The sequence below is a fragment of the Klebsiella sp. HMSC09D12 genome (assembly GCF_001808475.1).
Lineage (GTDB): Bacteria > Pseudomonadota > Gammaproteobacteria > Enterobacterales > Enterobacteriaceae > Klebsiella > Klebsiella oxytoca.
Map to the genome: position 1 here is coordinate 41,320 of NZ_KV793490.1, position 86,853 is coordinate 128,172.

81 protein-coding genes are annotated in these 86,853 nt (G+C 55.1%); 39 read left to right on the top strand and 42 right to left on the bottom strand.

Annotated elements, in window-relative coordinates; genetic code table 11:
* Nucleotides 1-78: 78 nt before the first annotated feature.
* Nucleotides 79-1,623 carry a maltose ABC transporter permease MalF gene (gene malF / locus HMPREF3178_RS17875; RefSeq protein WP_004109570.1) on the bottom strand — a complete coding sequence of 515 codons (1,545 nt, stop codon included), beginning with the start codon at nt 1,621-1,623 and terminating at the stop codon, nt 79-81.
* A 186-nt stretch (nt 1,624-1,809) separates the two neighbouring features.
* Nucleotides 1,810-3,000: a maltose/maltodextrin ABC transporter substrate-binding protein MalE gene (gene malE, locus HMPREF3178_RS17880; protein WP_004109568.1), complete on the bottom strand. Its 1,191-nt coding sequence runs from the start codon at nt 2,998-3,000 to the stop codon at nt 1,810-1,812.
* 370 nt (nt 3,001-3,370) lie between these two features.
* Here malE and malK point away from each other — a divergent pair, with 370 nt between their 5' ends.
* From malK to ubiA, 5 genes are all read left to right on the top strand, one after another.
* On the top strand, nt 3,371-4,480 hold the full coding sequence (malK, locus tag HMPREF3178_RS17885; protein ID WP_004097762.1) for a maltose/maltodextrin ABC transporter ATP-binding protein MalK: 1,110 nt from the start codon (nt 3,371-3,373) through the stop codon (nt 4,478-4,480).
* A gap of 98 nt (nt 4,481-4,578) precedes the next feature.
* Nucleotides 4,579-5,865, top strand: a complete 1,287-nt coding sequence (locus tag HMPREF3178_RS17890) for a maltoporin (protein WP_004109566.1) — start codon at nt 4,579-4,581, stop codon at nt 5,863-5,865.
* Nucleotides 5,866-5,972: 107 nt separating this feature from the next.
* Nucleotides 5,973-6,905, top strand: coding sequence for a maltose operon protein MalM (gene malM, locus HMPREF3178_RS17895; protein WP_017145129.1), 933 nt, complete (start codon nt 5,973-5,975; stop codon nt 6,903-6,905).
* A gap of 188 nt (nt 6,906-7,093) precedes the next feature.
* Nucleotides 7,094-7,591, top strand: coding sequence for a chorismate lyase (gene ubiC, locus HMPREF3178_RS17900; RefSeq protein WP_004117223.1), 498 nt, complete (start codon nt 7,094-7,096; stop codon nt 7,589-7,591).
* Between the two features lie 12 nt (nt 7,592-7,603).
* Nucleotides 7,604-8,473, top strand: a complete 870-nt coding sequence (ubiA, locus tag HMPREF3178_RS17905) for a 4-hydroxybenzoate octaprenyltransferase (protein WP_004109559.1) — start codon at nt 7,604-7,606, stop codon at nt 8,471-8,473.
* Between the two features lie 100 nt (nt 8,474-8,573).
* On the opposite strand, the gene plsB is transcribed toward ubiA, so the two are convergent.
* Nucleotides 8,574-10,997, bottom strand: coding sequence for a glycerol-3-phosphate 1-O-acyltransferase PlsB (plsB, locus tag HMPREF3178_RS17910; protein WP_004109557.1), 2,424 nt, complete (start codon nt 10,995-10,997; stop codon nt 8,574-8,576).
* Nucleotides 10,998-11,126: 129 nt separating this feature from the next.
* Between plsB and HMPREF3178_RS17915 the strand changes: the two genes are divergently transcribed.
* From HMPREF3178_RS17915 to HMPREF3178_RS17930, 4 genes are all read left to right on the top strand, one after another.
* Nucleotides 11,127-11,495 carry a diacylglycerol kinase gene (locus HMPREF3178_RS17915; protein WP_004109553.1) on the top strand — a complete coding sequence of 123 codons (369 nt, stop codon included), beginning with the start codon at nt 11,127-11,129 and terminating at the stop codon, nt 11,493-11,495.
* 122 nt (nt 11,496-11,617) lie between these two features.
* Entirely contained in the window at nt 11,618-12,226 is a 609-nt protein-coding gene (lexA, locus tag HMPREF3178_RS17920; protein WP_004109543.1) for a transcriptional repressor LexA, read from the top strand.
* A 69-nt stretch (nt 12,227-12,295) separates the two neighbouring features.
* Nucleotides 12,296-13,612, top strand: a complete 1,317-nt coding sequence (gene dinF, locus HMPREF3178_RS17925; RefSeq protein ID WP_004117228.1) for an MATE family efflux transporter DinF — start codon at nt 12,296-12,298, stop codon at nt 13,610-13,612.
* A gap of 136 nt (nt 13,613-13,748) precedes the next feature.
* Complete coding sequence (locus tag HMPREF3178_RS17930) at nt 13,749-13,958, top strand: CsbD family protein (protein ID WP_016808435.1); 210 nt, start codon at nt 13,749-13,751, stop codon at nt 13,956-13,958.
* Nucleotides 13,959-14,048: 90 nt separating this feature from the next.
* Here the strand turns inward: HMPREF3178_RS17930 and zur are convergent, their stop codons facing one another.
* Entirely contained in the window at nt 14,049-14,564 is a 516-nt protein-coding gene (gene zur / locus HMPREF3178_RS17935) for a zinc uptake transcriptional repressor Zur (RefSeq protein ID WP_004109534.1), read from the bottom strand.
* 204 nt (nt 14,565-14,768) lie between these two features.
* Between zur and HMPREF3178_RS17940 the strand changes: the two genes are divergently transcribed.
* From HMPREF3178_RS17940 to pspG, 3 genes are all read left to right on the top strand, one after another.
* Complete coding sequence (locus tag HMPREF3178_RS17940; protein WP_004109530.1) at nt 14,769-15,257, top strand: cupin domain-containing protein; 489 nt, start codon at nt 14,769-14,771, stop codon at nt 15,255-15,257.
* 105 nt (nt 15,258-15,362) lie between these two features.
* Nucleotides 15,363-16,361, top strand: a complete 999-nt coding sequence (gene dusA, locus HMPREF3178_RS17945; RefSeq protein ID WP_016808434.1) for a tRNA dihydrouridine(20/20a) synthase DusA — start codon at nt 15,363-15,365, stop codon at nt 16,359-16,361.
* A gap of 139 nt (nt 16,362-16,500) precedes the next feature.
* Nucleotides 16,501-16,743 carry an envelope stress response protein PspG gene (pspG, locus tag HMPREF3178_RS17950; RefSeq protein WP_004109526.1) on the top strand — a complete coding sequence of 81 codons (243 nt, stop codon included), beginning with the start codon at nt 16,501-16,503 and terminating at the stop codon, nt 16,741-16,743.
* Nucleotides 16,744-17,124: 381 nt separating this feature from the next.
* Here the strand turns inward: pspG and HMPREF3178_RS17955 are convergent, their stop codons facing one another.
* Nucleotides 17,125-18,108: a quinone oxidoreductase gene (locus HMPREF3178_RS17955; RefSeq protein ID WP_017145127.1), complete on the bottom strand. Its 984-nt coding sequence runs from the start codon at nt 18,106-18,108 to the stop codon at nt 17,125-17,127.
* 61 nt (nt 18,109-18,169) lie between these two features.
* Here HMPREF3178_RS17955 and dnaB point away from each other — a divergent pair, with 61 nt between their 5' ends.
* Together dnaB and alr are read left to right on the top strand one after the other, a co-directional pair.
* The gene (gene dnaB, locus HMPREF3178_RS17960; RefSeq protein ID WP_004097788.1) at nt 18,170-19,585 is read left to right on the top strand and encodes a replicative DNA helicase; all 1,416 of its coding nucleotides are present in this window, start codon (nt 18,170-18,172) and stop codon (nt 19,583-19,585) included.
* 145 nt (nt 19,586-19,730) lie between these two features.
* On the top strand, nt 19,731-20,810 hold the full coding sequence (gene alr, locus HMPREF3178_RS17965) for an alanine racemase (protein WP_004109522.1): 1,080 nt from the start codon (nt 19,731-19,733) through the stop codon (nt 20,808-20,810).
* Nucleotides 20,811-20,898: 88 nt separating this feature from the next.
* On the opposite strand, the gene HMPREF3178_RS17970 is transcribed toward alr, so the two are convergent.
* A complete protein-coding gene (locus HMPREF3178_RS17970) occupies nt 20,899-21,630 on the bottom strand; it encodes a hypothetical protein (RefSeq protein WP_224258352.1) in 732 nt (243 codons plus the stop codon).
* Between the two features lie 71 nt (nt 21,631-21,701).
* Between HMPREF3178_RS17970 and tyrB the strand changes: the two genes are divergently transcribed.
* The 4 genes from tyrB (at nt 21,702) to HMPREF3178_RS17990 (ending at nt 24,720) form a co-directional block, all read left to right on the top strand.
* Nucleotides 21,702-22,895 carry an aromatic amino acid transaminase gene (gene tyrB / locus HMPREF3178_RS17975; protein WP_017145125.1) on the top strand — a complete coding sequence of 398 codons (1,194 nt, stop codon included), beginning with the start codon at nt 21,702-21,704 and terminating at the stop codon, nt 22,893-22,895.
* 196 nt (nt 22,896-23,091) lie between these two features.
* Entirely contained in the window at nt 23,092-23,805 is a 714-nt protein-coding gene (gene aphA, locus HMPREF3178_RS17980) for an acid phosphatase AphA (protein WP_004109510.1), read from the top strand.
* A 142-nt stretch (nt 23,806-23,947) separates the two neighbouring features.
* The gene (locus tag HMPREF3178_RS17985) at nt 23,948-24,364 is read left to right on the top strand and encodes a secondary thiamine-phosphate synthase enzyme YjbQ (protein WP_004109507.1); all 417 of its coding nucleotides are present in this window, start codon (nt 23,948-23,950) and stop codon (nt 24,362-24,364) included.
* A gap of 2 nt (nt 24,365-24,366) precedes the next feature.
* A complete protein-coding gene (locus HMPREF3178_RS17990; protein ID WP_017145124.1) occupies nt 24,367-24,720 on the top strand; it encodes an MmcQ/YjbR family DNA-binding protein in 354 nt (117 codons plus the stop codon).
* Between the two features lie 2 nt (nt 24,721-24,722).
* On the opposite strand, the gene HMPREF3178_RS17995 is transcribed toward HMPREF3178_RS17990, so the two are convergent.
* The 3 genes from HMPREF3178_RS17995 to uvrA all read right to left on the bottom strand — a co-directional run bounded on the left by HMPREF3178_RS17995 (nt 24,723) and on the right by uvrA (nt 28,412).
* Nucleotides 24,723-25,040, bottom strand: a complete 318-nt coding sequence (locus tag HMPREF3178_RS17995; protein WP_004109504.1) for a hypothetical protein — start codon at nt 25,038-25,040, stop codon at nt 24,723-24,725.
* A 2-nt stretch (nt 25,041-25,042) separates the two neighbouring features.
* Nucleotides 25,043-25,453 (bottom strand): hypothetical protein, encoded by a 411-nt coding sequence (locus HMPREF3178_RS18000; RefSeq protein WP_017145123.1) that lies wholly within the window; start codon nt 25,451-25,453, stop codon nt 25,043-25,045.
* Nucleotides 25,454-25,586: 133 nt separating this feature from the next.
* Nucleotides 25,587-28,412: an excinuclease ABC subunit UvrA gene (gene uvrA, locus HMPREF3178_RS18005; protein ID WP_004109498.1), complete on the bottom strand. Its 2,826-nt coding sequence runs from the start codon at nt 28,410-28,412 to the stop codon at nt 25,587-25,589.
* Between the two features lie 246 nt (nt 28,413-28,658).
* On the opposite strand from uvrA, the gene ssb1 reads away from it, so the two are divergent.
* Complete coding sequence (gene ssb1 / locus HMPREF3178_RS18010) at nt 28,659-29,186, top strand: single-stranded DNA-binding protein SSB1 (protein WP_004097799.1); 528 nt, start codon at nt 28,659-28,661, stop codon at nt 29,184-29,186.
* An 86-nt stretch (nt 29,187-29,272) separates the two neighbouring features.
* Here ssb1 and HMPREF3178_RS18015 read toward each other — a convergent pair whose 3' ends face one another.
* Nucleotides 29,273-30,850 carry an MltF family protein gene (locus HMPREF3178_RS18015; RefSeq protein WP_070585345.1) on the bottom strand — a complete coding sequence of 526 codons (1,578 nt, stop codon included), beginning with the start codon at nt 30,848-30,850 and terminating at the stop codon, nt 29,273-29,275.
* 603 nt (nt 30,851-31,453) lie between these two features.
* Here HMPREF3178_RS18015 and HMPREF3178_RS18020 point away from each other — a divergent pair.
* Nucleotides 31,454-33,715: a TonB-dependent siderophore receptor gene (locus tag HMPREF3178_RS18020; RefSeq protein WP_017145121.1), complete on the top strand. Its 2,262-nt coding sequence runs from the start codon at nt 31,454-31,456 to the stop codon at nt 33,713-33,715.
* A 267-nt stretch (nt 33,716-33,982) separates the two neighbouring features.
* Here HMPREF3178_RS18020 and HMPREF3178_RS18025 read toward each other — a convergent pair whose 3' ends face one another.
* Entirely contained in the window at nt 33,983-34,330 is a 348-nt protein-coding gene (locus tag HMPREF3178_RS18025) for a helix-turn-helix domain-containing protein (RefSeq protein ID WP_016808427.1), read from the bottom strand.
* Between the two features lie 445 nt (nt 34,331-34,775).
* Here HMPREF3178_RS18025 and bamA point away from each other — a divergent pair, with 445 nt between their 5' ends.
* Together bamA and iraM are read left to right on the top strand one after the other, a co-directional pair.
* Complete coding sequence (gene bamA / locus HMPREF3178_RS18030; RefSeq protein WP_017145120.1) at nt 34,776-37,199, top strand: outer membrane protein assembly factor BamA; 2,424 nt, start codon at nt 34,776-34,778, stop codon at nt 37,197-37,199.
* A 320-nt stretch (nt 37,200-37,519) separates the two neighbouring features.
* On the top strand, nt 37,520-37,909 hold the full coding sequence (gene iraM, locus HMPREF3178_RS18035) for an anti-adapter protein IraM (RefSeq protein WP_004109486.1): 390 nt from the start codon (nt 37,520-37,522) through the stop codon (nt 37,907-37,909).
* 290 nt (nt 37,910-38,199) lie between these two features.
* On the opposite strand, the gene HMPREF3178_RS18040 is transcribed toward iraM, so the two are convergent.
* On the bottom strand, nt 38,200-38,481 hold the full coding sequence (locus HMPREF3178_RS18040; RefSeq protein ID WP_004109483.1) for a YjcB family protein: 282 nt from the start codon (nt 38,479-38,481) through the stop codon (nt 38,200-38,202).
* A 541-nt stretch (nt 38,482-39,022) separates the two neighbouring features.
* On the opposite strand from HMPREF3178_RS18040, the gene HMPREF3178_RS18045 reads away from it, so the two are divergent.
* Nucleotides 39,023-40,627, top strand: a complete 1,605-nt coding sequence (locus HMPREF3178_RS18045; protein WP_004109480.1) for an EAL domain-containing protein — start codon at nt 39,023-39,025, stop codon at nt 40,625-40,627.
* On the opposite strand, the gene soxS is transcribed toward HMPREF3178_RS18045, so the two are convergent.
* Entirely contained in the window at nt 40,612-40,941 is a 330-nt protein-coding gene (gene soxS / locus HMPREF3178_RS18050; protein WP_004109478.1) for a superoxide response transcriptional regulator SoxS, read from the bottom strand. The genes HMPREF3178_RS18045 and soxS overlap by 16 nt on opposite strands.
* 84 nt (nt 40,942-41,025) lie before the next feature.
* Between soxS and soxR the strand changes: the two genes are divergently transcribed.
* The 4 genes from soxR to HMPREF3178_RS18070 all read left to right on the top strand — a co-directional run bounded on the left by soxR (nt 41,026) and on the right by HMPREF3178_RS18070 (nt 45,943).
* Nucleotides 41,026-41,484 carry a redox-sensitive transcriptional activator SoxR gene (gene soxR / locus HMPREF3178_RS18055; RefSeq protein WP_004109476.1) on the top strand — a complete coding sequence of 153 codons (459 nt, stop codon included), beginning with the start codon at nt 41,026-41,028 and terminating at the stop codon, nt 41,482-41,484.
* A 259-nt stretch (nt 41,485-41,743) separates the two neighbouring features.
* Nucleotides 41,744-42,412: a glutathione S-transferase family protein gene (locus HMPREF3178_RS18060; protein ID WP_004109473.1), complete on the top strand. Its 669-nt coding sequence runs from the start codon at nt 41,744-41,746 to the stop codon at nt 42,410-42,412.
* A gap of 388 nt (nt 42,413-42,800) precedes the next feature.
* The gene (locus HMPREF3178_RS18065; protein WP_070585347.1) at nt 42,801-44,150 is read left to right on the top strand and encodes an NCS2 family permease; all 1,350 of its coding nucleotides are present in this window, start codon (nt 42,801-42,803) and stop codon (nt 44,148-44,150) included.
* Between the two features lie 146 nt (nt 44,151-44,296).
* Entirely contained in the window at nt 44,297-45,943 is a 1,647-nt protein-coding gene (locus HMPREF3178_RS18070; RefSeq protein ID WP_004109468.1) for a Na+/H+ antiporter, read from the top strand.
* Between the two features lie 123 nt (nt 45,944-46,066).
* Here the strand turns inward: HMPREF3178_RS18070 and HMPREF3178_RS18075 are convergent, their stop codons facing one another.
* On the bottom strand, nt 46,067-46,948 hold the full coding sequence (locus HMPREF3178_RS18075; protein WP_016808426.1) for a LysR family transcriptional regulator: 882 nt from the start codon (nt 46,946-46,948) through the stop codon (nt 46,067-46,069).
* Between the two features lie 103 nt (nt 46,949-47,051).
* Here HMPREF3178_RS18075 and HMPREF3178_RS18080 point away from each other — a divergent pair, with 103 nt between their 5' ends.
* From HMPREF3178_RS18080 to HMPREF3178_RS18110, 7 genes are all read left to right on the top strand, one after another.
* Nucleotides 47,052-47,462: a CidA/LrgA family protein gene (locus HMPREF3178_RS18080; RefSeq protein WP_004109448.1), complete on the top strand. Its 411-nt coding sequence runs from the start codon at nt 47,052-47,054 to the stop codon at nt 47,460-47,462.
* On the top strand, nt 47,455-48,144 hold the full coding sequence (locus tag HMPREF3178_RS18085) for an LrgB family protein (RefSeq protein ID WP_017145119.1): 690 nt from the start codon (nt 47,455-47,457) through the stop codon (nt 48,142-48,144). The genes HMPREF3178_RS18080 and HMPREF3178_RS18085 overlap by 8 nt, the downstream gene beginning before the upstream one ends.
* Before the next feature lie 622 nt (nt 48,145-48,766).
* Nucleotides 48,767-49,306, top strand: coding sequence for a fimbrial protein (locus HMPREF3178_RS18090; protein ID WP_004117262.1), 540 nt, complete (start codon nt 48,767-48,769; stop codon nt 49,304-49,306).
* A 58-nt stretch (nt 49,307-49,364) separates the two neighbouring features.
* On the top strand, nt 49,365-50,051 hold the full coding sequence (locus HMPREF3178_RS18095) for a fimbrial assembly chaperone (protein WP_004109441.1): 687 nt from the start codon (nt 49,365-49,367) through the stop codon (nt 50,049-50,051).
* Nucleotides 50,005-52,596 carry a fimbria/pilus outer membrane usher protein gene (locus HMPREF3178_RS18100; RefSeq protein ID WP_017145118.1) on the top strand — a complete coding sequence of 864 codons (2,592 nt, stop codon included), beginning with the start codon at nt 50,005-50,007 and terminating at the stop codon, nt 52,594-52,596. Before HMPREF3178_RS18095 ends, HMPREF3178_RS18100 begins: the two co-directional genes overlap by 47 nt.
* Nucleotides 52,593-53,201 carry a fimbrial protein gene (locus tag HMPREF3178_RS18105; RefSeq protein ID WP_004109438.1) on the top strand — a complete coding sequence of 203 codons (609 nt, stop codon included), beginning with the start codon at nt 52,593-52,595 and terminating at the stop codon, nt 53,199-53,201. The genes HMPREF3178_RS18100 and HMPREF3178_RS18105 overlap by 4 nt, the downstream gene beginning before the upstream one ends.
* A 22-nt stretch (nt 53,202-53,223) precedes the next feature.
* Nucleotides 53,224-54,321, top strand: a complete 1,098-nt coding sequence (locus tag HMPREF3178_RS18110) for a type 1 fimbrial protein (protein WP_023320183.1) — start codon at nt 53,224-53,226, stop codon at nt 54,319-54,321.
* A gap of 43 nt (nt 54,322-54,364) precedes the next feature.
* On the opposite strand, the gene actP is transcribed toward HMPREF3178_RS18110, so the two are convergent.
* The 3 genes from actP to acs all read right to left on the bottom strand — a co-directional run bounded on the left by actP (nt 54,365) and on the right by acs (nt 58,466).
* Entirely contained in the window at nt 54,365-56,014 is a 1,650-nt protein-coding gene (gene actP, locus HMPREF3178_RS18115) for a cation/acetate symporter ActP (RefSeq protein ID WP_004109434.1), read from the bottom strand.
* Nucleotides 56,011-56,325 carry a DUF485 domain-containing protein gene (locus tag HMPREF3178_RS18120; RefSeq protein ID WP_004127871.1) on the bottom strand — a complete coding sequence of 105 codons (315 nt, stop codon included), beginning with the start codon at nt 56,323-56,325 and terminating at the stop codon, nt 56,011-56,013. The genes actP and HMPREF3178_RS18120 overlap by 4 nt, the downstream gene beginning before the upstream one ends.
* A 182-nt stretch (nt 56,326-56,507) precedes the next feature.
* Nucleotides 56,508-58,466, bottom strand: a complete 1,959-nt coding sequence (gene acs, locus HMPREF3178_RS18125) for an acetate--CoA ligase (protein ID WP_004109430.1) — start codon at nt 58,464-58,466, stop codon at nt 56,508-56,510.
* A gap of 411 nt (nt 58,467-58,877) precedes the next feature.
* On the opposite strand from acs, the gene gltP reads away from it, so the two are divergent.
* Entirely contained in the window at nt 58,878-60,191 is a 1,314-nt protein-coding gene (gene gltP / locus HMPREF3178_RS18130) for a glutamate/aspartate:proton symporter GltP (RefSeq protein WP_004109428.1), read from the top strand.
* A 152-nt stretch (nt 60,192-60,343) separates the two neighbouring features.
* Here the strand turns inward: gltP and HMPREF3178_RS18135 are convergent, their stop codons facing one another.
* The 8 genes from HMPREF3178_RS18135 to HMPREF3178_RS18175 all read right to left on the bottom strand — a co-directional run bounded on the left by HMPREF3178_RS18135 (nt 60,344) and on the right by HMPREF3178_RS18175 (nt 69,790).
* Nucleotides 60,344-61,027, bottom strand: a complete 684-nt coding sequence (locus HMPREF3178_RS18135; RefSeq protein ID WP_004109426.1) for a tetratricopeptide repeat protein — start codon at nt 61,025-61,027, stop codon at nt 60,344-60,346.
* Nucleotides 61,028-61,312: 285 nt separating this feature from the next.
* Nucleotides 61,313-63,460 carry a formate dehydrogenase subunit alpha gene (fdhF, locus tag HMPREF3178_RS18140; RefSeq protein WP_077598860.1) on the bottom strand — a complete coding sequence of 716 codons (2,148 nt, stop codon included), beginning with the start codon at nt 63,458-63,460 and terminating at the stop codon, nt 61,313-61,315.
* A gap of 274 nt (nt 63,461-63,734) precedes the next feature.
* The gene (alsK, locus tag HMPREF3178_RS18150) at nt 63,735-64,646 is read right to left on the bottom strand and encodes an allose kinase (protein WP_004109417.1); all 912 of its coding nucleotides are present in this window, start codon (nt 64,644-64,646) and stop codon (nt 63,735-63,737) included.
* Nucleotides 64,630-65,325, bottom strand: coding sequence for a D-allulose 6-phosphate 3-epimerase (gene alsE / locus HMPREF3178_RS18155; RefSeq protein ID WP_004109415.1), 696 nt, complete (start codon nt 65,323-65,325; stop codon nt 64,630-64,632). The genes alsK and alsE overlap by 17 nt, the downstream gene beginning before the upstream one ends.
* 10 nt (nt 65,326-65,335) lie before the next feature.
* The gene (alsC, locus tag HMPREF3178_RS18160; protein ID WP_004109413.1) at nt 65,336-66,316 is read right to left on the bottom strand and encodes a D-allose ABC transporter permease; all 981 of its coding nucleotides are present in this window, start codon (nt 66,314-66,316) and stop codon (nt 65,336-65,338) included.
* A complete protein-coding gene (gene alsA, locus HMPREF3178_RS18165; protein WP_004109412.1) occupies nt 66,295-67,827 on the bottom strand; it encodes a D-allose ABC transporter ATP-binding protein AlsA in 1,533 nt (510 codons plus the stop codon). Before alsA ends, alsC begins: the two co-directional genes overlap by 22 nt.
* 76 nt (nt 67,828-67,903) lie before the next feature.
* On the bottom strand, nt 67,904-68,839 hold the full coding sequence (gene alsB / locus HMPREF3178_RS18170) for a D-allose transporter substrate-binding protein (RefSeq protein WP_004109411.1): 936 nt from the start codon (nt 68,837-68,839) through the stop codon (nt 67,904-67,906).
* Nucleotides 68,840-68,902: 63 nt separating this feature from the next.
* Nucleotides 68,903-69,790 carry a MurR/RpiR family transcriptional regulator gene (locus HMPREF3178_RS18175; RefSeq protein WP_004137474.1) on the bottom strand — a complete coding sequence of 296 codons (888 nt, stop codon included), beginning with the start codon at nt 69,788-69,790 and terminating at the stop codon, nt 68,903-68,905.
* Nucleotides 69,791-70,155: 365 nt separating this feature from the next.
* Here HMPREF3178_RS18175 and rpiB point away from each other — a divergent pair, with 365 nt between their 5' ends.
* Together rpiB and yjdP are read left to right on the top strand one after the other, a co-directional pair.
* The gene (gene rpiB, locus HMPREF3178_RS18180) at nt 70,156-70,605 is read left to right on the top strand and encodes a bifunctional allose-6-phosphate isomerase/ribose-5-phosphate isomerase RpiB (protein ID WP_004117284.1); all 450 of its coding nucleotides are present in this window, start codon (nt 70,156-70,158) and stop codon (nt 70,603-70,605) included.
* A gap of 69 nt (nt 70,606-70,674) precedes the next feature.
* Nucleotides 70,675-70,986: a DDRRRQL repeat protein YjdP gene (gene yjdP, locus HMPREF3178_RS18185; protein ID WP_017145115.1), complete on the top strand. Its 312-nt coding sequence runs from the start codon at nt 70,675-70,677 to the stop codon at nt 70,984-70,986.
* Here the strand turns inward: yjdP and HMPREF3178_RS18190 are convergent.
* The 16 genes from HMPREF3178_RS18190 to HMPREF3178_RS18265 all read right to left on the bottom strand — a co-directional run bounded on the left by HMPREF3178_RS18190 (nt 70,980) and on the right by HMPREF3178_RS18265 (nt 81,837).
* On the bottom strand, nt 70,980-71,387 hold the full coding sequence (locus HMPREF3178_RS18190) for a hypothetical protein (RefSeq protein ID WP_004109407.1): 408 nt from the start codon (nt 71,385-71,387) through the stop codon (nt 70,980-70,982). The genes yjdP and HMPREF3178_RS18190 overlap by 7 nt on opposite strands.
* Before the next feature lie 92 nt (nt 71,388-71,479).
* Nucleotides 71,480-71,806: a low molecular weight protein tyrosine phosphatase family protein gene (locus HMPREF3178_RS18195; protein ID WP_026055915.1), complete on the bottom strand. Its 327-nt coding sequence runs from the start codon at nt 71,804-71,806 to the stop codon at nt 71,480-71,482.
* A complete protein-coding gene (locus tag HMPREF3178_RS18200) occupies nt 71,806-72,030 on the bottom strand; it encodes a hypothetical protein (RefSeq protein ID WP_004117295.1) in 225 nt (74 codons plus the stop codon). Before HMPREF3178_RS18200 ends, HMPREF3178_RS18195 begins: the two co-directional genes overlap by 1 nt.
* Before the next feature lie 256 nt (nt 72,031-72,286).
* Nucleotides 72,287-72,643: a hypothetical protein gene (locus HMPREF3178_RS18205; protein WP_017145114.1), complete on the bottom strand. Its 357-nt coding sequence runs from the start codon at nt 72,641-72,643 to the stop codon at nt 72,287-72,289.
* 181 nt (nt 72,644-72,824) lie between these two features.
* A complete protein-coding gene (gene phnP, locus HMPREF3178_RS18210) occupies nt 72,825-73,583 on the bottom strand; it encodes a phosphonate metabolism protein PhnP (RefSeq protein WP_016808417.1) in 759 nt (252 codons plus the stop codon).
* 16 nt (nt 73,584-73,599) lie between these two features.
* Complete coding sequence (gene phnN / locus HMPREF3178_RS18215) at nt 73,600-74,163, bottom strand: ribose 1,5-bisphosphokinase (protein WP_004117297.1); 564 nt, start codon at nt 74,161-74,163, stop codon at nt 73,600-73,602.
* Complete coding sequence (gene phnM / locus HMPREF3178_RS18220) at nt 74,163-75,299, bottom strand: alpha-D-ribose 1-methylphosphonate 5-triphosphate diphosphatase (protein ID WP_016808416.1); 1,137 nt, start codon at nt 75,297-75,299, stop codon at nt 74,163-74,165. The genes phnN and phnM overlap by 1 nt, the downstream gene beginning before the upstream one ends.
* Nucleotides 75,296-75,982: a phosphonate C-P lyase system protein PhnL gene (gene phnL / locus HMPREF3178_RS18225; RefSeq protein ID WP_017145113.1), complete on the bottom strand. Its 687-nt coding sequence runs from the start codon at nt 75,980-75,982 to the stop codon at nt 75,296-75,298. The genes phnM and phnL overlap by 4 nt, the downstream gene beginning before the upstream one ends.
* Before the next feature lie 195 nt (nt 75,983-76,177).
* Nucleotides 76,178-76,936: a phosphonate C-P lyase system protein PhnK gene (gene phnK / locus HMPREF3178_RS18230; protein ID WP_017145112.1), complete on the bottom strand. Its 759-nt coding sequence runs from the start codon at nt 76,934-76,936 to the stop codon at nt 76,178-76,180.
* Entirely contained in the window at nt 76,933-77,781 is an 849-nt protein-coding gene (locus tag HMPREF3178_RS18235; protein ID WP_004109398.1) for an alpha-D-ribose 1-methylphosphonate 5-phosphate C-P-lyase PhnJ, read from the bottom strand. The genes phnK and HMPREF3178_RS18235 overlap by 4 nt, the downstream gene beginning before the upstream one ends.
* Nucleotides 77,774-78,838: a carbon-phosphorus lyase complex subunit gene (locus HMPREF3178_RS18240; RefSeq protein ID WP_016808413.1), complete on the bottom strand. Its 1,065-nt coding sequence runs from the start codon at nt 78,836-78,838 to the stop codon at nt 77,774-77,776. Before HMPREF3178_RS18240 ends, HMPREF3178_RS18235 begins: the two co-directional genes overlap by 8 nt.
* Complete coding sequence (gene phnH / locus HMPREF3178_RS18245) at nt 78,838-79,422, bottom strand: phosphonate C-P lyase system protein PhnH (RefSeq protein WP_004109396.1); 585 nt, start codon at nt 79,420-79,422, stop codon at nt 78,838-78,840. The genes HMPREF3178_RS18240 and phnH overlap by 1 nt, the downstream gene beginning before the upstream one ends.
* Nucleotides 79,419-79,871, bottom strand: a complete 453-nt coding sequence (gene phnG, locus HMPREF3178_RS18250; RefSeq protein WP_004109395.1) for a phosphonate C-P lyase system protein PhnG — start codon at nt 79,869-79,871, stop codon at nt 79,419-79,421. Before phnG ends, phnH begins: the two co-directional genes overlap by 4 nt.
* Complete coding sequence (gene phnF, locus HMPREF3178_RS18255; RefSeq protein ID WP_017145111.1) at nt 79,872-80,597, bottom strand: phosphonate metabolism transcriptional regulator PhnF; 726 nt, start codon at nt 80,595-80,597, stop codon at nt 79,872-79,874.
* A gap of 299 nt (nt 80,598-80,896) precedes the next feature.
* Complete coding sequence (gene yjdN / locus HMPREF3178_RS18260) at nt 80,897-81,331, bottom strand: VOC family metalloprotein YjdN (RefSeq protein ID WP_016808411.1); 435 nt, start codon at nt 81,329-81,331, stop codon at nt 80,897-80,899.
* A 170-nt stretch (nt 81,332-81,501) separates the two neighbouring features.
* Nucleotides 81,502-81,837: a zinc ribbon domain-containing protein YjdM gene (locus tag HMPREF3178_RS18265; protein WP_004109392.1), complete on the bottom strand. Its 336-nt coding sequence runs from the start codon at nt 81,835-81,837 to the stop codon at nt 81,502-81,504.
* Between the two features lie 539 nt (nt 81,838-82,376).
* Here HMPREF3178_RS18265 and proP point away from each other — a divergent pair.
* On the top strand, nt 82,377-83,879 hold the full coding sequence (gene proP / locus HMPREF3178_RS18270; RefSeq protein ID WP_004109391.1) for a glycine betaine/L-proline transporter ProP: 1,503 nt from the start codon (nt 82,377-82,379) through the stop codon (nt 83,877-83,879).
* A gap of 51 nt (nt 83,880-83,930) precedes the next feature.
* On the opposite strand, the gene melR is transcribed toward proP, so the two are convergent.
* Nucleotides 83,931-84,872 carry a transcriptional regulator MelR gene (gene melR / locus HMPREF3178_RS18275; protein ID WP_004109390.1) on the bottom strand — a complete coding sequence of 314 codons (942 nt, stop codon included), beginning with the start codon at nt 84,870-84,872 and terminating at the stop codon, nt 83,931-83,933.
* A gap of 238 nt (nt 84,873-85,110) precedes the next feature.
* On the opposite strand from melR, the gene HMPREF3178_RS18280 reads away from it, so the two are divergent.
* Complete coding sequence (locus HMPREF3178_RS18280) at nt 85,111-86,457, top strand: alpha-glucosidase/alpha-galactosidase (protein ID WP_004109389.1); 1,347 nt, start codon at nt 85,111-85,113, stop codon at nt 86,455-86,457.
* Nucleotides 86,458-86,853: the final 396 nt, after the last annotated feature.

Sequence of the window (86,853 nt, forward strand, 5' to 3'; positions counted from 1 at the left end):
CGTACTACGTGTACGCTCCGGTTCTTGCGCGCTGGCCGAGCTCAAACTGCCCGCGCCAATGACGCCTGGTTATTCCAATTAATCGAACTTCATACGTGTGGCTTTCAGGTTAACAATCGCCAGGGCGCCTACCAGCAGGAAGATCAGCGTGGCGATAGCCGCCGCGAGGCCGAAGTCCTGCCCGCCGCCGCCTTCAAAGGCGATGCGATAGGTATAGCTCACCAAAAGGTCGGTGTAGCCCGCCGGCGTGGTGGTGCCGAGCCGGTCCGGCCCGCCGTTGGTCAACAGCTGAATCAGCACGAAGTTGTTAAAGTTAAAGGCGAAGCTGGCGATCATCAGCGGCGTCAGCGGCTTGATCAGCAGCGGCAGCGTAATTTTGAAGAAGTTCTGGAACGGCGTGGCGCCATCCATTGCCGAGGCTTCATATAAATCGTCAGGAATCGCTTTCAGCAGGCCCATGCACAGGATCATCATGTACGGATAGCCCAGCCAGGTGTTGACGATGATAATCATGGTGCGCGCGGTAGTCGGGTCGCTAAACCAGGCCGGCTTGATGCCGAACAGCGCGCTGAGCATCATGTTGATCTCACCAAAGCTCTGGTTGAACAGCCCTTTGAAGATCAGAATTGAGATAAACGACGGTACGGCATAAGGCAGAATCAGCAGTACGCGATAAATCGCTTTGCCTTTCAGGGCTTCCCACTGGACGAGACAGGCGAGCACCATGCCGACCGCAACGGTGAGAATCACGGTCAGAACAGAGAAGACCACCGTCCAGACGAAAATCGCGAAGAACGGTTTCTGGATACCTTCATCCTGGAACACGCGGGTGAAGTTATCCCAGCCGATGGTCACGGTGTAGCCCGGGCTGAGCTTTTCGCTGCCCCAGCTGCCGTCGGCGTTAATCGCCTGATAGAAACCGACCTCGGCGTTCGGCCGATATTTCACGCCGCTCTGGTTGTTGGTCAGCGTACCGTCATTGGCCAGCGCGTACAGCGGCTGGGTGCCGGAGAACTGACGCAGGGAGCTCATAATGACTTTGCTCTCATCCGGCAGGACGGCGGTCAGCTGGTTCAGGGCGGTGCGGTTTTGCGTAATCACGCGCAGGGTGGCGCGTTCGCCTTCCGGCAGGGCATCAGCCTCTTTTAACGCCAGCTTCTGTTCGCCGCCGAATTTAAAAGCGTCGGAAAGATAGTTTTTGCCGCTCTCGCCATCGGTCAGCGCCAGCTTCCACTCATCTCCCGCCGGATAAAGCGCGAAGTTGTAGGATTTACCCGCCTGGAAGGAACGGTCCATCAGCACCTGTTGGGCGCGTTCAAAGGTAAGCTGGTTAGTACTGCTGTAGTTGGTGAAAGCGATAGCGATAGTGCAGATCAGCGGGAACAGGACGAACAGCCCCATCCCGGCGAGACCCGGGTAAACATAGCGCCAGGCATAGGCCTTGCGATTGGAAAAAATATACAGGCCAACCGAGCTTAAAATCAGCGTCATGATGGCAAACAGGTACTCCCCCTGGGCGTACATCAAAACAACAAGGTAACCCACCAGCAGGCACAGCAAGCCGATCACAGACCATGTGAGCTGCGGACTTTGCCACCAGTGTTTCTTTTTCACGACATCCATGGGGATCATCCTCTTTACACTTTATCCTTCGCGCTACCTCTTTGTTGGCTGCGGATACGCATCCCAGTCACTTACGGATGTAAGCGCCTGGGGATTTGCATCCTTGCCGCCTCGATGTAGCGCGAAAGATTTCGTGTAACAACGTATTCAACAAACCTTACTCCCTAAGGAATAAGGGAAACCGTATTACTTGGTGATACGAGCCTGCGCGTCTTTCAGGGCGGCATCGACGGTCTGGCGACCGCTAGCGGCGTTGATAACTGCGGTACGAACGGCATACCAGAAGGCGGACATCTGCGGGATGTTCGGCATGATTTCACCTTTCTGGGCGTTAGCCATGGTGGCGGCGATACGCGGATCTTTTTCCAGTTTTTCCTGGAAGGATTTCAGCGCAACCGCGCCCAGCGGTTTGTCCTTGTTAACTTCATCCAGACCCTGGTCGGTCATCAGATAGTTTTCGAGGAACTCTTTCGCCAGTTCTTTGTTCGGGCTGGCGGCGTTAATACCGGCGCTGAGTACGCCAACGAACGGCTTGGACGCATTACCTTTAAAGGTTGGCAGCAGGGTAACGCCGTAGTTAACCTTGCTCTTATCGATGTTAGACCACGCCCACGGACCGTTGATGGTCATCGCAGTTTCGCCTTTGTTGAAGGCCGCTTCCGCGATGGAGTAGTCGGTGTCGGCGTTCATATGTTTGTTCTTGATCAGGTCGACCAGGAAGGTCAGGCCCGCTTTCGCGCCAGCGCTATCTACGCCCACGTCTTTCACGTCGTACTTACCGTTTTCAAACTTGAACGCGTAACCGCCGTCGGCAGCAATCAGCGGCCAGGTGAAGTACGGTTCTTGCAGGTTGAACATCAGCGCGCTCTTACCTTTCGCTTTCAGTTCTTTATCCAGCGCCGGGATCTCTTCCCAGGTTTTCGGCGGGTTCGCTACCAGGTCTTTGTTATAGATCAGCGACAGCGCTTCAACGGCAACCGGGTAGGCAATCAGCTTGCCGTTGTAGCGAACCGCATCCCAGGTGAACGGATAGAGTTTGTCCTGGAAAGCTTTATCCGGGGTGATTTCCGCCAGCAGACCGGACTGTGCGTAGCCGCCGAAGCGGTCGTGAGCCCAGAAAATGATGTCGGGGCCGTCGCCGGTCGCGGCAACCTGCGGGAACTTCTCTTCCAGCTTGTCCGGATGTTCTACGGAGACTTTGATGCCGGTGTCTTTCTCAAACTTTTTACCCACTTCAGCGAGGCCGTTGTAGCCTTTGTCGCCGTTAATCCAGATAACCAGCTTACCTTCTTCAATTTTTGCGAGGGCAGAGGCGGAAAACATCATCGTGGTCAATGCAGACAGCGCGAGGATGCGAGCGCCAGTTTTGATTTTCATATACCCGTCCTATTTGGTGATGTGCTCGTGGATACACTTGAGTGGCTTAACGATGATGAGTTTCCTTTTTTAACAACCTCTTTCCATCCTCCCCATGTCTACGCCCCATCCTCCGTTTGTGTGATCTCCATTGCAGAAATGCCGGTTATGAGTCCTGGCGCACATAAAAAGGCGGCTAATTTTGCAGGCGACATCACGAAATCGGCATCCGCCCGTCCCCCCCGGCGGCGAGACGTCATCTCTCATCCTCCCGCCTCCTCCCCCATAAAAAAGCCGGGGGGTGGAGGATTTACCCCACTTATGAATGCCGCATAGTCAGCCCATCTTGAATGTGTCGTTAAGTGACAGGTTGTAACGAAGGGAGAAGGGCATGGCGAGCGTACAGCTGCGAAATGTAACGAAAGCCTGGGGTGACGTGGTGGTATCGAAAGATATTAATCTCGAAATCCAGGATGGGGAGTTCGTCGTGTTTGTTGGGCCATCAGGCTGCGGCAAATCCACCCTGCTACGTATGATTGCCGGGCTGGAAACGGTGACCAGCGGCGATCTGCTGATTGGCGATACCCGAATGAATGATGTTCCGCCCGCCGAGCGCGGTATCGGGATGGTGTTTCAATCTTATGCGCTTTACCCCCACCTTTCCGTCGCGGAAAACATGTCTTTCGGCCTTAAGCTGGCCGGCGCCAAAAAAGAACTGATCAACCAGCGCGTGACCCAGGTGGCGGAAGTTCTGCAGCTTGCCCATCTGCTGGAACGTAAACCGAAAGCGCTTTCTGGCGGCCAGCGCCAGCGCGTGGCGATTGGCCGTACCCTGGTGGCTGAACCGCGCGTTTTCCTGCTGGATGAACCGCTCTCAAACCTTGACGCCGCGCTGCGCGTACAGATGCGTATTGAAATATCCCGTCTGCATAAACGCCTTGGCCGCACGATGATTTACGTGACCCACGACCAGGTCGAAGCGATGACGCTGGCCGACAAGATTGTGGTGCTGGATGCCGGTCGCGTCGCGCAGGTCGGGAAGCCTCTCGAACTCTATCACTACCCGGCGGACCGTTTCGTCGCGGGCTTTATTGGCTCGCCGAAGATGAATTTCCTGCCGGTCAAAGTCACCGCTACCGCCATTGAGCAGGTGCAGGTGGAGCTGCCGAACCGCCAGCAGGTCTGGCTGCCGGTGGACAGCGCCCGCGTTCAGGTTGGCGCCAACATGTCTTTAGGTATCCGTCCGGAGCATCTGCTGCCCAGCGATATTGCCGACGTCACCCTCGAAGGTGAAGTCCAGGTGGTCGAACAGCTCGGCCACGAAACGCAAATTCATATTCAGATCCCATCCATCCGTCAGAACCTGGTTTACCGCCAGAACGACGTGGTGCTGGTAGAAGAGGGAGCCACATTCGCCATCGGTTTGCCGCCGGAGCGTTGCCATTTATTCCGTGAGGATGGCACCGCTTGTCGTCGGCTGCATAAAGAGCCGGGCGTGTAAGGCTTCCCATTAAAAAAAACGTGCACCCTGCAGCGTCGATAAACAGGCGCAACAACAGGCGAAGCGTTCAAAGAAAAGCAATGATCTCAGGAGATAGAATGATGATTACTCTGCGCAAACTTCCACTGGCGGTCGCCGTTGCGGCAGGCGTTATGTCTGCTCAGGCGCTGGCCGTTGATTTCCACGGCTATGCTCGTTCTGGTATCGGCTGGACCGGCAGCGGCGGTGAGCAACAGTGCTTCCAGGCAACCGGTGCTCAAAGCAAATACCGTCTTGGTAACGAATGTGAAACCTATGCGGAACTGAAACTGGGCCAGGAAGTCTGGAAAGAAGGTGATAAGAGCTTCTACTTCGATACTAACGTCGCCTACTCTGTGTCGCAGCAGAACGACTGGGAATCCACCAGTCCGGCATTCCGTGAAGCTAACGTGCAGGGTAAAAACCTGATCGAATGGTTGCCAGGTTCCACCATCTGGGCCGGTAAGCGCTTCTACCAGCGTCATGACGTTCATATGATCGACTTCTACTACTGGGATATTTCTGGTCCTGGTGCGGGTATTGAAAACATCGATCTGGGCTTCGGTAAACTCTCTCTGGCAGCAACGCGTTCTTCTGAATCAGGCGGCTCCGGTACCTTCGCCGATCGCGACCAGTTCGGTAATCGCGTTTACGACAATATCGTGCCGAACGATGTATTCGACGTGCGTTTAGCCGGTCTGGAAACTAACCCAGGCGGCACGCTGGAGCTGGGCGTTGACTACGGCCACACTAACATCCCTGATGATTATTCTCTGCAGCCGGGCGCTTCCAAAGACGGCTGGATGCTTACCGCTGAGCATACTCAGAGCATGCTGAAAGGCTTTAACAAATTTGTTCTGCAGTATGCAACTGACTCTATGACCTCCAGCGGTAAAGGTGTTCCGCAGGGTGGCAGCATTAATAACGATGGATCTATGTGGCGCGTGCTGGACCACGGTGCGATCTCTCTCGGCGATAGCTGGGATCTGATGTACGTCGGTATGTACCAGGATATCGACCGCGACAACAACAATGGTACTCAATGGTGGACCGTCGGCGTTCGTCCAATGTACAAGTGGACGCCTATCATGAGCACCCTGATGGAAATCGGCTACGACAACGTCAAATCTCAACGCACCAGCGATCGTAACAGCCAGTATAAAGTGACCCTGGCCCAGCAGTGGCAGGCTGGTGACAGCATCTGGTCCCGTCCGGCAATCCGCGTATTCGCAACGTACGCCAAATGGGATGAGAAATGGGGCTATAACGATAGCGGCGTAGCGTATAACGACACCAGTGCTAAAACCTTTAGCCGTGGCGATAGCGACGAGTGGACCTTCGGTGCCCAGATGGAAATCTGGTGGTAATCGAGCCTGACCGTTCGTAACTAAAAGAGGGGCGTAAGCCCCTCTATCTTAGGCCCAGCGCGCTATTGCCTGGCTACCGCTCGGCCATCGGAATTGAGGTGATAACAATGAAAATGAAGAAAAGTCTCGTTGCCCTCTGCCTGTCCGTCGGCCTGATGGCCTGCGTACCCGCAGTCAGTTTTGCTGATGTTAATTTCGTGCCGCAGAACACCTCTGCCGCGCCGTCGATTCCGGCCTCCGCGTTGCAGCAGCTCACCTGGACTCCAGTCGACCAATCCAAAACGCAAACCACAAAGCTCGCCGTGGCCGGGCAGACGCTCAATGTCCCCGGAATCAGTGGTCCGGTCGCCGCATACAGCGTTCCGGCGAATATTGGCGAGCTCAATATTACGTTAACCAGCGAAGTGGAAAAACAAGCTGCGGTATATGCACCGAACGTGCTGATTCTTGATCAGAATATGACGCCATCTGCATTCTTCCCCAGCAGCTACTTTACTTATCTTGAACCGGGCGTGATGAGCTCAGATCGTCTGGAGGGCGTAATGCGCCTGACTCCGGCGCTGGGACAGCAGAAAATTTATGTGCTGGTCTTTACCACGCCGCAGGATTTACAGCAGACCACTAAATTAATCGATCCGGCGAAGGCATACGCCAAAGGCACCGGCAATGCGGTGCCGGATATTCCGGATCCCATCGCGAAACACGTCACCGACGGTACCATCAGCCTGAAGGTAAAAACCTCTACCGGCTCCAGTGTGCTGGTTGGCCCGCTGTTCGGTTCGTCTGGTCCGGGGCCTGTTACCGTCGGTAATACCGCTGCTCCTGCCTATAGCGCGCCGGTCGCCGCCCCGGCCCCGGCTCCAGCGGTGAAAACCGAACCGATGCTTGATGATACCGAAACTTACTTCAATAACGGCATTAAGCAGGCGGTTGCGAAAGGCGATATCGACAAGGCTCTGAAATTGATGAACGAAGCTGAACGTCTTGGCTCGAAATCTGCTCGTTCCACCTTTATCAGCAGTGTAAAAGGCAAGGGGTGACCGTCTCCCCACAATGCTGATGTTTAGGCACAGCCTTTAGGTGCGTCCGTCAGGGCGCACTTTTTTTTATCGCGCGGCAGCTTCTGTTGCAGGGCTGTTGCGCGGATGATCGTATATTGACGTTTGCCCGCCCCCGATGCCCCATTCTGCGATACAATACCTTTACGTTTTGTACCGGAGATTCAGGCATGCCACATCCTGCGCTTACGCAACTGCGTGCGCTGCGTTATTTTGCCGCAATGCCCCCGCTGCACGCGCATCTGCGCGACTGGCTATTGCTGGAAGACTCAATGACCAAACGCTTTGAGCAACAGGGGAAGCGAGTTAGCGTCATCATGGTTAACGAAGGTTTTGTTGGACGCGAAGCGCTGGCAGATGAAGCGCCTCTGTTACCCGTCGAATCCCGCTACTGGCTGCGGGAAATTATCCTTTGCGCTAATGGCGAACCCTGGCTTGCTGGCCGAACTATCGTGCCGGAGTCGACGCTGAGCGGCCCCGAACTGGCGCTGCAACAGCTGGGACAAACGCCGCTGGGCCGCTATCTCTTCACGTCATCGACGCTAACCCGCGATTTTATTGAAATTGGTCGTAATGCAGAGCTTTGGGGGCGTCGTTCCCGCCTCCGGTTGAGCGGCAAACCGCTGCTGCTGACGGAGCTGTTTTTGCCTGCATCGCCGTTGTATTGAGAGGAAAATGAAATGGAGTGGAGTCTGACGCAGAACAAGCTGTTGGCGTTTCACCGCCTGATGCGTACTGACAAACCGATCGGCGCGCTGCTGCTGCTGTGGCCGACGCTGTGGGCGCTGTGGGTGGCCACGCCGGGGATACCGCCGCTGTGGATCCTCGCCGTGTTTGTTGCCGGCGTCTGGTTAATGCGCGCCGCAGGCTGCGTGGTCAATGATTATGCCGATCGTAAATTTGACGGCCACGTTAAACGGACGGCCCGCCGTCCGCTGCCGAGCGGCGACGTCAGCGAAAAGGAGGCGCGAACGCTGTTTGTCGTGCTGGTGCTGCTTTCTTTCCTGCTGGTGCTGACCCTGAACACCATGACCATTCTGCTGTCGATAGCGGCGCTGGCGCTGGCATGGGTCTATCCATTTATGAAACGCTACACCCACTTGCCGCAGGTGGTGCTGGGCGCGGCATTTGGCTGGTCGATCCCGATGGCCTTTTCGGCGGTAAGCGAATCGCTGCCGCTCAGCTGCTGGCTGATGTTCCTCGCCAACATCCTGTGGGCGGTGGCCTACGATACCCAGTATGCGATGGTCGATCGTGATGATGACGTCAAAATCGGTATCAAATCGACGGCGATTCTGTTTGGCGACAACGATCGCTTAATCATCGGTATTTTACAGGTGGCGGTACTGGGTCTGATGGCGGCAGTAGGCTGGCTGAGCGGGCTGGGCTGGGAATATTACTGGTCGTTGTTTATCGCCGCGGCGCTGTTTGTCTGGCAGCAAAAGCTGATATTTAAACGCGAACGCGATAGCTGCTTTAAGGCATTTATGAATAATAACTACGTGGGGCTGGTACTGTTTCTCGGCCTGGCGATGGGGTATATGCAGTAAATGTGGCGGGGTTCCCCGGCTGGCGCCGTAAAAGCTTTAGCCGGGCTACTAAACCGCAGGGTCTGGTAGCCCGGCGCAAGCCGGGATATCGCTTTAAACGTTACGCTTCATCCTGGGTAACGCTTTCAATCGTCAAACGCACATCAGAAGTAATCAGATCCGCCAGCATACGGTAGATCTTCAACGTCTCTTCCGGCTCGGCATCTCCGGTATCGCTGATATAGCCTTCGTCGCGCAGGGTCAGCACCAGCGTGCTGAATACCGCCTTATCGAAGAACTCCGGCGCATTGATACCGTGCAGAACGGACAGGCGCTGCGCCACGGTGCGGCTCTCTTTCTCCAGCGAACTGCGGTTGATTGACGGGTTAGCGCTCAGCAGCCAGAAGGTGATGGCGTAGCGCTGCAGCGTTTCGCGCGCGCCTGCGGCCAGCAGCTGCAGGGAACGGGCATGAGACGGATTGACGCTCACCTCATCGTCATTCACGGCGATAAGCCCCTGACGCTGCATCTCGGCAATCAGCGCATCGACGACGCCCGCCAGCTCCGCTTTTTCCCAGCGCAGGAACAACTCGGCCTTGAGGAACGGATAGAACATCTCGACGTGACGCAATATTTCGCTGCGGGTAATACGACGATGCTGAGTGACGATGGCGGCTAACAGCGACGGCATCACCAGCATATGGGCGATGTTGTTGCGGTAATAGGTCATCAGGACGGCCTGCTCGCGCGGCAGAATGATGATATCGCCGATCGTGTCTTTCTCGACTTCGAACTTGTTCATCTGCAGCGCGTGGTCGATAAGCTCGCTGGCAGACGCCGTAGGCGTGGTCGCGTCCGCAGAGTACGGCACGTTGCGCAGCAGGGCGAGGTAGCACTCCAGCTGTTCGGTAAGCTGCTCGCGGGTCAGGGAACGCTGACGCGATGCCAGCAGCGCCGTACAGCACAGGTTCATGGCGTTGGCCGCACCGGCATTGTTAATGCGTACCATCAGGTCTGAGGCGATGTTATTTACCGTCGGCGTCAGCCAGGAGGGGCGAACGGCTTCGATAGGATCGATCGACTCGCGCCAGTCCGGCACATGTTGATTCAGGTAGGCCATCAGCGGCAGCGGTTCGCCGAAGTTAACGTAGCCCTGGCCGAGATTACGCAGCTTGCTTAAGCCGCGCAGCATCTGCGGCAGGTTCTCTTTCTCTTTTGTCGCTCCGCGCAGCTCTTTAGCGTAGGTACCAACCTCCATCACGTGCTCGTAGCCGATGTAGATTGGCACCAGGGTGATGGGACGATTACCGCCGCGCAGCATCGCCTGAATGGTCATCGACAGGGTACCGGTTTTCGGATCCAGCAGGCGTCCGGTACGAGAGCGGCCGCCCTCAACGAAGTATTCGACGGAGTAGCCGCGGCTGAACAGCTCGCCGAGGTATTCGCGGAATACCGTCGAATAGAGCTTATTGCCTTTGAACGTACGGCGAATGAAGAAAGCGCCGCCGCGACGGAAAATCGGCCCGGCAGGCCAGAAATTCAGGTTGATACCGGCAGCGATATGCGGCGGAACCAGGCCCTGATGATAAATCACGTACGAGAGCAGCAGATAATCCATATGGCTGCGGTGGCACGGGACATAAACGATCTCGTGGCCTTCGTGCGCCAGCTGGCGCACGCGCTCGGCGTTATGCACGTTAATGCCCTGATACAGACGGTTCCAGGTAAAGCCCAGCACGCGGTCTGTCAGGCGAATCATCTCGTAGGAGAAGTTCGCGGCGATCTCTTCCATCAGGGCGATAGCGTTTTGCTGCGCCTTTTCATGAGAAATTTTCTTGCTGCGCGCTTCGTCTTCTACCGCACGGGCAATGGCTTTCGACGCCAGCAGTTTATTGAACAGATCCTGGCGCGCAGGCAGGCGCGGACCGACCGCCGCCAGACGCTGACGGGCGAAGTGCATACGCGCCACGCGGGCCAGCTTCTGAGCGATAGTTTTATCGGTGCCGTGTTCGTCCGCCATTTTACGCAGCGAGACCGAAGGCGAGAAACGCACAAAGCTGTCGCGGCCCAGCCACAGAACGGCGAAGAATTTCTGAATGCCGTTGAGCATGCGCAGTGGCGGGTTAACCTCGCCTTTTTCACGCCCCGGCGCGCGACCGAACATCACCGAGACTGGCACCATTTGCACATCAAGATCGGGATGATTACGGTGCAAATCCAGATAGTCGTGAAAGAGCTTGATAGACTCTTCTTTCGGCGTGTAATAGGTGAATACGCGCGGTCCGCCGTGGATAAATACGTAGCGCGGAAGCAGGGCGCCGTCGATCTCCAGCGGCTCCAGCGGGTCCGGTAACTCATGCTCCAGACATTGCGCGCGCAGCGTCAGCAGGTCCGCCTTCGAATTGTAGGGCAGGACGTACATAATGGGCCGCGAGGTATCCAGGCCTAACTCCTGAGCAGGTTGTGCCGGAATCGACTTGCTTTTTACCAGCGCCCTTAATGGTAAATTCAGTAATTTATAGTAAATTCGTTGCCAGCCAGACATAGACGATGTGAAGCCTCTGGTTAATCATGCAAATGCGCCGCAAGAATAACAGAAAGTGCGCAAAATTTCCGTTGTAACGCGGCAAACGCGTACACTCATTGACGTCATTTACATAAAAAGGTTTGTTTGATGGCCAATAATACCACTGGGTTAACCCGAATTATTAAAGCGGCAGGGTATTCCTGGAAAGGATTCCGGGCGGCATGGGTCAACGAGGCCGCATTTCGTCAGGAAGGCATCGCGGCCATCATTGCCGTGGTGATTGCCTGCTGGTTAGACGTCGATGCCATTACCCGGGTGCTGTTAATTGGCTCGGTCCTGATAGTGATGATAGTTGAAATTATCAACAGCGCGATTGAAGCGGTCGTGGACCGTATCGGCCCTGAGCATCATGAGCTTTCCGGGCGCGCGAAAGACATGGGCTCTGCGGCGGTTTTGCTGGCGATTGTCATCGCGCTGATCACCTGGGGAACCCTTTTATGGGCAAATTACCGCTAACTCCTGTCGTAGCGGCTCGCAAAACGAAAAGAAACTCCTGATTTTTGTGTGAAATGTGGTTCCAAAATCACCGTTAGCTGTATATACTCACAGCATAACTGTATATACACCCAGGGGGCGGAATGAAAGCGTTAACGACCAGGCAGCAAGAGGTGTTTGATCTCATTCGGGATCATATCAGCCAGACGGGCATGCCGCCGACGCGTGCGGAGATTGCTCAGCGCTTGGGGTTCCGTTCCCCAAACGCGGCGGAAGAGCACCTGAAAGCGCTGGCGCGTAAAGGCGCAATCGAAATCGTTTCCGGCGCCTCCCGCGGTATTCGTCTGCTGACGGAAGAAGAAACGGGCCTGCCGCTTATTGGCCGCGTAGCAGCAGGGGAACCGCTGCTGGCCCAGCAGCATATTGAAGGCCACTATCAGGTCGATCCGGCCATGTTTAAACCGAATGCCGATTTTCTGCTGCGCGTCAGCGGTATGTCGATGAAAGACATCGGCATTCTTGATGGCGACCTGCTGGCAGTCCATAAAACTCAGGATGTGCGTAACGGCCAGGTAGTTGTGGCGCGTATTGACGAAGAAGTGACCGTAAAGCGCCTGAAAAAGCAGGGTAACGTCGTCGAACTGCTGCCGGAAAACAGCGAATTTTCGCCAATCGTGGTGGATCTTCGTCAACAAAGTTTCACCATTGAAGGCCTGGCCGTCGGCGTTATTCGCAACGGCAACTGGCAGTAAACTCTTCCTCTCGCGGCATCATCTGATGCATGATGCTGCGTCGTTTTTCCTCTTTTTGGCACTCTCTCCATGTTTTTTAACGCCGCCGACAAAGCCCTGTGGCGCTTAGCGCTGCCCATGATCTTCTCCAATATCACCGTTCCGCTGCTCGGACTGGTGGACACCGCCGTTATTGGTCATCTCGATAGCCCGGTTTATCTGGGGGGCGTGGCGGTTGGCGCAACGGCAACCAGCTTCCTCTTTATGCTGCTGTTGTTCCTGCGAATGAGTACCACTGGGCTGACGGCCCAGGCGTACGGCGCTAAAGATCCGCAGCGTCTGGCGCGTGCGCTGGTGCAGCCGCTGTGCCTGGCGCTGGCCGCCGGGGCGGCCATTGTGCTCTTGCGGATGCCGTTGATCGACCTGGCGCTGCACATCGTCGGCGGCAGCGAAGCCGTGCTCGAACAGGCCAGACGCTTCCTTGAGATCCGCTGGCTAAGCGCGCCGGCATCGCTGGCGAACCTGGTCCTGCTGGGCTGGCTGCTGGGCGTGCAGTACGCCAGAGCGCCGGTGATCCTGCTGGTGGTCGGCAATGTTCTTAACATTGTGCTCGATGTATGGCTGGTGATGGGTCTGCATATGAACGTGCAGGGGGCGGCGCTGGCAACGGTCACGGCAGAATACGCCACTTTCTTTATCGGCCTGCTGATGGCAAGGCGCGTGCTGGCGCTGCGCGGCGTTTCCCTGTTAATGCTAAAAAACGCCTGGCGCGGCGATATACGTCGCCTGCTGGCGCTGAATCGCGACATCATGCTGCGTTCGCTGCTGCTACAGCTTTGCTTCGGTGCGGTAACGGTATTTGGCGCTCGCCTCGGCGCCGATGTCGTCGCGGTCAATGCGGTTCTCATGACGATGCTGACCTTTACCGCCTACGCGTTGGACGGTTTTGCCTACGCCGTTGAGGCGCACTCCGGGCAGGCCTACGGCGCGCGTGACGATAGACGGCTGCTGGCTGTCTGGCATGCGGCTTGCCGCCAGTCAGGGATAGTGGCGCTGGCGTTTGCGCTGATTTACGGACTTGCCGGCGAACAGATTATTGCGTTGCTGACCTCGCTGCCTTCCCTGCAGCAGCTGGCCGACCGCTATCTGGTCTGGCAGATGATTCTGCCGGTCATTGGCGTCTGGTGCTACCTGCTGGACGGCATGTTTATCGGTGCGACGCGCGGTGCGGAGATGCGTAACAGCATGGCGGTGGCGGCGGCGGGGTTTGCCCTGACGCTATTGACGGTACCCACGCTCGGTAACCATGGACTGTGGCTGGCGCTGACGGTCTTTCTCGCTCTGCGCGGCGTTTCCCTGGCAGCGATCTGGCGGCGGCACTGGCGGCGCGGAACCTGGTTTTCGTAATGCATTTAGTACATCTGATGGTTAAAGATTCCGAATAATAAATCTTACTCAGAATACTCATCTATAGTTAAGTCATGTCCGAAACACAGCGGGCTGTTCATTCACCGAACGATAACCGAACGATGAGGAATGCATGATGAATAAAGACGAAATCGGCGGTAACTGGAAACAGTTCAAAGGTAAAGCGAAAGAGAAATGGGGCAAGCTGACTGATGATGACATGACCGTCATTGAGGGTAAGCGTGACCAGCTGGTCGGTAAAATCCAGGAACGTTATGGATATGAAAAAGACCAGGCAGACAAAGAAGTGACCGATTGGGAAACCAAAAACGACTACCGCTGGTAGCGAAAACGTCGTGTTTTAACCCACTGTTATTGCCTGCACGATCGGTACATGGAGGTACTGCTACCCTTGATTCCCGCTGCGGCTAACGCCTCAGCGGGCTTTCTTTTTAATCTGGATGGTATGGTCGTGATGGCAGTGGCCCGGCGTACTGCAGGATTCGACCTCGACGCAGGCAGCGCAGAGGCCGTGAGCTTCAATCACGTTGTGGCGCAGCGCGAATCCCATTCTTGCCGCCAGCGTATGCATTATATCTTCGACGCCTTCCGCGCACTCTTCTTTCACGCCGCCGCAGCGGTCGCAAATAAACATCGCTGAACTGTGGGTTGGCTGATCGAAAAGGTGGCACAGCACGTAGCTATTGGTCGATTCCACCTTATGCGCGAACCCCTGCTCCAGTAAAAACTCCAGCGCCCGATAGACGGTCGGCGGTTTAGCCTGGGGCTCTTTTTCACGAAGGAGATCGAGCAGGTCGTAGGCGCTGATTGCCCCTTGCTGCAGGCTCATCAAACGCAATACTTCGAGGCGCTGCGGGGTCAGGCGCACGCCACGCTGCGCGCAGAGCTTTTCAGCATGCGCTAACATTTGTTGCGAAGTGGTCTTATCCATGAGCGTCCTCTGGTTGCGTGAATCTCAAACTGTTACTTTATCACGATACCGATGAAACGCCGAGACCCGGGGGACTATACCCGTCACACTTCGCGTCACATACGCTTTGGCAGCGTCAATTCGTCCCAGCCGTCACGCTCCTGGGGTCGCTCTGGCTTGCCCCCTTATGCTATACCTGATGCATCTCATTTTCGGGAGAAAACGATGAAACGACCTGATTGCATTCGACACTGGCGTGAACTGGAAGGGGCGGATGATTCCACCTACCCTGACAGTACCGAGCTTTTCTCCATCGGTGCGCCGCTGGCGCGCGGTCTGCGGCTCAATCGCCTGGGGATCCACCATGAGCGTCTGCCGCCCGGGCGCCGCACTTCTTATCCACATGCGGAAAGCGACGAAGAAGAGTTTATCTACGTGCTGGAAGGCTATCCGGAAGTGTGGATTAACGGCTACCTGTGGAAGCTGGAGCCGGGGGATAGCGTCGGTTTTCCTGCCGGAACCGGTATTTGCCACACGTTCCTCAATAACACCGAACAGGAGGTCCGCCTGTTAGTCGTGGGTGAGGCAAACAAGAAATTTAATCGTATCTACTATCCGCTTAACCCCGGCTATGCCGCTACGCGTCAGGATCGCTGGGTTGACCATCCGCCGCAGTTTTTCGGCCCTCACGACGGCAAGCCGCGGAAAAAATAGCGTTTATTGCGGGATGGAAAGGGGGGGGCGCCGACGCTATGCGCCAGTGGTTTATCTTTGTGCTATAGTAGCGCCCCTTTTTACCCGGATGCTTATTTATTCGCCATGATGTCAGAATCAACGCCTACTGCTTTTGCTGCCCACCGTTTTTCCATCGCGCCCATGCTCGACTGGACCGACAGACACTGCCGTTATTTTCTGCGTCAGCTGTCGCGCCACACGCTGCTGTATACCGAAATGGTGACCACTGGTGCGATTATTCACGGTAAGGGCGACTATCTGGCCTACAGCGAGGAAGAGCATCCGGTCGCCCTGCAGCTCGGCGGCAGCGATCCGGCTGCGCTGGCGCACTGCGCAAAGCTGGCGCAGGCGCGCGGCTATGATGAAATTAACCTCAACGTCGGCTGCCCGTCCGATCGCGTACAGAACGGTATGTTTGGCGCCTGCCTGATGGGGAACGCGCAGCTGGTGGCTGACTGTATTAAAGCGATGCGCGACGTCGTGTCGATCCCGGTTACGGTAAAAACCCGTATCGGCATTGACGACCAGGACAGCTATGAGTTTCTGTGCGATTTTATCGAAACGGTATCCGGGAAAGGCGAATGCGAGATGTTCATCATCCACGCGCGTAAAGCCTGGCTTTCAGGCCTGAGCCCCAAAGAGAACCGCGAGATCCCGCCGCTGGACTATCCACGCGTTTACCAGCTTAAGCGCGATTTCCCGCATCTGACCATGGCGATCAACGGCGGTATTAAGTCGCTGGAAGAGGCAAAGGAGCATCTTGAGCATATGGACGGCGTGATGGTAGGCCGTGAGGCCTATCAGAATCCGGGTATTCTGGCCTCGGTGGATCGGGAGATTTTCGGCGTGGAAGGCGTCGATGCTGACCCGGTTTCCGTGGTCCGGGCGATGTATCCCTATATCGAACGCGAACTGAGTAACGGAACCTACCTGGGGCACGTAACGCGTCATATGCTGGGGCTCTTCCAGGGCATTCCCGGCGCGCGCCAGTGGCGTCGCTATCTGAGCGAAAATGCGCATAAAGCCGGGGCGGACATCAACGTACTGGAACAGGCGCTGAAACTGGTTGCCGACAAGCGTTAGTTTTTCGCTAAAATCTGGTCAAATTCACCACGCCTGGCACCTGACATGTCGGGCGTTTTTGTTTTTATTCAATAACTTATATTTGGCATGATTTTTGTAATATCCAGCAAGGTAGATTACATTTCTTTAGGGGAAGACGATGCTGGAACTCTTATTTGTTATTGGCTTTTTTGTCATGCTGTTGGTCACCGGCGTTTCACTGCTGGGAATTATTGCCGCGATTGTGGTCGCGACCGCGCTGATGTTTGTCGGTGGTTTGTTTGCGTTAATGATTAAGCTGCTGCCCTGGCTGCTGCTGGCCGTAGTCGTGGTGTGGGTGATTCGGGCGATAAAATCGCCAACCGGGAACCGTTATCGCGGTAATAACCGCTGGCGTTACTAAGGTATTGAGCGGTATGTCACAACCTGAAGATTTTTGCATAAAACAGCGTAGGCTTTGCTTATTAAATCTGTCACTATTAGCGCGTTAACGAATTCATCGAGCTGTACCCTACATACAGCCGAACAAAAAAAGTAAGGGCTTCCCAGGGGGAAGCCCTAAACTTTTCTTCTTCTCCCGTCATACTTCAGGCTGCAGGGGCGTTGGTTGCTGAGTGACTCGTCTCATCCATGAGACTCGCCCTTACGGACCGTCGCTTTGCGGCGTTCAAATCTGTTTCTGACAGATTTGTCATTCACCCCAGTCACTTACTGTTGTCAGCTCCTGGGGATTCATTCACTTACCCTCTTCCTGTCGCCCGGCTCATTTAGGGAAAAGCCATAACTATGGCAACAGCAAACTCGAGCCCTGCGTCGCCCGGCTTTCCAGCACCTCATGCGCGCGGCGGGCATCGCTCAATGCATATTTCTGACTCTCCGCAACATCCACTTTTATCACCCCGCTGGCGATCAGCGAGAACAGCTCGTTGCTGGCCTCCGTCAGCTCTTCGCGCGTAGTGATATAGCCCTGCAGCGACGGGCGGGTAACGTACAGCGAACCTTTCTGGTTGAGAATGCCGAGATTCACGCCGGTCACCGGGCCCGAAGAGTTGCCGAAGCTCACCATCAGCCCCCGGCGCTGCAGGCAATCAAGAGACGCTTCCCAGGTATCTTTACCGACGGAATCATAAACCACCTGAACTTTCTTACCGTCGGTGATCTCTTTCAGGCGTTCGACGATATTCTCTTCGCGATAGTTAATGATCTGCCAGGCGCCGGCCTGTTTAGCGCGTTCGGCTTTTTGCGCGCTGCCGACGGTACCGATCAGCTTAGCGCCCAGCGCTTTGGCCCACTGACAGGCGATGAGCCCGACGCCGCCGGCCGCCGCGTGGAACAGGAACGGCTCGCCTGCTTTGATCTCATAGGTTTTACGCAGCAGGTAATAAACAGTGAGCCCTTTCAGGAACGACGCTGCCGCCTGCTCGAAAGAGATGGCGTCCGGTAAAATAGCGGCCTTATCGGCAGGTACGTTATGCACGGAGCTATAGGCCCCCAGCGCCGATTGCGCGTAGACCACCCGGTCGCCGGCTTTAATATGCTTTACGCCGTTACCGACTTTGCTCACGACGCCAGCGGCTTCGGTGCCGAGGCTGCTCGGCAATGACGGCGGTGGATAGAGGCCGCTGCGGATATAGGTATCAATGTAGTTGATGCCGATGGCCTTGTTCTCTACCTGAATTTCGTGCTCTGCGGGATCTTTCGGCGTGAACTCCACCGCTTGCAGAACATCAGGCCCTCCGTGCTGGTGAAATTCAATTCGTGTTGCCATGCTTCCTCCAGAAATGTGGTAATCTTTCGACCCATTCACTATCTCGGTAACTCCATTCACTATGGCAGGAAATAAACCCTTCAACAAACCACAGACTGAACCCCGCGAGCGAGATTATCAGCTCGATGGGTTAAAGGTCCCGCCGCACTCGATTGAAGCGGAACAGTCGGTGTTGGGCGGTTTAATGCTGGATAACGAACGCTGGGACGACGTTGCCGAGCGCGTTGTTTCGGAAGATTTCTATACTCGCCCGCATCGCCATATTTTCACCGAAATGGCGCGCCTGCAGGAGTCGGGCAGCCCGATCGACCTGATTACGCTCGCCGAATCGCTGGAGCGTCAGGGGCAGCTGGACAGCGTCGGCGGATTCGCCTACCTGGCGGAATTATCGAAAAATACGCCAAGCGCGGCGAACATCAGCGCTTATGCCGATATCGTTCGCGAACGCGCGGTGGTACGCGAAATGATCTCGGTGGCGAATGAAATCGCCGAAGCCGGTTTCGATCCCCAGGGCCGCACCAGCGAAGATCTGCTCGACCTTGCCGAATCCCGGGTCTTTAAAATCGCCGAAAGCCGCGCGAATAAAGATGAAGGGCCGAAGAATATCGCCGACGTGCTCGACGCCACCGTGGCGCGAATTGAGCAGCTCTTCCAGCAGCCGCATGACGGCGTCACCGGGGTCAATACCGGCTATGACGATCTCAATAAAAAGACCGCCGGTCTTCAGCCGTCGGACCTGATTATTGTCGCCGCGCGTCCATCGATGGGTAAAACGACGTTTGCGATGAACCTCGTGGAAAACGCGGCGATGTTGCAGGATAAACCGGTGCTTATCTTCAGTCTGGAGATGCCCTCGGAGCAGATTATGATGCGTTCTCTGGCCTCGCTGTCGCGAGTTGACCAGACCCGTATTCGAACCGGTCAGCTGGATGATGAAGACTGGGCGCGCATTTCCGGCACCATGGGGATTCTGCTGGAAAAACGCAACATCTATATTGATGACTCCTCCGGCCTGACGCCGACGGAAGTGCGTTCACGCGCGCGGCGTATCGCCCGCGAGCACGGCGGCATCGGCCTGATTATGATCGACTACCTGCAGCTGATGCGCGTGCCGTCGCTCTCCGATAACCGTACGCTGGAAATCGCCGAAATTTCCCGCTCGCTCAAGGCGCTGGCGAAGGAGCTGCAGGTGCCGGTGGTGGCGCTGTCGCAGCTTAACCGCTCCCTGGAACAGCGTGCGGATAAGCGCCCGGTGAACTCCGACCTGCGTGAATCTGGCTCCATTGAGCAGGATGCCGACTTAATCATGTTTATCTACCGTGATGAGGTTTACCACGAAAACAGTGACTTAAAAGGCATCGCCGAAATTATTATTGGTAAACAGCGTAACGGTCCTATCGGGACGGTGCGCCTGACGTTTAACGGTCAGTGGTCGCGTTTTGATAATTATGCTGGGCCACAATACGACGACGAATAAATCTCCGTCATCCTTCATGCCGCAGATGCGTTGACTACGCCTGTTCACCCCGGTCACTTAGTTTACTAAGCTCCCGGGGATTCTCAGGCTTGTCGCCTTCCTGCAACACGAAGGATTTAGGAGATGCTTTTATTAAGGAATTCAAATGCAAGCGGCAACTGTAGTCATTAACCGCCGCGCTCTGCGACACAACCTGCAACGATTACGTGAACTGGCGCCTGCCAGCAAACTGGTTGCGGTGGTGAAAGCGAACGCCTACGGACATGGTCTTCTTGAGACCGCGCGAACGCTCCCGGACGCCGATGCTTTTGGCGTTGCCCGTCTTGAAGAAGCCCTGCGCCTGCGCGCGGGCGGTATCGCCCAGCCGATTCTGCTGCTGGAGGGGTTCTTTGAAGCCGCTGACCTGGCGATTATTTCCGCCCAGCGTCTGCATACTGCGGTACACAGCCCGGAACAGCTGGCGGCGCTGGAAGATGCCGACTTACCCGAACCGATCACCGTATGGATGAAGCTGGATACCGGAATGCACCGACTAGGCGTTCTGCCCGAACAGGCCGAAGCCTTCTATCAGCGCCTGAGCCAGTGTAAAAACGTCCGTCAGCCGGTAAATATCGTCAGCCATTTTGCCCGTGCGGATGAGCCAGAGTGCGGCGCGACCGAACGTCAGCTGGATATCTTTACCACCTTCGCGGAAGGGAAACCGGGGCTGCGTTCTATCGCCGCATCCGGCGGTATATTGCTGTGGCCGCAGTCGCACTTCGACTGGGCGCGTCCGGGGATCATTCTCTACGGCGTGTCGCCGCTCGACGGTGGATCCACCGGCGCGGATTTTGGCTGCCAGCCGGTGATGTCCCTGACCTCCAGCCTGATTGCGGTCCGCGAGCATAAAGCCGGCGAGCCGGTGGGCTACGGCGGAACCTGGATCAGCGAGCGCGATACGCGTTTAGGCGTTGTGGCGATGGGCTATGGCGATGGCTATCCGCGCGCCGCGCCGTCCGGAACGCCGGTGCTGGTTAACGGGCGTGAGGTGCCGATTGTCGGACGCGTGGCGATGGATATGATTTGCGTCGATCTTGGGCCTGAAGCGCAGGATAAGGCTGGCGATGCGGTCGTGCTGTGGGGCGAAGGTTTACCCGTCGAACGTATTGCCGAAATCACAAAAGTAAGTGCTTACGAACTTATTACGCGCCTGACTTCACGGGTGTCGATGAAGTACGTGGATTAACGTTCTTTCTCGTTTGCCCTGGCAGCGTTGCCGGGGCATGGTCCACCAGCCCATTCTGACTTATTCCGTAGAATTGCTGGCTGCCACTTCATTCTACTGGGTCTTCTCCGCGTAGGATTCGTGCGTCGTTATAAAGCTGGTTGCGATAATCATTAGGTTGAACAATTGAGTCATCAATGCGTTGCCAAATCTCATCGATAGAATTCGCCACGCTAAACCCGGCGGTTGTGAGTAACTGGCGGATATGTGGGAATTCGTCTTCGTCACAACTGATTGCCAGATAGTTTGCGATGGTGTCTGCTACCAGTTCATATTGCCCTTCTGAATCCAGACGTACCACCTGTGCCTGCTCCAGAGGAATATTATCCGGACCACGCCATAGTCCCACGTACCCCTCATTATCCTCACCAAACCAACTGATAAGTTTATTGGTGGCCTGCATCGCCCTGACGTTGTCAACAATATCGGGATCAGCCCAATCTTTTTCATTTAAATAGCTGGTATCAGACGGCGCTTCCCATTGAGGGTTATCTGTGAGTTCTAACTCAATATATTCAGTAATTTCAGAAAGTTGATTGATTTTCCCACGCAATAGTAATATCTCGGGAGTCATGGCGTTTGTCCTTGTCTGCGGCGTTATAAATCGATTATCAGAGGCGGGTTTAACGTAATTTTTTATCGTATAACCGCTTTCCTTCCAGAGCATTGTAAAATCAACGTCCGCAATCGGGGGGCTATCCATAAATTCCTTATCCTTTTTTACGTCGTGCTGCTCCAGTTTATGAGGCTTTATGCTATAGGGAATAAAGAAGGTCAACATCCCCTCGATCTTCTTTCGCATCCAGTTTATTGTGTTATGACTTGCCTCATGTAAACCTGGAGAAACATCACGTGTTTCAGAAAGTTGACGCCTACGCTGGCGATCCCATTCTCTCCCTGATGGAGCGTTTTAAAGACGATCCACGTAGTGACAAAGTAAACCTCAGCATCGGTCTTTATTACAACGAAGACGGCATTATTCCGCAGCTGCAGGCGGTTGCCGAAGCGGAGGCGCGCCTTAATGCTCAGCCGCACGGCGCCTCAATCTATTTACCTATGGAAGGACTGAACGCCTACCGTCACGCTATCGCGCCGCCGTTGTTCGGTGCCGATCATCCGGTACTGGCGCAACATCGCGTGGCCTCCATTCAGACGTTGGGCGGCTCCGGCGCCCTGAAAGTCGGCGCTGATTTCCTGAAACGCTACTTCTCGGGCTCGCAGGTGTGGGTTAGCGATCCGACGTGGGAAAACCATATCGCGATATTCGAAGGGGCTGGATTCGAAGTAAGTACTTACCCATGGTTTGATGATAAAACCAATGGCGTGCGTTTTGAGGCGTTCCTGGAAAAACTCAAATCGCTACCGGAGCGCGATATCGTGCTACTGCATCCGTGCTGCCATAACCCAACGGGAGCCGATCTCAGCAATGCGCAGTGGGACGACGTCGTTGAGGTGCTGAAAGCGCGTCATTTAATTCCTTTCCTCGATATTGCCTATCAGGGCTTTGGCGCCGGCATGGAAGAGGATGCCTACGCTATCCGCGCCATTGCGCGCGCCGGGATCCCGCTGCTGGTGAGCAACTCCTTCTCGAAAATCTTCTCCCTGTATGGTGAACGCGTGGGCGGACTGTCGATCGTCTGTGAAGATGCAGAAACCGCGGGTCGTGTACTGGGGCAATTGAAAGCGACCGTACGGCGCAACTACTCCAGCCCGCCGAACTTTGGCGCGCAGGTCGTGGCGGCGGTACTGGGCGACAGCGAGCTGAAAGCCTCATGGCTGGCGGAAGTGGAAGAGATGCGTACCCGTATTCTGGCCATGCGTCACGAGCTGGTGAATGTGCTGAAAGAGACGGTGCCGGGCGGTGATTTTGACTACCTGCTTAAGCAGCGCGGCATGTTTAGCTATACCGGTTTCAGCCCAGCCCAGGTTGACCGCCTGCGCGATGAGTTCGGTGTCTACCTGATCGCCAGCGGCCGTATGTGCGTAGCCGGGCTGAATTCAGGCAACGTGCGGCGCGTCGCGCAGGCATTTGCTGCTGTAATATAAGTTTTTCCTGACCTTTTTTGCCCGCGTCAAATCATGACGCGGGTAATTCCCTACCTGAAGTGTGATCATTCTCTTTTTATATGACATCAGAGCAGAAAAATCTTCCTATCCGCGCCAGCGGGGGGTAAGGTCTTGATGCATTAATAAGCGTACACATTATTGAAAATTATAACGATTCGATTATTTAGGGAAAAATATGCGCAAGATCACCCTGGCCTTTGGGGCCGTCTGCTTACTGTTCACGCTAAATAGCTCCGTCGTTGCTCGCGCTTCCACACCGCAGCCGCTGTGGACGGGCACCAATATGGCGAAACTCGCCGAACAGGCGCCGATCCATTGGGTTTCCGTGGCCCAGATTGAAAATAGCCTGTTGGGGCGCCAGCCGATGGCCGTCGGGTTTGATATTGATGATACCGTCCTGTTTTCCAGCCCGGGCTTCTGGCGCGGGCAGAAAACCTATTCCCCCGGCAGCGATGATTACCTGAAAAATCCGGAGTTCTGGGAAAAAATGAACAACGGCTGGGATGAATTCAGCATGCCGAAAGAGGTGGCGCGCCAGCTGATTGCGATGCACGTGAAGCGCGGCGATAGCATCTATTTTGTGACCGGACGTAGCCAGACCAAAACCGAAACGGTAACGAAAACCCTACAGGATGATTTTCTCATCCCGGCAGCGAATATGAACCCGGTTATTTTTGCTGGCGATAAGCCCGGTCAGAACACCAAAACGCAGTGGCTGCAGGAGAAAGGGATCAAAGTCTTCTACGGCGATTCGGATAACGATATCTCCGCCGCCCGAGAGGTAGGCGCGCGTGGGATCCGTATATTGCGAGCCTCGAATTCCTCCTATAAGCCGCTGCCGATGGCGGGCGCTCAGGGCGAAGAGGTCATTGTGAATTCAGAATATTAAGCCATCCATCGGCGTAAACATCATTAGCTCAAACGGCAGCCGACGCGCTGCCGTTTTTTTGTGCAAAATAGCGCGTCGGAGGTTTTACCTTTTCGCTTATTGCTGCACACTTAGGAAGGTTGATCGGTAAAAGGAGCGGTTTATGTGGCATCAGCAAACTCTGACCTTAGGCCCGAAATCACGGGGCTTTCATCTGGTCACTGATGAGGTTTTAAGCCAGATTCCCCAGCTTTCGGGAGTTAAAACTGGCCTGCTGCATTTGCTGCTCCAGCATACATCTGCTTCCCTGACGCTAAATGAAAACTGCGATCCGACCGTCCGCTACGATATGGAACAACATTTTCTGCATGCCGTACCGGATAATGCGCCGTATGAACACGATTATGAAGGTCCTGATGATATGCCCTCGCACATTAAATCTTCGATGCTGGGCGTATCGCTGATGCTGCCCGTTCAGGACGGACGCGTCAGGCTGGGGACCTGGCAGGGTATCTGGCTAGGGGAGCATCGTATTCACGGCGGATCGCGCCATATCATCGCGACGCTAATGGGGGAATAAAAATGACAATTTCGGATTTATTGCAGTACTGCATGGCAAAGCCGGGCGCTGAACAAAGCGTACATAGCGACTGGAAAGCGACGCAGATCAAAGCGGCGGACGTCCTGTTTGCGATGGTAAAAGAGGTGGAGGACAATCGGCCTGCGGTATCGTTAAAAACCAGCCCCGAGCTTGCGGAACTGCTAAGGCAGCAGCATCGCGATGTTCGTCCCAGCAAACACCTTAATAAAGCCCACTGGAGTATGGTGTTTCTGGATGGCTCCCTGCCTGATTCGCAAATTTACTACCTGGTGGATGCTTCATACCAGCAGGCGCTTGATTCTCTTTCCGAGGCTAAGCGTAAACTATTGCCATAGCGTTAAATCCTCCCCAGCAGCGCCAGCAGGGTCACATCAAACAGGCGAAGCAGCGTGGAGTGCAGGTGCGTCTGCATGGCGATCTGTTCATTGCTGGCGCGAATGCTGGCAATATCGCGCTGCCCTTCGAGGAGCAGAATGAGGTCGTCCTGACTTAACCAGCCGCGCGCTTTCTCCTGTAATGCCTGAAGCGTGAGCATTCCGGCGTCGCGAATGCCGCTGTCTTCATCATTTACTATCGCCTCCATAAGCTGTAGCCATTCTGCCGTATTCACGCCTGCGCCGGTCACCTGGGCGCTGACTTCTTTAATGATGGACATGGTTATCTCCCTGAACGCAGCTGTTCGCCGCTGATGGCCTGCTGATAAAGATATTCCGTTTGTTGCGCCAGAGCTCCGGCCGCGAAGGGCGTCAGCGCTGCATCCTGGCGGGAAACATGCGTGTAAAGCCGCTGATAATTCTTCTCCAGCACGCGCAGATTATTCTGCCGCAGCGCATCACCGTCGCTTAATGCCAGGCTAAATAGCTGACGAATCTGGCGATCCTCTTGTCTTAATAAGCGTTGGTCGACCGGCGCTGTCGCCGCATCGCTGATGAACTGCAGATGACGCTGTTCCAGCATCAATAGCTGCTGATGGGCCGTATTGCTGTAGCCGTCTACCCAGCTGCAGGCGGTCGTCACCAATAGCGCCGCGATAAGAGTGAATTGATAAAATCCGTGTTTGAAAGACATGATGCATCCTGCAATTTATGGCCGTGACGCTATCTGATGACAGATGTCGTGCGGCCGCAAATCACAAAATATCAGCGGGAGAAAAATGAGAGGAAATGATGCCTCTTCCCGGGACGAGAAGAGGCAGGTGAGGTTACTTCAGCATGGGCTTGAGGAAGCGAGCGGTATATGAAGCCTCGCATTCGGCGACCGTTTCCGGGGTTCCGGAAACGAGGATCTCTCCGCCGCCGCTTCCGCCTTCCGGCCCAAGGTCAACGATCCAGTCAGCCGTTTTGATGACATCCAGGTTATGCTCAATCACCACGATGGTATTACCCTGATCGCGCAGCTGATGCAGTACTTCCAGCAGCTGCTGAATATCGGCAAAGTGCAGACCGGTGGTCGGTTCATCAAGGATATACAGCGTCTGCCCGGTACCGCGTTTGGACAGCTCGCGCGCCAGCTTGACGCGCTGGGCCTCGCCGCCGGAGAGCGTAGTCGCCGACTGGCCAAGGCGAATATAGGTCAGCCCGACGTCCATCAGCGTTTGCAGCTTACGCGCCAGCGCCGGAACCGCATCGAAGAACTCACGGGCTTCTTCAATGGTCATATCCAGCACTTCATGAATCGTTTTGCCTTTGTACTTAATCTCCAGCGTTTCGCGGTTATAGCGTTTGCCTTTGCACTGGTCGCACGGTACGTAGATATCCGGCAGGAAGTGCATCTCGACTTTGATTACGCCGTCGCCCTGGCAGGCTTCACAGCGGCCGCCGCGCACGTTAAAGCTGAAGCGGCCCGGCGTGTAGCCACGCGAACGTGATTCAGGTACGCCGGCAAACAGTTCACGGACCGGAGTAAAGACGCCGGTATAGGTGGCCGGGTTGGAGCGCGGCGTACGACCGATTGGGCTCTGGTCGATGTCGATCACTTTATCGAAATGTTCCAGACCCTGTACATCGCGGTACGGCGCCGGTTCCGCAATGGTGGCACCGTTGAGCTGGCGCTGGGCAATCGGGAACAGCGTGTCATTGATCAGCGTGGATTTACCCGACCCTGAAACGCCGGTAATACAGGTGAAGAGCCCCACCGGCAGCGTCAGCGTTACGTCTTTCAGGTTGTTACCGCGCGCGCCGGACAGCTTCAGCACTTTCTCTGGATTCGCGGGTACGCGCTGTTTCGGCACCTCAATTTTACGCTTGCCGCTCATGAACTGGCCGGTCAGTGATTCCGGCACCGCCATGATATCTTCCAGCTTACCCTCGGCAACGACCTGACCGCCGTGCACGCCGGCGCCAGGGCCGATATCGATAACATGGTCAGCGGCGCGAATAGCGTCTTCATCGTGCTCAACGACAATCACTGTGTTGCCGAGATTACGCAGGTGGATAAGGGTTCCCAGCAGGCGTTCGTTATCGCGCTGGTGCAGACCGATAGAGGGCTCATCCAATACGTACATCACGCCGACCAGGCCTGCGCCGATCTGGCTGGCGAGGCGGATACGCTGCGCTTCGCCGCCGGAGAGGGTCTCCGCCGAACGGGAGAGCGTCAGGTAGTTCAGGCCGACATTGACGAGGAATTTCAGACGATCGCCAATCTCTTTCAGTACTTTTTCGGCAATTTGCGCGCGCTGGCCGGAGAGCTTCAGGTTGTTGAAGAAGTCCATCGCGTGGCCGATGCTCATGTCTGAGATGGTCGGCAGCGGCGTATTTTCCACAAACACGTGTCGCGCTTCGCGCTTAAGGCGCGTCCCTTCACAGCTGGCGCAGGGACGATTGCTAATGAATTTAGCTAACTCTTCGCGTACTGCGCTGGATTCCGTCTCTTTATAACGGCGCTCCATATTATGCAGCACGCCTTCAAACGGATGGCGGCGTACGGAGGTATCGCCGCGATCGTTCATATATTTGAATTCAATATTCTCTTTGCCTGAACCGTACAGCACGACCTTTTGTACGCTGGTATTGAGCGTGCCCCAGGGCGCTTCAACGTCGAATTCATAATGTTCCGCCAGCGACTTCAGCATCTGGAAGTAGTAAAAATTGCGCCGATCCCAGCCGCGAATCGCTCCGCCCGCCAGCGACAGCTCAGGGTTCTGAATCACGCGCTCCGGATCGAAATACTGCTGGACGCCGAGGCCGTCGCAGGTCGGGCAAGCGCCTGCCGGGTTGTTGAAGGAGAACAGGCGCGGTTCCAGTTCGCGCATGCTGTAGCCGCAAATCGGGCAGGCGAAGTTGGCGGAAAACAGCAGCTCTTCGGCTTTCGGATCGTCCATATTGGCGACGATGGCGGTGCCGCCCGACAGCTCCAGCGCGGTCTCAAAGGACTCGGCCAGACGCGTGCTGAGATCGTCGCGGACCTTAAAGCGGTCGATCACGACTTCGATGGTATGTTTCTTTTGCAGCTCCAGCTTCGGCGGATCGGAGAGATCGCAGACTTCGCCGTCGATCCTCGCGCGGATATAGCCCTGCCCGGCGAGGTTTTCCAGCGTTTTGTTATGTTCGCCTTTGCGCTCTTTAATGATCGGCGCCAGCAGCATCAGGCGCTGACCTTCAGGCTGGGAGAGAACATTATCCACCATCTGGCTCACGGTTTGCGCCGCCAGCGGCACATCGTGATCCGGGCAGCGGGGCTCGCCGACGCGCGCGTACAGCAGGCGCAGATAGTCGTGAATTTCGGTAATGGTGCCTACCGTAGAGCGGGGGTTGTGGGACGTTGATTTCTGTTCAATGGAAATCGCCGGCGACAGCCCTTCAATATGGTCGACGTCGGGCTTCTCCATCAGCGACAGGAACTGCCGCGCGTAGGCGGAGAGCGATTCAACGTAGCGACGCTGCCCTTCGGCATACAACGTGTCGAAAGCCAGTGAGGATTTGCCTGAACCCGAAAGCCCGGTGACGACAATGAGTTTGTCGCGCGGGATGACGAGGTTGATATTTTTGAGATTATGGGTGCGGGCGCCCCGAACTTCGATCTTATCCATTCACCTTTCCCGGTAGATACGCGGATTGCCTGGTTTGTTAGAAGGACAAACGGCAGAAACGGCTAATTATGACACAATTTAACCTGTTTGAATATACAGTATTGGAATGCATTTTCCGGCGAGGTATGCAAAAATGTCGTACCGCGAGAGTTCTCTGGAACATACTTCCCAGCTATCAACATAGCACCTGGAAATGGTACACTCGCGCGTTTACACTATTAAGAAACGCATTCAGGAGACACAAACATGGCCAGCAGAGGCGTAAACAAGGTGATTCTCGTCGGTAATCTGGGCCAGGACCCGGAAGTACGCTACATGCCGAGTGGTGGCGCAGTTGCCAACATTACGCTGGCTACTTCCGAATCCTGGCGTGATAAAGCGACCGGTGAGATGAAAGAGCAGACTGAATGGCACCGCGTTGTGCTGTTCGGCAAACTGGCGGAAGTGGCCGGCGAATATCTGCGCAAAGGTTCTCAGGTCTATATTGAAGGCCAGCTGCGCACCCGTAAATGGACTGACCAATCCGGTCAGGAAAAATACACCACCGAGGTTGTAGTCAACGTTGGCGGCACGATGCAAATGCTCGGCGGTCGTCAGCAGGGCGCGGGCGCCCCGGCAGGCGGTGGTCAGCAGCAGGGCGGTTGGGGACAGCCTCAGCAGCCGCAGGGCGGAAACCAGTTCAGCGGCGGCGCGCAGTCGCGTCCGCAGCAGCAGGCTCCGGCAGCGCCTTCCAATGAGCCGCCGATGGACTTTGACGACGATATTCCGTTCTAACGAAGCGTTAGCGTCGTAAAGCCCTCTCTTAAAAAGCCCCTGTTTGGGGCTTTTTCTATTTTCTGACACAGCTTATCTGCATTAATTCACTGTGTGGCAGGTGTGGCAGGTGTGGCAGGTGTGGCAGGTGTGGCTGTCGGATTTACTGCCGACGCGACCTGATTTTTAGAAGCCGCCGTCGCCTGCTGCTTACGCGCCATTTCATCCACGATCAGCCGATAAGCAATGTAGTACTTATAGATATTGCTGACATAGCTTACGGTCTCGGAGCCGATTTTCTCGGCGGCCAGATACTCAACGTTGCCAAACCACACGTTCGGGTCAAAACCGCGCCTTTTAGTATCCGCCCGTAGCCGGGCAATGCGCCCGGGGCCCGCGTTATAAGAGGCGAACGAGAACAGCGCCTTATCAAGCTGGGTCATTGGTTCTTCGCCATAGTAGCGATCTATCATCCAGCGCATGTATTTCACCCCCGCATGAATATTGGGGTCGAGCTGCTTAATATCGCCGACGTTGAGCTCCTTACCGGTGCTCGGCATGACCTGCATAACGCCAATGGCGCCGACGTGGCTACGCACCGACTGATTAAGCCGCGATTCCTGATACCCCTGAGCGGCCATCAGCAGCCAGTCAACATCGTAGCGATCGCCATATTTGCGAAAGATCTCCACCATGGCCAGAAATTTACGCCGTTCTTTTTGCCCCGCCGCGTTTTTAACGTAGCTGGCATCCTTCAGGTAGCGCAGCAGTATCGTATTACCCAGCCTGCTGCCCTGGCGATTCTTATTGATGAACGCATTAAGCAGGGCCAGCAGCTGCGGGCTATTGTTACGTACCGCCCAACCGATATTACCTTCGTCGCGCAGAACAATGTTCTGATGAACCTGAATCCTGGGGAAGACCTGTTTCCAGAACAGGGCCTTGTGGCGGTCGACCACGATCAATGGGATCAGGCCCGCGCTGAGCATCTCTATCAGATCCTCATCTTCCAGCGCTTCGGGCGCCGGTTCGATGGTGATGGGGGGCAGCGATTGCTGCGCAAAGCGTGCGTTGAGCGCGACCAGGCTCGCGTAATAGCTGGATGAGGTGCGGACGAAGACCGTTTTACCGGAAAGCTGCTGTAGATTGTCCACTTTGGGAGAGCCGGGACCAGAAAGAAGCAGCTCCTGAACGTGAGAATAGAGCGGTGCAGTAAAGGTCATCTCCTGCTGACGCTCAGGCGTGATCGTCAGGTTGGCGGCAATAATATCCCCTTTTCCTGCGTTAAGCGCGCTGATGAGCTGGTCACGGGCCACCGGAACAAAGATGATCCGCACTTTAAGGTGACGATGCTTGAGCTTTTTCTCTTTCGCCAGGCTTTGATTGAGACTGCGTTCAAACTCCATAAATATATCGTGAGTCGCGCCGCGCTGGGTGCCTTTATTGATAAAGAAAAAAGTTTTGCTGAAGGGGGTTAATACGCGAATGGTTCGCCGGTCGAGCATACCCGGTAAATCTCCCCTCCATGGCTGTAGCATATCGTCAACGTTGACTTCCAGGGCGTCGCGTTCCGCTGGTTCTGATCGTTTGTTCTCTGTAGCCGCGTAACCGGATGTGAGGCACAGTAGCGCGGCAAAGCATGCCAGCCAGCCGACAAGGTATCGATAGAACGACGAAGTGTTCATGGCGCGGTGCTCCGCAGGGAGATGGTCTTATTTTAGTCAATTTCTGGCCGTTAGCATGTCCGCGAACAAGTTTGAGAGTCGGTTAGCCGGTTATTTTAATTATTTTATTAATTAGCATGCTCGGTATTTTGGGCGAGATTATAAAACTATAAATCTCTAATTAATTGTGGAGGCAATATGATTGAATTATGTTTTTTTAATGTGGATATTATTCATTTTTTTAATTTCGCTTTCCTCTAAATGCACTTTTACCATTTCTATCTTTTTGTTTTTATTGCATTAACAAAAAACATTCATACGATAAATAATTATCGACTTGATAATAAATCTCATTTCTAATAACGTTGAGTGGCACAATAATCCTATTACTGCTGTTCGGCAAAGGCTATCAAAGAATAGCGTGGCGCGTTTATTTCTTCGTTTTTGCCAGAGTAATAAATCTATTTTGGCCACCCATTATGATTGCTATCTCGCTATTTAAGCGGGAGGGCCTCACTACGCCAAAAAGAGATGTTGCTCTATGCAGGGAAGTCATTGCCGTTGTTTATCTGACGGAAGAAGAAGGCGTGCCCCGACAGCAAAAAAGAAAACAGGGCATATTCCATGAAACACAGTTCACACTACTCGCTGGCCGCGCTGATCCCGATGGCCATCTGGGGAGGGATGCTGCCAGCGCAGGCCGCTGATGGCACGACTCCAGACGATACGAAGAAATCTGAAACGACTGCGGTAAATAACGATGAAACCATGGTGGTCACCGCGGCGGCGCAAACGCTGCAAGCCCCCGGAGTATCCACCATCACCGCCGAAGAAATCCGTAAACATCCGCCCGCGCGCGATGTCTCCGAGCTGATTCGTACCCAGCCCGGCGTCAACCTCACCGGTAACTCTACCAGCGGGCAGCGCGGCAATAACCGCCAGGTCGATATCCGCGGCATGGGGCCGGAGAACACCCTGATTCTGGTGGATGGTAAACCGGTGACCAGCCGTAATTCCGTGCGCTATGGCTGGCGCGGCGACCGCGATACCCGCGGTGATACCAGCTGGGTGCCGGCGGAAATGATCGACCATATCGACGTCATTCGCGGCCCTGCTGCGGCCCGCTACGGTAACGGCGCGATGGGCGGAGTGGTCAATATCGTCACTAAACCGGCCACCAGCGAGTGGCATGGTTCATGGAATACCTATATGAACGCGCCTCAGCACCGTAAAGAGGGCGCGACGAAACGGACAAACTTTAGCCTCAACGGCCCGCTATCGGATGAGGTCAGCTTTAATTTATGGGGAAATCTGAGCAAAACGCAGGCCGATGCCCAGGATATTAATTCCGGTCATGAAGCAGCGAGAACCGGTAGCTATGCGGGATCGTATCCTGCAGGACGCGAAGGGGTAGTGAATAAAGATATTCACGGCAAGCTGCGCTGGGAGTTTGCGCCAATGCAGGCGCTGGAGTTTGAAACCGGCTACAGCCGCCAGGGCAACCTGTATGCAGGGGATACCCAGAATACTAACACCAGCACGTTGGTGAAAAGTATGTACGGTAAAGAGACTAACCGTCTCTATCGTCAGACTTACGGCGTGACGTGGACCGGCGGCTGGGATAACGGCGTGACCAGCAATACCTGGGCGCAGTATGAGCACACCCGTAACTCGCGCATGAACGAGGGGCTGGCGGGCGGAACGGAAGGGATCTTCTCCAGCAGCGAATTCTCCGATATCGACCTGTCGGATGTGCTGCTGCACAGCGAGGTCAATATTCCGTTTACCCTGGGATTTGAGCAGAATCTGACGCTGGGTACCGAGTGGAACCAGCAGCGGATGAAGGATGGCGTGTCGACTACCCAGTCACTCTCTTATGGCTCCATTGACGGCGTTTCGGCAACCGGTCGTAGTCCTTATTCCAGCGCCGAGATCTTCTCGCTGTTTACCGAAGACAATATCGCGCTGACCGATAGCACCATGCTGACGCCCGCTCTGCGCTTCGATCATCACAGCATCGTCGGCAATAACTGGAGCCCATCGCTGAATCTCTCGCAGGGGCTGGCGGATGACTGGACGCTGAAGCTGGGGATCGCCCGTGCCTATAAAGCGCCGAACCTTTATCAGCTTAACCCGAACTATATCCTCTACAGCAACGGCCAGGGCTGCTATGCCAGCAGCTCAGCCTGTTATCTGATGGGGAATAGCGATCTGAAGGCGGAAACCAGCGTCAATAAAGAGATTGGCCTTGAGTATAAGCACAATGGCTATCAGGCCGGGCTGACTTACTTCCGTAACGATTACCATAACAAGATTGAATCGGGCTACTCGGCGGTGGGGACGGCCAGCAACGGCACCACCAATATTTACCAATGGGAAAACGTACCGAAGGCGCTGGTTGAAGGGCTGGAGGGCTCGCTGAATCTTCCGGTAAGCGAAACGGTCAACTGGAGCAACAACCTGACGTGGATGCTGCAGAGTAAGAATAAGACCACCGGCGATCGCCTGTCGGTGATCCCGCAGTTTACGCTGAACTCTACCCTGAGCTGGCAGGCACGCGACGATCTTTCGCTGCAGAGCACGTTCACCTGGTATGGCCGCCAGAAACCTAAACGCTTCAATTATAAAGGCGAGGCGGTGTCCGGCAGCGAGCTGAACGAAGTGAGCCCGTACAGCATTGTCGGTCTTAGCGCGACCTGGGATGTGAATAAAAACCTGAGCCTGACCAGCGGAGTGGACAACCTGTTCGATATTCGCCACTACCGTGCCGGTAACGCGCAGACGACGGGAAATTCGACGACCGGCGCTTATCTGTATGGTGCAGGCGCGGAAACTTATAATGAATCGGGGCGGACGTTTTATGTCAGCGTGAATACGCATTTCTGATTAACGATTCAAACACCCGCCGGAATAATGAACTATTCCGGCTTGTTATTTTTTATGCCGGGAAAAACCAGTGATATAAATTATGACAAAATCTCCACGGCCTCTACACAATTAATTCAACTTAGCAGCCTACAATGAATCCTGTTAATCGGATCTGCTTGATCCCGGAAACGGTTAACAGTGGCATCCTGCCATTTCCATTCTAAAGTAGTTCCTCTTCCCCCTTCCATTCCCAACCGCAGCAATGCGGAGGAGGGGGAGCCTCTATCAGGTCAGGTTCAGGCTTCTGCGAAACTGCGTTGGTGTCATCGTATAATACCTTTTAAAGGTTCGGTTAAAGGCGCTGATATCTTCATAACCAGCCATCAGACAAATATCAACGATGCGGAAAGGCGGGTTAATCTGCAATAAATTAAGGGATAATTGCATTCGCTGCTGGCGGATATACGCCATCGGCGACATGTTAAAATAGTGGCGAAACAGACGAAAGAGATGCCATTCGGAGTAGCCGGAAAAGCGGCTTAGCGCCTGCATCGTGAGCTTCTTTGCAAGATTGTTTTTTATCCATTGCACCAGTTCGTTAAGCACTGAACGCTGAATTTCATTTCGCGGCATAATGTCCACCCATTTCATTACTATAGAAATCTGGCTGCATAATTTATTCAATATCTCTTCATTTTATCTACGGGATTATGCGTTAATTTCTCCCTGTTCCTGGTTTATCCCAGAGAGCATCATTCCTAACAAGATCTTTTCCCCCTTTCAACCAATGAGAAAGGGGGCTTTTTGTTTTTTTAGTTAAAAAAACAAAAACTATAGAGTTTCGATGTTATGAGGAAATGCTTATCTGACCAGGCGCAAGAGGGAAGGTTCCGTAGAAAAATATTTTTTTCAATATTCTCTCGTATCCATATTTTCTCCATTTTCTCGTCATAATTGCGTGCAATTCTGCGCCTCGTTCAGGTTATTTAAGATTGCGTCAGCAACTGTCTGGTGCAATGAACAGCATTATTCCCGGCAGGTATCTGCTATTGCTAAATATCTTCTAGACGACACCTTCATGCTAAAAAAAACGAGTATTATAGCCGGTCTATTGATTTCCCCTTTAACGCTCTATGCATCAACTTCATATACGGTTGATGACATTCGTTTCGAGGGGCTACAGCGCGTTACCGTCGGCGCCGCGCTACTGAGCATGCCTGTTCATACAGGAGAAGAGGTTTCTAATGAGGATATCAGCGACTCGGTCCGCGCCCTGTATGCCAGCGGCAATTTTGACAACGTACAGATCCTGCGCGATGGCAGCACGCTGGTAGTACAGGTAAAAGAGCGGCCTACCATCGCTAAAATCAGTTTTTCCGGCAATAAATCTGTTAAGGACGATGCTCTGAAAGAGAACCTGGCCGCCAGCGGCATTGAAGAAGGCAGCGCGCTGGATCGCAATACCCTTACGGAAACAGAAAAAGGATTACAGGATTTCTATTACAGTACAGGAAAATACAGCGCTCAGGTTCATGCCGTCGTCACCCCGCTGCCGCGTAACCGCGTTGATTTAAAGTTTGTCTTTCAGGAGGGGGTCTCGGCGAAAATTGCGCAAATAAATATTATTGGCAACCAGGCTTTTAGTGAAGAAACATTATTGGATCAGCTGCAGCTACGTGACAGCGTTCCGTGGTGGAACGTGATTGGCGATAAGAAATATCAAAAGCAAAAGATGGCGGCGGATCTTGAAACCCTTCGTAGCTATTATCTCGATCGCGGCTATGCGCGTTTTAGCATAAATTCAAGCCAGGTGAGTATTACGCCGGATAAAAAATCGCTATATATCACCATTAATATTGCCGAAGGTGCTCGTTATAAAGTCGCCAGTACGATGGTGACCGGCGATATGGCGCAGCATAATCAGGAAATTGAGGCGCTGGTGAAGCCTTTAGCGGGGAAATGGTATAGCGGTGCGGAAATCACGGCAGTCGAGAACAGTATTAAGACGCTGCTGGGAAAATACGGCTATGCCTGGCCGCAGGTGAACACCCTATCGGATATTAATGATGCGGAAAAAAGCGTCATTTTGCATATCAGCGTCGATGCCGGACGCCGTTATTCGGTACGTCAGATTCGCTTTCAGGGTAACGATACTTCCCGTGATGCGGTGCTGCGTCGCGAAATGCGCCAGATGGAAGGTGCGTGGCTGAATGATGAGAAGGTCGAGCAGGGAAAAACGCGGCTGGATCGTACAGGATTTTTCGAAACTGTCGACAAGCAGATTGTTCCGGTAAGCGGTAGCCAGGATCAGGTGGACGTGGTCTATAAGGTGAAGGAGCGCAACACCGGCTCCTTTAACGTGGGTCTGGGCTTCGGCACCGATAGCGGCGTGAGCTACCAGCTCGGCGTCACCCAGGATAACTGGCTGGGAACCGGTAATAGCGTCAGCTTCAACGGCACGCGCAACAGTTACCAGTCCTATCTTGAGCTGGGAGCGACAAACCCTTACTTCACCGTGGATGGCGTTAGCCTCGGCGGTAAAATCTTCTACAACAGCTACGACGCCTCGGATGCCGATTCCGGGAGTTACAACCAGCAAAGCTACGGCGTCGGCAGTACGCTGGGATTCCCGATTAGCGAGAATAACGCTCTTAACCTGGGCCTGGACTATGTCCATAACCGCCTGACCAATATGGACCCGGAGCTCACCACCTGGAGCTATCTTAACTCGCGGGGCATCTATCCTGACGTTGTCACCAAAGATGGCGATAGCGGTGCGACCTATAGCGCCAATGACTATTTTGCCAGCGTTGGCTGGAGCTATAACAACCTGGATCGCGGTTTCTTCCCCCGGGCGGGGAATAAAAGCAGCCTGACCGCCAAGGTTACCGTACCCGGTTCGGATAACAGCTATTACAAAGTGACTTTCGATACCACCCAGTATATGCCGCTGACCGAGAACAAAAGCTGGGTGTGGATGGAGCACCTGCGTGCGGGCTATGCCGATGGGCTGAACGGCAAATCGGTGCCGTTTTACGATAACTTTTATGCCGGTGGATCGTCGTCGGTTCGCGGATTTTCGTCCAATACGATTGGCCCAAAAGCAGCGTATTATCGATGTAATGGTTCTGAAAGCAGCTACAGCACCTGTCCGCTGGATTCTTCATCCGATGCGGTTGGCGGTAACGCGATGGCGGTCCTGAACAGCGAATTTATTGTGCCGACGCCGTTTGTGAATGACAAATATGCCGACAGCCTGCGAACGTCGCTATTTCTCGATGCCGGTACGGTATGGAGTACCACCTGGCAAAATACCGGTCAGACGCTGGCGGCAGGGATCCCGGACTATGGCGACCCTTCGCATATCCGTATGTCTGCCGGGATTGCGGTGCAGTGGATGTCGCCGTTAGGCCCGCTGGTGTTTTCCTGGGCTGAGCCATTTAAAAAATACGATGGAGATAAAGCTGAGCAGTTCCAGTTTAATATTGGTAAAACCTGGTGATGCCCGCGTTTAATATGCGCACAATCGCTTAGATATTTTTGACTCACTCCCGGTGTAATATTACAGGCTACCGCTTTTGGTAGCCTGTAATTTATTGTCAATATATACTTATTTATGTATGTTCATTGCTGGCGCTATCGTTGATTATTATGGCTAACCATTCATTGTTATAATGCAATATTCACGCTACATCTTAGTGAGTATAAAGCGCTTTGAGTATTGTCTGATATCACATTATTAATCGATCGCCTTGCGGTTATCTATGATGAATGCTATCAATATATAGAGTCATTAATCAGCAATGCACGCAAGGATAGAAAATGAAATGGACTATTCATAATACTCTTGTCTGCCCGCATTCCGGGGTAGCTTTTTCCTCAATTTCCAGCCTGCGGTTTTTAAAGTTTATTCTGTGGTATGAGGCCGACATTTTATTACTGCCGGGAGAGTCGATAAAACTCTACTCATCGAGCGTGTTAATCAACGAGCAATATCATGCGGTAAAAGTTTATAACATCACGCGATACGATGAAGCGCAGTGGGAGAAGCTGCGGGAGCGGCCTTCCTGTCCTTATCATTCTACCGCCACGACGGCAGACTCCTGCCGTTACCAGGCGCTCTGCGCCATAAAACGCTGCCCAAACGACTTTCCACGTGCAGTACCGGGGCTGCCGTCGGGGCAGCACGATCTGGGCCAGCAGATACGGTAAAACCTGACCCGTATCTGGCCATTGTTGTTGTTCATGCAGGTGATGTATTGTCACAAAGGGGGGAGAGTGCAGCAGGTTCCCGGTGATTAAGGTCTTACTCTTCTCTGGTGGCCAGAAGAGACGCATCATCCCGGAGGCGGCACGTAGTCCCTGTCCTCCGGGCTACCCTTTTGTTGGCCCTGTCGCCCGGCTATGCACAGTGCGGACCGGGGATTTTCGCTAACGGCGCTTCGCCAGTGCGGGCATTCACGATGGTGTGGGCGTGGCCGCCCGGATAAGGCGGCCCGAAATCAGGTCATCATCATCGGCCATTCAGGCGGAGTCTGGCTCATGACTTCAATCATCACGTCCTTGATATTGCCCCAGATTTTCGCCACGTCCAGCAGCGTAATGCCCAACAGACCGGTGGCAAACCAGCAGGCTGCGGCCAGGCCAATACAGCTACAGATTACCGCTAAACCGGCATAATCACTTTTACGCAGCTGAATGTTCAACGAGCTGGCCAGAAACATCAGCACTGCGCTCACGAGCGGCCAGCGCAAAAGTACGACACTGGTAGTAATGGAAGCCATCAACCTATCCTCAACGAAATTTGGAAGCCTTTGACAACCTGGCGAGACTGACGGTGATGCGATGCTCTGGCTATCTTCAGGCAAACAAGAACGTAATGAAACAACGTTTTTGTTTCATCAGTTAATGTGAACTATATCACATTTGTTCTTTTATTCACCAGTCCAAAATGGGAGTTTTCTTGCGCTCATTGACCCTGCAAAGTTCGTGGTTAATAAGGGGGGAGGGAGAGCTTTCATTGCGAAGGTCGATTATAAGCGATAGTCGAGCGCATTTCTTTTTTAATAAGGTTTAGGTTCTGCGGATTTTATTACATATTCCGGCGAATTATACGGATAAACCGAATTAGATAGTGGGGCTAATCTCATTATGTTGAGAATGTTTCTCACGTCTTGCATTAGCAAGTATTATTCATCATTCATAGTCATGAGGTTTTTACGTCAAAGCGTGGGTTGCTGAGATACCCTGATTCATATCACAGTAAGAGGAATCATCGGGGCCTTTCACCTTGATTAAGGCGTATCGCATGGATAAAAAGCGTAAATGAGTCGTAGCGCGCCACACAAGGCGTTGAGAATTGTTGGCATCGTGCTGGTCATTCTGCTACCGGTGGTGCTGGCATTGTGGTTTGCGCAAATCCGCGCCAAAGCGGAAACCGCCGATCAGCTGCGGCTGTTTTCTCGGCTGGCGCTACAAAAAACGGAGTTGGTTATTCGAGAAGCTGACGAAGCGCGCGATAAGGCCCGTTTGTATCAGGGAGAAGTGTGTTCGCCGTATCATCAGCAATATCTGCTCGGCATTGTACGCGGTCTGCTCTATATCGACGACTTAATCTACGCCAACGGCAGCCATTTTTTCTGCTCCACTGCGGTACGCCGCGAGATGGGGTGGCAAATTCCGGCCGCAACCTATACCAAAAAGCCGGATATCGCGATTTACTACTACCGCGAAACGCCTTTCTACCCTGGCTATGCGATGAACTATCTGCAGCGCGGCCACTATGTGGTGGTGATTAATCCGCTCTCGTTCAGCGCGCTGATATCCAGTGACAGCAATCTCGCCTGGGGCGTGTTTGATACCAAAACGAACCATTTTTTTTCCGTCAGCAAGAACGCCGACCCTGAGGAATTACGTCATCTGATTCGCGCTGAAGAGGCGCTCTTTCAGCAGGATGGCCGCGTTTATGCCATCGCCCATTCCACCGTTCGCCCGATTGCCGTCATCATGTCCACCTCGCGCGTCAGCTATTACCAGAATTTTTATAATCAGGTGACGCTGACTCTGCCGCTGGGGCTGATTTGCAGCGTGTTGCTGTTACTGGTGTGGTCGCGCACGCGGCAGCAGTACCACTCTCCGCGTAATATGCTGCAGCGCGCGTTAAGCCGTCGCCAGCTGTGCCTGCACTATCAACCGATTATCGATATTAAAAATCACCGCTGCGTTGGTACCGAAGCGTTATTGCGCTGGCCGGGGTTTGATGGCCCGGTGATGAGTCCGGCGGAGTTTATTCCGCTGGCGGAAAACGAAGGGATGATCGCCCAGGTTACCGACTATGTCATCGATGAGGTATTTTCCGATCTCGGCGAATTTCTGGCGCGGCATCCGCACCTGTACGTAGCGATTAATCTCTCGGCTGCTGATTTTCAATCCGCGCGCTTGATTGAGCATATCAATGAGAAGGTCCGGCGCTACGCCATCAAGGCGGAACAAATAAAAATCGAAGTGACCGAACGCGGGTTTATTGACGTCCCGAAAACGACGCCGGTGATTCAGGCTTTTCGCGACGCGGGATATGAAATCGCTATCGATGACTTCGGCACCGGCTACTCCAATCTGAACAATCTCCATGCGCTCAACGTCGATATCCTCAAGATTGATAAATCTTTTGTCGATACGCTGTCAAACAACACCACCAGCCACCTGATTGCCGAACATATCATCCAGATGGCGAACAGCCTGCATTTAAAGATCGTCGCTGAAGGCGTGGAAACGGCAGAGCAGGTCGCCTGGCTACAAAAGCGGGGCGTGCAATATTGCCAGGGCTGGCTTTTTGCGAAAGCGATGCCGCCGCAGGAGTATATGCAGTGGCTGGCTAACGACCGCACCAGCCTCTGCCCCTGGCAACAACGTTATCAGGCGGAAATCTGATGGCGATAGTCGGTAGGCGTACGGTCGAATTCGCGGCGGAACACCCGTGAGAAAGTCTGCTGCGATACGTAGCCGAGATCCATCGCGATATCAAAAATAGGGCGCTGGGTGGTTCTTAGCGCTTCCGCAGCGAGCAGCAGACGGCGCTGGCGAATGTAATCACCTAGCGTTTGATGCATCACGGAGCGGAACATCCGCTGGAGATACCATTTTGAGTATCCCGATTTTCTGGCGACTACATCAATGTTAAGTGGTTGATCGATATGTTCATCAATCCATTCAATAAGCGTTTGGATAATATCCTGATGGGACATAAAGCGGCCTCTCTCAATTCTCGATTCGTCGTTTTGTCTGCGGGCGAGTATAATTCCTCAAGTTAACTTGAGGTAAAGCGCTTTATGGAAAAGAAATCTCCCCGCATCAAAATGCTGCTGACTCCCGGCGAAGTGGCAAAACGAACCGGCGTGGCCGTCTCCGCGCTGCACTTTTATGAAAGCAAAGGGCTGATCCACAGTCAGCGCAACGCGGGCAATCAGCGGCGCTACCGGCGCGACGTCCTGCGTGCGGTGGCGATCATTAAGATTGCGCAACGCATTGGTATTCCGCTGGCCACTATCGGTGATGCATTTGGCGTACTGCCGGAAGGGCATAACCTCAGCGCCAAAGAGTGGAAGATGCTGTCGTCCCAGTGGCGGGAGGAGCTGGACCGACGGATTCACACCCTGACCGCGCTGCGCGATCAGCTTGATGGCTGCATCGGCTGCGGCTGCCTGTCGCGCCGCGACTGTCCGTTACGCAACCCGGGCGATAAGCTGGGAGAAGAGGGGACCGGCGCACGGCTGCTGGAAGAGGATTAAAAAAACTAAAGCGCCACAACAGGGCGCTTTAGTTGTTTTCCGGTCTTGGTCTTTCGCACTATCCCGCTGGTATGCAGGAGGGTTTCCCCCGACGTCGGCTCACCTCAGTATTGCGCAATATGTTGATGGAGGTTCCGGTTTGCGCCGACAACTTAAGTGTGGCTCTTTTCTCTGATTTTGCCGCCTCAGGTTGCCGAAAAATTCCCGTCATTCGCTGCCTGTTCCTATAGTTAATTTGAACAAACAGCGGGAGAGGCCCATGTTAACGGTACATCATCTCAATCAGTCACGATCGCAGCGCGTATTATGGGCGCTGGAAGAGTTGCAGCTGCCTTATCAGGTTGTCTCTTATCAGCGGGGAAAGGATATGCTCGCGCCAGCGGAGTTAAAAAGCGTTCATCCATTGGGCAAATCGCCGGTCGTAGAAGATAACGGCCATATTCTGGCGGAGTCCGGCGCCATTCTGGAGTATTTACAGGAAACCTATGATAGCGCCAGGCGCTTAAAGCCTGAGTCGGTGGAAGATAAACTGCAATACCGCTTTTGGCTGCACTATGCCGAGGGTTCGCTGATGCCCCTGCTGCTGATGAAGCTGGTGTTTTCCAGCCTGGGCAAGCCCCCGGTGCCGTTTGGCATACGCACGCTGGGCAATGCATTAGGCAAAGGGGTACAAAAGGCCTGGCTTAACCGACAGGTTGAGACCCATGCCCGCTTTATTGAATCGCACCTTTCTCGCCAGCGCTGGTTTGCCGGCGCTGAGCTGAGTATGGCTGATATTCAGATGAGCTTTCCGGCAATGGCGTTGCTGGCGCGCGGCGGGGTGGGGGATTTACCGCATCTGACGCAGTGGGTTCAGCGGGTAGAGCAGCGTCCGGCCTGGCAGAAGGCGATTGAGCGTGGGGGCCCATTTACCTTACCCGGCGAATGAACCATTACTAAAGCCGATGACAGGGGAAAATTGCTATCAGCGCAATACAAAAATGTTACCGGATTGCGCATGGACGATAACGTTTGCGCATCGGCTGGTTATTTCATGAACGTCATAAGCGAAATTTAGCTAAATCCGACAAACTTCTGTTGAAAAGGCCCGTCTAAAGGCTGGATAATCGTTTGCCTTTTTATTTTGCTCATCATTTCCTCTGCTGACAGGGGGGAGCAAAGTCATTCTTCACACCGTATTGTATGCGCGGAGTTAAACGTTTGCTTTTCACAGCCCCTGGCGCTGCGATGTAGCACAAGGAGATCGCGTTTAACTGGCAGTGGATGGTCCACCTCGCATCCAGACGAACGATAAAAATTCTCAGGGGAAGTTTTCTATGTCTACGCCTTCAGCGCGTACCGGCGGTTCATTGGACGCCTGGTTTAAAATTTCTGCTCGCGGCAGTACCGTGCGTCAGGAAATCGTTGCCGGTCTTACCACCTTCCTGGCGATGGTCTACTCCGTCATCGTGGTGCCGGGGATGCTCGGCAAAGCGGGTTTTCCGCCAGCTGCGGTATTTGTTTCCACCTGTCTGGTTGCCGGCGTCGGCTCGCTGGTGATGGGGCTGTGGGCGAACCTGCCGCTGGCGATTGGCTGCGCCATCTCGCTGACCGCTTTTACCGCTTTTAGCCTGGTGCTGGGCCAACAGATCAGCATTCCGGTCGCGCTGGGCGCGGTCTTCCTGATGGGCGTACTGTTTACCGTCATCTCCGCAACCGGCATTCGTAGCTGGATCCTGCGTAACTTGCCGCAGGGCGTTGCGCACGGCACGGGGATTGGTATCGGTCTGTTCCTGCTGCTGATTGCCGCCAACGGCGTTGGTCTGGTGATCAAAAACCCGCTGGACGGTCTGCCGGTGGCGCTGGGTAATTTTGACAGTTTCCCGGTGATTATGTCGCTGGTCGGGCTGGCGGTGATTATCGGCCTCGAAAAACTGAAAGTGCCGGGCGGTATCCTGCTGACGATTATCGGCGTTTCGATTATCGGCCTGATCTTCGATCCTAACGTTCACTTCTCCGGCATCTTCGCCATGCCGTCGCTGAGCGACGATAAAGGCAACTCGCTGATCGGCAGCCTGGATATCGTGGGCGCGCTCAACCCGGTCGTGCTGCCAAGCGTGCTTGCGCTGGTGATGGCCGCGGTGTTTGACGCCACCGGCACCATCCGCGCGGTGGCCGGTCAGGCGAACCTGCTGGATAAAGACGGGCAGATTATCAACGGCGGCAAAGCGCTGACCACCGACTCCCTGAGCAGCGTCTTCTCCGGCCTGGTCGGGGCGGCGCCGGCGGCAGTGTATATCGAGTCTGCTGCCGGTACGGCGGCGGGCGGTAAAACCGGCCTGACCGCAGTGACCGTCGGCGTGCTGTTCCTGCTGATCCTGTTCCTCTCTCCGCTCTCCTATCTGGTTCCGGCTTATGCTACCGCGCCGGCGCTGATGTACGTCGGCCTGCTGATGCTGAGCAACGTGGCGAAAATCGATTTCAACGACTTTGTTGATGCGATGGCGGGGCTCATCACCGCGGTCTTTATCGTGCTGACCTGTAACATCGTTACCGGCATCATGATTGGTTTTGCGGCGCTGGTGATTGGCCGTCTGGTATCCGGCGAATGGCGTAAGCTGAACCTGGGGACGGTGATTATCGCCGCGGCGCTGGTCATCTTCTATGCTGGCGGTTGGGCGATTTAACTTTTCCTGCTAACGGCGGGCGGCTTTGGCCGCCCGTTTAATTTTTAAGCCACATCCTGTTTCCTTTTGCGTTAATCTGAGTAGCGTATTATGCCGAGACATGACGCCTCAGATGTAAAAAAGAAAACGCAGCAAACAGGGAACACATGGAAATATTCTTTACCATACTCATCATGACCCTCGTGGTCTCTCTCTCCGGGGTGGTTACACGCGTACTGCCCTTTCAGGTTCCACTACCTTTAATCCAAATCGCCATCGGCGCGCTGTTGGCCTGGCCTACCTTCGGATTGCATGTTGAATTCGATCCTGAACTCTTTCTGGTTCTGTTCATCCCGCCGCTGCTATTTGCCGATGGCTGGAAGACGCCGACCCGCGAGTTTATTGAGCATGGGCGAGAAATCTTCGGTCTGGCGCTGGCGTTAGTGGTGGTGACGGTGGTCGGTATTGGCTATCTCATCTACTGGATCGTTCCCGGTATCCCGCTGATTCCGGCTTTTGCCCTCGCGGCCGTCCTGTCGCCAACGGATGCCGTCGCGCTGTCCGGCATCGTCGGCGAAGGGCGTATTCCGAAAAAAATTATGGGAATTTTGCAGGGCGAAGCGCTGATGAACGATGCGTCTGGCCTGGTCTCCCTGAAGTTTGCCGTTGCGGTGGCGATGGGCACGATGGTCTTTACCGTCGGCGGCGCGACGGTGGAGTTCTTCAAGGTGGCGGTCGGCGGTATTCTCGCGGGCTTCGTGGTCAGCTGGCTGTACGGGCGCTCAATGCGCTTCCTTAGCCGCTGGGGCGGCGATGAACCGGCAACGCAAATTGTGCTGCTGTTCCTGCTGCCGTTCGCCTCTTACTTGATCGCTGAACATATCGGCTTTTCCGGCATCCTGGCGGCAGTCGCGGCGGGGATGACCATCACCCGTTCCGGCGTGATGCGCAGCGCGCCGCTGGCGATGCGCCTGCGCGCCAACAGCACCTGGGCGATGCTGGAGTTCGTGTTTAACGGCATGGTGTTCCTGCTGTTGGGCCTGCAGCTGCCGGATATTCTCTCCAGCTCGCTGGTGGCCGCAGAGGCGGATCCCAACGTCGAAACCTGGATGTTGTTTACCGATATCATCCTGATTTATGCCGCCCTGATGCTGGTGCGTTTTGGCTGGCTGTGGACGATGCGCAAGCTGAGCCAGCGTTTCCTGAAAAAGAAACCGATGGAGTTCGGCTCCTGGACCACGCGCGAGCTGCTGATCTCCTCCGTCGCCGGCGTTCGCGGGGCCATTACCCTTGCTGGTGTGCTGTCGATTCCTCTGCTGCTGCCGGACGGCAACGTCTTCCCGGCGCGCTATGAGCTGGTATTTCTTGCCGCCGGGGTGATTCTGTTCTCTCTGTTCGTCGGCGTGATTGTGCTGCCGATTCTGCTGCGCCATATTGAGTCGACCGACCATGTACAGCAGCGCAAAGAGGAGCGCCTGGCGCGGGCGGCAACGGCGGATGTGGCGATTGTCGCGATTCAGAAAATGGAAGAGCGTCTGGCGGCGGATACCAAAGAAAACATCGATAATCAGCTGCTGACTGAGGTCAGCTCGCGGGTGATTGGTAACCTGCGCCGTCGCGTTGATGGGCGTAACGATGTGGAAACCTCGATGCTGGAAGAGAGCCTCGAGCGCCGGTTCCGTCTGGCGGCGCTGCGTTCTGAACGCGGGGAGCTGTACCACCTGCGCGCCACCCGGCAGATCAGTAACGAGACGCTGCAGAAGCTGCTGCACGATCTCGACCTGCTGGAAGCGCTGCTTATCGAGGATCAGTAACACCGTACTCGTCCGCGACGGCGCCTGAGGCGCCTTGTCCGGGCTACCGCCCCTCAGACGATGGGGAATCTGTAGCCCGGGTAAGGCGTTGACGCCGCGGTTAAGCGTGCCGCTTTCGGCATCTTACTTCAGCCAGAACGCCTTACTGCACTCCAGCCACGCCCGTGCGCTGTGCGACATGTACACGCCTTCCCGCCAAATCATTCCCAGTTCCCAGCGTAGATCGCTTTGTAACAGTATCCAGCAAAAGCTCTGCGGGTCGAGGCGCTGGCAAATCGGCTCCGGTAAAATCGCGACGCCAATTCCGGCCTGTACCATCGCGGCCAGAAAATCCCACTGTCCGCTGCGCACGGCGATACGCGGCTTAACTTCATGCTGAGTAAATAGCCGCATCAGCTGCTGGCTGAGGGCGAAATCCTCGTTGTAGATCACCAGCGGATGTGCGGCGAGCGCTTCCGGCGACAACGAACTGATGCCTTCCCACTGCGCCGTTCTCGGCGTCAGCACGCAGAGCGGATGGCTGAACAGCGAGAGCGTGGTTAAGCCGCTGGCCTCATCAACGGGAAGCGCGGTCATGGCTAAATCCAGTTCACCGTTGCTTACCGCCTGCTGCACGGTCAGCCCGCCGAATTCGGAGATTTTCAATTCCACACCCGCATAGCGCTGGCGAAAGCGGCTAATCGGTTCGGCCATCAACATCCCGACCATCGGCGGAATGCCGAGACGCAGTACGCCCTTATGCAGATGATTAATATCGCTTAGCTCCGACTCCAGCTGATGAAATTCACCAAGGATGGCCTGTCCGCGCTCGAAAACTACCCGACCGGTATCGGTCAGCAGCAGCCGACGACCGTCGCGGATCAGCAGCGTGCAGTTCAGCTCATCTTCCAGATTCTTGAGCATCTTACTGATGGTCGGCTGCGTGACGAACAACTTCTCCGCTGCGCGGGTAAAGCTTTGCTGGCGCACCACTTCGACAAAATAGCGCAGCGTTCGGATATCCATAATTATTCCCTGAGACTATACCTGTGATGATTTTAATTCATTTCTGCCGGGCCCGGCGGCTCTCTATACTGCTCGCCTGTCTTCTTTTTCAGGAATACCGCTCATGGCCTTTGCGCCAGCTCGCGTGACGCCCTTCGTTATGCAACGTCTTCAGGTACCTGTTCAGGTACTGATCTACGCCGGACTGTTCGTCTGCGCTGACTATTTTGTTAACTGGCTGCACCTGCCGCTTCCGGCGAACCTTGTCGGCATGCTGATGATGTTGACGCTGATAGTCTGCCGGGTGATCCCTTTAAACTGGGTACGCGCCGGCGCCCGCTGGCTGCTGGCCGAGATGCTGCTGTTCTTCGTGCCGGCGGTAGTGGCGGTCGTCAACTACGCGCAACTGCTGATGGTGGAGGGCTGGCGCATCTTTCTGGTGATTGGCTTAAGTACCATGATGGTGCTGGGCGCGACGGCATGGGTGGTTGATAAAGTGTATCGCTATGAAGTCAGCAGGATGAAACATGAGTGATTTCCAGCTGAGCGTCCTGTGTCTTCTTGTCACGCTGGGGCTCTATTTTGCCAATAAACGGCTTTATCGCCGCTTCCATAAACTGCCCCTGATGCCGCTGGTTTTCACCCCGATCCTGCTGGTGATGATGCTGGTATTCGGCCATATCTCTTATCAAAGCTATATGGGGGAGGCCCACTGGCTGCTATGGCTGCTGGGCCCGGCGACTATCGCTTTCGCCGTGCCGGTGTATGACAATCTGGCGATTATTAAACGCCACTGGATGTCGCTGACGGCCGGAGTAACGACCGCGTCGGTTGTTGCGGTGACCAGTTCGGTGTGGCTGGCGCGGCTGTTTACCTTGCCCGATGAGATCCAGCGTAGCCTGGCGGTACGTTCGGTGACCACGCCCTTTGCGCTGGCGGCAGCTAAACCGCTGGGCGGTCAGCCTGATTTAGTCGCCCTGTTTGTCGTGGTCACCGGGGTATTCGGCATGGCGGTGGGTGATGTGCTGTTTCTGCGTCTTTCTATTCGCGAAGGGATGGCTAAAGGAGCGGGTTTCGGCGCGGCATCCCACGGCGCCGGTACCGCGCGATCTTATGAACTGGGGCCGCAGGAGGGCGTGGTCGCCAGCCTGGTGATGATGCTTTCCGGCGTTGTGATGGTATTGACCGCGCCGCTGGTGCGCTGGGCAATGTTCTGACTATTATTTTCTGTGGTTTATCCTCCGCAAGGAAATAGACCACAGAAAAAATATATATCATCAATATTTATTTCAGTTGTCATTTCATATTTGATATACCTCAACCAATATATTCAGCACTTGAATCGTTGAAAACATGAAGTCATGTAAAAGTAGATGAAGTTTATCCACCGATGTTAATCTCACTTATTTTACGTTTAAGTGTAACTAAATGTTTCAAAGTAGCCTCATTTTAACTTGATTCACAAATATAAATCACTATATTTATTTGCGGTATGAATTAGTGGTTTTTGCAATCTGTTGTTTTTATTTGTTTATTTTTAAATCATGTCTTTATCTTATAGGTTAATCTCATTTATGATTTTAGGATTATTCTTCATTAGTTATTGAGGGTAATCTTGTTTTTGGATATCTTATTGAGGTGAGCTTTTATTATTGAATGGATTCATGTGGAGCTTGAGCTTTTGCTTCAATATTTAAAATAATATTGTAAGCAGGCAGTTTATTTCCCTAAGCGCTGATATAACTTATAGATTGAGTTGATGCCTGTTTCCCTTCTCTAATAGAGTGCCATAAACAATTGATGGACTGATTGTTAATCTTAATAAACAGGAGAATACCAATGAAAATGAATGCAATAACTCTGGCTAAAATAGTCGCCTTCTCTGCGGGCTGCTCACTGGTGACAATGGCGCAGGCGGATAACACCATTACTTTTACCGGCACGGTCTCTGATACTACCTGTACAGCCACTATCGATAACGGCGTCTCATCTATTGAGATGGGGACCTCCTCCGTCGCGGATCTGAAGGCGAATACCTATGGCGCGGCCAAGAATTTTTCTTTCACCCTGACCGGTTGCCCGAAAGTGGCTGATGGCGGTAACGCTAAGGCCAGAGTCACCTTTGGCGGTGAAGCCGATGAAACTAACAGCGATTACTTTAAGAACCAGGCTTCCGCATCGCCTGCGACGGGCGTTGCCGTGGCTATTTTTGATAACCAGGGTGCGCTGCTTAAAAATAATACTGAAGGCGCCGATGTGGATATTTCCTCCGGCGCTGCGACCATTCCTTTCACTGTAAAAATGGCGAAAGCAGGCAGTGCTGAACCGACTAAAGGCGCCGTTCAGACAACGGTAACCTACAACGTTACGTACTATTAATTCAGACGCTAATAAATACCAAGGGAAAGGGTAACTCTTTCCCTTACTGGACTCCATTATGAACAGATTATTCTACTTTATTTGTTTTTATTTGTGTGCGTTTGCGGCGCAGGCAAGCGTAGTCGTGGGCGGCACGCGGGTGATATTCGATGGCACACAAAAGTCGACGACGGTATCTGTTCAAAATAAGGATAATGTGACCAATATCGTTCAGTCCTGGATCTCCGTTGTCGATGCGGCCTCGCCAGCGAAAGATTCATTCATCACAACGCCTCCGCTATTTCGCCTGAAGTCCGGAGAGCAAGGATTTGTACGCATTCTACGTTCGGGTAAACCTTTGGCGGAGGATCGGGAATCCATGTTCTGGTTGAATATTAAGGGGATTCCCGCCATGGAGAACGCGCCGGACAAAAATATGGTTCAGTTTGCGATTAATTCCAGGATAAAGCTTATTTTTCGACCCGCCGCATTGAAAAGCGCCATACCAGAAAATTTTGCCGAAAAGCTGCAGTGGTCTGCTGAAGGGCGAGATATAAAAGTGAAAAATGTTTCTCCTCTATATATGAATTTCTCTGAAGTTTTGGTGAACGGCAAAGCAGTACCTGAAGCGTGGTTTGTTGCCCCCTTTTCAACAATAAAAATACCGGTAGCAAATGCCTCTTCTGCGGGCAAAAAGAAAATCACATGGAGCGTGATCAATGATTATGGAATGCCTGGACCGAAATATACCGCCATCATTCAATAACGTTGGAAAGCGTTATACCTTTTTATTGACCAGCGGCTATGCCGCCTTCATTTTCAGCTTTGCCACAATACCTCTCCCGGCGATGGCAGGTGAGTACTTCAATCCCCACCTGCTGGAGGTAAACGAAACCGGTACCTCCGCCGTTGACTTAACCTATATTTCTGAAGAGACGATTCCGCCAGGTGACTACAACCTGGATGTCTATATTAACCATACGTTTGTGGCTTCTGAGTCCGTCATTTTTACGCGACAGGATCAATATAACGCCGCTTCATCCCGGCCATGTCTTTCCGTCGCGCGCCTGAAAGAGTGGTCGATTAAAACCGAAGATTATCCTGAGCTTACCGTGGCGGGTTCGGAGTGCGCAAAACTGTCTGCGATCCCCGGATGGGAGACGGCGGTACAGCTCTCGCAACAACGAATCGACTTTACCTTACCCCAGGTGGCTTTAGTGCATCGTCCGCGGGGGTATGTCCCGGAAAGCCGATGGCAGCAGGGCATTACCGCCGGGCTATTGAATTACAACATTTCCGGGCAAAAAACCGATCCGCGAGATGGAGGCGTTTCCACCTCCAGCCAGTTTGTCAGCCTGCAGCCGGGGTTGAACGTTGGGCCGTGGCGTTTACGTAATTACAGCACCCTCAATCATAATGACGATGGCAGTCAGTGGGACTCCGTCTATAGCTATATTTCACGCGATATCCACGCCCTGAAAGGTCAGCTGATAGTGGGGCAAACCTATACTTCTTCGGCGGTGTTTGACAGCATCAGCTTCACCGGCCTGCAGCTGAACTCTGATAAAGAGATGCTCCCGGACAGCCTGAACGGCTTCGCACCGGTCATAAAAGGCATCGCGCGCTCGACCGCAGACGTGACGGTTTATCAAAACGGATACAGCATTTATAAAACAACGGTCTCTCCCGGCGCCTTTGAGATAAACGATCTTTATCCCACGGGAAGCGCGGGCGATCTCTACGTGACGGTGAAAGAATCAGACGGTAGTGAGCAGAGCTTTGTGGTGCCGTTTGCTTCACTGGCAATATTACAACGTGAAGGGCAGGTTGATTACGCTTTCAGCGGCGGCAAGACGCGCTCGGGAAGCGCGGGCGGAAAGGAGTATCAGTTTCTGCAATCCAACGTTGCCTGGGGAGCGTTGAGCAACGTCACGCTGTACGGCGGCTTTCAGCAATTAGAGGATAAATACAGTAATCTCCTGCTGGGGGCCGGGTTTAATTTGGGTTCAGTCGGGGCGCTCTCTTTTGATGCTTCTCAGTCCTGGGCTGACATAAAAGAAAATTCCTCATCGGATAACGCCTCATCCAGCGAAGGGCAGTCATACCGCGTGCGCTTTAGTAAAGATTTTCCACAGACGGGGACAAACTTTTCCGTTGCCGGGTACCGTTACTCAACGCATGGTTATTATTCTCTGCAGAACTTTATCGATCGGGCGGACTCTCATCGCGCCTGCTGTTCGTCATCCGGTCGGACTAAAGACCGCTTTGACGCTTCAGCGTCGCAGATTTTCTCCGGATTCGGTTCACTCTCCCTTTCGCTGGTCAGTGAGTCTTACTGGGATAACTCGCGGATGGAGTCGCTGGGCGTGAGTTATAGCAATACGTTTAGCCGGATGTCCTACTTCATTAACTACGCCTATAACCGCAATGTGCAGAGCAGCGGCCAGAATGAAAATAGCTCGCCTTCCAGCGACAGCATTATTTCGCTAACCGTGAGTATTCCTTTCGGCGCCGATATATCAGCCAGCTACAATATGAACAGCAGCCGGGTGGGAGACACCACTCACAGTCTTGGTTTAAATGGCTCCGCTTTCGCCGATCGTTCTCTGAACTGGAACGTGCAGGAGGGATATAACGCCAGCGATAAAAGCACCTCAGGGAACATCAACCTCAACTACCAGGGCTCAAAAGGTGAAGTCACCGCCGGATACGGTTATGACAGCAACAGCGCCCACTATAATTATTCGCTACGCGGTGGGATGCTCGCCCATTCCGGCGGGATAACGCTGTCACGCTATCTGGGCGAGAGCGTTGCGCTGATTGAAGCGCCTGGCGTCAGGGATATCGCGGTACGCGGGCAGACTAACGTCATGACCGATTCTGCCGGGTATGCCGTAGTGCCTTTCGTTCGCCCTTATCATGAAAACAATCTCTCCCTTGATGAACAGCAGGTCTCGGGAGCGGAAATAGATAATATCGTCAGAACGGTGGTCCCGACGCGCAATGCGATCGTAAAAGTTAAATATGATACCTGGATTGGCTATAAGGCCATGATGACCTTGCAATTTCATCATAAAGATGTGCCGTTTGGCGCGGTGATTACGCTAGAGGATGAAAGTCAGGAGTATAAACAAAAACGCAGCGCTATTGTCGGTGATTCCGGGCAGGCCTATTTGACCGGGCTGCCAGAAAAAGGCCGCTTATTTGTGAAGTGGGGCGATGCTTTAACTAGCCAGTGTTATGTCAATTATGATTTATCATCTAACAAATCAATTGACGATATTGTTTTTTATACGGCGGATTGCCGATGAACAATCTCAATATATTGTGTTTTGAGCACACCACTAAAATGATAGCGATGCGGATACGCCATGCTCAATCGCCATTGCGGCTAGCGATAGCTGCAATAGTAGGGCTACTGGCCAGTGCTTCATCTGCCTGGGCCTATGACGCTACGAGTACCGTCAATTTTAATGTCACCGGCAATATTGAAGAGCCTGTCTGTGAGGTTTTTGTAAAACCGTCCAATGCTATCAGCCTGGGGACGGTTTCTTCTCAGCGTCTGACCGGTAAACCGGGGGCCAGTAGCGATACCACAACCGTTTCCCTGGCATTTGATAACTGCTCAACCGGTACGTCTTCAGTGACGATAACGTTTAGCGGCGCTCCGTTTGATAGTACTTATCCCACAATTTATGTCAGTGAGCTGATTGATGGGGCAAAGGATGTTGGCTTACAGCTTGTGAGTGCCGCGGATGGGAAAACGCTGGGTCCAAACGAGAGTTATACCTATGCATTTACGGCCTCCCCTGGCGGACACGCCTTTGATATGGCGGCCAGAATGTATACGCCATACGGCAAAGTAACGCCAGGAAACGTTGCCTATACGGTCACTTTCAACGTGTCATACAAATGACGGAAGGTGTTTAGGGATATATATGAATAAATATTTTTTATTACTATTGATGTTGGTTTTCCCTATTTATGGTTGGTCCTGTAGCTCTGGGGCCAATTATGGTGATGTGACGATGGCAAATCTACCCGAACAAATATTAATTAATGCGGGGAGTTATTCTGCCGGAACGGTCCTTTATGACTCCGGGAGAATAACGCGTTCGAATACTCAGGTCTGGAACTGTGAGGGGAAGATGTATGCCCGTTTTGAATGGTCTTCAGCAAATGCAGGCGCACTTACTGGCGATCATATCTATACGACATCCGTACCGGGTATTGGTTTAAGAGTGAAAGTCTGGCTGAATATTACCGGTGAATATGATGGCGATACTGACGATTTTCTCCCTGATTACACTGAGCATTATATTGGCGACTCAGAGTTTTATCTTGGAAAACCAGGGGGGTTTTTAGATATCTATGCCACAACAAACTATTCACCCGCCTACCAGCTACAGCTGGTGGCCACGGGAGGCGCAATCGCCAGCAACAGCTCTCTGTCGATAAAGGACCCTATCTCATCGGTTTCGCTTAAAGATAGCACTGGCACGATGGTTATTTCCCAACTGCACATCAGCGGTACGACGCAAATCAAGCTGACGCCGATGGGCTGTACGGCAGGTACGACCGCGCTGAATTTCCCTATGGGCTCCGTGAAAACGAGTGAGTTTACTCTTTCCTCGACAGCCGGCTCCGCCCAGCAAACGCTGATGCTTTCCTGCGAACCCGGAACCAATATATCAATGCGTGTGACGGCGACTGAAGCCGAAGGCGATAATCCGAACAGGAGCGTTATTGCGTTAACGGCGGGGGAAAACGTAGCAACCGGTGTGGGTGTGCAGTTAAGCCTCAACGGGAAGGTCATACCGTTAAACACCAGTTTTTATTTAAGTACATCCAGCAGAAGTGTAACGTTGAATGCCGGAGCTGAGGCCAGCTACGCAACCTTCACCTACCCGAATAATCCCGGCGGCGCTGCTGCATCGAACTCGCTCATCTTTTCGACTAACTATTACAAAACCGGGGCTGAAGTGACGCCTGGAACGGCCAACGCCAGCGGAACGATAACATTTACCTATAACTAGAATCACCCCTACCCCAGCCGTCAGGCCGGGGTAGGGGTAATCATTAATGCGCCTGACCTTTCTCAATACCGATCCCGGTCTGCGAACGAATAAACTGGGCGCGGAACAGTTCACGCTCGCGCGCGCCTTCCGCGGAGCTATCGGTAGCAGAGAAGAACCAGATACCGATAAAGGCCACGGCGATAGAGAACAGCGCCGGATATTCATACGGGAATATCGCCTTTTCGTGACCGAGGATCTGCACCCAGATAGTCGGACCGAGGATCATCAAAATCACCGCGGTCAGCAGACCCAGCCAGCCGCCAATCATCGCCCCGCGCGTGGTCAGCTTCGACCAGTACATCGACAACAGGATAATCGGGAAGTTACAGCTGGCGGCGATGGAGAACGCCAGGCCGACCATAAAGGCGATGTTCTGATTCTCGAACAGGATACCCAGCAGAATCGCCACCACGCCGAGGATCAGTACGGTAATTTTCGACACCTTGAGTTCCTGACGCTCGGTCGCGCCTTTGCGGAACACGTTAGCGTACAGGTCGTGAGACACCGCCGATGCGCCCGCCAGCGTCAGGCCAGCAACCACCGCCAGAATCGTGGCGAAGGCGACCGCTGAGATAAAGCCAAGGAACAGGTTGCCGCCGACCGCATCCGCCAGATGTACTGCCGCCATATTGTTGCCGCCGATAAGCTGCCCGGCCGCGTCTTTGAACGCCGGATTCGCCCCCACCAGCATGATGGCGCCGAAGCCGATGATAAAGGTCAGAATATAGAAGTAACCCATAAAGCCGGTGGCATAGAATACGCTCTTACGCGCTTCTTTGGCATCGCTCACGGTGAAGAAACGCATCAGAATATGCGGCAGACCCGCGGTGCCGAACATCAGCCCGAGGCCGAGCGAGAGCGCCGATATCGGATCTTTTACCAGTCCGCCGGGGCTCATAATCGCCGAGCCTTTCGGGTGCACCGCCATTGCTTCGGTGAACAGATTATTGAAGCTGAAGCCGACGTGCTTCATCACCATAAAGGCCATAAAGCTGGCGCCGAACAGCAGCAGGACCGCTTTAATAATCTGCACCCAGGTGGTGGCGAGCATGCCGCCAAACAGGACGTAGAGCACCATCAGCACGCCGACAAGCACTACCGCGACGTGGTAGTTGAGGCCGAACAGCAGTTGAATCAGCTTACCCGCGCCGACCATCTGGGCGATGAGGTAGAGCGCCACTACCACCAGCGAACCGCAGGCGGAAAGGGTGCGAATCGGCCCCTGTTTGAGACGATAGGAGGCCACGTCGGCAAACGTGTAGCGGCCGAGGTTACGCAGGCGTTCGGCGATCAGGAACAGAATAATCGGCCAGCCGACGAGGAAACCGAGCGAGTAGATCAGCCCGTCGTAGCCGGAGGTGTAAACCAGTGCGGAAATACCGAGAAACGAGGCCGCCGACATAAAGTCGCCGGCAATCGCCAGACCGTTCTGGAAACCGGTAATGTTGCCGCCAGCGGTGTAGTAGTCGCTGCGTGAACGTACGCGTTTTGACGCCCAGTAAGTGATATACAGCGTCAGGGCGACAAAAATCAGGAACATGATGATCGCCTGCCAGTTGGTCGGCTGGCGCTGTACCGCGCCGGTGAGGGCATCTGCGGCATTGACGGTCAAAGGGAGCGTGGCGGCGAGCGCCGTCAGGACTTTCTTCATGATGCTTTAACCTCGCTGAGAATGCTTTTTGTCAGCCGATCAAATTCACCATTTGCCCGCCAGACGTATATTCCGGTTAATACGAAAGAGATAACGATCACGCCGATACCAATCGGAATACCCCGGGTGACGCTGGTTCCCGCATGCAGCGGCGTGCCCAGCCAGCCGGGGGCAAAGGCGATAAGCAGAATAAAGCCCACATAAATCACCAGCATAATCAGTGACAGGATGGCGGCAAACCTTTGCCGGGCTGCAACAAGCTCCTTAAAATGCGCACTATTTTCTATCCGCTGACAAATCTGATCGTTCATCATAGCGTCTCCAGAGGTTCCCTTTTGTCATCCACGCGCCGGTCGTCGGCAACACTTATCCCCCCGGCAGTTAACTGTCGGGAGTCAGCCTGTTTACCGCTTTCCTGCTACCTGAAATCCTTGGGGAGTGGGTATTTATATCCTCTCCCCTGGTGGGGAGAGGGTGTAGGGGATCGGTTAGTTTATGATGGCATAGCGATGGCCTGCTTCTCTTCGAGCAGTTTTTCCACCACGCCAGGATCGGCAAGCGTTGAGGTATCGCCGAGATTACTGGTATCGCCCGCGGCAATTTTGCGCAGTATACGGCGCATGATTTTGCCCGAACGGGTTTTCGGTAACGAATCGGTCCAGTGCAGCACGTCCGGCGTCGCCAGCGGGCCAATCTCCTTACGGACCCAGTTGCGCACCTCGGCGTAGAGCTCCGGCGTCGGTTCTTCGCCATGGTTGAGAGTGACGTAAGCGTAAATGGCCTGGCCTTTGATGTTATGCGGAATGCCGACCACCGCCGCTTCGGCGATTTTCGGATGCGACACCAGCGCCGATTCGATTTCGGCGGTTCCGAGACGGTGGCCGGAAACGTTCAGCACGTCATCGACGCGACCGGTGATCCAGTAGTAGCCATCTTCGTCACGGCGCGCGCCGTCGCCGCTGAAGTACATATTTTTAAAAGTCGAGAAGTAGGTCTGTTCGAAGCGTTCGTGGTCGCCAAACAGCGTACGCGCCTGGCCCGGCCAGGAGTCGGCGATCGCCAGGTTACCTTCGGTGGCGCCTTCCAGCGGCGTGCCTTCGTTATCCACCAGCACCGGCTGAACGCCGAAGAAGGGACGCGTCGCGGAACCGGCCTTCAGCTCAATGGCGCCGGGCAGCGGGGTGATCATAAAGCCGCCGGTTTCGGTTTGCCACCAGGTGTCCATCACCGGGCACTTCTCGTTGCCGATCTTCTTCCAGTACCACTCCCAGGCTTCCGGGTTAATTGGTTCGCCGACGGAGCCGAGAATGCGCAGGGAAGAGCGGTCGGTGCCTTCAATAGCCTTATCGCCTTCCGCCATCAGCGCGCGGATCGCCGTGGGGGCGGTATAAAGAATGTTGACCTGATGCTTGTCGACCACCTGGCACATGCGCGCCGGGGTTGGCCAGTTCGGTACGCCCTCGAACATCAGCGTCGTCGCGCCGCAGGCCAGCGGACCGTACAGGAGGTAGCTGTGGCCGGTGACCCAGCCGACGTCGGCGGTGCACCAGTAGATGTCGCCCGGATGGTAGTCAAAAACGTATTTAAACGTTGAGGCCGCATAGACCAGGTAACCGCCGGTAGTATGCAGTACGCCCTTTGGCTTACCGGTCGAGCCGGAGGTATAAAGGATAAACAGCGGATCTTCAGCGTTCATCTCTTCAGGCTGGTGTTCCGCGCTGGCTTTCTCAATCAGATCGCTCCACCACAGGTCGCGGCCTTCCTGCCAGTCGATTTTGCCGCCGGTACGTTTAAACACCACCACGTTTTCGATGCTCTTCACGTGCGGATTTTTCAGCGCGTCGTCGACGTTCTTCTTCAGCGGGATCGCGCGACCGGCGCGCAGGCCTTCATCAGAGGTGATCACCAGGCGGGAGTTGGAATCGATGATACGTCCGGCGACCGCTTCCGGTGAGAAGCCGCCGAAAATCACCGAATGGATAGCGCCGATGCGGGCGCAGGCCAGCATGGCCACCGCGGCTTCCGGCACCATCGGCATATAGATAGCCACGACATCGCCCTTTTTAATGCCGAGGTCGAGCAGGACGTTGGCAAAGCGGCAGACATCGCGGTGGAGTTCGCGATAAGTGATATTTTTGCTCTGGCTGGCGTCGTCGCCTTCCCAGATGATGGCCGTCTGGTCGCCGCGCTCCGCCAGATGGCGATCGAGACAGTTAGCGGCCAGGTTAAGGGTGCCGTCTTCGTACCATTTGATGGAGATATTACCCGGCGCGAATGAGGTGTTTTTCACGCGCGTGTAGGGCTTGATCCAGTCGAGAATTTTGCCCTGTTCGCCCCAGAAGGCATCTGGGTCGGTGACGGACTGCTGATACTGCGCCTCGTACTGTTCCGGGTTAATCAGGCAGCGTTCCGCAATATTAGCGGGAATAGAGTGTTTATGTATTTGGCTCATGGCTTTTTTTCTCCTGTAGGTTGTTAAATATATGTCAAATAAACGTTAATAGTAGGGGCTTTGGCGGCTTTGTTTGCTATTTGGGGGACAGATCACGCATTGATTGAACTGAATGAAAATCAATCAAATGAAACTTTGAGGTGAAATAATTTCTGAAATGGATTTATAGAAAATGAATTTATTAAATATTTTTTATAACAAATACTTATGCAAGATAAGTTGGGGATATTAGCGAGTTTATGCATAAAACCAGAGTAAACCGCTGTTCTTAAAGACTTGCGCAGCATGCCGTGCAAATGATACTGATATTGCGCGTTAAATAACCCCATAAAGCAACGCAACACAATTCATACCCCTTTCAGTGGGTGCCATTACCTCCTGGAATGGCGCCTTTCATCGAGGAAGTCTGTAGTGAAGAAAAAAACAAAAGTCAGCCTGGCCTGGCAAATTTTGCTGGCTCTGGTGCTGGGCATACTTCTGGGCAGTTACCTGCATTACCACGCCGAAAGCCGTGACTGGTTAATCTCGAACCTGCTGACCCCGGCGGGCGATATCTTTATCCATCTGATTAAAATGATCGTCGTACCGATCGTCATCTCGACCCTGGTGGTCGGCATTGCCGGCGTAGGCGATGCGAAGCAGCTGGGCCGTATCGGCGCGAAAACCATTATCTATTTTGAAGTGATCACCACGGTGGCCATCGTGCTGGGGATTACCCTGGCTAACGTCTTTCAGCCAGGAAGCGGCATTGATATGTCGCAGCTGGCGGCGGTGGATATTTCGAAATATCAAAACACCACGGCAGAAGTACAGAGCCACGCGCATGGCCTGATGGGCACCATCCTCTCGCTGGTACCGACCAATATCGTGGCTTCGATGGCGAAGGGCGACATGCTGCCGATCATCTTCTTCTCGGTGCTATTTGGTCTCGGCCTTTCCTCGCTGCCCGCTACCCATCGTGAACCGCTGGTCACGGTGTTCCGCTCTATCTCTGAAACCATGTTTAAAGTGACGCATATGGTGATGCGCTACGCGCCGGTGGGCGTGTTCGCGCTGATCTCGGTGACCGTGGCGACCTTCGGCTTCGCTTCACTGTGGCCGCTGGCGAAGCTGGTGATTCTGGTTTATTTCGCCATTCTGTTCTTCGCGCTGGTGGTGCTTGGCATCGTGGCGCGGGTATGCGGACTGAGCATCTGGACCCTGATCCGCATTCTGAAGGATGAGCTGATTCTGGCCTACTCTACCGCCAGCTCCGAGAGCGTGCTGCCGCGTATTATCGAGAAGATGGAAGCCTACGGCGCGCCAGCGTCGATCACCAGCTTCGTGGTGCCGACCGGCTACTCCTTTAACCTCGACGGCTCGACGCTGTATCAGAGTATTGCGGCTATCTTCATCGCCCAGCTGTACGGTATTGATCTGTCCATCTGGCAGGAAATTACCCTCGTGCTGACGCTGATGGTGACGTCGAAAGGGATTGCCGGCGTACCGGGCGTCTCCTTCGTGGTGCTGCTGGCGACGCTGGGCAGCGTGGGCATTCCGCTGGAAGGTCTGGCGTTTATCGCCGGCGTTGACCGTATCCTCGATATGGCGCGTACCGCGCTGAACGTGGTGGGCAACGCGCTGGCGGTGCTGGTTATCGCCAAGTGGGAACACAAATTTGACCGCAAAAAAGCGCTGGCGTATGAGCGTGAAGTGCTGGGCAAATTTGATAAAACGGCGCAATAAAACAGAAAGCCCGGTGACATCGCACCGGGCCTGAGAGAAAAGCGTCGCGTTTCTGTCGGCGGCTAACGCCTGACCCGGCCGAAACACTCCAGCCAGAACGGCTGGTGAACATCTCCAACAAGCCCGGCGTATGGACTGCGCCGGGCTTTTTCTTATCTTTTACTTATCCTGTCGAACTCTTCACAGCCGGTATCAAACCCCTCCTGACAGCTAACGTTGAGCCAGTGCAGCGCTTTCTGCCGGTTCGGTTCGATAAAGCCTTTTTCCCCCTGCAGGAAAAGCATCCCGGCCCAGTATTCGGCGTAGCCGGTACGGGAGAGGGCAGAGCTCTCTTTAAAGTACTGCGTCGCTTTGACATCATCTTCCGGAAGATGAACGCCGCTGGCGTAAATCAGCCCCAGCAGCATCTGAGCGTCAACGGCTGAATCGCTTTCCGGATCCTGCGCGGCGTGCTGTAACAGAGTGATGGCGTGGGGGTAGTTCGGCGTACCGGCCTGCTGGTTCACCAGCACCCGGGCGAGAACAATTTCCCCCGCCTTGCTGCCTGTTTGTACGGACTTTTCCGCCAGCACTTTAGCCTGGTGGTAGTCGGCCTGCTGAGGATTGCGGATTTTGAGCTGGGCCAGCAGCGCCAGCGCGTCGCCATCGCCGTTGTCTGCGGCTTTCTGCGCCCAGAATTCGGCCTGGGGAAAATCGCCGAAGCTGACGTAAGTATCCGCCAGGTAATATTGTGCACGTGGATCGCCGGCTTCGGCCTGCTGTCTATACTGGCTACCTGGTTCCATGGCGCCTGAGGTGAAGCTTGCTATCACCAGCAGTAAATAGAGGTATTTCATTTTTTATTATCGGTAGAGGACATAACGAGCAGTATAAAGGCAGGGGAAGAAGAAGAAAACGCCGGGAACTCGTGGGGGATACTTATGGTTTATCCGAATAATCGTGCCGTCTGTTTCCCCGGGGGCGGCGCCGACGCGCCTTGCCCGGGCTACAGATTCACAGTCGTCTGCGGTCCGTTAGCCCGGATAAGGTGTTAGCCGCCATCCGGGGGGATTGATTCACAGTCTTCTGCGGTCCGGTAGCCCGGCCAGGTGCGAAGCACCGCCTCCGGGGAGGCGGTCCGATTAACCCAGCGCGCTTTCGCGCAGGCGGGCTTTCAGCTTGTTGTACTCATCAATGACGTACTGCTCAGCGGCACGCTGGTCGGCAATCGGCTCAACGTTGACGGCGCAGTACTTGTACTCCGGCGTTTTGGTTATCGGGCTCAGGTTCTCGGAAACCAGCTCGTTACAGGCGCCAATCCACCACTGGTAGGTCATATAGACCGCCCCTTTATTCGGACGATCGCTGACCTGCGCGCGGGTGATAATACGGCCCTTACGCGAGTTCACCCACACCAGCGCCTCATCCTCAATGCCCAAACGTTCGGCATCGGCGGTGTTGATTTGCGCATAGCCAGGTTCATCCGCCAGCGCGGCCAGCGCCGCACAGTTACCGGTCATCGAACGGCACGAGTAGTGGCCGACTTCGCGCACCGTCGACAGCACCATCGGGTACTCTTCGGTGAGTTTGTCAATCGGCGCGACCCAGTCGCAGGTGAAGAACTGCGCCAGACCGTTCGGGGTATCGAACTTCTCTTTAAACAAATAAGAGGTCCCCTGATCGGCGTCGGACTCATCGCGGCACGGCCACATGACGTAGCCTAGCTCGCCCATTTTCTCGTAGGTGGCGCCGTAGAAATCCGGACACAGATGCCGCAACTCGTCCCAGATCTCCTGGGTGTTGTTGTAGTGCATCTTGTAGCCCATCCGGGTAGCGATTTCGCTGATAATCTGCCAGTCGGTTTTCAGGTCCCATTTCGGCTCTACCGCTTTAAAGAAGCGCTGGAAGCCGCGGTCCGCTGCGGTATAGACGCCTTCGTGCTCGCCCCACGAGGTGGACGGCAGGATAACGTCGGCCGCTGAGGCGGTTTTGGTCATGAAAATATCCTGGACGATAACCAGTTCCAGATCGTCGAATGCCTTACGCACTGCGGACAGCTCGGCGTCGGTCTGGAGCGGATCTTCCCCCATAATATACGCCGCCCGCACTTCGCCATGCGCCGCGCGGTGCGGCAGCTCGCTGATGCGGTAGCCGGTGTGCGCCGGCAGGCTATCGACGCCCCAGGCTTTGGCGAACTTCTCGCGGTTCTCCGGGAACTTAACGTATTGATAGCCCGGATAGGTATCCGGCAGCGCGCCCATGTCGCAGGCGCCCTGAACGTTGTTCTGGCCGCGCACCGGGTTGACGCCGACGCTCGGCTTGCCGAGGTTGCCGGTGAGGATCGCCAGGCTGGTCAGCGAACGTACGGTTTCCACGCCCTGGTAGAACTGGGTCACGCCCATGCCCCACAGGATCGCGGCGGATTTCGCGCTGGCATACATACGGGCGCAGGCGCGGATCTCCTGGGCGCTCACGCCGGTGATCTCTTCCACCGACTCTGGCGTGTAGCCTTCGACGATTTTGCGATACTCTTCGAAGCCCTCAGAACGGCTGGCGACGAAGGATTTATCGTAGAGGTCTTCTTCGATAATCACGTGCCCGATAGCGTTGAGCAGCGCGATATTCGAGCCGTTCTTCAGCGCAATGTGCATATCGGCAATGCGCGCGGTTTCAATTTTACGCGGATCGCAGACGATGATTTTTGCCCCGTTGCGTTTGGCGTTAATCACGTGATTCGCCACAATAGGGTGTGAATCTGCCGGGTTATACCCGAAGATAAACACGAGATCGGTATTGTCGATCTCGGTGATGGCATTACTCATAGCGCCGTTACCGACCGATTGGTGCAGACCTGCAACCGATGGGCCGTGTCAGACGCGAGCGCAGCAGTCGACGTTATTGGTACCAATAACGGCGCGCGCGAATTTTTGCATCACATAGTTGGTTTCGTTACCCGTTCCGCGGGACGAGCCGGTAGTCTGAATCGCGTCCGGGCCATATTTCTCTTTAATAGCGCTGAGGCGAGTGGCGACGTAATCGAGCGCCTCATCCCAGGAGACGGATTCCAGCTTGCCGCCGCGCTGGCGACGGATCATAGGGGTTTTCAGGCGCGGGGTAAGGATCTGGGTATCGTTAATGAAGTCCCAGCCGTAATAGCCTTTCAGACACAGGGTTCCCTGGTTGGTTTTCCCCTGTGCCGCTTCCGCCCGAACGATTTTGCCGTTATCGACCACCAGGTTGATTTTGCAACCTGATGCGCAATACGGACAAACCGTGACGACTTTTTTCATCGGTCTTGCTCCAGTTAATCAATTGGCGCATACGCGCTATCGCGCCGTCACTATGCATCTTCTATGCCATGTTTTCATTGTGGGTATCGCCTGATGATACGTTGTTTTTTTGGGCGAAATGCTGACGAAAAACAGGCTATCGTCAGTTTTGACGTGTCGACGCGGGAGCAGGTGACGCGCTCGGACAGACGATGATGGATAGCCCGGGAGGGGCGCAGCTCCGCTTCCGGGGAGGATAGCGGGCAGGCTTGAAAGCGGTGCTGCGCTTATTGGGCTAGGTCAAATAACGGCTTCTCGCCAGCGCCGCCGCGCCCCGGGCGCCGTTAAACGCCGAGGAGGAAGCGGCGATAAAGCGTACGGCCTGATACGGTAGCGGACGGCGAACGTAGGTTTTAACCCTGGTGATTAGGGCGTCGCGCGGGAAAGCGGGCATATCCATTACTCCGCCGCCGAGGATCACCGCATCGGGGTCGAACAGGTTAATACTGGTGGCGATGGCGCGGGCGGCATGATTCAGCAACTGCTGCACAAACGGCTCCTGTGCGGCATGAACGAACAGCTCGCCCAGTTCGTACGCGCGCGGCTGCTGTTCATACCAGCGCTTTAGCGCAATGCCGGAGCAGACGGTTTCCAGACAGGCGGGGTTGCCGCAGGCGCAGGTGAGGGCGTCATCGCCCTGGGGGATATGCCCCAGCTCGCCCGCCACGCCGTGGGCGCCGGTCCACGGCCCGCCGTTTAGCCAGACCGCGAAGCCCATACCGGTGCCAAGATAGGCCGCCAGCACCTCCTGCTCCTGCAGGCCGTTCTGCTGCACATCAAAAGAGAGCTGCAGATTCACATCGCGGGAAAACTCCACCGGGCAGCCCAGCGCCGCTTCCAGCCGGTCCGCCAGGTTATACAGATCGTCAGCGGCCAGAGGCAGGTTGGGGGTGGAGATAATCGTCCGCTTGTCTTTTGCCACCAGCGCCGGAAACCCCATCACCAGCCCGCAGCAGCGGGCATCATGTTGGTTTAGCTGCTGCTGTAGCAGGTTTTTAATGCCGTTAACCAGGCCGTCGGCGTTAATCACCTCCGCGGTACGCAGCTTTTCGCAGTGCAGCGCTTCGCCCTGCGCCGTTTGCAGGCAAAAACGGATATGAGTCGCTCCCATATCCACGCCCGCGACGACGTTACGCTGTTTTTGCATGAGGCTGTACCTCGTTTTTTGCCGCCAGAATTTGCTCGACCATGATCTGCCACGCCTCTTCAATCTTCTCGGCGTGATTAAAGAGGCCCGAAGTGCCGACGATAAAGACGTCCGCGCCCGCCGCCATCAGTTTTTCATAGGTGGCTTTATTGCAGGAGCCATCGATTTCGATCTCGTAGTTCAGCCCTTCGCGCTCGCGCCAGGCTTTAAGTTCAGCGATTTTCTCCAGCATTTCCGGGATAAATGGCTGTCCGGCAAAGCCCGGATCGACGGTCATTACCGTGATTTTGTCGGCTTTATGAATGTAGTACTTCATGGTCTCAACCGGGGTTTCCGGGTTAAGGATCAGCCCGACTTTCATGCCGTGGCGTCGAATTTCTTCGATCAGGCGGAAGGCCTGGCCGTTGATGGTTTCCGGATGCAGGGTGATAAAATCCGCCCCCGCCTGCGCCAGCTGGCTAATGTAATCCTGCGGGCGAGTGACCATCAGATGGCAATCCAGCGGTTTGCTGGCCAGCTTTTTGACCTGGCCGACGAAAAACGGCGAAAGGGTCAGGTTCGGCACAAAATGACCGTCCATGATATCGATGTGAAAATAGTCTGCATGCTGGTCGATAAACTCGATCTGTTCTTTAAATTTCAGCAGATCCATACACATTAAAGAGGGAGCAATTTTCATGATAAATTCCTTACTTACTGATAAGACGGTCGAGGGCGACAGCCGCGATGATTAATCCGCCCATTACCACCAGCTGGTAGTAGGTTTGTACTTGCAGAATGTTCAGTCCGTTATTGATGGTGCCGATAATCAGGCCGCCGATGACCACCGAGAAGATGCGTCCTTTGCCGCCGAAGAAGCTGGTACCGCCGATGATGGCGCTGGCGATGGCGTAGGTTTCAAAGCCCATACCGGCCAGCGGCTCTGCTGCGCCGAGACGCGCGGTGGAGACCACGCCCGCCAGTCCGGCGCAAATACCGGAAATGATGAACACCAGCAGCATGTGAAACTTGACGTCGATACCGGAGTAGAAAGCGGAGTTTTTGTTGCCGCCCAGCGCGTAGATATTGCGGCCGACGCGCATACGGGTGGTCAGGAACCACAGGATCAGCGCCACAATCAGCGAGAAGATCACCGGTACCGGGATGCCCAGCGGCGTGGCGGCAAAGAAGTTAACGAAATCAAATGAAAAGCCGTACACCGAGTTGGCATCAGAGATAACCAGCGTGATACCGCGGAAGATGGCGTTGGTGCCGAGGGTAATAATGAACGGATGCAGCCCGGTCCAGTTGACCAGACAGCCGTTGATGGCGCCCAGCGCGCCGCCGACCAGCACGCCGCCGATCAGCGCCGCAAGGAACGGGTCAACGCCCGCCAGCATCAGCTTGGCGGTGACCATCCCGGAGAGCGCGAGGATCGCCCCGACCGACAGGTCGATCCCGGCGACGAGGATCGCGAAGAACTCGCCCATGCCGATCAGCACGGTGACCGAACTCTGGACAAAGATCTGCGTAATGTTGTTGGTCGTCAGGAAGTACTCCGACGAAAGGGTGCCGAAGATGGCGACGATGATAGCGAGGATAAAAAAGGTGCCGTATTTATCCCAGAACAGCGCGAAGTTAAACGGTTTTTTCTCGTCCATATCGCCTTTTACTCTTGTGGTAGTGCCCATGCCATAATCTCCTCTTCGCTCATATCGTCGCGATTGGTCAGGATTTGCGTCAGTCGCCCTTCGCAGAACACGGCAATGCGGTCGCAGACGGCGATAATTTCAGGTAGTTCGGATGACACCATCAGGATGACTTTTCCGTCATCGGCCAGCTGGCGCATCACTTTATAAATTTCGGCTTTTGCGCCCACGTCGATACCGCGCGTCGGCTCGTCAAAAATGATCACTTCGGGGCTGCAGCATAGCCATTTCGATATCAGCACCTTCTGCTGGTTACCGCCGGATAGCTCGGTAATGTTCTGATCGACCGAATGGCACTTCAGCGCCAGCAGCTTGCGCTGCTCTTCCGCCGTTTTGCGTTCGTCGCCTTCGCGGAACAGCCCCATGGCCCCTTTGTAGCCGCCGCGCTTCAGGCTCTGGCTGACTGCCATATTCTGAGCGATAGAAAAATTGGGGAAAAAGCCGTTTTCCCGGCGGCTTTCGGTGATGTAGCCCATGCCTTTCTTTAAAGCGTCCAGCGGCGAGCGGGGGGAGATCGCTTTGCCATTGAGGTAAATCTCACCGCTGCTACGTTTATCAACCCCAAACAGGCAGTCCATCAGTTCGGTGCGCCCGGAACCGACCAGTCCGGCAAAACCGAGAATTTCGCCGCGATTCACGCTAAACGAGATATCGCGTACCTTTTTCTTGTCATGGCTGGTGACGTTTTTCACTTCGAACACCGTCTCGCGGGCGATATTGCCGGTGCTCTCTTTCATGGCGTTGAAGCGGTTTTGCAGTTCGCGGCCAACCATCAGACGAACGATGTCATCGTTATTCACTTCGCTGACCATCCCGCTGCAGACGCTGCTGCCGTCTTTCATGACCGTGTAGCGGTCGCAGATGCGGCGTATTTCCGCCAGCTTGTGCGAGATATAGACAATGGCGGTGCCCTCTTTCCGCAGCTGATTCATGATCAGAAACAGATAGTCCACCTCTTTATTGGTCAGCGAGGAGGTCGGTTCATCCATGATCAGAACTTTGGCATCAAGCATCAGCGTCTTGGCGATTTCCAGCATCTGCTTGTGGCTGATGGAGAGGTTTGCCACCTTTTCGTCTAAGTCGATCTTTAGCCCGACGCGCAGCAGCATCATCGCCGCCCGCACGCGCATTTCTTTCCAGTCGATCACGTTGACGCCACAGACTTTTTTCGTCAGATGGCGGCCAATATATAAATTCTCCAGCACCGTTAATTCATCAATGACGCTGAGCTCCTGATAAATAATTCCAATGCCGAGCTGGGCCGCTAATTTATGATCAAGCTTGTCGTAGTTAACGTTATTAATCGTAATGGTGCCTTTGGTCGGTTCATGTATTCCCGACAGAACTTTCATCAGCGTTGATTTACCGGCACCATTTTCCCCTAATAACGCATGTATTTCATGGGGGTAAATAGTTAAATCAACCGATTTTAATGCGTGAACCGGGCCAAAGGATTTGCCGATCCCCGCCATTGAAATATATGGCGTGAGCATAGATTTTCCTTATATTTTCACCCTCTCCGTGCGGGAGAGGGTCGGGGTGAGGGCAACCGTCAGTACAAGGTCAGTCTTATTTCGTCACCAGAATGGAGTCCACCAGCTTAAACTGCGGGGCTTTATCCAGAGGGATGACTTTGCCGCTCTTCTCAGCATCGACCATCAGCTTAAGACCCGTAGCGCCAATATCCGCCGGGTTCTGGGCGACTGTGGCGGTCATCTGTCCGGCTTCGACCATTTTGCGCGCTTCAGGAATGCCGTCGGTACCGACTACCAGTACCTTGCCGGTTTTGCCGGCATTAGCGACGGCCTGGGCGACGCCCATTGCCATGGTGTCGTTGGCGCAGTAGATCGCTTTAACGTTCGGGTTACGCTGCAGCACGTTGGTGGCGACGTCCAGCGCCTTGATGCGGTCCCAGTCGGCAGGCTGACTGGCAACCAGCTTGATTTGACTCGCTTTTTTGAAGGCTTCGGTGGCGCCATTGCGGCGGGCCTCACCGGACGCGTTACCGGCTTTGCCTTCGATAATAGCGACTTCGCCGCCTTCAGCACCCAGTTTGTCGATGATAAACTCTGCGCCTTTCGCCCCGACCGCCACGTTATCGGTGGTGACAAAACCTTCTACGTTGCCGCCGGCTTTCTTCAGGTTATCCATATCGATTTTTTCATCGAGGTTGACCAGATAGATGCCCTTTTTCCAGGCTTTAGCCACCGGCATCACCAGGTTTACCGATGAGAGGGGCGCAAAGGCGATACCTTTGTAGTTTTTATTGCTCAGGTCTTCAAACAGCTGCAGCTGCGACTGAAAATCCCCTTCAGAAGGTGAGGCAAAAATATCGACGCTCACGCCCAGGGTTTTGGCTTCGTCTTCAATACCCTTTTTCATATCCACCCAGAATGGATTGGATAAGGTTTTTAAGACCACGGCATAATCGGCGGCGGCAAAGGCGCTGGTGGATAACATTACGCCCATAGCCGCGCCGCTGAAAAGTTTCAGATATTTATTCATAGCAATACTCTCGGTGTAAGATACAATTTTATTGATCCCACTGATGTGGGATCGGCTTTTTATTTACTTCAGCGCGCCTGGAGAAAAGAAATTAACAATTGCGCCGGTTTTTTGCATGTTTAAATTCGCTTGTTCAATATTAAGCTGGGCAACGGAAACAAAGAATGCATCTAATAATGTCAGTTGTAATATACGCGCTGAGGCGTTTCGGCCTAATAAAGGCGTCTCTGGTGCTGGCGAACAAATAATAAAATCAGCTAATTTGGCAATCGGCGAATGATAGCTGTGGGTGATGCAAATAATTTTTGCCCCGTTCTTTTTAGCCAGCTCCACCGCGGATTTAATATCGCTGGTGCGCCCGGAGTGTGAAACCACCAGCACCACATCGCCTTCTTTTAGCAACGAGGCGGACATCATCATGATATGCGCGTCCGGGTAGGCCTGGCAGCGCACGCCGATACGTAAAAATTTATGCTGCACGTCGGCGCAGATGGCGTTGGAGCCGCCCGCGCCGTAAAGATCGCGCTGGTTAGCCTGAGCGAAAAAGCGCGCCGCGCGGTGAATCTCGTCGACGTTAACGATCGACTGGCCTTCCATAATGGTGCGCAGAGTGATGTTAAACACCTTGTTCACCACATCCTGCGGCGCTTCATCAAAGGAGAGCTCGGTCGGTAGCACCTGCTCAGATTGCGAAAAGTAGGCCTCCAGCGCGCTGCGAAGGTTACGAAAACCGCTAAACCCGAGCAGCTTAGAAACCTTAACGATCATGGCTTCTGATACCGACAGCGCTTCCGCGACGTCTTTAATGGCCGGCGCATCGCTGAGATTGCCGGGGGTAAGCAACCATTCGACGATACGGCTCTCGTTTTCGGTCATGCCTTCCTGCTTCATGCGAAGCCAGGGGGCAAGGCCGATACCGTTAGGGAGCGAACTGGATTCTGACTGACTCATCGCTTTCTCTTTGTCCATAAAATGAAGACGACACTATATCACCACAGGCAAAACAAAAAAGATACCGCCAACTTCACAAAATTTATTTTTTTATAAAGTTATGTTTATTGTGAAGTTTTGCTAAAATTCATTTTTACTTTTACATGCAATAAATTCATTATAAATCATACTATTGTGTGATTTATATGGTTCTTTTTCTGAAAAGTGCATATGGCGTTAAATAACGTTTTCGACTTGATTTGTAAAATATCAGCGTGTAGAAAGGAGCCGGATGATGCTATTTTCAGCGTTTCCAGGGGCATTTTTAGGCGTTTAAATCACAACGCCAACCATCCTTGTAAAGTTAACAACAGGCGAGGCTAAGTATGAAAAGGATTGCATTTGGCTGCGATCATGTCGGTTTTATCCTGAAAGACGATATCGTTGCGCATCTGCGCCAGCGCGGGATTGACGTCGTGGATAAAGGCGCATGGTCTACGGAACGTACCGATTATCCGCGCTATGCCAGCGCCGTCGCTGAGTCCGTTGCCGCTGGTGAGGTCGACGGCGGGATCCTGATCTGCGGCACCGGCGTCGGCATCTCTATCGCTGCTAATAAGCATCCCGGTATTCGGGCGGTGGTGTGCAGCGAGCCCTACTCGGCGCAGCTTTCACGGCAGCATAATAACACCAATATTCTGGCCTTTGGCGCGCGGGTGATCGGCCTTGAACTGGCAAAAATGATCGTCGATGCCTGGCTGGATGCCGAATTCGAGGGCGGGCGCCACCAGGGGCGGGTAGACGCGATCGGCGCGATTGAGCAGCAGCGGATTTGAGATTCCTCCGCTACTCGCCGCGGTAGCGCTTGATTAACGTAAAGCCAGCCCACCGATGAGACTGGCTTTATGAAACGTTATACTACCGCTTTGCTTTTTTGCACCCTATCCCTCGCCGGCCAGCTGGCGCACGCCGATGTGATCGACGACGCTATCGGCAATATTCAGCAGGCTATTAACGATGCTTACCACCCGGGCGATAGCCGTTCCGACGACGATGACTATGATGATGGGCGCTATCAGGGCAGCCGTCAGCAAAGCGCCGATCGCCAGCGGCAGTATGAAGACAGACGACGACAGCTTGACGAGCGTCAGCGCCAGCTGGACAGCGATCGGCGACAGTTAGAAAACGACTGGCGTCGTCTGGATGATGATTACTGATGCCGGGCGATCCGCGGCGGGAGCCAGGGAATCAGCAGTCCCATAACGATGCCGGACGGCAGCGCCGAGATAAGCAACAGCGGGATTAAATAGAAAAACATCGGAATAAAAGCGCCGATGATGCCGCAGCAAATGGCCGTTATCAGAGGCCCGGCAATCCCGCCTGCCAGCATTCGATAGTACCAGGCGCAATCAGCGTGGCCCGTCAGGATAGCCATGAAAATGCCGGTTAACAATGCGGGTAAAAAGCCAATACCCCAGGTGAGGGATAATACTTCCGGAAGATGATTGAGGAGCTCATCAACTGAGATGACCCTGGGTAAAAAGAGAATGAGCGGTAGCGGTATTAACGGCCCAAGGGCCACGAACCAGCCTGCATGATGAATCATTCGTCCTGTCACGATCGTTTCCTTCCCTGTTTTTTTGTCCGTCGGGAAAGGTATTTCACTACTGTGAAGCGAGGATGAAGTCAGGGTAAAACGGTGGTAGAAAATTAGCTCAGTTCGGGCAGGGCGGGGACCAGCTCTTTCAGCAGGGCGACAAGTTCGGGGTCCATATAGCGGTAGTCGTCGGGGATATCCAGCACGTAAAGCGGTTTATTTTCGACCAGGCGACGATATTCAGCGACCAGTCGATTTTTATGTTTCTGCTCCATCACGCAGATAATATCCGCCCAGTTAATCAGTTCAGGAGTAAGGGGTTTTCTGGCGTTCCGGCTCGTGCCCGCAGAGCGCACGTTCATGCCAGGATAACGGCGGAACACCTGTTCCGCCGTCGGGCTTCGCCATTGATTGCGGCTACAAACAAACAGCACGTTGATCAATTCGATAACAGCTCTTCCATTCCCTGATGCGCCAGCTGGCGACGAGTTTTACGGGGATATTCCATTCCCAGCTGCGCGGCGCGTAGCAATTTTTCTGAACGCAAATAGAGATGCTTCCAGTTTTTCTCGCGACGAAAACGTAAGAGGGCGGTGTGAACATCGCGAGACTTATTGCGCTGCTTTTGCGCCATGCGCCAGTCCCGGCTACGGGTTGTTTCCATGGTCTTTTCTCTCTCAGATTAATCGGGTTCAGCAGCCGCGATAATACGGAGAGGAAAGCGCCGCTATGTTAACGCTGCCAGGGGCTCTTTATCCAGCGTTTTCACGCGTGTTGAATACCGGGGCAGGGGCTGCTGGTGTGCGGTCGTCGGAGGAGCCGGGCCGTCTGGATAAGGGTTACCGATGTGCCGCGATCCGCGGCGGAAGCCTGGGAATCATCGGCCGAGCCCCGCAAACCAGCCGATATGATGCAGGAACTTATTCATTTGGTGTTTTTCTCTGCTCCCTGCCCGGCAGATAGGCTATCAGCCATCCCATAATCAGTCCGGAGAACAGTCCAGAACCTGCGATTACCCGGAACCCATGACCACGCAGAATAAAGGTCGTCAGATCGGTATCGGAGAAAAGCAGCACGCCGGTTAGCGGTATTGCCGCGCATATTGCCAGGCCAATGGTCGCGCTGGCGAGGATACGCCGGTAATGAATCGCATGAATGCCCGTGGGCAAAAAAGCGACGGCGATCCCGGTCAGTAGCGCCGGGATGGCGCCAGCAGCCCAGGGGACGATGAGAAAATACGGCAGTTCAGAAAAGACAAATTCAAAGAAACTACCCACCGAACGGCGCGACTATATGACGATGGTGACGATGGCCCACAGCAGGCCAATATAGGGGCCAATGAATGCATACCAGCAGGCATGGCGAAGCGTGCGTCGTGTTGTGGTCATGTGAATCCCTTCAGATGGTTAAGTCCGCAGGGAAGATAGTGAGGTTAAGTGAAGGGACGATGAAGTTTGGTTAAGGCAGCATAATCTCCATGCCGTCAAATCCCGCTTCAAACCCTGCCGGCAGAGAGTGCTCCATCATCCACGCGTCGAAGCGGTGGCTAATATGAGTGAGGATCACTCGCGGGCAGCCGATGACCTGGTTAATGGCCCGCACGGTGTTCAGGTCGCAGTGGTTGCGCGGCGGCTGCGGGCGCGGCTCGTGGCTACAGTCGATGATGATAAGCTGCGGCTGATTATTCAGCAGGAACTTCAGCGTTTTTTCCGGCAGCGCGGCGGTATCGGAGAGCCAGGCGACCCGGCTATGGGCCGACTCCAGCAGATAGCCAAACGTGAGCCTTGAGTGATTCAACGGCAGCGGCGTGACGCGCAATCCTTGAAGTTCAAACCGCACAAATGGTTCGACGGTGTGGCTGAAATCCAGCAGGCCCGGATGCTTAAACAGGTCATCGCAGCCCTGATCATCCGGGGGGCCGTATACCGCAATGGATTCGCCCACGCCCCAGCGCAAGGGGAACAGCCCCTGCACGTGATCCATATGATAATGGGTGAGCAGAAACTGCTGAAAGCTGCCGGCGGGCCACTGCGTCATCAGATCCGGCAGCCCGGCATCGAGCAGCGTCACCGCGCTATTGAATTTAACTATCGCGCTACAGGGGCGACGACGATGTGCTTCGTCGGCGCGGGCGCGGCGACAGGCGGGGCAATCGCAGCCAAAAACCGGCACCAGCTGCGCGCCGCCGGTGCCGGTTAAGCGGATACTCAGGCTCATGCTTTCTCCTCGCGCGTCAGGCTGGCTGCCGTTCGCGTCGGTTGCCGTGAATGCGAATCAGCGAAACCAGAGCGTCCACCGACTGGCTAAGGCGACCATCGTTATTTAGCGTCAGACACGCGCTCGGCGTATAGCGCGCCGCGCGCGCCATGCGCTGGGCGATTTCTGTTTCGTTCTCCCGCCCGCGCCGCGCCAGGCGTTGTCTGAGCACCTCCGGTGAAACCTGCAAACAGATAGGCAGGAGGGCGTCAGCATAGCGCGCCTGCGCTTGCGCAAGGTGCGCGCGTGAACCGTTAGCGACCACGTCGAACCCGGCGTGCAGCCACAGGTCAATCTCGATGCCAATACCGTAGTAATGGTGGTTTGCATGCCAGCTGAGGGCAAACAGATGCTGCTCGGCGCGGGTAAAAAACTCTCGCTCGCTGAGGGCGATATGGTTTTCACCGCCCGCATTGGGCGAACGAGTAATGTAGCGGTGCGCTACCAGCAGCTGCGGATGCTCACGCTGGCGCAGCGCCGCCAGCAGGCTGTCTTTACCGGAGCCGGAGGCACCGACCAGCCAAATCAGTTTTCCTGCCATCAGAAGACCCTCTTACCTTGCCGCCAGACGTGATCGATATGGATATGCTCGCCGTGACGGCGCGCCAGCACCAGGTCCGCCCGCTTACCTTCGGCAATCGCCCCGCGGTCGTGCAGCCCCAGCGCCTGCGCCGGGTTTTGACTTACCAGACGAATAGCCTGCGCGAGGGTAAAAGCGTTGCCCTCGTCGTCAGCGATGCGGAAAGCGGCATCCAGCAGGCTGGCGGGATAATAGTCGGAGGAGAGAATATCCAGCAGTCCGCTGGCCGCCAGATGATGGGCGGCGACGTTCCCGGAGTGCGAGCCGCCGCGCACGATATTCGGTGCGCCCATCAGGACGCTCATCCCATGCTGGCGCGAGGCCTGCGCTGCGGCGATAGTGGTGGGAAATTCGGCGATAACGCTGCCAAGCTGGCGTGACTCGAGCACATGTTCGCAGGTAGCGTCATCGTGGCTGGCCAGCGCGATATTCCGCTCGCGGCAGATCGCGGCGATGCGCTGCCGGTTGGGCTGTGACCAGGCAGCCGCCAGCGCCATCTGCTCCTCTTCGAAGGCGTCCATCTGTTCGTTGGTCAGATGGTATTTGCCCTGGTAGTAGTCGCGGTATTTGCTGCGGTCGGCGTACTGGCGCTGGCCAGGGGAGTGATCCATCAGGGAGACCATGCTCACCGGTTCGCGGCCAACCAGCTTCTCGAACAGCGGCAGAGTGGTGTGATGCGGCAGTTCGCAGCGCAGATGCAGCCGGTGTTCGGCGCGGTTGAGGCCCCGCTTTTGCGTCTCCTCCACGGCGTTGATCATCTTTTCCAGGTTCTCCAGACGATCGCCGCCGTCGCGGACATCGCCAATAGCCACGGCATCCAGCACGGTGGTGATGCCGCTGGCGACCATCAGCGCGTCGTGGCTGCTCATCGCCGAGTGGGCGGGCCAGTCCACCTTCGGTCGCGGGGTGAAAAACTTGTCCAGGTTGTCGGTATGGAGCTCGATAAGCCCCGGCAGCAGCCAGCCGCCGTCGCCGTCAATGGCCTCCGCCAGCCGGCTCTGGCTTTCGGCAAAGGCTGAAATTCTGCCGTCCCGCACCTCCAGCGAACCGTTAACCACCTCGTCTTCGAGGACCAGCTTTACGTTGTTGATAATCATGCTGAAATCCCCATGGGGTGCAGGCGGTCGGCGACCTGTTTACGCGTGGCCTCGTCGTGGAAAATGCCGACGATCGACGCGCCGCGGGCTTTGGCTTCCTGGATCAGTTCCACCACGGCGGCGCGGTTTTTGTCGTCCAGCGAGGCGGTGGGTTCGTCGAGAAGCAAGATCGGGTAGTCCACCGCGAAGCCGCGGGCGATATTGACCCGCTGCTGTTCGCCGCCGGAAAAGGTCGAGGGGGCGAGGTGCCACAGACGTTCGGGTACGTTCAGGCGCGTCAGCAGGCGGGCGGCTTTACCGGCGCTCTCTTCGCGCGGGATGCCCAGCTCGAGCAGCGGCTGCATGACGACGTCGAGGGCGGAGATGCGCGGGATCACTCGCAGAAACTGGCTAACCCAGCCGATGGTGGTTTTACGCACTTCCAGGACTTTGCGCGGCGTGGCGGTGACCAGATCCACCCATTCATCGCCGTGGCGGATATAGATGTGGCCGCTATCGGGGAGATAGTTGGCGTACAGCGAACGCAGCAGGGTCGATTTTCCGCTGCCGGAGTGGCCGTGCAGCACCACGCATTCGCCGACATTTACGCTCAGCGAGGCGTCGGCGAGTACCGGCAGACGCACGCCGTTCTGCTGGTGCAGAACAAAGGTTTTATGGATGTTTTCCACGCGAATGGCGTTCATTTTTAGCCTCATCGTGCCTGAATTTCCCCGGATCGCGGCGTGAACGCCTTATCCGGGCTATCTGATGCATTGATTCACGAAGCGCGACCGGGGATCGCCGGAGACGGCGCGTTGCGCCTGTCCGGGCTACCGGCTCGCAGACGGTCCGTCACCCGTAGCACGGTCAGCGCAGCGCCGCCGGGAGTGGACATACGCTCAGTTCTGCAATACCGACGACACCAGCAGCTGGGTGTAAGGATGATGGGGATCATCGAGCACCCGGTCGGTTAAGCCGCTTTCCACCACCTGCCCCTGTTTCATCACCAGCAGACGGTTAGCCAGCAGGCGGGCAACGCCGAGATCGTGGGTCACAATGACTACCGCCAGATTGAGCTCCACGACCAGGCCGCGCAGCAGATCGAGCAGGCGCGCCTGCACCGACACGTCCAGCCCGCCGGTAGGTTCATCCATAAACACCAGCTTCGGCTGCGTCACCAGATTGCGGGCGATTTGCAGACGCTGCTGCATGCCGCCGGAAAAGGTGGTGGGCAGGTCGTCAATGCGCGAAGGCGGGATCTCCACCTCCTGTAACCACTGCCCGGCGGTGGTGCGAATGTGGCCGTAGTGACGGGCGCCGATCGCCATCAGGCGCTCGCCGATATTGCCGCCGGCCGACACCTGGCGACGCAGCCCGTCCATCGGATGCTGATGCACCACGCCCCACTCGGTGCGCAGCAGGCGGCGGCGATCCGCTTCGCTCATCGCGTACAGCGAACGATTCTGGTACCGCACTTCACCCTGCTGCGGCCTCAGGCGGGCGGAAATCGCCTGTAGAAGGGTGGTTTTACCGGAGCCGGACTCGCCAACGATACCCAGCACTTCTCCCGGCCACAGCTCGAACGATACGTCGCTGAAGCCTTTACCCGGCGCATAGAGGTGGGTCAGGTTATTCACCGCCAGTAACGGATAGCTCATTTTTTCTGCTCCTCGCACTGTTGGCGGCAATAGTCGGTATCGGAGCAGACAAACATCCGCTTGCCGCTGTCGTCGAGCACTACTTCATCAAGATAGCTGTGGCGTGAGCCGCAGATCGCACAGGGTTCATCCCACTCCTGAACGGTAAACGGATGATCGTCGAAATCGAGGCTCTCCACCGGGGTATAAGGCGGCACCGCATAGATGCGTTTTTCGCGCCCGGCGCCGAACAGCTGTAGCGCAGGCATCATATGCATCTTCGGATTATCAAATTTCGGAATCGGCGATGGGTCCATGACGTAGCGGCCGTTGACCTTCACCGGGTAGGCGTAGGTGGTGGCGATATGGCCGAAGCGGGCGATATCTTCGTACAGCTTCACCTGCATTACGCCGTACTCCTCCAGCGCATGCATGGTGCGGGTTTCGGTTTCGCGCGGCTCGATAAAGCGCAGCGGTTCCGGGATCGGCACCTGGAAGATGAGGATCTGATCTTCGGTCAGCGGCGTTTCCGGGATCCGATGGCGGGTCTGGATCAGCGTGGCGTCCTCGGTACGTTCGGTGGTCGCGACGCCGGTTACGCGTTTGAAAAACTGACGAATCGATACCGCGTTGGTGGTGTCGTCGGCGCCCTGATCGATCACCTTCAGCACATCATTTTCGCCGATAATGCTGGCAGTAAGCTGAATACCGCCGGTTCCCCAGCCGTAGGGCATCGGCATCTCGCGACCGCCGAAGGGTACCTGGTAGCCGGGGATGGCCACCGCTTTCAGGATGGCGCGGCGGATCATGCGTTTGGTTTGCTCGTCGAGGTAGGCAAAGTTGTAGCCGGTCAGTGCGTTAGCCACGTTGATTCTCCCGTTGCAGGCGTTTAAGTAGCGCCAGTTCGGCCTGGAAATCGACATAGTGGGGAAGTTTTAAGTGCGAAACGAAACCGGCCGCCTCGACGTTATCGGCATGAGCCAGCACAAACTCTTCGTCCTGGGCCGGACCCGCCGCCTCTTCGCCGTACTCCGGCGCCTGGAGCGCGCGGTCAACCAGCGCCATCGCCATCGCTTTGCGCTCGCTCATGCCAAACGTCAGGCCGTAGCCGCGGGTGAAGTGCGGCGGTTCATCCTGAGGGTCGACAAAGCCGTTGACCATTTCGCATTCGGTCATCAACAGTTCGCCAATAGTGACGGTGAAGCCCAGCTCTTCCGGGACGATCTCCACCGCGACGTAGCCGCTGCGAATTTCCCCGGCAAACGGATGGTTGCGCCCGTAGCCGCGCTGGGTGGAGTAGGCCAGCGCCAGCAGGTAGCCCTCGTCGCCGCGCACCAGCTGCTGCAGGCGCGACGAGCGCGAACAGGGATAAACCGGCGGATGGCGGGTGATGTCGTCGGGCTGCGCGTCAGTATCCTGCTCCGCCTTCGCCAGTCCCTGCTGGACGAGCAGATTAAAAACGTGCGGCGTGGCTTCCTGCGGCGCGCTATCGGTCGCCAGCGGCGGCGTTTCGCCGTTGGCCAGTAGGGTAAAATCGAGCAGACGGTGGGTGTAATCGTAGGTCGGGCCGAGCATCTGGCCGCCGGGGATATCTTTATAGACCGCCGAGATCCGGCGCTCAAGGCGCATAGCGGCGGTGTCGACAGGCTCGCTGACCGCCAGTCTTTGCAGCGTGGTGCGGTAAGCGCGCAGCAGAAAAATCGCTTCGACGCTATCGCCGCTGGCCTGCTTCAGCGCCAGCGCCGCCAGCTCCCGGTCGGCGATACCGCCTTCGGTCATGACCCGCTCCACCGCCAGATTGAGCTGTTGGCTAATCTGGTCAACGCTGATTTCAGGAAGCCGTCCATCGCCTCGGCGTTGCTGTTCCTGTAGGGCGTGAGCGGCGACGATCGCCTTCTCGCCGCCTTTGACGGCTACGTACATTAGCAGACCTCGACGTGAGTGGTGCGCGGAATCGCCAGCAGGCGTTCGCCGCAGGTGAGAATCAGATCGATACCCAGCGGGAACGGATGCGGGCGCTCGGTTAACTCTGCAATAATGCATTCCGGCAGCTGCGGGGCGATCATCCGCTCCTCGGCGATCCCGGCGCCGGTCAGGCGCAGCATCCGGCCGCCGCTGAGGCTGGCGAGCTGAACAATCAGCGTAACGCCGGTCTCCGGGGCGACGACGGTACCGGCGGAGAGCACGTTGAGCTGTTCGGCGCTGATGCTGTCACTGGCGACGGCGAAGGTTGCCTGCTGCGGCTGCTCAACCAGCGGCGCGCCGGTATGAAAGCGTAAATTCTGGCCGACCAGATCGTTATGCAGCGTCGGAGCGAGCCAGACCGGCGTCTCGTGATCCACCAGCGTCAGCAGCAGGCTGGTGGTGGCGACGTTCAGCGGCTGCCAGCCGTGCTGAAGCTGCTGCAGGGAGACAATCACGCCCGGCTCGCTCATCGCTTTCAGCAGGCGGCGGAAACTGTGCTGGGCATCCTGCACAGCCAGGGTAAAAGCGGGTTGTAAGGTCATGCGTTATCTCCGCGAACCAGAGTAAAGAAGTCGACCCGGCTGGCGTTGACTTCGGCGCGTCGGGCTTCAATGCGCGCGCTACGTTGTTCTTCCAGCGGGGTTATCAGGGTTTCCATCAGGGTGTGAAAATGGTGTGGCGACTGCATCAGGGCATCGATGGCCGCGCAACGTTCAGCGTGCGGACGATCGCGGCCTAAAATCCAGCTATAGCCGAGCGTGCCGTCGGCCAGGCGGATAGCGGCGCGGGTTAAGGTGGCGTCTCCGGCGAAAAATCGATCGCCGATGCCGCCCATGCGCGCCTGCAGCTGGACCAGCCCGGTTTCCGGGGCGCGAATCAGTTCATACTGCGGCGCGAGCTGCAGCGTTTGCATCCGCGCCGCCAGTTCTTGTGGGTCACTGTGGGCCAGCACGGACATCCAGCGCTGGCGGGTAGCGGTATCAAAGTGCATTCAGTGCTCCATGGTGAATTCAATCATGTCGGCGCGGGTCAGGCTGACGGAGTACTCCGTCGCGCTCTGCTCGCCCTGGCGATGATTCAGGGTGCGCACGCACAGCAGCGGCGCCATATTGGGAATGCCGAGAATGCGGCTCTCTTTGGCCTGCGCGCGGCGGGCGCTGATTTTGGTGCGTACGCGGGTCAGTTCGATATCAAGACGATTGCGCAACAGATCATGGAGCGAGCCGTGGGTAAAGGTTTGCAGAACCGGCCATAGCTGCAGGTCGGCAAAGTAGTGGTCTATCAGGCACAGGGCGACACCGTTAACGCGGCGCAGGGTGCGCAGGTGAATGACGTTATCGCCTTCACTGATGGCAAACGCATCGGCAACGTGGCTACTGGCCGGACGCAGCACCGACCGCAGCTTTTCGCTGGTCGGGTGGCTGCCCTGTTCGAGAAGATTCTGGCTAAAGCGCGCCTGGGCGTTGAGCGGATAATCTATCGGGCGCATCAGTACCAGCACGCCGACGCCCTGACGGCGCTGGACCCAGCCGCGCTCGACAAGCTGATCGATGGCCCGGCGCAGGGTATGGCGGTTAACCTCAAACCGGGACGCCAGCTGCTGCTCGGCGGGCAGATAGTCGCCGCAGCGGTAATGATGGCAAAGCTCTTGCTCCAGTTTGGCGGCAATTTCCTGATATCGCGTGGGGTAACTGGTCGGATGTCTGGATAAGTACATGGCAATCAAGCCTCACTAAGGACAAGAAGGAGTTTTCCTCTGAGCGTGAGCCAATCCTGACGGTTTTTTGTTACGTTTCGGTTAACTCCTGATGACCGGGGGATGAAGAGTTAATGCCGAAGGGATGACAGGTAAGAGGGAATGAACGCACAGAGGCCCTCTACTGAAGGGAGAGGAAAAATCCGGGTGCGGAGTCAGCTGGGCGTGGGGCTGCAGAGCGGCGCAGGGGTAACAAACTGCACCGCCGGGTACCCTCTCCCTTTCGGGGAGAGGGTTAGGGGGAGGGGAAAAGGTCAGCGTTAAGGTTCTTTCACCACGTTGACCATCCACGGGACGCCAAAGCGGTCGATCACTTTACCGAAGCCGTGCGCCCAGAATGTCTCCTGCCAGACCATCTCTATCTGCCCGCCATCGGCGAGGCCGTCAAACCAGCGTTTACCCTCGATAACATCTTGCGGATCAAGCACGATAGTAAACCCGGCGTAGCGCTCCATTTTACTGGAGGGGCTGTCGCTGAGCATCAGGATGCTGTCGGCGATGCGCAGACTGGCGTGGGCGATGCCGTCGGCGGCCAGATGCTGGCCGGAGGGGCAGCCATCCTCTGCGTCATGAATATCCCGCGGCATTTCGCCCCAGGTGATTTTATGGAGCAGTTCAGCGCCCAGCGCCTGCTGGTAGAACGCGATGGCGGCCGCGCAGTTGCCGCTAAAAGCGATATAGGGACTCAGGGGCATAAGCATTACCTCAGGTAACGAATATTCCATTAAGCGTAGAAGGGGATTGCAAAATTAAGCCAGGCGGCAGCGAGGGAAGACGCAAGAAGAGGCGGAAGACGATCGGACAATTCGCATAACGGCACGGGAAAATATATTTCCCCCCGACGACAGGCGCCGGGGGAATAAAATCAGTTCTTTTTAACAAATTCGGATTTTAGCTTCATCGGGCCAAAACCATCAATTTTGCAGTCAATATTATGATCGCCTTCAACCAGGCGGATATTCTTCACTTTAGTACCGATTTTTAGCATTGAAGAACTGCCTTTAACCTTAAGATCTTTTACGACGGTGACGCTGTCGCCGTCGGTGAGTAAATTACCGTTGGCATCTTTGACCACCAGCGCGTCGTTATCATCCGCAGGCTCGGCATTGTTCCATTCATGGGCGCATTCCGGGCAGATAAACATGCCGCCATCTTCATAAGTGTATTCAGAATGGCATTTCGGGCAGTGTGGCAGTTGCATGACGTTCCTCGCGATTACTGGGTAAAACAGGACGTTGGTCCATTAAATGGCGGCTGATAGCCGAAAGTGTAAGTGATTATAGCGCAATCCCGCACTTTTGTCGGGCCTTTTTTATGAGTTACTGCAGGGAAGAAAATGAATATACCCCGTGAAGAGCGACGGGGTTATTTCCATAAAAACCGCCAGATATTTCCGGAAATGTATCGCTAAGTTCCAATATTCATTGAACTTATTGGTTTTGGCCGACTCTGTTTAAGGGTAGGTAAATTTTTGTGAAGTTGATCCCAAATTTAAACGCTGTTAGGGTAAAAAGGCGAGAACGCAAATTCACTACACTTATTAGCGGCCCCGCATATTCATTATGGCCAGAGCAGGCGTCAACAGGTTCGGTTGTACGGACTGTCAGCAGACAGTGCAGGCAAACCTGCTACGCTTGAAATGTGGAGCACAGCAATTCGCCGCTCCCAACGCATGACGCGAATGACCTTGTCATTCGGCGGAGATTCGTGCGCTCAAGGCGAGAGCAAAAGAGGATAATTATGCTTAAAAGGAAAAAAGTAAAACCCATCACGCTTCGGGATGTGACCATCATTGATGATAGCAAACTGAAGAAAGCGATTACCGCAGCGTCGCTGGGTAACGCGATGGAGTGGTTCGATTTTGGGGTATATGGTTTTGTTGCGTATGCTCTTGGTAAGGTCTTTTTCCCCGATGCCAACCCCAGCGTGCAGATGATTGCCGCGCTCGGTACTTTCTCGGTTCCCTTCTTAATTCGTCCATTAGGCGGCCTGTTCTTCGGGATGCTGGGCGATAAATATGGTCGACAAAAAATTCTGGCGATAACCATCGTCATTATGTCGATAAGTACATTCTGTATCGGTCTTATTCCGTCGTATGCCACCATTGGTATCTGGGCGCCGATTCTGCTGCTGCTGTGTAAAATGGCGCAGGGATTCTCGGTGGGCGGAGAATATACCGGGGCATCGATCTTTGTGGCGGAATACTCGCCTGACCGTAAACGCGGCTTTATGGGCAGCTGGCTGGACTTCGGTTCGATAGCGGGCTTCGTGATGGGCGCGGGCGTGGTGGTACTCATTTCCAGCATGGTAGGCGAAGAGAACTTCCTCGACTGGGGCTGGCGTATTCCGTTCTTCCTCGCGCTGCCGTTAGGCATTATTGGTCTTTATCTGCGCCATGCGCTGGAAGAGACGCCGGCGTTCCAGCAGCACGTTGATAAAATGGAGCAGGGCGACCGCGAGGGCCTGCAGGACGGGCCGAAAGTCTCCTTTAAAGAGATCGCCACTAAACACTGGCGTAGCCTGCTGACCTGTATCGGTCTGGTGATTTCCACCAACGTGACCTACTACATGCTGCTGACCTACATGCCGAGCTACCTGTCGCATAACCTGCACTATTCAGAAGACCACGGGGTGCTGATCATCATCGCCATCATGGTCGGGATGCTGTTCGTTCAGCCGGTTATCGGTATGCTCAGCGACCGTTTTGGCCGTCGCCCGTTCATTCTGATTGGTAGCGTGGCGCTGTTCGCGCTGTCGATTCCGGCATTCATCATGATTAACAGTAACGTTCTCGGCCTGATTTTCGCCGGTCTGCTGGTGCTGGCGGTTGTGCTGAACTGCTTTATCGGAGTGATGGCTTCGTCGCTGCCGGCGATGTTCCCGACCCACATTCGTTTTAGCGCCCTGGCCAGCGCCTTCAACATCTCGGTGCTGATTGCCGGTCTGACGCCAACCCTGGCGGCGTGGCTGGTAGAAAGCACGCAGAACCTGATGATGCCGGCTTACTATCTGATGGTAATTGCAGTTATCGGTCTGATTACCGGCCTGTCGATGAAAGAGACCGCCAATCGTCCGCTGAAAGGGGCGACGCCAGCGGCTTCGGATATTCAGGAAGCGAAAGAAATTCTCGGCGAGCACTACGATAACATCGAGCATAAAATCGAAGATATCGATCAGGAGATCGCCGATCTGCAGGAAAAACGTTCTCGTCTGGTGCAGCAGCATCCGCGCATCAACGACTAAACCGTTTTGCTGTTAATCAATGCCGCCGTGGGCTTCCCCGGCGGCATTTTTTTATGCCCCGGCGGGCGCCAGATTATGGCGACGCTGCTGGCTCAGCCTGCGATACTGCTGCGGCGGCATGCCGACATATTTATTAAAAGTGCTGTAAAAGCGGCTGCTGGAGCCGAAACCGGCGGTCAGGGCGATATCGAGGATGGTCTTATCGGTGTCGCTGAGCAGCGCCCGAACGTGATTAATGCGCATCGCGGTAATGTACTGCTTCATGGTTTGCTGCATCACCCGCTGAAAAATCCCCATCGCGTAGTTGGCATTCAGCTTCACATGCTCGGCGACATCGTTGACGGTGAGCGCCCGATCGTAGTGGATGGCAATATATTCCAGCATCTGGCTGACGTAAAACTGGGCGTGGCGCGAAACGCTGTTCTTATGCGTGCGTGAAGTCTTGTTCACCAGAATCGGCTGCCAGCCGGAGAGGCTCAGGCGCTTGAGCATCAGAGCGATTTCATCGATCGCTAACTGGCGGATTTGCTCATTTTCGCTGTTCAGCTCCTGCTGCCAGCGCTGGACTTCAAATACGCTGAGCTGCTGGGCAGCCAGCGATTTCACCACCATACCGTGGGTGACGTGGTTAATAAGCTCCCGATCCAGCGGCCAGGATAAAAACAGATGCATCGGCAGGTTGAAGATAGCCATCTGCCTGCAGGCCCCTGGTCGGGTAAGGCGATGGGGCGTACAGGCCCAGAACAGGGTGATATAGCCCTGCTCGATACGTACCGCTTCATCGTTGATCAGATACTCGACATCGCCGTCGAAGGGGACGTTCACCTCCACCTGACCGTGCCAGTGGCTGGCGGTCATGGCATAAGGAGTACGCAGCTCGATATCCATCCGCTGGTATTCAGAGTAGAGCGCCAGCGGGCTGCGGGGCAGTCGATCGTCGCTGCTGCTCATATACGCGTCGGCGGGATGCGCTGCGCGGGGTTTATCGATCATGATGTAGATTCCTGAATCATCATTCTTGCCGATTTTTGACGCCAGTCAGCGCTTATCTTAGTCGAATTAAAGGCCCGTTTTCTCTTCTTTTTCGCCCATTTATTCCCGAAAAATCAGTTTTCATGCTTGCCGGTAGCCGATCTGAGTTTTCGGGAATGCTCCGGCGGGAAGAGGGCAGCCCGCCGGTAGTCCGGCATGCCACTCTATTACCGTTCACTAACCCTACGGAGAGCACCCTATGTCTGCCCCCAAAATTACCTTTATCGGCGCCGGTTCGACGGTATTCGTCAAAAATATACTCGGCGATGTGTTTCAGCGCCCGGCGCTAAAGTCCGCGCATATCGCCCTGATGGATATCGATGCGACTCGCCTGGAGGAGTCGCATATTGTGGTGCGCAAACTGATGGATTCTCTGGGCGCGGAGGGGGAAATCAGCTGCCATCGCGACCAGAAAGCGGCGCTGCAGGACGCGGATTTTGTGGTGGTGGCCTTCCAGATTGGCGGCTATCAGCCCTGTACGGTCACCGATTTTGAAGTCTGTAAGCTGCATGGCGTGGAGCAAACTATTGCCGATACGCTTGGCCCGGGCGGAATTATGCGCGCGCTGCGCACCATTCCGCACCTGTGGCGCATCTGCGACGATATGACCGAAGTTTGCCCGAATGCCACTATGCTTAACTACGTCAATCCGATGGCGATGAATACCTGGGCGATGTACGCCCGCTATCCGCATATTAAGCAGGTCGGACTGTGTCATTCGGTGCAGGGGACGGCGGAGGAGCTGGCCCACGATCTGGATCTCGACCCGGCGGATTTACGCTACCGCTGCGCCGGTATCAATCATATGGCCTTTTACCTGTCGCTGGAGAAAAAGCTCAGCGACGGCAGCTATGTCAGTATTTACCCGGAGATGCTGCAGGCATTTGCCGAAGGACGCGCGCCGAAGCATCGCGAAGATTCGCGCTGTCAGAACATCGTCCGCTATGAGATGTTTAAAAAGCTGGGCTATTTTGTCACGGAGTCGTCCGAGCACTTCGCGGAATACACTCCCTGGTTTATCAAGCCGGGGCGTGAGGATCTGATTGCGCGCTATCAGGTGCCGCTGGATGAGTATCCGAAACGCTGCGTAGAGCAGGTGGCGAACTGGCACAAAGAGCTGGAGCGGTATAAAACCAGCGAGCGCATTGAGGTCAAACCCTCGCGCGAGTACGCCAGCACCATTATGAACGCCATCTGGACAGGCGAGCCGAGCGTGATCTACGGCAACGTGCGTAACGATAATCTTATCGATAACCTGCCGCAGGGCTGCTGCGTGGAGGTGGCCTGTCTGGTGGACGCTAACGGCATTCAACCGACCAAAGCGGGCAAGCTGCCTGCCCATCTGGCGGCAATGATGCAAACCAATATCAACGTTCAGACCCTGCTGACGGAGGCGATACTCACGGAAAATCGCGACTATATCTACTATGCGACGATGATGGACCCGCATACGGCGGCGGTGCTGGGCATTGAGGAGATCTATGCGCTGGTGGACGATCTGATCGACAGCCACGGCGACTGGCTGCCGGCGTGGGTGCATGGCTAATCAGGTATTGTGCCGGATGACGGCTAGCGCCTTATCCGCCTGGAGGTGGCTTTGCGTTTTTCTCCCGGCTCGCGCTGCGCTTAGCCGGGCTACGGGTTTACCGCCATCAGCGTACACGTAGCCCGGACAAGGCGCGTCAAGCGCCGCCTCCGGGGAACAGCGCGCAATGTTGCTTCAGATTATCTTCCCGGTGGCGCTGCGCTGACCGGGCTACGGGTTTACCGCCATCTGCGTACACGTAGCCCGGACAAGGCGCGTCAAGCGCCGCCTCCGGGGAACAGCGCGCAATGTTGCTTCAGATTATCTTCCCGGTGGCGCTGCGCTGACCGGGCTACGGGTTCACCACCGTCTGTGGACAGGTGGCCCGGACAAGGCGCGTCAAGCGCCGCCTCCGGG

Coding starts and splice junctions, on each gene's coding strand:
- malF (WP_004109570.1), bottom strand. CDS start 1,623: ATGGATGTCGTGAAAAAGAAACACTGGTGGCAAAGTCCGCAGCTCACA.
- malE (WP_004109568.1), bottom strand. CDS start 3,000: ATGAAAATCAAAACTGGCGCTCGCATCCTCGCGCTGTCTGCATTGACC.
- malK (WP_004097762.1), top strand. CDS start 3,371: ATGGCGAGCGTACAGCTGCGAAATGTAACGAAAGCCTGGGGTGACGTG.
- HMPREF3178_RS17890 (WP_004109566.1), top strand. CDS start 4,579: ATGATGATTACTCTGCGCAAACTTCCACTGGCGGTCGCCGTTGCGGCA.
- malM (WP_017145129.1), top strand. CDS start 5,973: ATGAAAATGAAGAAAAGTCTCGTTGCCCTCTGCCTGTCCGTCGGCCTG.
- ubiC (WP_004117223.1), top strand. CDS start 7,094: ATGCCACATCCTGCGCTTACGCAACTGCGTGCGCTGCGTTATTTTGCC.
- ubiA (WP_004109559.1), top strand. CDS start 7,604: ATGGAGTGGAGTCTGACGCAGAACAAGCTGTTGGCGTTTCACCGCCTG.
- plsB (WP_004109557.1), bottom strand. CDS start 10,997: ATGTCTGGCTGGCAACGAATTTACTATAAATTACTGAATTTACCATTA.
- HMPREF3178_RS17915 (WP_004109553.1), top strand. CDS start 11,127: ATGGCCAATAATACCACTGGGTTAACCCGAATTATTAAAGCGGCAGGG.
- lexA (WP_004109543.1), top strand. CDS start 11,618: ATGAAAGCGTTAACGACCAGGCAGCAAGAGGTGTTTGATCTCATTCGG.
- dinF (WP_004117228.1), top strand. CDS start 12,296: ATGTTTTTTAACGCCGCCGACAAAGCCCTGTGGCGCTTAGCGCTGCCC.
- HMPREF3178_RS17930 (WP_016808435.1), top strand. CDS start 13,749: ATGAATAAAGACGAAATCGGCGGTAACTGGAAACAGTTCAAAGGTAAA.
- zur (WP_004109534.1), bottom strand. CDS start 14,564: ATGGATAAGACCACTTCGCAACAAATGTTAGCGCATGCTGAAAAGCTC.
- HMPREF3178_RS17940 (WP_004109530.1), top strand. CDS start 14,769: ATGAAACGACCTGATTGCATTCGACACTGGCGTGAACTGGAAGGGGCG.
- dusA (WP_016808434.1), top strand. CDS start 15,363: ATGATGTCAGAATCAACGCCTACTGCTTTTGCTGCCCACCGTTTTTCC.
- pspG (WP_004109526.1), top strand. CDS start 16,501: ATGCTGGAACTCTTATTTGTTATTGGCTTTTTTGTCATGCTGTTGGTC.
- HMPREF3178_RS17955 (WP_017145127.1), bottom strand. CDS start 18,108: ATGGCAACACGAATTGAATTTCACCAGCACGGAGGGCCTGATGTTCTG.
- dnaB (WP_004097788.1), top strand. CDS start 18,170: ATGGCAGGAAATAAACCCTTCAACAAACCACAGACTGAACCCCGCGAG.
- alr (WP_004109522.1), top strand. CDS start 19,731: ATGCAAGCGGCAACTGTAGTCATTAACCGCCGCGCTCTGCGACACAAC.
- HMPREF3178_RS17970 (WP_224258352.1), bottom strand. CDS start 21,630: ATGTTGACCTTCTTTATTCCCTATAGCATAAAGCCTCATAAACTGGAG.
- aphA (WP_004109510.1), top strand. CDS start 23,092: ATGCGCAAGATCACCCTGGCCTTTGGGGCCGTCTGCTTACTGTTCACG.
- HMPREF3178_RS17985 (WP_004109507.1), top strand. CDS start 23,948: ATGTGGCATCAGCAAACTCTGACCTTAGGCCCGAAATCACGGGGCTTT.
- HMPREF3178_RS17990 (WP_017145124.1), top strand. CDS start 24,367: ATGACAATTTCGGATTTATTGCAGTACTGCATGGCAAAGCCGGGCGCT.
- HMPREF3178_RS17995 (WP_004109504.1), bottom strand. CDS start 25,040: ATGTCCATCATTAAAGAAGTCAGCGCCCAGGTGACCGGCGCAGGCGTG.
- HMPREF3178_RS18000 (WP_017145123.1), bottom strand. CDS start 25,453: ATGTCTTTCAAACACGGATTTTATCAATTCACTCTTATCGCGGCGCTA.
- uvrA (WP_004109498.1), bottom strand. CDS start 28,412: ATGGATAAGATCGAAGTTCGGGGCGCCCGCACCCATAATCTCAAAAAT.
- ssb1 (WP_004097799.1), top strand. CDS start 28,659: ATGGCCAGCAGAGGCGTAAACAAGGTGATTCTCGTCGGTAATCTGGGC.
- HMPREF3178_RS18015 (WP_070585345.1), bottom strand. CDS start 30,850: ATGAACACTTCGTCGTTCTATCGATACCTTGTCGGCTGGCTGGCATGC.
- HMPREF3178_RS18020 (WP_017145121.1), top strand. CDS start 31,454: ATGAAACACAGTTCACACTACTCGCTGGCCGCGCTGATCCCGATGGCC.
- HMPREF3178_RS18025 (WP_016808427.1), bottom strand. CDS start 34,330: ATGCCGCGAAATGAAATTCAGCGTTCAGTGCTTAACGAACTGGTGCAA.
- bamA (WP_017145120.1), top strand. CDS start 34,776: ATGCTAAAAAAAACGAGTATTATAGCCGGTCTATTGATTTCCCCTTTA.
- iraM (WP_004109486.1), top strand. CDS start 37,520: ATGAAATGGACTATTCATAATACTCTTGTCTGCCCGCATTCCGGGGTA.
- HMPREF3178_RS18040 (WP_004109483.1), bottom strand. CDS start 38,481: ATGGCTTCCATTACTACCAGTGTCGTACTTTTGCGCTGGCCGCTCGTG.
- HMPREF3178_RS18045 (WP_004109480.1), top strand. CDS start 39,023: ATGAGTCGTAGCGCGCCACACAAGGCGTTGAGAATTGTTGGCATCGTG.
- soxS (WP_004109478.1), bottom strand. CDS start 40,941: ATGTCCCATCAGGATATTATCCAAACGCTTATTGAATGGATTGATGAA.
- soxR (WP_004109476.1), top strand. CDS start 41,026: ATGGAAAAGAAATCTCCCCGCATCAAAATGCTGCTGACTCCCGGCGAA.
- HMPREF3178_RS18060 (WP_004109473.1), top strand. CDS start 41,744: ATGTTAACGGTACATCATCTCAATCAGTCACGATCGCAGCGCGTATTA.
- HMPREF3178_RS18065 (WP_070585347.1), top strand. CDS start 42,801: ATGTCTACGCCTTCAGCGCGTACCGGCGGTTCATTGGACGCCTGGTTT.
- HMPREF3178_RS18070 (WP_004109468.1), top strand. CDS start 44,297: ATGGAAATATTCTTTACCATACTCATCATGACCCTCGTGGTCTCTCTC.
- HMPREF3178_RS18075 (WP_016808426.1), bottom strand. CDS start 46,948: ATGGATATCCGAACGCTGCGCTATTTTGTCGAAGTGGTGCGCCAGCAA.
- HMPREF3178_RS18080 (WP_004109448.1), top strand. CDS start 47,052: ATGGCCTTTGCGCCAGCTCGCGTGACGCCCTTCGTTATGCAACGTCTT.
- HMPREF3178_RS18085 (WP_017145119.1), top strand. CDS start 47,455: ATGAGTGATTTCCAGCTGAGCGTCCTGTGTCTTCTTGTCACGCTGGGG.
- HMPREF3178_RS18090 (WP_004117262.1), top strand. CDS start 48,767: ATGAAAATGAATGCAATAACTCTGGCTAAAATAGTCGCCTTCTCTGCG.
- HMPREF3178_RS18095 (WP_004109441.1), top strand. CDS start 49,365: ATGAACAGATTATTCTACTTTATTTGTTTTTATTTGTGTGCGTTTGCG.
- HMPREF3178_RS18100 (WP_017145118.1), top strand. CDS start 50,005: ATGATTATGGAATGCCTGGACCGAAATATACCGCCATCATTCAATAAC.
- HMPREF3178_RS18105 (WP_004109438.1), top strand. CDS start 52,593: ATGAACAATCTCAATATATTGTGTTTTGAGCACACCACTAAAATGATA.
- HMPREF3178_RS18110 (WP_023320183.1), top strand. CDS start 53,224: ATGAATAAATATTTTTTATTACTATTGATGTTGGTTTTCCCTATTTAT.
- actP (WP_004109434.1), bottom strand. CDS start 56,014: ATGAAGAAAGTCCTGACGGCGCTCGCCGCCACGCTCCCTTTGACCGTC.
- HMPREF3178_RS18120 (WP_004127871.1), bottom strand. CDS start 56,325: ATGAACGATCAGATTTGTCAGCGGATAGAAAATAGTGCGCATTTTAAG.
- acs (WP_004109430.1), bottom strand. CDS start 58,466: ATGAGCCAAATACATAAACACTCTATTCCCGCTAATATTGCGGAACGC.
- HMPREF3178_RS18135 (WP_004109426.1), bottom strand. CDS start 61,027: ATGAAATACCTCTATTTACTGCTGGTGATAGCAAGCTTCACCTCAGGC.
- alsK (WP_004109417.1), bottom strand. CDS start 64,646: ATGCAAAAACAGCGTAACGTCGTCGCGGGCGTGGATATGGGAGCGACT.
- alsE (WP_004109415.1), bottom strand. CDS start 65,325: ATGAAAATTGCTCCCTCTTTAATGTGTATGGATCTGCTGAAATTTAAA.
- alsC (WP_004109413.1), bottom strand. CDS start 66,316: ATGGGCACTACCACAAGAGTAAAAGGCGATATGGACGAGAAAAAACCG.
- alsA (WP_004109412.1), bottom strand. CDS start 67,827: ATGCTCACGCCATATATTTCAATGGCGGGGATCGGCAAATCCTTTGGC.
- alsB (WP_004109411.1), bottom strand. CDS start 68,839: ATGAATAAATATCTGAAACTTTTCAGCGGCGCGGCTATGGGCGTAATG.
- HMPREF3178_RS18175 (WP_004137474.1), bottom strand. CDS start 69,790: ATGAGTCAGTCAGAATCCAGTTCGCTCCCTAACGGTATCGGCCTTGCC.
- rpiB (WP_004117284.1), top strand. CDS start 70,156: ATGAAAAGGATTGCATTTGGCTGCGATCATGTCGGTTTTATCCTGAAA.
- yjdP (WP_017145115.1), top strand. CDS start 70,675: ATGAAACGTTATACTACCGCTTTGCTTTTTTGCACCCTATCCCTCGCC.
- HMPREF3178_RS18200 (WP_004117295.1), bottom strand. CDS start 72,030: ATGGAAACAACCCGTAGCCGGGACTGGCGCATGGCGCAAAAGCAGCGC.
- phnP (WP_016808417.1), bottom strand. CDS start 73,583: ATGAGCCTGAGTATCCGCTTAACCGGCACCGGCGGCGCGCAGCTGGTG.
- phnN (WP_004117297.1), bottom strand. CDS start 74,163: ATGGCAGGAAAACTGATTTGGCTGGTCGGTGCCTCCGGCTCCGGTAAA.
- phnM (WP_016808416.1), bottom strand. CDS start 75,299: ATGATTATCAACAACGTAAAGCTGGTCCTCGAAGACGAGGTGGTTAAC.
- phnL (WP_017145113.1), bottom strand. CDS start 75,982: ATGAACGCCATTCGCGTGGAAAACATCCATAAAACCTTTGTTCTGCAC.
- phnK (WP_017145112.1), bottom strand. CDS start 76,936: ATGAGCTATCCGTTACTGGCGGTGAATAACCTGACCCACCTCTATGCG.
- HMPREF3178_RS18240 (WP_016808413.1), bottom strand. CDS start 78,838: ATGTACGTAGCCGTCAAAGGCGGCGAGAAGGCGATCGTCGCCGCTCAC.
- phnH (WP_004109396.1), bottom strand. CDS start 79,422: ATGACCTTACAACCCGCTTTTACCCTGGCTGTGCAGGATGCCCAGCAC.
- phnG (WP_004109395.1), bottom strand. CDS start 79,871: ATGCACTTTGATACCGCTACCCGCCAGCGCTGGATGTCCGTGCTGGCC.
- phnF (WP_017145111.1), bottom strand. CDS start 80,597: ATGTACTTATCCAGACATCCGACCAGTTACCCCACGCGATATCAGGAA.
- yjdN (WP_016808411.1), bottom strand. CDS start 81,331: ATGCCCCTGAGTCCCTATATCGCTTTTAGCGGCAACTGCGCGGCCGCC.
- HMPREF3178_RS18265 (WP_004109392.1), bottom strand. CDS start 81,837: ATGCAACTGCCACACTGCCCGAAATGCCATTCTGAATACACTTATGAA.
- proP (WP_004109391.1), top strand. CDS start 82,377: ATGCTTAAAAGGAAAAAAGTAAAACCCATCACGCTTCGGGATGTGACC.
- melR (WP_004109390.1), bottom strand. CDS start 84,872: ATGATCGATAAACCCCGCGCAGCGCATCCCGCCGACGCGTATATGAGC.
- HMPREF3178_RS18280 (WP_004109389.1), top strand. CDS start 85,111: ATGTCTGCCCCCAAAATTACCTTTATCGGCGCCGGTTCGACGGTATTC.